Consider the following 98,315-nt stretch of genomic DNA (forward strand, 5'->3'; position numbering starts at 1 on the left):
CGTCATCACCTTCGACCACGAGCACGTGCCGCAAGACGTGCTGCGCGCGCTCGTCGACGCGGGCGTGCCCGTGCACCCGGGGCCCGATGCACTGCGCGTCGCGCAAGACAAGCTCGTCATGCGCGAACGGCTCTCGGAACTCGGTCTGCCGGTGCCCGACTGGGCGCGCGTCGAGACCGTCGACGAGCTCGACGACTTCATCGCCGACCACGGCGGCGTCGCGGTCGTCAAGACCCCCCGCGGCGGCTACGACGGCAAGGGCGTGCGCGTCGTGCGCAGCGCCGCAGAGGTCGCCGAGTGGTTCGCGACGATCGCCGAAGACGGTCGCGCGGGCGCGCTGCTCGTCGAAGAGCTCGTCGACTTCCGCCGCGAGCTCGCGCAGCTCGTCGCGCGCCGCCCCTCGGGCGAGGTCGTCGCCTGGCCGCTCGTCGAGACCGTGCAGGTCGGCGGCGTGTGCAGCGAGGTCATCGCGCCCGCGCCGCGATCGGCCGGCAGGCTCGCGGATGTCGCGGGCGACGTCGCCATCGCGATCGCCGAGGGGCTCGGGGTCACGGGTGTGCTCGCGGTCGAGCTCTTCGAGACGAGCGACGAGCGCATCCTCATCAACGAACTCGCGATGCGGCCGCACAACAGCGGCCACTGGTCGATGGACGGCTCGACCACCGGGCAGTTCGAGCAGCACTTGCGGGCCGTGCTCGACCTTCCCCTCGGGGCCACGGGCAGCCGCGGCGAGTGGTCGGTCATGGTCAACGTGCTCGGCGGGCCGGTCGAGGGCTCGCTCGCCGACCGCTATGCCGAGGCGCTCGCCGGCCACCCCACCGTCAAGGTGCACAACTACGGCAAGGCGCCCCGGCCCGGGCGCAAGATCGGGCACGTCACGGCCACGGGCGACGACCTCGACGCGGTCGTCTACGAGGCGCGGGCCGCGGCGGCGTTCTTCCAGGACTGAACCCACCCGTTCGCTGAGCTTGTCGAAGCGACCCGACTCCCTTCGACAGGCTCAGGGAGCGAAGGGCGCGCCCTGCGGAATCTCACAGCACGCGGCCCTACACTCGATCAAGTGATTGAGACGAACACCGCTCCGCTCGTCGGCGTCGTGATGGGTTCCGACTCCGACTGGAACGTGATGCACGAGGCATCCGCTCTGCTCGACGAATTCGGCGTCGCGCACGAGGTCGAGGTCGTCTCGGCGCACCGCACCCCCGAGAAGATGATCGCCTACGGCAAGCAGGCCGCCGCCCGTGGCCTCAAGGTCATCATCGCCGGCGCCGGCGGCGCAGCGCACCTGCCCGGCATGCTCGCCTCGGTCACGACCCTGCCCGTCGTGGGCGTGCCCGTGCCGCTGTCGCGGCTCGACGGCCTCGACTCGCTGCTCTCGATCGTGCAGATGCCCGGCGGCATCCCGGTCGCGACCATGGCCATCGGCGGCGCCAAGAACGCCGGCCTGTTCGCGGTGCGTGTGCTCGCGGCATCCGACCCCGCTCTCGCCGAAGCGCTCGGCACGTACGCGACCGACCTCGCGGCGCTCGTCGAAGAGAAGAACGAACGGCTCAAGCAGAACCGATGACGCTCGCCGCCAGCCCGATCCGCTACCCGGACGTCGCCTCACGCACGGTCATGACCCGCCGCGCGTGGTGGCTCGTGGTGCTCAACTTCCTGATTCCGGGCGCCCCGCAGGTGCTCGCCGGTAGTCGCAGGCTCGGCCGCTTCGGGCTCGGCGCGACGCTCGTGCTCTGGACCCTGGCGATCGCAGCGCTCGTCGTCTACATCTTCTGGCCCGCGACGCTCTACACGGTCTTCTCGATGTCGATCACGCTCTGGATCGTCGCAGCCGTGCTCGCGTTCTACGCGGTGCTCTGGGTGATCCTGACCTTCGACACGCTGCGGCTCGTGCGGCTCGTGAAGACGGCGCCGTCGGCCCGAGCCTGGGTGGCGGCGTTCTCGGTGCTCGTCATGGCGGGCCTGTCGGGCACCGCCGCGTACGGCGCCTATGTCGCGACGACGGCGAGCGGGTTCCTCTCCTCGGTGTTCATGGCGGGCCCGTCGGAGCCGCCCGTCGACGGTCGGTATAACATCCTGCTCCTCGGCGGCGACTCCGGGCCCGACCGTGAGGGCATGCGGCCCGACAGCATGACCGTCGTCTCGATCGACGCCGAGACCGGCCAGGCCGTCACGATCGGCCTGCCGCGCGACCTCGAGTACGTGCCGTTCCCCGAGGACTCGCCGCTCGCGGCCGTCTACCCCGAGGGCTACGGTGCGATCGACGGCTGCGAGGTCGACGTCTGCCAGCTCAACTCGATCTACACCGAGGTCGAGCTGAAGAGCCCCGAGATGTACCCGAACGCCGTCGCCGAAGGCAGCGAGCCCGGCATCGAGGGCGTCAGGGACGCCGCAGAGGGCATCACCGGCCTCGAGATCCAGTACTACGCGCTCATCGACATGCAGGGCTTCCAGCAGCTCATCGACGCGCTCGGTGGGGTCGACATCAACGTCGACGTCCGCATCCCGATCGGCGGCGACGAGAACAACGAGGGCGTCGACGGGTGGATCGAGCCGGGGCAGCAGCACCTCGACGGCTATCACGCGCTCTGGTTCGGCCGGGCGCGGTACGGCACCGCCGGCGGCGACTACGAGCGGATGGCGCGCCAACGCGTGCTGCAGGAGGCCGTGCTGCACCAGTTCACGCCGACGAACGTGCTCTCGAAGTTCCAGGAGGTCGCGTCGGCGGGCGCCGACACCGTCAAGACCGACATCCCCCAGTCGATGCTCGGCTATTTCGTGAACCTCTCCTTGAAGACCAAGGAACTGCCGATCACGACGGTCGAACTCGTGCCGGCCAACGGCATCGACCCGACCGATCCAGACTGGGACTACATCCGCTCGCTCATCGTGCCGGCCGTCGCCCCCGTCACAGAAGAACCTGCGGCGGAGTGATTTCCCACGATCGAGCGGAAGCCGCGGCATCCGCTCGATCGCCATGGCGCTCGAAAGGCTGCGTCACAGAGGATGCGGGCTCAGAGGTCGGCGTGCAACTGCCAGACGCGCTCGGCGGAATCGCGCCAGCTGAATGCATACGCACGGTCGCCCGCCGTCACGGAGAGTCGCTCAGCCAGCGCCGGAGACTCGACGACGTTGCTGATCGCGGCCGCGAGTCGCTCGGTGTAGCCCCCGCCGATGCCGATCGGTACCGTCAGCCCGGCCTCGGCCGCTACCTCGACGTACGCGGGGGTGTCCGAGTGGATCACGGGCAGGCCGAAGTCGAACGCCTCGATCAGCGAGGTGCCGGAGCCCTCGTCATGGCTTGGGGCCACGAAGGCGGTCGCGCCTGCCAGGATCACGGCGAGGTCTGCCGGGTCAGCCGAGTCGATCGCGTGGACGCGCCGAGGATCGACGCCCGACTCCTGGGCGACGGTCGCGAGATGCAGTTCGCCCCACGTCGGGGGGCCGACGACGATGAGGGGTATTTCGGGCATGCCGGGTCGGCCGAGCGCCTCGAGCAAGTCGACGATCCCCTTGCGTGGTTCCAGCGTGCCGGCGGCGACGAGATAGGCGGGCGGTAGGGCGAGCCGCGCGGTCCGTGCTGCAGCCTCGATGGGATCTGCCGGGACGGTGACACCCGGCCTCGCGGCCGTGCCGATGACGCGAACCCGATCGCCGAAGTCGACAAACTTCGCGAGCCGCTCCGCGAGCGCGTGGGTCGGCACGACGATGGCATCGGCGTGCTTGCGTGCCCGCTTCAGCATGTGCTTGTGCCAGGCGACCGACGCGGTCGTCAGGGTCTCGGGGTGCGTCCAGGCGAGGAGGTCGTGGACCGTCACCACGATTTGGTCGCCGGAGGAGTTGCGGTCGTGACGCCGGAGCGGAGCGAAGAGCCCGGGGGCATGGATCATGCCGCCGCCCGGTGAGGTCGTCAGTCCGAGCTGCCACGCCGCGGCGAGCTCGCGACGAGCGAGGGTGGTCTTGTAGAGGCCAGAAAGTCCGGGGAACTCGATTTCGAGACGCTCGTAGTCGGAGGGAGGAGAGGAGGAGACGATGCCCTCGATCTCGCACCCGGCGGGCGTGGCCTGGATGAGGGCGCGTGTGAGCGCCTCGGCATAGGCGCCATGCGGTCCGGGGACCGGTGCGATGACCTGATCGACGATCACGCGCAGGGTCGTGGGCATGGGACTCCTTCACTCGACTGGTGGGCGGGCACCGTCACCAATCTAGCGTCGTGCCGCTGACGAAACCGGGGGAATGCGCCTCCCGTGGAGGGAACGACCACGTCGACAGGGCAAGATGGAGTGTCCCCGTTCCTCGAGCCTGAAGAGTCAATGAGTTCGTCAGCAGTCAGCCCGCGTGTGGTCGCGGTCGTCGTCGCGTACAACCGGCGGGATCTTCTCGTCGAGGTGCTCGAAGCGCTCGCAGCCCAGCGCCATCCCCTCGCGAGAGTCGTCGTGGTCGACAACGCATCGACGGACGACTCGGCCGAGATCGCGCGGGCCGCGGGCGACCTCGTCGACTTGGTCTCCCTCCGACGGAACACCGGCGGTGCCGGGGGTTTCGCCGCAGGAATGGCCATCGCGCTCGATCGGCACGAGGCCGACTGGCTCTGGCTCATGGATGATGACACGGTGCCCACTCCCGATGCGGTCGCGACCCTCTTAGCCGCGGTCGCGGGAACCGATGTCGTCGCTGCCGGTTCCCGCGTCATCTGGACGGATGGCACCGAGCATCCGATGAACACGCCGAGGGCGAAGCCGTTCGTGTCGAAGTCCGAACGCGCCGCGGCGGCGCGTCGCGGCGGGGTCGCGATCCGCAGCACCTCCTTCGTCTCCATGCTCGTTCGCGCCGACGTCGTGCGCGAGGTCGGGCTGCCGATCGCTGACTACTTCATCTGGAACGATGACTTCGAGTACTCCACTCGAGTTCTGCGCGGTCGCCGTGGGCTACACGTCCCCGCGTCGGTGGTGGTGCACAAGACGAAGGTGCTCGGCTCGACCGATGCCGACCCGGGGCCGCGCTTCTACTACGAGGTGCGGAACAAGCTCTGGATGTTCCGGGGTTCGCAGAGTCTGTCGGTGTTCGAGAAGGCCGTGTACGGAGCGTCGAGTGTGCGGCGCTGGATAAAGACGTTCGTCCGTTCCTCCGATCGGGCGGTGCTCCGCGACGGATGGCGGCGCGGATACCGGGACGGTATCAGGACCAGGCCGCGGCCGAACTCGATGTCACTCGCGGATCTCGGCGCCGTGAGCGAAGCGGTCGCACGTGTGGAGCCTTCATGACCGAGAAGTTCACCCTGCTGATGCCGGTGTACCGCGGGGATGATCCAGCGCACTTCATGAAGGCCTTCTCATCGAGTGTGACCGCGCAAACGCGACGCCCCGACGAGGTCGTGCTGGTGCAGGACGGGCCGGTCGGAGCGGAGCTCGTCGGCGCGATCGCCACAGCCATCGCCGCATCGCCGATTCCCGTCGTGCATCACCGGATCGCGGAGAACGTCGGACTCGCCCACGCGCTCTCGGAGGGCCTGGAGCGCTGCGCACACGACATTGTCGCGCGCATGGATGCCGACGACATCTCGCTGCCTGAGCGGTTCGCGAAGCAGGTTCCCCTCGTCGAGGAGGGACTCGACCTCGTCGGAACCGGGATGCTGGAGTTCCTCGACGACGTCGGCTCGATCGTCGGCCGTCGCGTGCCGCGCACGGATGCAAGCGACATCGCGAGATACGCGCGGTTCCACGATCCGTTCAGCCACCCGACCGTCGTATACCGACGCTCAGCGGTCGCGCAGGCGGGTGGGTACCTCCCGCTCGGGCTCATGGAGGACTACTGGTTGTTCGCGCGCATGATCGCCTCGAGTGCCAAGGTCGGCAACCTCGCTGAACCGCTCGTGATGTACCGGGTCGGTGCGGGTGCGTACGCGCGGCGCGGCGGCACGGAGCAGTGGCGCAGCGAGCTCGCCCTCCAACGGGCGATGCGAGACATCCGCTTCACGACTCGGACCCAATACCTGCGCAACGTCCTCGTGCGCGGCGCGTACCGGTTCGTGCCCGAGCCCGTCCGGCGAGTCGCCTACCGGCGACTCATCGCCGGGGGCGCTGCGCACGATCGGGCCTGACGGGCGGAGCGCCGTTCCCGATCCGGGCCCGCCACTCCGCAGGGCCACCGCCGCCCCTCTGCAGGGTGCCCATAGCATGGGGAGCGCTGCGGTGCCCCTTTCCGCGGCGTTCGGGGGAAGCATCACGTGAAGCTCAGTGGGAAATGGATCGGCGCGGTGGTCGCGGTTGCGCTGGTCATGTCAACAGTGCAATTCGGCTCAGCGGCGACCGTATTGCCGACGGGTTCCGCGACGGCGGCAAACGGTGCGCAGTTCGATCCGGGCATGATCATCAGCGATCAGGTCTTCTACAGCAGCTCGACCATGACGGCTACGCAAGTGCAGAGCTTCCTGAACGCCCGTGTGCCGTCGTGTCGCAGCGGGTACATCTGTCTGAAGGACTACCGGCAGGCGACCACGAGCCAGCCAGCCCGAGCCGAGGGCTGCGCCGCCTACACCGGGAGATCGAGCGAGACCGGCGCGCAGATCATCTCGAACGTGGCCACGGCATGCGGCATCAATCCGCAATCGCTCATCGTGCTCGTCGAGAAGGAGCAAGGGCTCATCAGCGACGATTGGCCGACGTCTCGTCAGTATCGCTCCGCTACCGGCTACGGCTGCCCGGACACGGCGGACTGCGACGCCAACTACTACGGCTTCTTCAATCAGGTCTACCACGCCGCCTGGCAGTTCAAGAAGTACCGGGCAAACCCCACGATCCGTGCATATCAAGCCGGACGGTACAACACCATCCAGTGGCATCCCGACGCAGCGTGCGGGACATCCGAGGTGTACATCGCGAATCAGGCGACGGCAGGCCTCTACATCTACACGCCGTACCGGCCGAACGCTGCGGCACTCGCCAATCTCTACGGTGTGGGTGACGGCTGCTCGAGCTACGGCAACCGCAACTTCTGGCGCATCTTCACCGATTGGTTCGGCTCGACCGGCTCAGCGCCAGCCGTCGTGCCGATTACGAACTCCAGCCCGCAGGTGCATGCGATCGGAGCCGATGGCACGTACTGGGTCTATCCGGTCGGAGCGGGGGGCACATGGGGCACGCCAGTCAAGGCGGGCACCGGTTGGCAGTCCATGCGGCAGGTGTTCGGTGCCGGCGACATGGACGGCGACGGGAGTCGGGACGTCGTCGCGCTCGACCAGAGCGGTGCGCTCTGGATCTATCGGACGGATGGCTCGGGGCGCTTCCTCGGCTCGCAGGAACTCGCTCGGGGATTCGGCAACGCCACCCTCGCGCTGAGCGCGGGCGACTTCAACTCCGACGGAGCGCAGGACGTCTTCAGTAGGGACCAGGCGGGCGACCTGTTCCTCCATCCCGGCACCGGGAGCGGTGCGCTCGCTCCTGCGAAGAAGATCGGGAACGGATGGGGCGGCATGACGGCCGTCATCGGTGCCGTCGACTTCGACGGCGACGGCCGTGTCGACGTGATCGCGCGGGACACCGCTGGCAACCTCATCCTGTATCGCGGTGATGGTCGCGGCGGCTGGCGAGGATCGATGCGCATCGGTGTGGGCTGGGAAGGGATGAACGCCCTCGCGTCCACAGGGGACTTCGATGGCGATGGACGCGACGACGTCTTGGCACGCGATGCGTCAGGACGGCTATGGCTGTATCCGGGCAATGGGGCTGGCGGCTGGCTGAAGGCGAAGGTCGCCGGAACCGGCTGGGAAGGGATGACCGTGCTCGCCGGCCCCGGACGCAAGGCCGTCGCGGGGTACGCCCTGCGAGTGGGTGCGGGGGACCTCAACGGAGACGGCACGTCCGATGTGTTCGCTCGCGACGGGGCCGGAAGGCTCTGGGCCTACCCGTCGAACGGAACGGGCGGTTGGCAGCCCCGATTCGAGCTCGGCGGCGGATGGTCGGAGATGAAGACCGCATTCGGTGTCGGTGACTTCATTCGCGACGGGCGGCGGGAGATCTTCGCGATCGATGGATCCGGAGCGCTGCGCTCCTACGCGGCCGACGGTGACGGAGGGTTGCTGCCTCCGACGGTCGTCGGCAGCGGCTGGGATACGCTCGACCCCGTATTCGGAGCGGGCGACTTCGACGGGGACCGGATCCCTGACGTGATCGCCCGGGACGCGGCCGGTTCGTTGCTGCTGTATCCGGGCACGGGCAGCGGCCAATTCAAGCCGTCGTCGAACATCGGCTCGGGCTGGTCGACGATGCACCGCGTGTTCAGCCCGGGCGATTTCGATGGCGACGGCGCCAGCGATGTCTTGGGTGTGTCGGCGACCGGTGACCTGATCCTGTATCCAGGGAACGGGGATGGTCGGTTCGGAACAGCGCGAAGAGTCGGCGGCGGCTGGTTGGGGATGAACCACATCTTCGGACCGGGTGATTTCGATGGCGACGGCGCAGTCGACATCCTCGCACGCACCTCGGATGGAACGCTGATGCTGTACTCCGGAAACGGTCGCGGGGGGTGGCGCGGGTCCGCGGTGATCGGATCCGGCTGGGGCGATATGCAACTGATCGGCTGAGTGAGGTGCCGATGTCGGCCGTTCGGGACCGGCGTCGGGGTCAGTCGAGTGCGATGCCGGACGCGTGCAGCGCCGACCGCCAGTCCCGCATCGGCTCCATTCCGATTCGTCGCCAGGCGTCGTGGCCGAGGACGCTGTAGGCGGGTCGGACAGCGGGAAGCGGGAAGGCGGCGCTCGTTGTGGGCGTGATGCGCTCGGGGTCAAGGCCCGCCTCTGTGAGCACTGCTCGGGCGAAGTCGAACTTCGTGGTCTGACCGGAGTTTGTGCCGTGGTAGATGCCGCTCGGGCTTCCGGAATCGACGAGCGTGCGGATCTGCACGGCGAGATCGCCGGCCCATGTCGGCTGGCCGATCTGATCGTCGACCACCGACCAGGTCTCGCGCTCGCGGGCCAGGCGGAGCATCGTGGTCGCGAAGTTGGCACCGTGTCGGCCGTAGAGCCACGCGGTCCTCACGATCGATGCCCCGTCGGGAAGCTCCGCGAGGACGAGATCCTCACCCGCTGCCTTCGTCCGTCCGTAGGCGGACAGCGGGTTGTGTGCGGCCGACTCCGCGTAGGGCGTGGACGCCTTCCCATCGAAGACGAAATCCGTGGAGATGTGCACGATCTTGGCGCCCTCGAGCGCTGACGCACGTGCGATGTTGCCTGCGCCGACTGCATTCACCGCGTGGGCAGCGGCCTCGTGGGTCTCCGCCTCGTCGACTCGGGTGTACGCTGCGGCGTTGACGACCAGTTCGTGGCCGGCGACGGTCCTGCGAACGGCCTCGAAGTCAGTGATGTCGAGTGCCTGCCGGTCGAGGGGCGTGACGCCGCGGTCCATGAACACCTCGCGGAGTTCACGGCCGAGCATGCCGGATGCGCCCGTGATCAATACGCTCATCGGCGACCTAGGCGAGCGCGGCACGCGACTTGAGCGGTTCCCACCAGTCGCGGTTGGCACGGTACCACTCGACGACCTCGGCGAGTCCGGTCTCGAACGGCACGAGGGGCTCGTACCCGAGCTCCGTCTGGATCTTGGTGATGTCGACGGAGTAGCGAAGATCGTGCCCGAGGCGGTCCGCGACCCGGTCAACATACGACCAGTCGGTGCCCGTCGCGGTCAGCAGCATGTCGGTCAGCTCGCGGTTGGTCAGTTCCGTCCCGCCGCCGATGTTGTAGATCTCACCGGGTCGCCCGTTCACGAGCACCAGCGCGATGCCACGAGTGTGATCGTCCACGTGGAGCCAGTCGCGGATGTTGAGGCCCTCGCCGTAGAGGGGAACGTGCGCGCCGTCGATCAGGTTCGTCACGAACAGGGGGATGAGCTTCTCGGGGAAGTGGTACGGCCCGTAGTTGTTCGAGCACCGCGTGATCGACACGTTCAGCCCGTGAGTCCGGTGGTAGCTCCGCGCGAGCAGGTCGCTGCCCGCCTTCGATGCGGAGTACGGAGAGTTCGGAAGGAGCGGGCGCTCCTCGTCCCACGAGCCCTCATCGATCGAACCGTAGACCTCGTCGGTCGAGACGTGCACGAACCGGGGGAGCTCATGCCGCAGCGCCGCGTCGAGCAGTCGCTGCGTACCGACCACATTGGTCTCGACGAAGACGCCGGCATCGCGCACCGAGCGGTCGACGTGGCTCTCCGCGGCGAAGTGAACGACGGCATCCATGCCGGGCAAGAGCGAGTCGAGCAGCGACGCGTCGCGGATGTCGCCATGGACGAACCGGTATCGCGGCGACGCCGCTACCGGCTCGAGGTTCGCGAGGTTCCCGGAGTAGGTGAGTGCGTCCAGGACCGTGACCTCGGCGTCCTCAAGGCCCGGGTAGGCGTTCTCGAGCGTGCGCCGAACGAAGTTGCTGCCGATGAATCCGGCGCCTCCTGTGACGAGGATCTTCATGGGACTACTGGCCAATCTCTCCGGCGGACAACCCCGTCATTCTAGCCCGGACCGATTGCTAGACTCGTCTGGTGAAGATCCGAGAGACGGCGGTGCCGGATTCCTATGTGGTGACACCGCACGTCCACTCGGACGATCGGGGGCGGTTCGTCGAGTACTACCGGTTTGACGCGCTCGCCGATGCGGTGGGTCATCCGCTCGCCCTGCGCCAGGGCAACATCTCCGTCTCGAGGCGGGGGTCACTGCGCGGCATCCATTTCGCGGATCTCCCGCTCGGCCAGGCGAAGTACATCACCGTGCTGCGGGGGGCGGTGCTCGACCTCGTCTTCGACCTCCGGGTCGGTTCGCCGACGTTCGGCGTCGCAGACGTGATCAGTCTCGATGACGCGGACCACCGAGCGGTGTACATCGCCGAGGGACTCGGGCACGCGTTCCTCGCGCTCGAGGACGAGACGGTCGTGAGTTATCTCGTGAGCGACGTCTACCGACCCGAGGCCGAGCACGGCATCAGCCCGCTCGACCCGATGCTCGCGCTCGACCTTCCCCTGAGCGGGAACGAGCTGCTCATCTCGGAGAAGGATGCCGCGGCCCCGACACTCGAGCAGGCGCGCGCCGGCGGCATCCTTCCGACCTGGGAAGCCGCGCAGGCGCTGTACGCCGCGCTCGACAGCGAAACGAGGCAATGAGCAGTGCGCGGGATCATTCTGGCCGGTGGATCCGGCACGCGGCTCTGGCCGATCACCCGAGGCATCTCCAAGCAGTTGATGCCGATCTACGACAAGCCGATGATCTACTACCCGCTCTCGACGTTGATGATGGCGGGCATCCGCGAGATCCTCATCATCACGACTCCCGAGTACCACGCGCAGTTCAGGGCATTGCTCGGTGATGGATCCGCGCTCGGGATCGAACTGCAGTACGCGGTGCAACCCTCGCCCGATGGCCTGGCGCAGGCGTTCATCATCGGCGAGGAGTTCATCGGCGACGAGTCGGTCGCGCTCGTGCTCGGCGACAACATCTTCCACGGACGAGGCCTCGGGTCCGCGCTGCGCGAGCATCGGGACATCAGCGGTGGCCTGATCTTCGCCTATCACGTGTCGAATCCGCGTGCATACGGCGTCGTCGAGTTCGACGACCAGCAGGTCGCGGTGTCGATCGAAGAGAAGCCCGAACGGCCCAAGAGCAACTACGCCGTTCCGGGTCTGTACTTCTACGACAACTCCGTCATCGAAATCGCGAAGTCGATCACGCCGAGTGCGCGCGGGGAGCTGGAGATCTCCTCGGTCAACGAAGCGTACCTGGAGCAGGGGCGGCTGCATGTCGAGATCCTCGACCGTGGCACCGCCTGGCTCGACACCGGAACATTCGAGTCGATGATGCAGGCTGCTGATTACGTGCGCGTGATCGAAGACCGGCAGGGCTTCAAGATCGGATGCATCGAAGAGATCGCGTGGCGCGCGGGCTGGATCGACGATGCACGGCTTGGCGCGCTCGCGGTCCCGCTGCTCAAGAGCGGGTACGGAGCCTACCTCGAGCGACTGCTCGCGGACTGACGCCTATCGAGGCCGAGCTTTCTGTATTTCGGCTCGCATATCGTCGAGGGTTGCATGGATTCCCACGACAAGCGGTGTCGTCTCGCGCCGATCGAGGTCGGGCCAGACGACCGACCGGACGCGGAGATCGCGAGCCTGCAGGGCGGCGTTCGCAGAGGAGCCGAGCATGACGTGCGGGTGGCGCTTCGCGAGGATGCGGAAGTGGTCTAGCAGGTCGGCGATCGACACAGTCTGCCCCGAAGTGAGGTTCTTGACGACGACGGTTCCCGCTTCGGCCTGTTCGTCGAGCAGTCGCCCGACGGATGCGAGGAGGAGGTTCGCGCAGTCCGCCGTGAAGAGGTAATCGCGCAGCGTGTCCAACGACACGTAGATGGACGCAGGTTTCGGCGAGAGCTGTGCGAACGCGAGATGCGAGATCAAGCCCTGCATCTTGTCCAATCGCTGCCCCGGACCGTACAGATTGGTGATGCGGCCGATGATCGCGGGGGTGCCGGAGCGCGCGGCGAACTCGCGGACGCGGGCCTCGGCGTCGAGCTTGTGTCGACCGTAGGGCGCGATGGGCCGCGGCTCGGTCGTCTCGTCGAACGGAGGGTTGCTCGAGCCCGCGTATATGCCGCCCGCGGATGATGCGTAGAAGACGACGCCTCGAGTCCCCTCGCTGCGTAGCCGAACGGTGTGCTCGATCACGTCGAGTGCGGAGCCGAGCGTGGCGAGTTCGCCATCGAGCTCCTCCTGCGGGGTCGCCGTCACGGCGAGGCCCGCAGCCCAGATGATCGCCCAGCGCCCTCCGTTCCGGCTCGCCGCTCGCAGCAGTTGCTCGCACCCGGCCTTGACCGCACGACCGAGATCGTCGGGGTCGGACCAGGGGAGTGGAGCCACGGGCTCGACCACCCAGTCAGGTCGACGTGATGCCGCCGTGGCGATCGCAGACCCGAGGAGGCCGCGCGCGCCCACGATCCAGACGTGGGTCGTCATCCGCGATCAGGGCCTCGCCTGCCGAGCGGTCCGTCCGCAGGATCGCTCGTGATCAGGTATGGGGGCTTGCCCATCGCCATGTTCACGTTGACCCCGATGTACTCGGCGATGATGCCGAGCGAGAACAGGATGGCGCCGCTCGTCACGAGCACCAGCACAGCCAGCGACGACCATCCGGCGGTGTCGATGTTGCCCAGCAGACGCTGGATGAGGATGTAGATCGCCAGGGCCGCACCGCATGCTGCGACGATCACGCCGAGCACGCTCACGAAGCGCAGCCCACGGGTGCCGCTCGAGAGCACCATCCGCCAGAAGTGCGAGAAGAGTCGTCGGGTGGAGTATCCCGAGCTCCGGTCGCCCTCGTGCCGCAGCTCGATCGGCACGGTCACGACGCGATTGGCCACCCAGCCGAGTGCGACGTCGAGGTACACGCCTGAACCGGAGTACGCGGCGACGCTTCGCCCGATCGATCCGAGGATGAGCCGATAGCTCTGGTAGTCGGGAGCGTTGGAGCCGGCGAAGAACTTCGTGATCAGCCACTTCGCGCCACGCGACGTCGCGTTGCGGAACGCGCCGTGCGACGGCCGGTTGACCGGTTTCGCGTACACGACGCTCGCCTGCTCGCGAATGGCGGCGTCGAGCAATCCGGGGATCCAGACGGGGTCGTGCTGGCCGTCCTCGTCGAGCGTGACGATCCAGTCGCCGCCGGACGAGGCCATGCCCGCGAGGGTCGCCGCATGCTGTCCATAGTTCCTGCTCAGCCATACGCCGCGAACCTGCGGGTATCGCTCTTCGAGCTCGCGGATCACCACAGCGGACCGGTCGGGTCCGTGGTCGTAGACGAGCACGACCTCATCGATGATGTAGCTGTGGCCGGCTTCGGTGTGTCGCACCGACATGTGCGGCTCCAGCTCTTCGAGCAGAGCGGCGAGGGTCGCCTCGCCCTGGTAGACCGGGATGACGACGGACACTCGGTGACCGGCGATCCCTGATATCGAGCCGTCTGTCACGAATCGTGACTCTAGCACAGCGCGTTCGGCCGATTCGCGGGCCGATCCGGTCTCAGACGGCACTCGCGGCAGCCTTCGACATCCGGCGACCGAGCATCGCATATGCGGCGCGGCGGCCGTTGGCCATGAGGTGCGCCATTGCGTTTCCGCGTCTGACATCCGTCGCGGAGACGGCATCGGGGTGCTCGCGCCGCAGCCAGTCGTGGAAGTTCACCGCCTGCTCGGCCTGCTGCTGCACGAGCCGCACACTCCATTGGCTCGCAGAGACGCGGAAGCTGGCGAGGGCGCCGGGCACGGGAACGAAACCGCCCCGCAGGAGCACCTGGGCGTAGGTCGCCTCATCGATCAGGTACGGCCAGCGGGAGTCCCACCAGCCGACGGCCTCCAGTGCATCGCGGCGCATCAGGACGCAGCCGGGCTCTCCGAAGATGTTCGTGCCGGAACGCACCGTCGCTCGGATGGCGGCACGACCGGTCACGGGACGCGTCAGTCCGCCGAGCCCGCGGTTGCGGATCACCGGGCGACCATCCGCATCGACGATGTCTCGAGCGGACGCGGCCAGTACCGCGCCAGGGGAGGACTCGAGCGCCGCAAGCTGGCGTGCCACGGCATCGGGCGCGATGAGGTCGTCGCCGCAGACGAGCTTGAGGTATTCGCCGCGTGCCGCCTGGCTGACGCGGTTCCAATTCCGCAGCGCACCGCCGCCTGCTTCGGTGTCGAGCAGAGTGACGGCCGGATGATCGACGTACCGATCCATGACGGCTCGTGTGCCGTCGGTCGATGAATGGTCCGCGATGATCACTTCGAGTTCGGAGTGCGTCTGCGCCAGCACCGATTCGATGGTCTCTGCGAGGAAGTCCTCATTGTTGAATGCGGGGATGACGATGGATACGAGCGGCACGTGGCGGCCCCCTTCGAGTGACGTGGTGGCGGCCGCGTCGCGAGCGGTCAGGTCTGCTATCTCAGCGGGGGTTCGACGGAACGAGAAGCCACGGTGGCCGAAGAAGCTGATCAACGTCGTGACGACGACGATGAGGGCCTGAGCGGGTATGACAGGGAGCCCTCCGATCTCGACGAGGAGCGGAAGCAGTGCGGCGTTCACGCCGAGCGAAACCAGATACACCATCTCGAACCTGCCGAGATCGCGCCACACGTGTCCGCGCACCTTGAAGACGAAGAATCGGTACAGCACGAAGGCGCACAGCACGCTGAAGACATGAGCGAACGCGAGTGTGGCGAGATAGCCCCAGACGCGTCCTATGGTCACCTCGAAGCCGACGAAGAACGCGAAGCCTATGGCGGTGTTCGTCGCGCCGACCAGCAGGAACGCGATGCGCTGGTCGCGGATGAGCCGAAGCAGCGGGCCGGGCGCACCGACCATTCCCGCTGGTGGGGTCGGTATTCCGTCCGCGTTGTCGGAGACGTGGGCAGACATGATCCTGGTACCTCATTCGTGCGGTTCGCTCGTCGACAGAATATCGGTGAGTCCTGAGAGGGTGCTGACGTCGGAGCGGGGTGGGGGATAATCCTCGAGTGAAGTCGAAACTCGCATGGCCGGCCTTGGCCCTTGCTGCCATCCTCGTGGGAGCGATCATCCCTGTGCTGTTCCACCCGACGTTCTTCTTCGCCGACGATACCCAGGCCGGCGCATTCGGCCAATGGTACAAGATCGGCGACCGCATCCTTCAGGGCGACTGGTCGCTGTTGAACCCGACGGTGTGGCAGTCGAGCAACTATCTCGCTGAGGGCGCCTGGGGCATCTTCAGCCCTGTGCTCTGGATCGTCGGTCTCGCGTCGCACGTGTTCCCGAGTGCCCTTGTGTTCAGCACGGTCGTGAAGATCTCGTGCCTGCTGCTCGGCGGGTTCGGGCTGTACCTCTTGGCGCGTGACTTCGGGGTCGATCGAGCTTGGTCGGCGACGATCGCGGCCGCTGCGCCGTTGGCGGGCTTCACCATGTACATGGACGCTGCGTCTTGGGTCAACGGCCTCATGGCATGGGCCTTCTTCCCGCTCGCATGGGTTCTCACGCGGCGAGCCGCTTTCGGTGCGAGATCGATCGTGCCGGCGGCCGCGGCTTCGATCGCACTCGTCGGCATCGGCTACGCCCATGGCACGCTCTTCCTCGGGTTGATGTTCGTCGCGACGATCATCGAGGCGCTCGTGGCCAGGCAGCGCTTCTCGGCGATCCGGGCGTTCGTGGTGGCGGCCGTGGCCGGGTTGTTCGCGATCGTGGTCCACCTTCCCGCTCTGCTCAGTTCCGGTGTGAGCGGGCGTGCTTCGGGGGTGTTCAACACCGGGCTGCTGACCGTTGATCTGACCCATCTTGCGTCGTCGTCGAGTGCTGTGGGCATGCCGACGATGCGCTACTTCTTCGAGGGCGGACCGGCGGCGCCGATCTTCTACATGGCGTGGTTCATACCGGTGCTCGCGTTCGTCGACTGGAAGCGCTTGACGGCAAAGCTTCGTGAAGACGTCAGTCTCGTGCTCATGTTCGGGCTCTCCCTGATCGCCGTGCTTCTACCGAGCGATATCGGCCCGCTGAGATTCCCGGTGAGACTCATGCCGTATTTGACGATGACCGTGCTGCTCATCGTCGCGATCGGAATGTCACGGTGCCGAGCGGAGTTCGTGACCAGGCGACGCTTCGTCGCGGCTGCCGGCTGGTACACGGCCAGTGTCTGGCTCGCCTTCACCCAGTCGCCCCGGTACTGGCACGTGCAACTCGCAACCCTCTTGGTCGGGGTCATCGCCCTCTGGATCGGCTACCGGATCTTCTCCACCCGGGGATTGCCGAGGTATGGAGGAGAGCACGGCGGGGCCCTCGCAGGGCGCGGCACGACGGTCGCGGCGATCGGCATCGTCGTCGTCCTCGTCGGTCTGCTCATTCCTCAGCACTTCGCACACCGGCAGGCGCCGCTGCGCGACTACGGCATACCCACGACCGTCGCGGAAATGCAGGTGCCATTGCAAGGCGCCGGACCGGGGGACGTCATCGTCGCGGGTGGACCGGAGGTGGACGAGGAATCGACATTCCCCTGGGACGAGTCGCTGGTGTCGAACCTGTGGTATGTGAACGGCAGACCCGTGCAGAACGCGTACACCTCCGTGTACTACCCGAGCTACTCGGAGGCGACGTGCATGGCCTACAACGGTATCGCCTGCCCCGAGCTCTACGAGAAGCTGTTCGAGCGGCAGGATGAGACCGGCGAGATGCTCGTCGACCTCCTCGGCGTCAGCTCGGTGCAGGTCATCAAGATCGGCGTCGAGCCGAGCCTCTGGGAGGAGGTGCCCGACGGGTGGCATGTCACCGAGGACACGGCCGAGACGCGGCTGATCGTTCGCGACGAACCGGTTCCCGGCGCGGGAGGCGTCGTCTGGGAGGACGCGGGCACGAAGGTCACGGTCGACCATCAGGATGCGATGGGCGTCACGTTCACCGTGGACGAGGTCGGCGCGGATGGCGGTCGCGTCGCGCTCAGCCGCATCGGATGGCCCGGATATCGGGTCGACGGCGGTTCCGTGGCGTCGGAACCCGTCGAGGGATTCCTCATGGCGGTCGATCTCCCCGCCGACAGCGTCGGTAAGCAGGTCACCGTCTCGTACTGGGCGCCGGGATGGGGACTGCAGGCTCTCTCCGGAGGGCTCATAGTGCTGATCCTGATCGGCTGGGGCGCTCTGCGGCTCCGAGGCCGAAGGCGTGCGGGGCAGACGCCGCGGAATGGGCTCGACAGGGTCGCCGCGGGCGCCGTCCAGAAGGAGCCGCGCGTCTCCCTCGGCTGAGGTTGCCGACGCGGGTGGCTAATATGGACAGTCGGGCTCGCCCGACTTAGCGGAAACGGAAGGCACAGTGTGAATGCAGATCTCGTCGTCGTCGGATCGGGCTTCTTCGGGCTGACGGTCGCTGAGCGATGTGCGACCGAACTCGGTCTCCGCGTCGTGGTCATCGATCGTCGGGATCACATCGGCGGCAACGCGTACAGCGAGATCGATGCCGAGACGGGCATCGAGGTGCACCGGTACGGAGCGCACCTGTTCCACACCTCCAACCCCGCAGTCTGGGAGTACGTCAACCGATTCACGACGTTCACCCCGTACCAGCACAAGGTGTACACGACGCATCGCGGCGAGGTATTCCCGATGCCGGTCAACCTCGGCACGATCAACCAGTTCTTCCGCGGCGCCTATCGGCCCGACGAGGCGCGGGCGCTGATCCATTCGCAGGCCGCCGAACTCGACACCAAAGACGCGCGCAACTTCGAGGAGAAGGCCGTGTCGCTCATCGGCCGGCCGCTCTACGAGGCCTTCTTCCGCGACTACACGGCGAAGCAGTGGCAGACCGACCCGACCGAGCTCCCCGCCGAGATCGTGAGCCGGCTTCCGGTGCGGTACACCTACGACAACCGCTACTTCAACGACACGTTCGAAGGGCTCCCGACCGACGGATACACGGCGTGGATCGAGCGGATGGCCGACCACCCGAACATCGAGGTGCGTCTCTCGACCGACTTCTTCGACGACGGTCAGGAGATCTCGAAGGCGCGCGTCATCGGTCGGACGCCCGTCGTCTACACGGGTCCGATCGATCGGTACTTCGACTACTCGCAGGGAGCACTGACGTGGAGAACCCTCGACTTCGAACGGGAGATCCTCCCGATCGGAGATTTCCAGGGCACTCCCGTCATGAACTACGCCGATCTCGAGGTGCCGTACACCCGTATCCACGAATTCCGGCACTTCCACCCCGAGCGCGAATACCGCACCGACAAGACGATCATCATGCGCGAGTTCTCGCGCTTCGCGGAGCGATCCGACGAACCGTACTATCCGGTCAACACCGCCGACGATCGAGCGGGCCTGCTGGCGTACCGCGAACTCGGCAAAGCCGAACCGGACGTCTACTTCGGTGGGCGCCTCGGCACATACCAGTACCTCGACATGCACATGGCCATCGGTTCGGCGCTGTCGATGTACGAGAACAAGCTGAAGCCGGCGTTCGCATGACGAAGGCGACGCCGACCGTCCTGCAGCGGGTGGTGTTCCCCGAGCACGGCGACCCGAAAGCGCTCTCGCTCTATCTCGACCCCGAGGCCTGGTCGAACGTTCCGAGTGGTGTCTCGGAGGACGCCCGAACCGCGAAGGCCAGAGGCTTCCTCGAAGAGGGGCACACGAGTGTGCCCCTGCGACTCACGAGTCGTGACGGCAGCGGTTGGCTCACAGGGCGACGAAGCGTGCGGGTCCCCTCGTTCAAGCGTGTGTCGTTGGGTTCCTACTTCAACGCGTTCCCGGCGAGCTACTGGAACGCCTGGACGACGCTGAGCGGCGTCGAACTGCGGGTCCGCACCTCAGGGGCGGGCCAGGTGCTCGTCTATCGTTCGAACGCGCGCGGCGTCATTCAGAAGGTCGCGGGGCGGACCGTCATCGGTACCGCGGAATCCGTGTTCGAGATCCCGTTCGCGTCGTTCCTCGACGGAGGCTGGCTGTGGTTCGACCTGCACGCCGAGGAAGCCGCGCTCGAACTCGTCCAAGCGGACTGGTGTGCGCCGGCAGGTGACCGTCCGGTCGTCGAATCCGGAACGGCGACCATCTCGATCACGACGCTCAACCGGGGTGCCTACTGCACGGCGCTTCTCGCCGAACTGGGCTCGGACGACGCCGTCATGGGCTCCGTGGATCGTGTTCTCGTCGTCGATCAGGGCAGCGAGCGGATCCTCGAGAACGAAGGATATCCGGCGGCCCAGCAGGCGCTCGGCGACAAGCTGCAGGTCATCGAGCAGGCCAACCTCGGCGGCTCGGGCGGCTTCGCCCGCGGCATGCTCGAGACGATGACCGGTGGTGTCTCGGATTACGTGATGTTGCTCGACGACGATGTCGAGATCGAGCCGGAGACGGTTCGCCGTGCCATCATGTTCGCCAATCACTGCCGCACGCCCACGATCGTCGGTGGGCACATGTTCGACATGTACGACAAGTCGAAGCTGCACGCGTACGCGGAGGGCATCCGCTGGAAGTCCTTCATCTGGGGTCCGTTCACACCGGATCGGCACGACTTCGCCGAGTCCAACCTGCGTCAGACGGAGTGGATGCATCGCCGCTTCGACGTCGACTACAACGGCTGGTGGATGTCGCTGATCCCGATCGCGGTCGTTCGCGATATCGGGCTCTCGCTGCCCGTGTTCATCAAGTGGGACGACGCCGAGTACTCCGTTCGCGCGCGTGCCGCCGGCTTCCCGACGGTGAGCCTGCCCGGCGCTGCGGTCTGGCACGTGTCGTGGGTCGACAAGGACGACACGCATGACTGGCAGGGGTTCTTCCACGCTCGGAATCGGCTCGTCGCGGCACTGCTCCATTCGCCGTTCTCACGTGGTGGCGGACTTCCACGCGCATACCTCGCCCAAGACCTCAAGAACCTGCTGACCACGAACTACTACACGGTCGCGATGAAGCACGCGGCGATTCGAAGCGTGCTCGATGGTCCCGACCACCTCCACCGGGACATGGTCGACCGACTCGCCCGCGTTCGGGCACTCGGGTCGGAGTTCCGTGAGGCGCGACTGATTCGGGATGTCGCGGAGATCCCGCATTTCCCCGCTCGCGAGGTGCCCTCGATCAAGGAGGGCACGATCGATGCGGGCCCGACCGGTGTCTCGTTCGGTCTCTGGATCCTCAAGCAGCTCGTTCGGCACGCGTGGAAGAAGCCGCATCCCGGTGCCGCCATCCGCGCCGACGCGCATCTGCCGTACCAGGACGCCCGTTGGTTCGTCGTACCTGAGTACGACAGCGTCCTCGTCACCAACGCGGAGGGCTCAGGTGTCAGTTGGCATGTGCGCGATCCCCGGACCTTCCGGCGTCTGCTGCGAACGAGCATCCGATTGAACCGCGAGTACTCCCGGCGCTGGCCGGAGCTGTCTCGTCGCTACCGGGAGTCGCTCTTGGAGATCACCTCCGCCGAGCGCTGGGCGCAGACCTTCGAGGAGTTCGGGGGACGGTGACCTGCCCGGTCACTTCGATCGGAACGAGTCCGCGTGGTCGAGGTACCACGCGTAGGTCGCTCGGATCCCGTCGTCGAGCGAGGTCGCGGCGGACCATCCGAGCTCGTTGATTCGGGACACGTCGAGGAGCTTTCGCGGCGTGCCGTCGGGCTTCGTCGGGTCTTGCGTGATCAGCCCGGTGTAGCCGACGATGTCGGCGACCTTGCGCGCGAGTTCGCCGATCGAGATGTCGGCGCCCACCCCGACGTTGATGGTGTCGGGCGAGTCGTAGTGCTCCAGGAGGAACAACGATGCATTCGCGAGATCTTCGACGTACAGGAACTCGCGCAGCGGAGTGCCGGTGCCCCAGATGACGACTTCTGGCGACGAGGCGAGCTTCGCCTCGTGGAATCGACGGATGAGCGCAGGGAGGACGTGGGAGTGCTCCGGGTGGAAGTTGTCGCCCGGGCCGTAGAGGTTCGTCGGCATCGCGGAGATCCAACGGCGGTCGTGCTGTCGCCGGACCGCTTGCACCTGCATGATCCCGGCGATCTTCGCGATCGCATAGGCATCGTTGGTCGGTTCGAGTGCACCGGTGAGCAGCGAATCCTCACGGATGGGCTGGGCTGCGAACTTGGGATAGATGCATGACGAGCCGAGGAAGAGCAGACGATCGACGTCGATCGAATTGGCGGCATCCATCAGATTCACCTGGATCTGCAGATTGTCGCTGAGGAAGTCCGCCGGATAGGTGTTGTTGGCCATGATTCCCCCCACGCGCGCCGCGGCGTCGATCACGACGTCGGGCCGCTCCGCCGCGAAGAAGTCGAACACGGCGCCTCGATCGCGCAGATCGAGTTGCGCAGACGTGCGGCCGATGAGCGAGGTGAATCCCTCGTGCTCGAGCCGGCGCCAGATCGCGCCGCCGACCAGACCTCGATGGCCGGCGATGTAGATCTTGCTGGAGCGGTCGAGAGGGCGCGGGGCGGCCTCGGTCGGCGTCTGCATCGGGCGGCACTCCTCGTGCTGGTCTGACTTCGGGGTTGCATTCAGGATAGCCCGGCACGATGCGGTGCGACCTTCCGCGGACACGTAGACTCTCCGGGATGTCTTCTTCCGAAATCCTCGTGGTGCTGCCGACGCTCGGCGATCGTCTCGACACGCTGGCCGAGACGTTGGCCTCCGTCGACGCGCAGCGCGCCGAAGTCGAACTGACGCTGGTCGTGATCCTTCCCCCTTCGGCCGAGGAGGCCCGTGCGCTCGCTCGCGATGCCGGAGCCGTGATCGTCGACGATCTGCGCGAGGGCATCTCCGCGGCGATCAACCGCGGCATCGCTGCGCGCACGACCGAGCGGTACTACGCCTGGATCGGAGACGACGACCTCTTTCGCCCGCACGGCCTCCGCACACTGCGGGACCTGCTCGATTCGCAGGCCGACGCGGTGCTCGCATTCGGCGGATGCGACTACATCGATCCCGACGGACGAACGCTCGCGGTGAGCAATGCCGGCCGACTCGCGCCCTTCCTCCTGCCGTGGGGACCCGACCTCATCCCGCACCCCGGCACGATGGTGCGGCTCGATGCGCTCGAGGCGATCGGCGGATTCGATGTCGAGCTGAAGTACGCGATGGACCTTGATGCGTTCCTCAAGCTCCGCTCGCACGGTTCGTTCGTCTGGACGAGGCAGTCCGTCTCGGCGTTCCGCTGGCACCCCGATTCGCTGACCGTGGCGAACAGGCGCAAGTCCTCGCTCGAGTCCGAGTCGGTGAAACGTCGCCATCTTCCATCGGTGCTCCGACCGATCAGCCCGGTCTGGGTCTACCCGGTTCGTTGGGCTTCGGCGGTCGCTGCGAGGGGCGTGAGCGCGCGGGCGCGCTGAAACGTCACGATGCACGCGAGCAGTTGAAGGAGAAGGATGAGCGACGAGAAGAACCGACCACGGCGGTCGTTCCGCCTCCTGTACCTCGCACCCGTGCTCGCACTGGTGGCGCTGCTCGCTTGGGCGGTGGCCTCTCCGGTCGGCGCGAGCCCCGACGACGACTTCCATCTCGCGAGCATCTGGTGCGGGGCGGGCGAGCGGGAGGGACTCTGCGAGGCGACCTCGGATTCGGCGACGCGGAAGGTGCCCACCGAGGTCTTCGCGGCTTCCGACTGCTTCCGGCACGAACCAGACGTGAGCGGCGCCTGCACCCGCGACCTCGACGGACACTCGCCCGACGACATGCTGGAGACCGATCGCGGCAACTTCCGCGGCAACTATCCGCCGGTCTACTACGCAGTCATGAGCGTCTTCGCGAGTGACAACGTGCAGGCATCCGTCATCGCGATCCGCGCCTTTAATGCACTGCTGTTCGTCGGGATCGTCTCCCTGCTCTACGTGCTGCTCCCGATCCGCAGGAGGCCGACCCTGCTCTGGGCAGCGATCGTGACCGCGATCCCGTTGAGCGTGTTTCTCATCGCCTCGACGAACCCGAGTGGGTGGGCCATCCTCAGCGGCGGAACGCTCTGGCTCGCATTGCTCGGGTACTTCGAGACGTCGGGGCGACGCCGCATCGCGCTCGGGGTGCTGTACGGATTGCTCACGCTGATGGCGGCCGGTGCGCGTGGAGACGCCGCGATCTACTCGGTGTTCGCCAGCGGCGCCGTGATCCTGCTGACCATGCGGAAGGAACGCGGGTACTGGCTCCAGGCCATCCTCCCGATCGCGATGATCGCGATCGCCGTCGTCTTCTACTTCTCCTCTGCGCAGTCGACCGTCTCGACGACCGGACTCGGAGACGGGAGCGCGCCGCCGGTGGACCAGCCGTCGCCGGCGTCCATCCTCTTCAACAACCTCTTGAACGTGCCGTCGCTGTGGCAGGGCGTGTTCGGCTCGTGGTCGCTCGGCTGGTTCGACACCCCGATGCCCTACGTCGTCTCGTTCGGTTCGTTCGTCGTCGCGGCGGGAGTGGTGTTCGCGGGCCTGCGTTCCCAGTCGTGGCGCAAGACGCTCGTGCTCCTGGGGCTCGGGCTCGTGCTCGTCGCACTGCCGGTCTACATCCTGCAGCAGAGCCTCGACCCGGTCGGGGTCAACGTCCAGCCCCGGTATCTCCTGCCGCTGATCATCGTCTTCGTGGGTGTGGCCATCCTCCAGGTCGACCGACACGAGCTGCGATTCGGCCCAGTGCAGCTCGGGGTCGTCCTGCTCGCGCTGTCCATCGCATTCGCGGTCGCACTGCACGTCAATCTCCGCCGTTACACGGTCGGGCTCGGCAACGGCGGCGGTTGGAATCTCAACGACGGTCCCGAGTGGTGGTGGGACATGATGCCCGGTCCGATGGTCGTCTGGTTCATCGGCTCCGTCGCGTTCGCGGGCCTGCTGGTCATCCTCCTCCGCGAACTCGGCCGCCCCACGCGATCCGCGGCCGAACCGGCGCCGGTGGCCTGATGGCCGGTCGGCTCGGCGCGGTCATGCGGTTCGGCGGCGGATACGGGCTGTCCGTCGTCATCAGCGGAGTGCTGAGCGTCGCGGTCATCCCGATCGTGATCCTCGTCGCGGGCGAGACGGCCTGGGCGACGATCGCCGTCGCCCAGGCGGTCGGGGGGTTCGGATACGTGCTCGTGGCCGCCGGATGGGGCATCGTCGGCCCGAGTGAGATCGCCGCACTCGACGACTCCGCCCGGGGCCAGTACTATCGCGACTCGTTCGCGACGCGCATGTGGCTCTTCGGCCTGGCGCTCGTGCCGGTTGCGGTGATCGCCATCGTGCTCGCGAGAGCCGACCCCGCGCTCGCGGGGATCACCGTCGCAGGCGGCCTGTTCGCGGCCCTGTCGGCCGGTTGGTTCTTCGTCGGCGAGCGGAGCCCGATCCGCTACCTGCTCCTCGACACGCTGCCACGGAACCTCGCGACGGTCGTCGGTGCGGGTGCGCTGCTCGTGACGGGCAATGCGCTGTGGTTCGTGGTCGCGCAGCTGGCCGGCGGAGTGGTGTCGACCTGGCTCGCCACCAGAGACATCCTCGCCCGGTATGCCGACGGAGCGTGGCGGTGGGGCGTCCTCGAGGCCTTCGGGCGATTGCGGACCCAATCGTCGGCGATCTCGATGGCCGCGACGTCCGCGGTCTACGTGAACCTTCCCGTGCTCATCGTGCAGATCTTCATTCCTGCGTCGACGGCGATGTACGCGCTGGCGGAACGGATACTGCGGCTGTCGGTGTTCGCCACGCGGCCGTTCGTCCAGGTCTCCCAGGGATACGTCCCGCACTCGGACCTGCGGGAGCAGGCCACCCGCGCGATCCGCGTGACGCGACTGGCGCTCGTCTTGAGCGCCGCGGGCGGACTCGCCTACGCGCTCTTCGGGCCCGCCGTCTCCCGGATCCTGTCGGGCGGAACGCTCGAGATGCCCTTCGACCTCGCGCTCCCGATGGGAGTCGCGCTTGCGGCGATGCTGAGCTCCCAGATCACGGGCTTCGCGTGTCTGACCGCCTTCGGCCTGACGCGAGTGCTCGCCAAGAGCACGCTCGCCGGAGCGATCACCGGGGCGTGCCTGCTGGTTCCGGCCGCGATCGTCTACGGCGTCGTCGGCCTGGCCTGGGCGCTCGCGCTCTCGGAACTCGTCGTCCTCGTCGTGCAGCTCGGGGCGTTGCGACCCCACTTGAAGCGGGCTCGGAACGGCGCCGACGGCTAGCCGTCGACTGTGCTGTCGCGGGCTTCGGAGTCGTGCTCGAGGCGCTGGACGCGGAGGTCGAGGAGCACGACCTGCTCCGCGAGCGATCGATTCTCGCTCTCGAGCTCCGTCAGCTCTGCGCTGTGCTGGAGGCAGACGAAGAACAGCAGCACCAGGCTGACGAAGAACACGAGGTTCGTCGGCACCTCGATGCCGATGAGGTCGGAGGCCCACCGCAGCGTCTGCGGGAAGATCCCGATGACGAGGGCGAGGATTCCGGCCAGCAACCACCAGGCCGCGTGGCGTTCCCGGAGTCGACGCCGGCGAAGCATCTCGATGACGACGGCGAGGACGAACACCGCCGCGACGATGCCGAAGATGTATTGAGTGACCGGCATGTTCATGCTGCTGTGCCTCCGGGAAGCGCCACTCGTGGTCTCATGAACGCGAACGCGACCGCCATGGCGACCCGAGCGAGGAACACCGCAGCCTTGATGGGATTGTGCGAGGGGGTGCCGGCAGCCCGCGGCCGCATCGAGGCAGGAACCTGCCGCACGATGCAATCGGCGCGGGCGGCGATGACGAGCGACTCGATCGTGTCGCCCAGGTACTCGGCAGGGTAGTGCTCGGCGAAGAGTCGGATGGCTCGCGGCCCGGACGCTCGCAGTCCGCTGGTCGTGTCGGTGAGACGTGTCTTGGCGGTCCTGCTGAGCATGGAGGCGAGGGCGATCATCGCCCATCGGCGCGGGCCGCGAGCATCGTAGCTGCCGCCGCCGGCGAATCGCGCCCCGATGACGATGTCGGCATTCTCGAGTTCGGCCAGCATGCTCGGGATGTCGCCGGGGTCGTGCTGCCCGTCTGCATCGACCTGCACGACCGTTTCGAAGCCGTTGGCACGCGCGTATTTGAAACCGAGTCGCATCGCACCGCCGACGCCGAGGTTGTAGGGCAGGCGGGCCACCCGTGCTCCTGCGCGTTCGGCCACGGCGGTGGTGGCGTCGCTCGACCCGTCGTCGACGACGAGGCAGGCGACGCCTGGCAGCTTCTCGAAGACCTCCCGCACCACGTCGCCGACCGAGGCCTCCTCGTTGAATGCGGGCATCACGATGAGCGTCTTCTCGAGGGGGGCCTGCATGTCACGAATCCTACAAGACCGATTCGGGAGGGTGCGGCGCGTGGGGATGCGGCTGACGCGCCTGCGATAGGCTCGATTCCTGCCATCGGCCTGACTTTCGCCCGTTCGGGCGAGTCGTGGAGAGAGAGACATGACCGAACACCGGACCAAACGCGCACTCATCACCGGTATCACCGGTCAGGACGGCAGCTACCTCGCAGAGCTACTGCTGTCGAAGGGATACGAAGTGCACGGCGTCATCCGCCGCGCTTCGACCTTCAACACGTCGCGCATCGACCACCTGTACAACGACCCGCACGTGGCGGGCACCCGTCTCTTCCTGCACTACGGCGACCTCAGCGACGGTTCGCGCCTGGTCACCCTGCTCGACTCCGTGCGCCCTGACGAGGTCTACAACCTCGCCGCGCAGTCGCACGTGCGAGTGAGCTTCGATGAGCCCGAGTACACCGGCAACTCGACCGGGCTCGGCTCGATCCGCCTCCTCGAGGCGATCCGGATGATCGGTCTGGACTGCCGGTACTACCAGGCCTCGAGTTCCGAGATGTTCGGTGCGACGCCACCACCGCAGAACGAGGACACGCCCTTCTACCCCCGCTCTCCGTACGGGGCCGCGAAGCTCTACTCGTACTGGGTGACGCGCAACTACCGCGAGGGCTACGGCCTCTTCGCGGTGAACGGCATCCTCTTCAACCACGAGTCGCCCCGACGCGGGGAGACGTTCGTCACCCGCAAGATCACGCGCGCCGTCGCCCGCATCAAGGCGGGCGAGCAGAGCGAGCTCTTCATGGGCAACCTCGACGCCGTGCGCGACTGGGGCTACGCTCCTGAGTACGTCGAGGCCATGTGGCGCATGCTCCAGCACGACGAGCCGACCGACTACGCGGTCGCCACGGGCACCGCGTACACCGTGCGCGACTTCCTGCAGTTCTCGTTCGAGCACGTCGGCCTCGACTGGCAGGACTACGTGAGGTTCGACGAGCGGTACCTTCGCCCGACCGAGGTGGACGCACTCGTCGGCGACGCGAGCCGCGCAGCTGACCTGCTCGGCTGGACGCCGAAGGTCCTCCCGCCGCAGCTCGCCAAGATCATGGTCGATGCCGACATCGCAGCGCTGGAGGCCGGCGGAAAGCCGTGGATCGACACCGTCGTCACGACGTAGTCGAGCCCGCTCTCGTCGAACGGCGCCGCGCGCTGCGGTACCATTGGCCAATGCTCCGTGCCCTGCGCCTATCCTTCGGTTTCCTGACTCCGGGCGAGAAACGGGTCTACGTCGCCCTCGTGGCCGGGCGGGCGATCTCGGGCATCCTCGACGTCATCGGCGTCTTCCTCATCGGCGCGATCGCAAGCCTCGGAACCGCGCAGTTCAACGTCAGCGGCGAGCCGATGACGATCATGGGCTTCACCCTCCCCGTGGTCGGCCCCGAAGTGATCATGTGGCTCGTGGTGATCGTGCTCGTCGTCTTCATCGGGAAGTCGGCGCTCGCGATCCTGCTGTCGAGGCGACTCGCGATGCACCTGGCCAATGTCGAGACGCGCAACGCGAAGCTCATCGCCGAGTACCTGCTGACCGGATCGCTCGACAACGCCAAGAAGTACTCGATCGGCGAGTACCAGCACGCCGTCGTCGGCTCGACCACGGCAGCGTTCGGCGGCATCCTCAACACGGTGGCGACGTTCGTGTGCGAGGGGTTCCTGCTCATCCTCGTCTCGACGGCGTTCTTCGTCGTCAGCCCGGCGGTCGCGTTCTTCGCACTCCTCTACTTCGTCGGCATCGCCTTCACCATCCAGGTGCTCGTGGGCGGAACGCTGAAGCGCGCCGGCCAGGAGGCGACGCAGGGGGCGATCGGCACGGCGAGCGTGCTGTTCGACAGCCTCGAGACCTTCCGCGAACTCTCGGTGATGGGCAAGCAGGACTACTACATCGACCGCATGGTCGAGTCGCGGCGCCGACTCGCGCGAAGCGGGGCGACGGCCGCCTACATGAGCGGCATGCCGCGCTACGTCATCGAGACGGCCCTCATCGTCGGTGTCGTCGCGCTCGTGGCGCAGCAGTTCCTGTCGAACGGCCTCGCGTCGGGCATCGTCGTGCTCGGCGTCTTCCTCGCCGGAGGCATGCGCATCATGGCGTCGCTGCTGCCGCTGCAGGCGTCGTTCACCACGAGCAAGCTCTACGTCGAACAGTGCGCCCTCGCGCACGAACTCCTCACCGCTGCGCACGCCCGCAGGGGCTCTGCCGTCGAGGCCGTCGCCGTCGACGTCCCCGAGATGCATGCCGTCGGACTCGACGTCGAGATCGACGAGGCGTCGTTCTCGTACCCTGGCGAAACGCACCTCGCACTCGACGCGGTATCGGTGAAGGCCGCGGCGGGCGCCTTCACGGCGATCATCGGGCCGTCCGGCTCCGGAAAGACGACGCTCGTCGACCTCCTGCTCGGGCTCCTCATCCCAGACACCGGCACCGTTCGCATCGGCCCGGCCCGGCCCCACGACATCCGGTTCTCCGCGCCGGGCGTCATCTCGTATGTGCCGCAGCGGCCGGGCATGGTCGCCGGCACGATCGCCGAGAACATCGCGCTCGGTGTCGCGGCCGAGGACATCGACCGCGACCGCCTCGCCGAGGTCGTCGATGCCGCCTTCCTCAGCGAATTCGTCGATTCACTGCCCAACGGCGTGGATTCCTCCGTCGGAAAGCAGTCGAACTCCTTGAGTGGCGGTCAGATCCAGCGCATCGGACTCGCGAGGGCGCTCTACACCAACCCGCGCCTCCTGATCATGGACGAGGCGACGAGCGCGCTCGACGCGAGTTCCGAGGCGTTCATCAGCGAAAGCCTGCAGCGGTTGCACGGGCATGTGACGGTCGTCGTGATCGCACACCGACTGTCCACCGTGCAGCACGCGGATCACGTGTACGTGATGAACGGCGGGGCGATCGCAGCCGAGGGCACGTTCCGCCATCTCATGAAGAACAACCCGATGGTTGCCGAGTACGTCAAGCTGATGTCGTTCGACGAACAGAAAGACGAGGCGATGATTTGAGTTCCCCCGCAGCGACCCGCCGGATGACGTCCGTCACGAGCCGTGCCCGGGTGACCGAATGAACCGCGTGGTCCCACTCAACGACCTCGCTCGTATGTCTCCTGAACTCCAGGCGCAGATCCGTCACGCCATCGATTCGGTCGTCGAGAGCGGCTGGTACGTCATGGGCCCCCAGCACGACGCACTCGAGTCGGAACTCGCGGCGTACGCCGGTGCAGATCACGCGGTGCTCCTCGGCAACGGCACCGACGCACTTGAGCTCGCCCTCGCGGCCGTCGGAGTGACTGCGGGTGATTCGGTGGTCACGGTCGCGAACGCCGGCGCGTACACGAGCATCGCCGCGAGGCTGCTCGGTGCCGAGCCCGTGTACGCGGACGTCGACGAGCGAACGATGCTGATCAGCGCTGAAACGCTCGAGGCGGCGCTGGCAGGGCTCGCCGACCGGCCGAAGGCCGTCGTGGTGACGCATCTCTACGGTGCACTCGCTCCGATCGAGGAGATCGTGACCGTCGCGCGCCGCCATGGCATCGCCGTGGTCGAGGACTGCGCGCAGTCGTTCGGTGCGACCCTCGGCGGGCGGAAGGGCGGGACGTTCGGCGATGTCGCCACTGTCAGCTTCTATCCAACGAAGAACCTGGGTGCGCTCGGCGACGGCGGTGCGGTGATCACCTCGCGGAGCGACATCGCCGATGCAGTGCGTCGGATGCGTCAGTACGGCTGGTCTGCCAAGTACCGGATCGCGCATCCGCATGGCCGCAACAGTCGGATGGACGAGATGCAGGCCGCGATCCTTCGCGTGAAGCTGCCACTGCTCGACGCCATGAACGAACGGCGGCGCGAGATCCACCTGGCGTACGAGTCCGTCGAGAACCCCGGCTTTTCGATGGTGAACCGCGCTGCCGAGTCGTTCATCGCCCATCTCGGAGTCATGATCGCCGCCGACCGTACCGCAGTCCGCGCCGCGCTGACCGATGCGGGGGTCGGCACCGACGTCCACTACCCGATCCCCGACCACCACCAGCCCTTCCCGGGCGGGTACACGGGGCCTTCGCTGCCGGTGACCGAGTGGGCAGCCGACCACGTGCTGTCCGTTCCGACGTTCCCGGAACTCTCGGACGAAGAGGTCGCACACGTGCGGGCCGCGCTGGACTCGCTGTGACGCGGCTCGACTGGCCCGGGTTGGTCGAGCTCCCCGAGATCGTCGACGAGCGCGGTGTCCTGGTCGTCGCCGAGCACTCCGCGCAGATCCCATTCCCGGTGCAGCGGGTCTTCTTCGTGTCAGGCGTTCCCGAGGGCGAGCCCCGCGGCATCCATGCGCACCGCGAGTGCCACCAGTTCCTCGTCTGCGCGAGAGGCAGCGTTCGCGCCATGGTCGACGACGGCATCCGCCGCGAAGTGCTGCTCCTCGACCGCGGGTCGGTCGGACTGTACATGCCGCCGCTCACCTGGGGCACGCAATACGACTATTCGGATGACGCGGTGCTCGTCGTCCTCGCATCGCACCCCTATGATGCGGCGGACTACATCCACGGGTACGACGAGTTCCTCGGTCTCGCGGGCGCTGCCCGCGGGTGAGGTCAGTCGGCCGCCTGCAGGGTGTCCCGACTGACGCGGACCGCGTTGCCGGTGATGATCGACACACGGTCGAGCACGGCGCGCTGTGCCGCGAAGAGCACGCCGCGGAGACCGTTTCCGCGCTTGGAGACGCTCGGTGACGGCGCCTGGCCGCTGCGTTCGACGAGCGCGGTGGATCGGTCGAGCCGCGCGAGGTACGGCGCATAGACGTGTTCCCGGAGGGCGCGCCCTGCGGGACTCCCGTAGACGAGCTGGCTCGTGACGTGCCATCCGCCGCGCCGCTTGATGCCATGGAAATGGAAGAAGACGAGCGGGTCGGTGCCTCCGACGACCACCGAACCGCCATCGGAGACTGAGACCTTGTGCCTGCTCGTGTTCCATGGTGCGACGTCGAACCCGAGATCGGGAAGGATGACGACGCCGCTGAACCGTTCGGGGAACCAGTCGAGATACCCCTGGTCGGCGTAGCGCCCGGCATCGGGGGTGTCGAAGCACCACTCGAGGCAGCTCTCAGCCCACCAGTCGAGGCACGCTCGGCCGGCCTCATCGGCGCGGATGCCGACCCAGCCGACGTTGAATCGCCCGTACTTGCCGAGCCGACGTGCGAGGCGATCGGGGTAGCGGTGCTCGATGATGCCGATCGAACCGTCGCCGAGTGAGGCGAACACGCCGGCGGGATCTCCGAAGTAGCCGAGGTCGGCGTCGAGGTAGGTGACGATCGTGCTGGGGTCCGACTGACGCCGCATGACATACCGCATCAGGAGCGGTGTGCAGGTGAAGTAGTACTCCATCCGGGTGCGGGAGTCCTTGACCGCGAGAAGCTCTGGTTCCTCGACTTCGAGGTCGGCCACGGAGATCGTGCGGATGCGAGGGTCGGCGGCCTGGTCGAGGAACGCCTTCGCCCCCTCGTCGAGACACATCACCCAGACGGCGGCGTCGTCGCCCCAGGCTCTGAGGCTCTCGAACAGCGTGAGCCCCCGAGCGAGGTATCCGCTGTCGAAGTACGTCGCGTACACGTGTGGCGCCGGCGCGACGTTCATGGCGTCGCCGTTCATCGCTCGCCGTTCGTAAGGGCTCGCGCAGCATCGACCAGGATCCGCGCGGGCACGCCCACTGCGACGCTGTACGGCGGGATCACCGTGTTCTCCTTGACCACGGCTCCAGCCCCGATCACGCTGTGGTGGCCGACCTCCGCACCCATCAGGATGACGGCGTTCGCGCCGATGTGGACGTTGTTCCCGATGACGGTCGAGGCCCGCGCGATGGGCCTGTCGCCGCCGGAGACGCAGCGGGCGACCGTTGAATGCGTGTAGATCTGCACCCCTGCCGAGATGTCGCAGTCGTCGCCGATCTCGAGCCCGCCACTGCCGTCGATGACGGTGAACGCCCCGATCCAGACCCGCTCGCCGATCGCGGGCTCGCCCACGATCCAGGCATGCGGATTGTAGGGGTTCTCGGGCAGGCCGTGGTCGAAAGCGCGAGCGGTCATCGTTCCATCCTGGCATTCGGAAGCCGGTGTCGTGAACGTTGATACGATGTCTCGGGCGCGCATTTCACCGCGTCCAGATTACTTTACGCAGAGGAATGCGCATGTCAGTCAAGTCCAAGTCGGTCCTGGTGACCGGCGGTGCAGGATTCATCGGCAGCCACGTCGTGGATCGATTGATCCAGGATGAACCGCGAAAGATCGTCGTTGTCGACAACTTCTTCCTCGGGCACATGGACAACCTCGAGGCTGCACGCACAGCGCGGCCCGACCTCGATGTGATCCGGCTCGACGCGTCCGATCTGGCTGCGATGCAGGACGTGGTGTCCGCGCACGACATCGAGACGGTGTTCGATCTCGCCGTCGTTCCTCTGCCGACGTCCCTCACCTACCCTGCGTGGACGGTGCAGACGAACATCGGAATCGCGACCACGTTCTGCGAGCTGGCTCGCCGTGGGCTCATCGAGCGCCTCGTGCACTTCTCGAGCTCCGAGGCGTACGGATCCGCCCGGTACGTGCCGATGGACGAGGGCCACCCCCACGACGCCATCACCCCGTACGCGGCAAGCAAATCGGCCGAAGACCACATCATCTCGTCCTACGTGCAGACCTTCGGGATCGACGCGACGGTCGTGAGACCGTTCAACAACATCGGCCCCCGTCAGAACCCCGGATCCTATGCCGGCATCGTGCCGATTGTGATCAACCGAGTGCTGAACGGCCAGCCGATCGAGATCCACGGCGACGGCGAGCAGACCCGCGACCTCACCTGGGTCAGGGACACCGCCGACATGGCGGTGCGGATCCACGATTCGCCCGACTGCCGCGGCCAGGTGCTCAACGTCGCGACCGGTCGTGCGACCTCGATGAATGAGCTCGTCTCGCGGTTGCTCGCGATCCTCGGCACTCCGGATTACCCGATCATTCACACCGAGTCACGACCCGGTGACGTCCGACAGCACCTCGCAGATGTGACCAAGCTCACCGGACTGCTCGGAGCTCAGCCGAAGGTGCTGACCGACGACGAACTTGCTGAGACCGTCGAGTGGTACCGCAAGGTCCTTTCATGAGGTTGAATGTTCCACTGCTCGGTGACGAGGAACTCGCAGGCGTCGCCGGGGTGCTCGAATCGGGATTCCTGACGCAAGGGCCTCGTGCAGCGGAGTTCGAACGACGCGTCGCTGCTCAGGTCGGAGCGAAACACGCCTTCGCGGTGAGTTCCGCGACGACCGGTCTGCATCTCGCGCTGCACGCGCTCGGTGTGGGCCCCGGTGACGAGGTCGTCATCCCGGACTTCAGTTTCCCCGCGACGGCGAACGCCGTCGTGCAACTCGGCGCGACGCCGAAGTTCGTCGATATCGACATCGACACCTTCAACATCGACGCCGAGTTGATCGATGCCGCGGTGACCGAACGAACCCGGGCCATCATGCCGGTGCACGCATTCGGACTCGTCGCCGAGATGGACGCGATCAACGAGGTCGCCGCCCGCCACGGCCTGCCTGTCATCGAAGACGCCGCGTGCGCTCTGACCGGCAGTTACAAGGGACGGCAGGCGGGCTCGCTCGGCACGGCCGGAGTGTTCTCGTTCCACCCGCGCAAGATCATCACCACGGGTGAGGGCGGGATGATCACGACCGATGACGCCGAGCTCGCCAAGCGGATCCAGGTCCTGCGCACCCATGGGGCCGTTCGCGGGGACCTCTTCATGGAGTTCATCGATGCCGGGTTCAACTATCGGCTGAGCGACGTCCACGCTGCCATCGGAGTGGCGCAGATGGCCAAGCTCGAGGAGATCTTCGAGCGCCGCCAGACGTTGTCCACTCGGCTCAGCGAGCTTCTTCGGAGTGTCGACGGTGTTCGAGTGCCGATCGTTCCCGAGCACGTCGTGCACAGCTTCCAGTCCTACGTCGTCCTGCTCGACGACCAGATCGATCGGGACGCCGTGATCGTCGAGATGCGACGACGTGAGGTCGAGACGACGCTCGGAACGTATTCCATGCACCTGCAGCCGTACTTCGCCGGCCGATTCGGCATCGACGATGGCGCCCTTCCGCAGGCGACGCGCGCCCACCATCAGGCGCTGACGCTGCCGCTCTACCCGCAGCTCGGCGACGACGATCTCGTCGCGATCGTCGACGCGCTCACCGCATCCATCACCGTTTCCGAGCGAGCTCGCGCGTGACGCTCTGGATTCGGCAGCAAGGCGGCGTTTCCCGAGTCTGGGCTGCACGATGTGCGGCATAGCCGGGGGCTGGGAATCGCATTCCGGGCGGGGCGTGGTCGAACGCACGCGGTCGGCACTCGCTGCGATGCGGCATCGTGGTCCCGACGATCAGGGCGAACACGTGTGGGAGCGCACCGGCGGTGTGGTGTCGTTGGGGTCGACCCGGCTGTCGGTCCAAGACCTGTCCCAGGCGGGGCACATGCCGATGGTCTCGGTCGATGAGCGCTTCGTGCTCGCGTACAACGGCGAGATCACGAACTTCGTCGAGGTGCGCGCCGAGCTCGTGGCGCTCGGGCGACGATTCGCGTCGAGCGGCGATACCGAGGTACTCCTTCAGGCGTGGGAGCAGTGGGGGAGCGATTCGCTTTCGCGTTTCGAGGGGATGTTCGCATTCGCGATGCTCGATCGCAGCACCGCGACCCTGACTCTCGCTCGCGACGCCTTCGGCGTCAAGCCGCTCTACTATGCCTACGAGCCCGGGGAGAGCCTCTACTTCTCGTCCGAGGCCCCGGGGTTGATGCTGCTCCGCCCGAGCGGGCCACGTCTCGACTGGCAGACGGCATTCGACTTCATCCGCTGGGGCACCTACGACGGCGGTGAGCGCACGTTCGTAGAAGGGGCGCGCCAGCTTAAGTCCGGACATGTCGTTTCGCTGGACCTGGCCGCCGGTGTTCTCGGAGAGCCCGTGCAGTTTTGGACGCCTTCGGTGAAGCCCGGGAGCAAGGACTCGTTCGACGACGCCGCCGAGCGCGTCCGCGACCTCTTCCTCACGAGCCTTGAACGCAATCTCAGAAGTGACGTCGCCGTCGGCGTGGCACTGTCGGGAGGCATCGACTCCTCTGCGATCACTGCCGGAATCCGGCACATCGCACCCGACTACGAACTCCGCACCTTCAGTTTCGTGGCGCCCGGGTTCGATCAGTCCGAGCACGAGTGGATCGACCTCGTGGTGCAGGAGACCGGGGCGGAGTCCTTCCGGGTGACGCCGAACGCCGACGACCTCGCGGGTGATCTCGATGACATGATCCGTACACAGGGTGAGCCGTTCGGTACGACGAGCATCTACGCGCAGTACCGCGTGTTCCGCCTCGCGCGCGAGTCCGGCGTCACGGTGACACTCGACGGACAAGGGGCGGACGAACTGTTCGCAGGGTACAATGGCTACCCGGCGGCGCGCGTCCGAACGCTGCTCGAACGAGGCAAATTCGGTCGTGCCCGTCGACTTCTGCGCGAATGGCAGGAGTGGCCGGGACGACCGCCCTCGAGCACCGTGGTCGACACCGCCGTGCGAGGAATGCTCCCCAGCTCGCTCGTCCGCACGGTCGAGCGCGTTCGAAGCGTGGAATCGCCGGCCATCAACTACGCGAGGCTCGCCGAGCACGGTGTGCGCGTCGAGGTGCCGCGACTCGGGCTGCCCGGTGTTCGTGGACGTCGCCTGAGCTCGGCGTTGAGCGAGGCGCTCACGGTTCGCGGAGTCGGTTCGTTGTTGCGTCATGGCGACCGGAACTCGATGAGGTTCTCCGTCGAGAGCCGCGTGCCGTTCCTCGATCGCGCATTGGTCGACTATACGCTCGGGCTTCCCGAGGAGTACCTGCTGGATGATCGCGGCACGACGAAGGCAGTACTCCGCAAGGCGCTTCGGGGCATCGTGCCCGACGTGATCCTCGATCGGCGGGACAAGATCGGCTTCGCGACGCCTCAGGACTCGTGGCTCGACCAGATGACGAGAGAGACGATGACCGCGGGCCGGGATCGAGAGCGCATCGGTTTCCTCCGAACCGACGACGCGGCACTCGACCTGCTCGCGAACGGCCGTGACGACGACTTGCAACTGGCGTCCGGCGTTCGCTGGCGCATCCTGAACCTCCGGCGATGGATCGAGCTGTTCGACATCGACGCCGCTTGACGCGTCGGCCGATCCGACGAAGGGAAGCAGGACGATGGGACTGACCCATAGGGCGCAGCGCGTGCTCCTGGCGCTCGGCCGATGGATCGGCGCGGCGACCGGTCGCCGACGATCCCCGATCTCGTGGGTCATCGGTCCAGACGAGATCGCGACGGTCGTGCATCAGCTCGCAACCGCCATCCCCGACTCGTACGCGGTCTCCCTGAAGAGCCATGCGTTCTACGATCTCCCATACGATCTCACGTTGAAGCCGTCGCGCCGGGCTTCGGTCGCGCTGGTCAAGCGGCTCGTCGTGGGTCCATTCATGCTCGGGATCCTCTCGTCGCGCGCACGGGGCGTCATCTACCTCGGCACCGGCGGATACCTCGTGAACTCGGACCAACGCGACTGGGAGTTCGCATGGCTCCGGAGCAAGGGACTCGCCGTCGTGTGCTACTTCGTCGGAGACGACATCCGAGCACCCCGCCTCATGCACGAACTCGAAGAGAGGCTCGGCCGGCCGAACCTCAGCACGAATCAGGCGTCGATCGACGCGCTGTTCGACTCGGATGAGTACGACACGACCAAGCGCGCCATCGCCGCGGCGGCCGATCGGCACGCCAACATGATCTTCTCGGCGTCGTTCGACCAGCGCAGCTACCTCGAATCGCCGGTGGAACCGATCGAGCTGCTCTATCCCGATGACGAGTTCCGGCACTCGGTGGCGAAGTTCGCGCGGCTCGATCGGCCGGTGATCCTGCATGCGCCCTCGTCGCCGCAGATTAAGGGCACGCATTTCGTTCGAGACGCGATCCATCGCCTCGAAGCGGAAGGCTACAGCTTCGAGTACGTGGAGCTGGTCGGCGTCGACCATGCGCAGGTGCAGCGTCAGCTCGCTCGAGCACACATCGTCCTCAACCAGTTCTATGCGTTCCTCCCGGGAGTGTTCGGCCTCGAGGCACTCGCCTCGACCTCGGTGATGCTGTGCAGCGCGGACGAGCACATCGAGCCGGCGATCCCGGCAGGTGGCAATGAGGCGTGGATCCTGACCATCGCCGATGAGGTGTATGCGAATCTCAAGCGTGTCCTCGACGAACCGGATTCCATGCTCGCGCAGGCCGAAGCCGGATACCGCTGGGCGCAGCGGAGCTGGTCGGCGTCTGTCGCCGGAGAGCGTGTACGCGGCAAGCTCGAATCGGTGCTCGGCTCGATCGGCGATGCGGGCCGGTAGTCGCACGAGTGGCGTCAGCGGCGATCAGGGCAGCTGATCACGGAGCCGGATGCTCCCCGATCGCGCAAGTGAAGACCTCTTGCTCGGCTTCCGCGGACAGGACGTCCGCGGCCGCGTCGGAGCGCTCCTTCAGGCGTGTCACGTCTGCACCGGTCAGCGGCCGGAGTGCGTCGGCGAGATCCTCGGCGGTCCACCCTTCGGTCACCACTCCGTTGCCGAACTCGGCGATGATCGCCTCCATGCTCGGGCTCGGGCCGATCACGAGCCCGAGTCTGCCCTGCACGGCTTCGAAGAGCTTGTTCGGAAGTGCGTACAGCAGGTTGGCCGTCCTCGGCGGGAAGAACATGACCTCGAGGTCGAACTCGTTGATGCGCGCGGCCACGTCCCTCATCGGCACGGGGTCGACGATGCTGATGCGGGCCGACTGCTGCTCGATCGCCTCGGCGACCTCCCGTCGAGTCTCGGCGTTGCCGGTGAGCATCAGTGTGAGGTCGAACCGATCGTCGAGGAGCGCCATGGCATCGAACATCTCGCGGAGACCGCGTCCCCATGCCGCGTGCCCATGGAACACGAGCCGAACGCGGTCCGCGTCGATGGGCGACGGTCGCTGGTCGACGAACGGGGGAGTGTTGCGCACGATGTGCGGTCGTTCGATCCCGAACTCGGTCTGATAGCGGTCGGCGATGCCGGAGGCCACGACGGATCGGGACGTGATCGCGCGGTGCCGGATGAATGAGCGCTGCCAGCGGTAGAAGCCGGTCAGGAGCGGCTTGAGCGCGGTCCCTTCTGGCAGCTCATCGGGGAAGTACTCGTGGAGGTCGGCATGAACGCGCGTGGCGCCGTTCGACGGAGCGTGCGCCGCCACCCAGGGGAGCAGATCGATGTCGTTCATCAGGACCAGGTCGTATGCGGAGGCGCGAACCCGCCGCGTTGCAGCCTTGGGGATGCGCGACTCGAACAAGGTGCGGAACCGCAGCCGCCACGGGAAGGCCGCGAGGATCACGCCGAGGATCGGTCGTGGCTTCGTCCAGCCCGGCACCTCCGTCATCGCGAAGTGCGTGCGGACGCTCGGGCGCGGCGAGTCGCCGAGGCCGAGGCTGTCGACGGTCCACCCGGCCGCGGTCAGCCAGTCGATCTCGCGGACGACGCGAGGATCGGTCGGCAGATCGGTCATGCAGACGACGAGTACGGTCTTCGATTCGGTATACATCGTGCCGGTCATTCCCCAGAGTGGTCGGAGTCGTGGTCGGGGTCGATGAGCGCCAGGAAGCGCGCACCCTCGTGATCGGCGCTGAGCTCGCGCGCGGCGACATCGGACCCGCGCTTGAGGGCGGTGATCGCCTCCGGGGTGAGCCGATTGACGGCAGCAGCGAGGTCGGACGCCGTCCAGCCGTCGGCGACGACGCCGTTTCCGAACTCCTCGAGCACGGGCGCCATGTCGACGCTCGGGCCGATCACGAGACCGAGGCGCCCCTGCACCGCCTCGAAGAGCTTGTTCGGCAGCGTGAACCGGAGGTTCTTCGACGTGGGCGGGAAGAGGATGATCTCGAGATCGAACGGGTTGAGCGCCGACGTCACCTGATCGATCGGCACCGGGTCGATGAATCGCACCCGTTCGCCGAGCGGCACGGCATGGTTCGCCAGGCGCTCCCGATACTCCGGAGACCCGGTGAGCATGAGGGTGAGCCGGAACCGCGAGTCGATCTCGCGCATGGCGTCGATCATGAGCTCGAGCCCTCGCCGCGGGTCGGCGAACCCGTGATGGATCAGCTCGATGCTCGAGGCGTCGACGGGCGACGGCTCCTGCGCGACGAACCGGGGGCTGTTGCGGATGACGACGGGCGCCGGTACGCCGTTGCGCTCCGAGTAGAGGCGGGCGATTCCGGGCGCGACGGTCGACCGCGAATCGATGGCCGGAGCGGCGATCGCATCGAGGAGCCACGAGTGGTATCGACGCAATCGCGGCGCGGCGAGCTGCTCGACCCGTCCGCGCGGCTGCCACTCGTGGAACTCGTGCAGATCGAGGTGGAGTCGTCCCGACGGCGTGACGAGGCGGTCGCGGTGGCCGACGAACCAGGGGAGCAGGTCGATCTCGTTCACCACCACGAGGTCGTACGGCGCGCCGACGTCGAGCAGGTCGGCAGGAACGGTCTTCTGCGCGAAGGCGCTGAATCGATCCGCCGGCGTGCGCAGCAAGCCGAGCGCGGTCGTGAACGCCGCACCCGGTGCTGCCGGCGGCATCTCGAACATCCGCCGGACCGACGGATGCGGCGACGGTCCGAGCCCGATCGCGTCGACGGTCCAGCCTCCGTCGATGAGCCAGGAGATCTGGCGGATCACGCGAGGATCCTGTGCGAGCGGCGAGAAACAGGCGACGAGGGCGGTGCGCTCGCCCGTCACGCGAGCGGGATCCGTTCCGTGCTGAGGTGCTTCACGGTTCCTCCAGGGTCGAACGTGGCTGCCGAACCAGCTTAGTCGTCGTCGGTGCACGCGGAATCGAGAGTCCGTACTGTAGACCGGGTGAGCGGCAAGAGCAGTACGGGCGCCGGGCGTCCGCCCAGAGTGTTCCTCGGCACCCAGGAGATCTCCGGCTACTACGGCAACCTCGAGGCGGGGTTCCGGTCGAACGGCGTTCGGGCGAGGTTCGTGACGACGCATCCGCATCCCTTCGGGTACGAGCAGGCCGTTCCGAACCCCTGGCCCGCGAGGTGGGCATCCGCAGCGGTTCTGACCCATCGCCGTACCGGCGGCGCCCGAAGGCTCTTGGCCGCTGCCGGGTACGTGGCGTCGTCCGTGCTGCTGCTCCTCTGGGCTCTCCCGCGATTCGACGTCTTCATCTTCGCGTGGGGGATGAGCATCCTTCCCGGCAACCTCGACATCCGGATCCTCAGGTTGTTCGGGAAGCAGGTCATCACGGTGCTCGGGCACGGATCGGAGGCCCGTCCGCCGTACATGTCGACGCCGAGGCATCCGCTGCCACTGACCGCGTCGCAGGTGCGGGAGCTGCGGGACGAGGTCCGCACGGTGGCGCAGAAGGTGCGGCGCATCGAACGCTGGTCGACGCACACGATCGGCCTCGTCACGACGGCGCAGTTCTTCCGAGAGCCCTTCGTCGACTTCTACCGGCTCGGTCTCCCGACCCCCCACACCAGCCCGCCCGAGGTGCGCGCGACGGAGACGCTGACGGTCGTGCACCTTCCGAGCAATCCCGAAGTGAAGGGAACAGCGGTGATCCGGGCATGTGTGGAGGCGGCGCAGGCGCGCCACCCCGGTCTGCGCTACGTCGAGGTCTCGGGGCGACCGCACGCCGAGGTCCTGACGGCGATCGAGCACGCAGATGTCGTGGTCGACCAGCTCTGGTCCGACATCCCGATGGCGGTGGTCGGCACCGAGGCGGCGAGCCGTGCGACGCCGACGATCATCTCGGGCTACGCGTGGCCGGTCTGGCAGGACGCCTGGGCCGAGGCCGAACTGCCGCCGACGATCCTCGCGACGCCCGAGACCTTGTGCGACGTGCTCGAGCGGGCGGTGGGTGACGTCGACGCCACACGCGAGATCGGCGACCGAGCGCGCCGATTCGTCGAAGAGCGATGGGATCCGGCGGAGGTTGCCGCGAGGTACCTTCAGCTGATCAGGGGTGAGAATCCTGCCGAATGGATCGTCGAACCGTCGACCGTGACCTACGGATGGGGCGTGGGCGTCGCTCGCGTGACAGTGGAGGCGATGGTCGCCGCGCTCGTCGACGAGTTCGGCGTGGAGAGTCTCGAATGGGCCGGGGCCGTTGACGCATACGGACTGCGCGAGGGGTGACTCCGGAGTTCTCCTCGTCGTCGCGTTCGGATTTCTCCCCCGTGCCAGCAGGTAAGCTCGCTAGTCGGGCGCAGGCGGATCCGGGCGCACGGGAGAGGGTGGAGAGTGACACTGCGCGATAGTCCGACACGTGGATCGATCTTCGTCGTCGACACGTTCTACTACTCGGTGCTGCAGTCCCTCGGGCTCGATCGTCCACTCGTCACGACCGACTATGACGAGGCTGTGCGCCAGGCCCTCGATTTCGGCTTCGGAACGGGCGGAGCATACGTGCGCGGCCTCTCCGGACTCGGGTGGGATGCGCGCATCTCGATCGCGAACTCGCTGGCGCTTCAAGACCTGTGGGCGCGGACGCACGGTCGACGGTCGCCGATTCCGGTCGCATGGCGCTACGGCCCGCACCTCTCCCGGCTGCCGCTCGGACGAAACCTGCTGCACAAGTTCCCCCACCTCCATGGGGTGCTGCTCGATCAGATCCGCGAATCCCGGCCCGACGTCGTTCTCGTGCAGGACCTCAACCTCGTGCCGCCGGGGCTCGCGCGAGCCATCCGACGGCACACGAACCTCCTGGTCGGTGAGATCGCGTCGCCGCTTCCGCCCCGGAGGTTCCTCACCTCGTACGACATGATCATCTCCGCACTTCCGACGATCGTCGAGACCGCCGAGTCGTGGGGGATCCCTGCGCGATTCCTCCCGCTCGGCTTCGACGAACGGTGGGCGGACCGAACTCCCGCCTCCGAACGTCCGATCGACGCGATCTTCGTCGGGAGCTTCTCGCGACTCCAACCGGCGACCGCGCCCCTGCTCCGTGAGATCGGTGCCGCGGTGCCCGGGCTCCGCATCTACGGGCCGGCATCGCCCGAGGTGCTCGCCGAGGCCGGACTGACCCGGTTCTACGTCGGCGAGGCCTGGGGGAGGGACATGTTCGCGCTCCTCGCGCAGAGCAAGCTCGTCGTCAACCGGCACGGTTCCGTCGCCGGACGATACGCGGTCAACATGCGGATGTACGAGACCACGGGCTCGGGAGCCGCGCTCATCACCGAACGCAAGAGCAACCTCGGCGAACTCTTCGACGTCGGCCGCGAGGTGCTTGCATACGGGTCCCCAGCAGAAGCTGCCGAACTGGCGGCTTCGTTGCTCGCCGATCCCGAGCGGCTCGACGATGTGGCGGCCGCCGGTCGCCGACGCACGCTCGGCGAGCACACCTATCGTCACCGTGCGGCTGCGCTCGACGAGATCCTGCTGGGGGCGATCGGGCCGGGGAGCCGGGCATGACCGCCGGGCATGTGTCCAGCACCGCGCCGCGCCGCGACATCCAGGCCCTTCGAGCGCTCGCGGTGATGCTCGTCGTGCTGTTCCATTTCTGGCCCGAGGTGCTCCACGGCGGATACGTCGGCGTCGACGTGTTCTTCGTGATCTCGGGCTTCCTCATCACGGCGCACCTCATTCGCGAGATCGAGCGCAGCGATCGCATCGACCTCCCCCGATTCTGGGCGCGCCGTGCGAGGCGGCTGCTCCCTGCCGCGCTCCTCGTGATCCTGGTGACCGTCATCGCGGTGCTCGTCTGGATGCCGCAGTTCTTCTGGGCCCAGTTCTTCCGCGAGGTGGTCGCCTCGACGCTGTATGTGGAGAACTGGCTGCTCGCAGCCGATGCCGTCGACTACCTCGCTTCGGGCAACAGCCCGACGGCCGTGCAGCACTACTGGTCGTTGTCGGTCGAAGAGCAGTTCTATCTCGTCTGGCCGCTGCTGCTGCTGCTCGCCGCAGTCGTGGTCGGGAAGGTCGGGAGCGGCGCGCTGCGCCGCGGACTCGGAATCGCGATCGGCATCGTGCTCGTCGCGAGCCTGGCGACGTCGATCCTGATGACCGCGTCGGACTCCGCGGCCGCCTACTTCGTGACGCCGACCCGTGCATGGGAGTTCGCGCTCGGCGCGATGCTCGCGGTGCTGCCCGTGGTCGCCGCCGCGCGCCTGGTCGCCGTTCGCGCCGTCATCGGATGGCTCGGGTGGATCGCCATCGCCTACTCGGCGTGGACCTTCTCTGCGGCAACTCCCTTCCCCGGCTCGGCCGCCCTGGTGCCCGTGCTCGGCACCGCCGCGGTCATCTGGGCGAATGAGCCGCGTGTCTGGTGGTCCTCCACCGCTCTGACGGGGATCCGGCCGATCCAGTGGGTCGGCGACGTCTCGTACTCGGCCTACCTCTGGCACTGGCCCCTGATCCTCATCGCACCGTACGTCATCGGCCAAGCCCAGCTGTCGATCGTCGTCAAGGGGCCGCTCGTGGTTCTGACCCTCGTGCTCGCGTGGGCGACGAAGCGCTGGGTGGAGGATCCCGTTCGCACCGGCCGCCTGCTGAGCGGCAGGCGCCCGGTCGTGACCTTCGGCGCAGCCGGCATGGCGATGATCATCGTGGTGGCGCCGGCACTCGTGGGCCTCGCATTCCTTCAGGCGAGGATCGCCGCAGACGATGTCGAACGCAGCCGACTCGCGCAGTCGGCTTGCTTCGGCGCGGCAAGCCTCGACGATCCGTCGTGTTCCGATGCGACGTTCGACGTGATCAGCCCCGACCCGGCCGCCGCGCCGCAGGACAGCCCCGGCATCTACTTCACCGATCCGCCGTGCTTCGCGTCCGGGAGCGACCTGCGCCCGTGCACCTTCGGGGATCCCGAGTCGTCGAAGCGCGTCGCGCTCATCGGAGACTCGCATGCCGCGCAGTGGCAGCCCGCCCTCGCGGAGATCGCCGAGGAACAGGGCTGGCGGCTCGACCTCTACCTGAAGACGAACTGCGCGTTCACATCGGCCGACCGGGGCCCGGCGTACGACGCGTGCGCGGACTGGTCTGGTGCACTCCAGCAACGGCTCGAGGAGGAGGCGCCGTACGCGCTCGTGCTCACGTCGTTCTTCGCAGAGAACCTCGGCCTCGAAGTCGATGCCGGCACGCTCACTCGCACCCAGGCCCTCGAGGGCTTCCGCGACGTCTGGGCCCCGTTGATCGAGCGCGGATCCGTGGTGGCTGCGATCGCGGACACGCCGCACATGCTGCAGACGACGACGGTGTGCGTGGCGACGTCAGAGGACGGATTCGACGAATGCGCGGTGCCGAGATCGATTGCCTTCACCCGGGAGGATCTGCAGGTCACCGCTGCAGAGGGTCTCGGCGGTGCGTCCGTCATCGACATGGTGGACCACCTCTGCCGACCGGATGTCTGCCCGGCGGTCGTTGGTGGCGTCGCGATGTACACGGATCCCTACCACCTGACGGAGACGTACTCGCGCACCACGGCACCGTTCCTGCTGCGTGGGATCGACGCGGCGCTCGCCGGAACGCCGACGGCCGCAGCGCTCGGCGACGCCGACAGCGCTGCGGCCGCAGGAGAGTAGATCAGGCGCTGCGGGCGACGGCGCCCAGCACGAACGTCGGGACGCTCGCTCGAAGCTCTTCACTCGTGATGCCGCGACCGTCGACGATGGTGCGGACGCCGGGCAGGTTCTCGGCGCCGATGCGCCGGTACTCCTCGTGGTTGGCCTGCACGATCGCAGCGTCGATGGGCTCGCCGAACTCGTAGTCGACGAATCCGAGCGCTTCGATCTCGGACTTCGTGTACATCGGGTCGTTGACGACCGGATGCGCGCCTGCCGCGATGAGCGCCGAAACGACATCGAACACGCCGGAGAACGCCGTCTCCTTGACGCCGCCGCGGTAGGCGGCGCCGAGCACAGCGACCCGCTGCCCGGCGAGATCGCCGTGCTTCTCCGCGAGGAGGTCGACCGCGTAGTTCGGCATCGCCCGGTTCGCGGCGCGAGCCGCTCGCACGATCGTCGCAGCAGGGTCGTTCCACAGGTACATCTGCGGATAGATCGGGATGCAGTGGCCGCCGACGGCGATGCCGGGCTGGTGGATGTGGCTGAAGAACTGGCTGTTGCACGCCTCGATGACGGCGAACACGTCGATGCCGGCACCATCCGCGAACCGTGCGAACTGGTTCGCGAGTCCGATGTTCACATCGCGATAGGTGGTCTCCGCGAGCTTCGCGAGTTCGCTGGCCTCGGCCGTGCCGAGGTTCCAGACGCCGTTCGGCCGGGCGAGATCGGGGCGCTCGTCGAAGTCGAGCACCTGCTCGTAGAACGCGATGCCGGCTTCGGTCGAAGCGTCGTTCACGCCGCCGACGAGCTTGGGGTACTTTCGGAGGTCTTCGAACACGCGACCGGTGAGCACGCGCTCAGGGCTGAAGACGACGTCGAAGTCCGCTGCGACACTCAGGCCCGAGAGCTGTTCGAGCGCGGGGGCGAACCGGTCCCGAGTGGTGCCGACCGGCAGCGTGGTCTCGTACGAGACGAGCGTTCCCGCAGTGAGGCCCCGACCGATGTCTTCGGTGGCGGAGTCCATCCAGCCGAAGTCGGGAACGCCTTCCTGGTCGACGAACAGCGGGACGACGACCACGACGGCCTGGCTCTGCGCGACGGCCTCGGTCGTGTTCACCGTGGCACGCAGGAGCCCGCGCGACACGACATCGGCGAGCTTGACGTCGAGGTCGGACTCGCCCGGGAACGGTTCGACTCCGTCGTTGATGAGTGCGACGGTACGCGGGTTCACATCCGCGCCGAACACGGTGTGACCCTTCGAAGCGAACTGGACGGCGAGCGGCAGGCCGATCTTGCCCATTCCGACGACGGTGATGTTCATGTTGTTGGCGCTTCCTTCTCAGACCGAGAGTTTGTGGTCTTGGCCGTCTGCAACGAGCTGTTCTGCGATCGCGACGACATCGGCACCCGCGGCCAACGTGACGATCCCCGAGGTGTCGCCCGTGAGCACTGCGTCGCGGAACGCCTCATGCTCCGTGCGCAGGGGTTCGCGCTTGTCGAGGGCGAACCGGATGACGTCGCCCTCCGAGACGCCGCGGAACGACGAGACGCCGTCCCACGAGTGGACGCTGCTGCCGTTCTCGAAATAGGTGAGATCCGCAGTGAGCGTATCGGCGACGAGCGCACCATTCTCACCGGTGACGACTGTGGTGCGCTCCTTGAAGGGGCTCAGCCAATTCACCGTGTGCGTGGCGATCGTGCCCGAGCTGAGCGTCGCGACGGCGATCACCAGGTCTTCGTGGCTGCGGCCGCTGCGGTGGGCGGTTCGGGCGTTCACCGTCACATACTTCTGTTGGCTCACCCACGCGGTGAGGTCGATGTCGTGGGTCGCGAGGTCCTTGACCACGCCGACATCGGCGATGCGGCCAGGGAACGGGCCCTGACGGCGAGTGGCGATCTGGTAGATCTCGCCGAGCAGGCCTTCTTCGAGTCGCCGTCGCATCGACTGCAGCGCAGGATTGAAGCGCTCGATGTGTCCGACGCCGCCGACGAGCCCGGCATCGGCGAACAGCCGCTGCAGCTCGAGCGCGGACTCCAGGTCGGAGGCGACCGGCTTCTCGATGAGTGCGTGGATGCCGCGTTCGGCGAGGCTGCGCCCGAGGTCGAGATGGTAGATCGTCGGTGCGGCGACGACGCAGTAGTCGAGACCGAGGTCCAGGAATCGGTCGAGGTCTTTGAGTACGTCGCGGCCTTCGATGATCGGCGGGACCGCGGGCCCCGGGTCGTACACGCCGGCGAATTCGACGCCGTCGAGGGTCGAGAGCACCCGACTGTGGTGGCGGCCCATCACACCCAGGCCGAGGACTCCTGCGCGAAGCATCAGGCGCCAGCCTTCGCGACGTCGTTCACGACGGTAACGATGTTCTCGAGGTCGTCCTGGCTCAGCGCCGGGTGCACCGGCAGTGAGAGGCACTCTGCTGCGGCGTGCTCGGTGACGGGCAGATCGAGAGTCTCGGCGAAGGAGGGGAGGCGGTGGATCGGCGTCGGGTAGTAGACGCCATTGCCGATGCCGCGTGACAGGAGTTCGGCCGCGAACGCGTCGCGGTCGGCGCCCTGCACGCGGATCGTGTACTGGTGGAACACGTGGGTACGTCCATCCGCGACGGGCGGCGCCACGACGCCTTCCAGGTTGGCGCTCAGGAACTCGGCATTGCGCTGGCGCTGCTCGGTCCACCCCGCGAGCTTGCGGAGCTGCACACGTCCGATCGCCGCGTGGATGTCCGTCATTCGAGTGTTGAACCCGACGACCTCGTTCTCGTACCGCTTCTCCATGCCCTGGTTGCGCAGGAGTCGCGACATGCGTGCGACGTCTTCGGAGCCCGTCGTGATCATGCCGCCTTCGCCGCTCGTCATGTTCTTGGTGGGGTAGAACGAGAACGAAGCGGCGATGCTCCAAGCGCCGACGGGGACACCGTCGACCGTGGCCATGTGCGCCTGCGCTGCGTCTTCGAACAACAGCAGATCGTGCTGCTCCGCGAGCTTCGTGAAGCCGACCATATCGGCGGGGTGCCCGTAGAGGTGCACGGGCATGATCGCACGGGTGCGAGGGGTGATGAGCGCTTCTGCAGCGGCGACGTCGAGGCAGAAGTGGTCGGGCTCGATGTCGGCGAAGACGGGCACGCCGCCGGCGAGTCGCACCGCGTTCGCGGTGGCAGCGAAGCTGAAGGACGGGACGATGACCTCATCGCCCGGCTGGATGCCCGCCGCGATGAAAGCCATGTGCAGAGCGGAGGTGCCGGAATTGACGGCGATGCTGTGACGTCCGTCGACGAAAGCCGAGAACTCCGACTCGAACGCGGCGACCTCGGGACCCTGCGCGAGCATTCCGCTCCGCATCACCCGGTCGACTGCTTCGCGTTCCTCGTCGCCGATGATCGGCTGAGCTGCTGGGATCATTATCGTGTCACCTCACGGAGTTCGTTTTCGCTCGTCTGTTGGAATTCATCGCCGGTGTCTGGGCACCGCCAGAAGCCTGCTTCATGCTCGATGAGTCGGTGGCCGGTCTTGCCGACCCATCCGATTCGGCGCGCAGGGTTGCCGACCACCAGGGCATGTGCCGGAACGTCTTTCGAGACGACGGAGCCGGAGCCCACGAGCGACCATTCCCCGATGACGACCGGCGCGATGCACACGCTCTGCGCGCCGATGGCGGCGCCGCGACGCACCTCGACCCCGACCGCTTCCCAGTCGCTGCCCGACTTCAAGGAGCCGTCGGGATTGATGGCGCGCGGGAATTGGTCATTGGTGAAGACGACACCGGGGCCGACGAAGACGCCCTCGTGAAGAACGGCGGGCTCATAGATCAGGGCGTAGTTCTGAATCTTGCAGTTCCGTCCGAGTCGGACGCCGGTGCCGATGTACGCGCCGCGACCTACGATGCATCCGGCCGCGATCGATGCGTCCTCCCGGACCTGTGCGTAGTGCCAGACGCGTGCGTCGTCGGCGACGTGCGCCGAGCTTGCGACATCGGCGGTGTCATGGATATTTCGGGATGGTGTGGTCATCGACTCTCCGGCGGGGTGTGCTGCCCTGTGAACGAATCAATCCTAGGCGGCAACTCCGCGGGGTTTGACCGGAACGGCGGCCTCCAACAGCCACACCTTGCTCAGTTCCTCGCCAGCGCATCCCGCCAACTCATGTCCCGGGCTGCCTTCACCGCGCACACGACGAGCAGCATCCACCCGCCCTCTACGAGCGCGAAACTCTCTGCGAACGACGTCACGGCGATCGTCACGAGCATGAGCGCCGGCCACACGTAGACCACGCTTCGCCGCGTCGAGGCGAGCAGCCAGGCGCGCACGAGGGCGACGCCGAGCAGCGCGATGAAGAGCAGCGCGCCGATCACGCCGACCTGGAAGTACACGTCGACGTACGCATTCAGGGCCGAGCCGTGCGGGCGGCCCGTGGCGAGCTCGATCCAGGTGTACGGCGGGGCATCCGGCCACGGGCCGACCCAGCCCCAGCCCTGCAGGGGGTTCAGGTTCAGGTAGCGCGAGAGCTCGCGCCAGACGTCGAGGCGCACGTCGAACTCGCTGCGGGCGTCGAGCAGCTCGATGATGCGGATGCGCAGGATCCACCCGGCGATGACGGCCAGCAGCCCCGTGACGAGAAGCGCGATCTGCCAGCGCCACCGCGTGGGCGCAGAGGCCCGCCTCAGTCCGTACAGCGCCAGCAGCGCCACGAGCGCGGCGCCGAGGGCGAACCAGGTCGTCGGCGAGCCCGACAAGACGAGGCAGAGCCCGGCGAGGGTCAGCGACAGGATGGCGCGGGTACGACGCACGATCTTCATGCGCCATTCGACGAGGAAGGTGAGCAGCGCGATGAGGGCGACGAAGCCGAGCATGTTGCGCGAGCCGAAGATGCCCTGGATCGGCCCGAGCGCGGCGATGTCGCCTTGAATGCCGAGCACCCTGATCGGCACGTCGAGGATGATGCCCGAGGCCACCTCGAGCGCGATCGAGACGCCGAGCAGGCCGCGCATGACATCGCCGAAGGCGCGCACGATCTGGATCGTGTCGCGCATGAGCGCGATGTAGATGCCGATGAACGCGAAGGCGACGAGATAGCCGAGTCGGGCGAGCGAGACGAACGCGGGCAGGTTGCTCCAGAGCACCGAGGCCGCGCACCAGCCGATGAACACGAGAATCGTCAGCGGCAGGATCCCGTACCACTCGACCGCCCGCCAGCGGGCGACGAGCGACGCGGCGCAGAGCACGACGAGCCCGGCGAGGGCGGCGAGCAGACCGGGCGTGCCGATGATGCTGCGCACCGCCTGTGTCGAGAACGCCAGGCCGACGGCGAGCAGCGTCAACGCCTGGGCGAAGCGTGCCGAACCTGCGAACGCGCGCAGCGCAGCGCTCAAGCTCATCGAGCGGCCTCGGGGGGGCGACGGTCGCTGAGCTTGTCGAAGCGCCCTTCGACAGGCTCAGGGAGCGAGGCCGGCAGCGGCTCGTGCTCCCACTGCCGCCGCTTGGTCGACCAGGCGACCGCGATGAGCAGCACCCAGCCGCTCTCGACCAGGATGCGGCTCTCGGCGAGGCTCTGCCCGATCAGCGCGACGAGCAGCAGCAGGGGCACGAGGGCGGCGGCCGAATGAGGGAGCGCGCGCCCCGCGGCATCCATCGGTCGGTCGACGGCGAGGAACCACGAGCGCCACAGCGCGCCGATCACGATCGCGGCGAAGGCGATCACGCCGAAGACGCCGAGCTGCATCCACACGTCGAGCCAGGCGTTGTGCGCCTGCAGGTAGGTGACGCCCTTGCGCACCGCGAGGTCGTTGAACGGTTCGACCCATGGCACCCAGTAGCCGACCCAGCCCCAGCCGAACCACGGCCGTTCGGCGGCGAGGCCGATCACCGAGTTCCAGATGTCGAAGCGGCCGGTGAGGTCTTCGCTCTTGCCGAAGACGTCGAGCAGGCGGCTCCAGAAGACGATCAACAGCGTGACGGATGCCGCGGCCGCTGCGACTGCCGTCCAGTACACGCGTGCGCGGCGATCGGGCCCGACCCTGCGCGCCCAGAGCGCGAAGCCGAGCGCGACGGCCACGACGATGGCGACGAGCATGACGGTCGCCGAACGGGTGAGCAACAGCACGCCGCCGGCGATGACGATCCACGCTATGCCCGAGCCGCGACGCACACTGCCCGCGGCGAGCAACGCGCCGAACACGATGAGGGCGAGCAGCGCGATCATGCCGAGGATGTTGCGGCTCGCGACGATGCCCTCGATCGGGCCGCCGTCGAAGAGCAGCCCGCGCGACCAGTAGAACGCCATCGGCAGCTTCTCGCCGGTCACCTCGAAGTCGGGGAAGTTCGGCAGCACCGGGCCGCCGACGAAGATCGCGACCCACAGCTCGAACGCGATCGAGAGCGCGAGCACCCACTTGAGCGCGCCGCCGAGGCAGCGGACGAACTGCGTCCAGCTCAGGCACAGCACGAGCGAGACGGCCGTGATGGTCGTCGCGAGCGTGATGGCCACGCCGAGAGCGGATGCCGCGGGGTAGAACGACCACGCGATCGACACCGTCGCGAGCAGCACGAAGACGATCGTCGACTTCGGCACGCGACGCCAGGTCCACTTCGGCTTGACCTGCACGAACATGACGACGGCGCCGATCAGCACGAGTGCGGCCACGACGCCGAAGCCCCACCAGCCGAGGAGGTTGCGCCAGAACTGGCCCGCGAGCACCGTGAACAGCGCGAACGTCGCGTACGCCGTGATCCAGCGGCGGCGATCGGTGCTCATGGGGTACAGGCTATCGCGGCATTGTTCGGTTGCTCGCTGAGCCTGTCGAAGCGCAGTGCTCCCTTCGACAGGCTCAGGGAGCGGCGGGGAGCGATACCGTTGAAGCACCCCCACCGAGAGGAACCCCCGAGCATGTTCACGGCGATCGGCAACACCCCGCGCGACTACGCGTGGGGCTCCACCACGGCGATCGCGGAGTTCCTCGGTTCGGCGCCGTCGGGCGGGCCAGAGGCCGAACTCTGGCTCGGGGCGCACCCGGGTTCTCCGGCGAAGGTGCTCGACACGGCATCCACTGGTGCAGCGCCCATTCCGTTCGGCGACCTCGCCGCCTGGATCGCCGCAGCTCCGCAGCAGGCGCTCGGCCCCGCGCTCGCCGCGCAGGGCGCCCGGCTGCCCTTCCTGCTGAAGCTGTTGGCGGCGGGCAGCCCGCTGTCGCTGCAGGCGCACCCGACTCCCGAGCAGGCGCGGGCCGGCTTCGCACGCGAAGAGGCCGACGGCGTGCCGCTGACGGCGTACGACCGCAACTACAAAGACGAGTTTCACAAGCCCGAGCTCATCGTCGCGCTGAGCGACACGTTCGACGCGCTCTCGGGCTTCCGTCCATCAGGCGAGGTGCAGGGCGTGCTCGAGGTGCTTCGGGCAGCGGATGCCGCGGCACTCGAGCCCGAGCCCGGCGCACTCGACCTGCTCGAGGCGAAGCTGACGGGCGAGCACGGGCTTCGCGACACCGTCGAATGGCTGCTGCGCGACGGGCGCGGCGGCGACACCGGGGAGGCGTCGTGGGTGATCGGCCGGGTCACGGCGCTCGCGGCGTCCGACACGGCGCTCGCCTCGCCCTACGCGCTGTCGTTCGAGACGGTCGGCACGCTCGCCGAGGCGTACCCCGGCGACCCCGGCGTCGTGATCTCGCTGCTGCTGAACCGCGTGCGCCTCGTGCGCGGCGAGGCCCTGTACCTCGCAGCCGGCAACATCCACGCGTACCTCGACGGGCTCGGCATCGAGCTCATGGCGGCGAGCGACAACGTGCTGCGCGGCGGGCTGACGCCGAAGCACATCGACGTCACCGAGCTCATCGACGTGCTCGACTTCACGCCGATGCCGGCGCCGTACCTGAAGCCGATCGACATGTCGGCCGGGGTCATGGTGTTCCGACCCGACGTGGCCGATTTCGAGCTGTACCGGGTCGACGCTGGTGCGAGCGTTGCGCGGGTCGCGCTCGACGGGCCGGCGATCGTGCTCATCGAGGGCGGCGGTGCAGACGGCGCCGTCACGATCGGCGGCGGCACCGGGGCATCCATCTCGCTCGATCGCGGCGATTCGGTCTATGCGACGCCCGACGAGGGCGAGCTGACGATCACCGGGCCAGGCATCGCCTGGATCGCGACGACGGGCCGCGCGCCCGGTCTCTGAGACGCACCGGTCTCCGAGTTCGTCGAGGAGGCCCTACCCGAGTCGCTCGGCGTGACGGTTGCGGTCGCGGATCTCGGGTCGACCGTATCCGTCGGTGTCGAGGCGGAGCACGGTGGCGAGCACGCCCCAGATGGCGAGGCCCGCGAGGACGAGGAAGATGATCGTGGTCATGGCAGTAAATCTATGACTTGTGAGATACTGCCGAAAGTGGCAGAGTAGCCATCAAGCGACAGATTCCTGCCAACACGATTCGCCAATGGAGGCCGCCGTGCTCCAGACCATCGCCTGCATCGCCCTGCCGCAGATGGCGCCCTTCGAATTCGGGGTGCTCTGCGAGGTGTTCGGCATCGACCGCAGCGACACCGGCGGTCCGAACTTCGACTTCCACGTCGTCGCCGCCGACCCCGGGCCGATCCCCACGAAGCTCGGCTTCGACATCGTCGTGCACGAGGGGCTCGAGTTCGCCGGCACCGCCGACCTCGTCGCCGTGCCGGCCGCCCTCATCGACGAGCCCGTCGACGAGCGCGTCTCGCACGTGCTGCGCGAGGCGGTCGCGCGCGGCGCCTGGGTGCTCTCGGTGTGCTCCGGCGCCTTCACGCTCGGCCGCGCGGGCGTGCTCGACGGCCGCCGTGCCACGACGCACTGGATGTACACCGAGCGGCTCGCCGAGATGTTCCCTCGCGCCGACGTCGACGCCGACGTGCTCTTCGTGCAAGACGGCAAGGTCGTCACGGGCGCCGGCACCGCCGCCGGCATCGACGCGGCCCTGCACATCGTGCGAACCGAACTCGGCGCGAGCGCCGCGAACATGATCGCGCGCCGCATGGTCGTGCCGCCCCAGCGCGACGGCGGTCAGTCGCAGTTCATCCAGACGCCGATCGCCGAGTGCCGCAGCGACTCCTTCGCGAAGATCACCGAGTGGATGGTCGAGCACCTCGACGAAGACCTCACCGTCGATCTGCTCGCCCGCAAAGCGCTCATGTCGCCGCGCACCTTCGCACGCCGATTCCGCGCCGAGACCGGCACGACCCCGAACGCGTGGCTCAACCGCCAGCGGCTGCTGCGCGCCCAGCAATTGCTCGAAGAGACCTCGTTCACCCTCGAAGAGATCGCGCGCGACACGGGCTTCGGCGCTGCCGCCGTCATGCGCCACCACTTCGTCAAGGTGCTGCAGACGACGCCGACGGCGTACCGCCGCCTCTTCGGGCTGCGCGCCGCCGGCTGAGCGCTACGTCTCTCGGTCGCTGAGCTTGTCGAAGCGACACGCACGCGTTTCGGTCGCTGAGCCTGTCGAAGCGACACGCACGCGTTCCGGTCGCTGGGCCTGTCGAAGCGACGACGTTCACGGATGGCTCCCTTCGACAGGCTCAGTGTGCAGAGAGAGACTCGTCCTCCCCAGCGTCCGATCGCCGATATTACACACGCAGTCGCGCTCGTCCGACCCGCGTCCAACCGACGATCGCGATCATAGGGGAATGGCATGGCTCTACATCCTCCGATGCGCCAATGGCGCGTACTACACAGGCAGTACAGTGCAAGAACTCGAGGCCCGCATCTGGCAGCACAACGAAGGCGTCGGCGCGAACTTCACCCGCCGGCATCGCCCGGTCGAGCTCGTGTACTGCGAGTTCTTGGATCGCGTCGAGGATGCGTTCATCCGTGAAAAGCAGGTGCAGGGTTGGAGTCGGGCGAAGAAGGAGGCGTTGATCGCGGGCGAGGGGGTGCTATTACCCGGGCTCTCGTCTTCGCGTCGGGCTGAGGAGTGACCTGGGTGCGCGGCAGCTGGGCACGTCGAAGCGGCGTCTCTGCCCCTTTCGGTCGCTGAGCCTGTCGAAGCGAGGGCCTTTCGCGGTGGGCTCCCTTCGACGGGCTCAGGGAGCGGGGCGGCTCCCTTCGACAGGCTCAGGGAGCGGGGCGGCTCCCTTCGACAGGCTCAGGGAGCGGGCGGCTCCCTTCGACAGGCTCAGGGAGCGGGGCCCGTGCGACGGACTCAGCGGCGTAGGCGGGCTGCCGTAGGCTCGTCTGGGCGCCGGAGACACCGCGCCGGAAGGCGGGAACATGAGCTGGCTGGTCACCGGGGGAGCGGGTTACATCGGAGCGCACGTCGTTCGCGCGTTCGCGGCGCAGGGCATCGGAGCCGTGGTGCTCGACGACCTGTCGTCGGGTCGACACGAGTTCCTGCCGGCCGGAACCCCGTTCGTGCACGCCAGCATCCTCGACGGCTCGGCGATCGAGCGAGCGATCGACGAGCACGGCGTGCAGGGCGTCGTGCACCTCGCGGGCTTCAAGTACGCGGGCGTCTCGGTCGAGCGGCCGCTGCACACCTACCGGCAGAACGTGACCGGCACCATGACCCTGCTCGCGGCGATGGAGTCGAAGCGCGTCGACCGCATGGTCTTCTCGTCGAGCGCGGCCGTCTACGGCACGCCCGACGTCGACCTGGTCACAGAGGCCACCCCGAAGCATCCCGAATCGCCCTACGGCGAATCGAAGCTCATCGGCGAGTGGCTGCTCGCCGACCAGGCGAAGTCGGCCGGCCTGCGAAACACCAGCCTGCGTTACTTCAACGTCGTCGGCTCGGGCACGCCCGAGGTCTTCGACGTGAGCCCGCACAACCTCTTCCCCCTCGTCTTCGACGCGCTGCTCGAGGGCCGCACGCCGCGCATCAACGGCGGCGACTACCCGACGCCCGACGGCACGTGCGTGCGCGACTACATCCACGTGGCCGATCTCGCCGAGGCCCACGTCGTCGCGGCGCGGCGACTCGACGCGGGCGAGCCGCTCGAACCCGTGTACAACCTGGGATCGGGTGACGGCGTCTCGGTCGGCGAGATCATGCGAGCGGTCGCCGAGGTCACCGGCATCGAATTCGCGCCAGAGGTCGGCCCGCGCCGCGTCGGCGACCCCGCGCGCATCGTCGCTTCGGGTGAGCTCGCGGCTCGCGACCTCGATTGGCGCATGCGCCACACGCTCCCCGAGATGGTCGAGAGTGCGTGGAACGCCCGCCGCGCGGCATCCGATTCATAACGTATGCTCAACGTCCCGGCGTGTCGAGACCGGCTTCAAGCCTCGACGGCCGATTGAGGGTTTACCATCTGCGACTTGACTCACGGGAATTACAACGGTGTAATTGGTCGTGACACACCCTCTGGGTGGTCGGTACAACTGGGTGGGAGACGATATGGGCAATCCTGAATATCGTTCTGGAGTACCTGACGATTGGTTCGTCGATCCGGTCAGGCTCGGCGTTCCGGGGGTTCGTTCGGTTGCAGACGATGACAATCCGTTGGCATGGCAGAGCGACGCGCTCTGTGCGCAGACCGATCCTGAGGCGTTCTTCCCTGAAAAGGGCGGATCGACGAGGGACGCGAAGAAGATCTGCACGGGATGCGAAGTTCGGGGTGAATGCCTCGAGTACGCGCTCGGCAACGACGAGCGCTTCGGCATCTGGGGCGGGCTCTCCGAGCGGGAGCGCCGCAAGCTTCGCAAGCGAGCGGTCTGAGCTGCGGAGTCTGCTTCGGCAGGCTCCGCGCTCGCGTCGCCCGGTTTCCTGAAAAAGAGGCACGCCCGGTCGGGTGACGGATGCCGCGTGGTGTGCCGCTTAGGCTGACTGCGATGTTCCCCAGAGTCACCGCCGTCCTCGTCGCACATCACGGTGGCGACCACCTCAGACGCTCCCTCGAGGCGATTCGAGCTCAGCGTCGCGTTCCCGACGCGCTCGTCGTCGTGCTCACCGAGGCCGACGCCGAGGCGAGGGAGCTCGCCGCGGCGTCGTCGCCGACGCAGATCGTCGAGCTCTCGCAGCGCCTCTCGTTCGGCGAGGCCGTGCGCGCCGCCGAACGCACGCTCGACTCCCCGACGTCGGATGCCGACGCGCTGTGGCTGCTCGCCGAAGACACCGCGCCCGCGCCCGACGCGCTCGAACGCCTCGTGGCGACCCTCGAGACGGCGAAGTCCGTGGCGATCGCCGGGCCCAAGCTGCGCGAGTGGGACGCGCCCGACCGCATCGCGACCTTCGGTCGCACGATCACCCGGTTCGGTCGCAGCGTGTCGCTCGTCTCCGACGAACTCGACCAGGGCCAGCACGACGGACTGAGTGATGTGCTCGGCCTCGATCCTGCCGCGATCCTCGTGCGCCACACCGTCTGGCGTGCGCTCGACGGCTTCGACCCGGCTCTGCCGACGGTCGACGACGCGCTCGACTTCTCGATCCGCGCGCGCCTCGCCGGGCACCGGGTGTCGGTGGTGCCCGAGGCCCACGTGGTGTTCGCCGGAGACGGCGTCGTCGGGCCGCCCGCCGACCCGCGGGCCCGAGCGAGCCGCCGTCGCACCCGTGCGGTCCGCGCGGCCGCCCTGCACCGGCGACTCGTCTACGCGCCCGCCGTCGCCGTGCCCGTGCACTGGCTCACCTACCTGCCGCTCGCGATCATCCGCTCGATCCGGTTGCTGCTCGTCAAGTCGCCCGGCGCGATCACGGGGGAGTTCTCGGCGGCGCTCGGCACGATGTTCTCGGGAGCGCGCGTGCCGCGAGCCCGCAAGCGCCTGAAGGCGGCGCGCACGACCGGATGGTCGGCGATCGCACCGCTGCGGATGCCGCCCGACGAGGTGCGCCGCCGACGCCAGCATGCCGCAGAGGCGCGCCGAGCCCGGGCGCGCGGTCGAACCGACGAACTGCAGTTCCTCGGCACGGGCGGCGGCTGGGTGCTGCTCGGGTCGATCGCGGCATCCGTCGCACTCTTCTCCTGGCTGTTCGGCGCGACGGGCCTGCGTGGCGGCGGCATCCTGCCGCTGTCGAGCGGCCTCGCTGAGCTGTGGCACAACGCCGCCTACGGCTGGCGCGATATCGGCCCGGGGTTCGTCGGCGCGGCCGACCCCTTCGCCGGAGTGCTGGCGGTCCTCGGCTCCATCACATTCTGGGCGCCGTCGTTCGTGCTCGTGCTGCTCTGGCTGCTCGCGGTGCCGGCCGCGACCCTCGGCGCCTGGTTCGCCGCGTCGCGGCTGACCGAGCGCGGTTCGATCCGTGCGGTCGCCGCGCTCGTGTGGGGGCTCGCCCCGCCGTTGCTCGTCGCCCTCGCCGATGGCCGACCGGGCGCCGTGATCGCCCATGTGCTGCTGGGCTGGCTCGCCTTCGCGGTCTTCGGGGCGGCGACGTCGTGGGCGGCCGCCGCGACGGCGTCGCTGCTGTTCGCCGGCGTGATCGCCGCGGCACCGAGCCTCGCACCGGCGTTGCTCGTCGCCTGGCTCGTCGGGCTCGCCGTGAGCGGGCGGGCGGCGGTGCGCCTGGCCGGCCTGCCGATCCCGTCGGTCGTGCTGTTCGGTCCGCTCGTGTTCGCCCAACTCGGCCGCGGCACCCCGCTCGCGCTGCTCGCCGACCCCGGACTGCCGCTCGGCAGCGTGGCGCCGTCGGCGTGGCAGCTCGCGCTCGGCTTCCCCGGTGCGGCGTGGGGCGGTTGGGGGGCGTTCCTCGGCGGCGGCGCGGGCGCTTCCGGCGCAATCGACCCCGCGCTCGTGTTGACCCTGCTCGTCGCGCCGCTCATCATCGCCGCGCTCGCGGCCGTGCTCGCTCCCGGAATCCGCGGTGCCGTGCTCGCCCTCGGCCTCGCCCTGCTCGGTTTCGCGACGGCCGTGGCGACCGCGCAGATCGCCGTCGCGGTCGCGGGGCCCGAGGCCGTGCAACTCTGGACGGGCGGCGGCCAGAGCCTGCTCTGGCTCGGCCTCGTGCTCGCGGCCGTCATCGCCCTGAGCGCCGTGCGTCGCGGAGGCGCCGTGCTCGCGTGGCTCGTCGCCGCCGGTGTCGTCGCCGCGGTGCTGCCGACCGGACTCGGCCTCGCCACCGCGCAGACCGAGATCGCGCCCGCCGCCGAGCGCACCCTGCCGGCGTTCGTCGGCGCCGAGGCCGACACCGACCCGCGGGTGACGACCCTTCGCATCCAGCCCGAGGCCGACGGCAGCATCAGGGCAACGCTCGAACGCGGTGCCGGCACGACGCTCGACGAGCAGTCGACGCTCGAGCAGACGCTCGAGGAGATGAGTGACGACGAACGGCAGTTGGCCGAGGTCGCCGGCAATCTCGCCTCGCGCAGCGGATTCGATCCGGATGCCGCGATCCGCGACTTCGGGGTCTCGTTCGTGTTGCTCGCCCCTCCCGCCGACGACGACCGCGATGCCGAGGCGACGGCGGTGCGCGCGCGCACCGCGCTCGACGGCAACGCCGCGCTCACGGCCGTCGGCGAGACCGACTTCGGCACGCTGTGGCGATTCAGTGCCGCAGAACCGGATGCCGCGGCCGCACAGATCCCGCCGAACGCGGGAGGTGCGCTGACCGGCGTGATCACCGCGATTCAGCTCATCGTGCTCGGTGCGACGCTGCTGCTGTCGATCCCGACCGGCGCGGGCCGCGAGGCCGACCGCCGCCCGGCGCCGCGACGCCCGCGGAAGACGTGGCGCGGGCGGGGCCGACCCGCAGCCGTCGAGACTCCGGAATCGAAGGACGCGGCCGTGGAGGACTCGTCGGTGGAGGCTCCCGAATCGAAGGACACGGGCCCCGAGACATCCGATCGCCCGGCCGAGAGGCCGACCGCGAAGTTGACTGAGAAACCGACCGCGAAATCGTCTGAGAAGCCGACCTCGAGGCCGCCGAAGAAGCCGACTGAGAAGCCCACCGACCAGCCGACCAAGACGAAGGGAGACGACGATGCCCGCTGATCGCTCGCTCGCCCGTACCATCGCCCGCGTCGGCGGTCGTGCCGCCGGCTTCGTGATCGCGGCCGCGATCGCCGTCGCGGCGCTCGGCGCCGCCGCCCTCGTGCCGTGGCCCGAGCACCGCGTGACGCCGCCGTCGCTCGTCGTGCAGCCCGCCGAGAGCCGCCAGCAGCGGGTCTGCCCCGGTCCGCTGCTGACCCTCGCCGACGACGCCGCCGCCGCGACGACCGCGTCGTCGATCGGCTCGGCCGACGTGATCTCGGGCGCCGAGCCCGACGACGCCGAGATCTCGGAGACGCCCCTCGACGCACCCGGCAACCCCCGCGCCGACCGCGACGGCACACCCGTCGTGCTCGCCGTCGAACCGGGCTCGGTCGACGCAGGCCTGCTCGCGGGCGCCCAGTCGCAGTCGGCCGACACCGAGACGATCGCAGGATTCACCGCGTCCACGTGCGCCGAGGCGACCTCGGAGTCGTGGCTCGTCGCCGGATCGACCACCCTCGGCCGCACGAGCCTCGTGACCCTCTCGAACCCCACCGACGTCGCCGCCACCGTCGACGTGCGCGTGATCGGCGAGGCGGGCGCCGTCGAGGCGGGCTCCGCGCTCGGCATGATCGTTGCCGCGGGCAGCCAGCGCGTCGTCTCGCTCGCCGGCATCGCGCCGAATGTGACCTCGCCCGTCGTACACGTCACGAGCACCGGTGGCACGATCGCCGCGGCGCTCGAGCAGTCGGCCGTCGACGGACTCGCGCCGTCGGGCGTCGAGTTCACCGGCGCGACCGCGATGCCCGCGAGCCGACAGGTGATTCCGGGCTTCGTCGTCGCCGAGGCCGGCGGCGTCGACCCCACCGACGATCACGCCGAGGGCGACGACCACCCCGCAGCCCGACTGCTCGCGACGGGCGACGACCCGGTCGACGTGTCGATCGGCGTCGTGCCCGAGGCGGGCGGCAGCGGCTCGACGATCGAGCTCACCCTGCAGCCCGGGCGCACGACCGACGTGCCGCTCGGCGTGCTCGACGCCGGCGCCTACACCGTGCGGCTCGACGCAGACGGGCCGATCGTCGCCGCGGCCCGCGCGACGACGGCCGCCGTCGCCGCCGGCTCCGATTCCGCAGACGAGGGCGCACAGGGGCAGACGGATGTCGCGGCATCCGGTGATTTCGCCTGGTTCGTGTCGACCGCGCCGCTGCTCGACACCGCGGTGATCGCGGTGCCCGATGGGCCGTCGCCGACGTTGCACCTCGCGAACGAGGGCGACGACGCCGCCGAGGTCCAGTACTCGGTCGACGGCGAGACCCGGGCCGTGACGATCGAGTCGGGCTCAGCGGCATCCGTCGACGTCGACGAAGGCGCCATCGTGACGCTCGACGGCGTCGCGGGTGTGCACGCGGCCGTGACGTTCGCGGGCGAAGCTGAGCTCGCGGCGTTCGGGGTGCAGCCGCCGGGGCCGCTCGACTCGCCGATCCGGGTGTTCCCGCGGTAGCTCCCAGTCGCTGAGCTCGTCGAAGCGCCCCTTCGACAGGCTCAGGGAGCAGATCTCAGAGGTGCCGGTAGCGACCGGGGGCGAGTTCCCACGGATCCTTGCCGAGCAGGTCGGCGATCGCGCGGAAGACGCAGCTCTCGATGAGCAGCTTCTCTTCGCGCTCCTCACCCTCTTGCAGCCGCAGGAAGCGCACGATCGGCAGCCGGTAGAAGACGATGCGGCGTTCGTCGTGGAAGACCTTCCACCGGTCGATGTGGTCGTCGTGGATCGCCTCGGCAGGGCCCTGCGCGACCTCGAAGACGACGCCCTCGAGCTCGGGCCAGAGGCCCCGCAGGTAGGCGGCCGTCGTGCCGACCGTCATGTCGAAGTCGTCGAGCCGGTTGTGCAGCATCGGCAGGTGCGGGCCGGTGACGGCGGAGCGGAGCCCTCGACCGTGCCGGTCTCTCGCGAGACGCCGGGGCGAGCGCGGCACTGAGGCGGCGCGACGGGGTCGGGGCATGCCATCCATCGTATCGAGTCGTTCGCGTCGACCGGCCGCCGCGATCGCTATTCTGGTGGAGCCATGAGACGTTGTTCGCGCACTGCCTGCGCTGCCGAAGCGGTCGCCACGCTGACGTTCGACTATGCCGATTCGATGGCGGTGCTCGGCCCGCTCGCCACCACTCGCGAGCCCCACGGCTACGACCTCTGCGCTCGCCACGCCGAGCGCACCTCTGCGCCGGTCGGGTGGCAGGTCGTGCGCCACGTCAGCATCGGTGAGGTAGGTTTCAAGGCATGAACCCCGCTGCACCATCGGGCGCTCGCGCGCGCCTCGACGCCATCGTGAAGACCTACGACGTTCGCGGAATCGTGGGTGAGGGGCTCACCGTCGAGACCGTCGAGGCGCTCGCCGCGGCGTTCGTCGACGAGGTCGGCGCAAGTGCAGGTGCGAGCGCAAGCGGCGCAGGCGGAGGCGCGGCCGGCGATCGGGGCCGGGTCGTCGTCGGGCACGACATGCGCGACTCCTCGCCGGGCTTCGCCGAGGCCTTCGCCCGCGGCGCGTCGGCTCGCGGCGCCGACGTCGTCTCGATCGGGCTCTGCTCGACCGACGAGAGCTACTTCGCCTCGGGCTCGATGCACGCGCCTGCGGCGATGTTCACCGCGAGCCACAACCCCGCCGCCTACAACGGCATCAAGTTCTCGCGCGCCGGCGCACAGGGCATCTCGCTCGACACCGGCCTCGCCGCGATCCGCGACCGTGCGGCCGACTACCTCGAGCAGGGTGGTGTGCCGGCGGTCGCTTCGCCCGGCGTCGTCACGAGCGTCGACGTGCTGGCCGAGTACGCGGCCCACCTTCGATCACTCGTCGACCTCAGCGGCATCCGCTCGCTCAAGGTCGTCGTCGACGCAGGCAACGGAATGGGCGGCCTCACCGTGCCCGCCGTGCTCGGCACGGCGGCCGGCCTCGCCGAGCTGCCGCTCGAGATCGTGCCGCTTTACTTCGAACTCGACGGAACGTTTCCGAACCACGAGGCGAACCCGCTCGAACCCGCCAACCTCGTCGACCTGCAGCGCGCGGTCGTCGAGCACGGCGCCGACCTGGGGCTCGCCTTCGACGGCGACGCCGACCGCTGCTTCGTCGTCGACGAACGCGGCGGTGCCGTGAACCCGTCGGCGGTGGCCGCGATCGTCGCGCTTCGCGAGATCGCGCGCGTGCGGGCGGCCGGCGAAGCGGATGTCTCGGTGATCCACAACCTCATCACCTCGCGTTTCGTGTCCGAGACGATCGAGGCCGCCGGCGCGACGCCCGTGCGCACGCGTGTGGGGCACTCGCTCATCAAAGACCAGATGCGGGCCACCGGCGCCGTGTTCGGCGGCGAGCACTCGGCGCACTACTACTTCCGCGACTTCTGGGGTGCCGACAACGGCATGCTGGCCGCGATGCACGTGCTCGCCGAGTTCGGCGCGCAGGATGCCCCGTTGTCTGAGATGTCGACCCGGTTCACGCCGTACTCGCTCTCGGGCGAGATCAACTCGGTCGTCGACGACGTGCCCGCCGCGTACACGCGCATCGTCGAGGCGTTCACCGACCGGGCCGAGTTCGACGAACTCGACGGGCTGACGGTGACGGGCGTGACCGCCGGCGACGAGGCGTTCTGGTGGTTCAACGTGCGCCCCTCGAACACCGAGCCGCTGCTGCGACTGAATGCCGAGGGCGGCGACGCCGCGACGATGGCGGCCATCCGCGACGAGGTGCTCGCCCTCATCCGCGGCTGACCCGCGCGGCGCGTAGCGACGCGCGCCCGCGACCACCTGTCGGGCCTGCGAGAATGGGCACATGACCACGCTGCCCGCCACCACAGCCCTTCCGTTCAAGGTCGCCGACCTCTCGCTCGCCGAGGCCGGCCGGCACCAGCTGCGGCTCGCCGAGAACGAGATGCCGGGCCTCATGGCGCTCCGCGCCGAGTTCGGCGCGTCGAAGCCGCTCGCGGGCGCCCGCATCGCCGGCAGCCTGCACATGACGGTGCAGACCGCGGTGCTCATCGAGACCCTCGTCGCGCTCGGCGCGCAGGTGCGGTGGGCGAGCTGCAACATCTTCTCGACGCAAGATGAAGCGGCCGCCGCGGTCGTCATCGGGCCGAGCGGCACCGTCGACGCGCCCGCCGGCGTGCCGGTCTTCGCCTGGAAGGGCGAGTCGCTCGAAGAGTACTGGTGGTGCACCGACCGCATCTTCGACTGGTCGGCCGAGGCCGCTGCGGCCGCGGCGGGCGGGGCCGGAGCTGACTGGATCGGCCCCAACATGATCCTCGACGACGGCGGCGACGCCACGATGCTCGTGCACCACGGCCGTGACTTCGAGGCGGCGGGCGCCGTGCCGGCGGCCGCCGCCGACGCGAGCCACGAGTTCCGGGTCGTGCTCGACACGCTTCGACGCTCGCTCGAGCTCAGCTCCCACCGCTGGACCCGGATCGCCGAAGAGCTGAAGGGCGTCACCGAGGAGACCACGACCGGCGTGCACCGCCTGTACGAGCTGCATGCGAAGGGCGAGTTGCTCTTCCCCGCGATCAACGTCAACGACTCGGTCACGAAGTCCAAGTTCGACAACAAGTACGGCATCCGTCACTCCCTGCCCGACGGCCTGAACCGCGCCACCGACGTGCTGATCGGCGGCAAGGTCGCGTTCGTCGTCGGCTACGGCGACGTCGGCAAGGGCGCGGCCGAGGCGCTGCGCGGTCAGGGCGCGCGCGTCATCGTCTCGGAGGTCGACCCGATCTGCGCGCTGCAGGCCGCGATGGACGGCTACCAGGTCGCCCGCCTCGACGACGTCGTCGGCGAGGTCGACATCTTCGTCACCTGCACGGGCAACAAGGACGTCGTGCGCACGTCGCACATGCTCGGCATGAAGCACCTCGCGATCGTCGCGAACGTCGGCCACTTCGACAACGAGATCGACATGGCCGGGCTCGAGTCGCTCGAGGGCGCCGTGAAGGTCGAGATCAAGCCGCAGGTGCACGAGTGGCGCCTGCCGACCGGCCGCTCGATCCTCGTGCTCTCCGAGGGGCGTCTCATGAACCTCGGCAATGCCACGGGGCATCCGTCGTTCGTGATGTCGAACTCGTTCACGAACCAGGTGCTCGCCCAGATCGAACTGTGGACCCGGCCCGAGGCCTACCCGGTCGGCGTGTACGTGCTGCCGAAACACCTCGACGAGAAGGTCGCGCGACTGCACCTCGACTCGCTCGGCGTCGAGCTCACCGAGCTCTCGCCCGAGCAGGCGGCCTACATCGGCGTGCCCGTCGAGGGCCCCTACAAGGTCGACCACTACCGCTACTGATTCCCGTTCCCTGAGCCTGTCGAAGGGGAGGGCGCTTCGACAGGCTCAGCGAGCGGACCGGCTCAGCGGGCCGGAAACCCCGGCGGCGTCGCCGTGAGTTCGGGCGCGAGCGACGCCATGCGCGCGTCGACGAGCGCGAGCGCGGCGGCGTCGCGCTCGCGCCGCAGAGCCGCGACGCCGGCGAGGAATCGCTCGGGCGGCGCGGCCGGCAGCGGTGAGACGAACGGCGCCACTTCACCGGCGAGGGATGCCGCGACTCGCGCCCGACTCTCTGGCACGAGGTGCTCGGCGTTCGTGAAGAACGCCGCGACCCGGCGCGCGAGCGGGTCGGGCAGACGCCCGACATCGGCGATCGCCGCCCAGGAGGCGAGCTCGGGCGGAACCCCGAACGCGGTCGACGGCAACTTCGGCACGCGCTCGACCTGGCCGTGGGTGCCGGCGAGCAGGTCGCCGAGCCGTTTCGACGAGGGGTTCAGGAACCCGACGAGCACGGCGAGGCCGCCGAACGTCAGGTAGATCTCGACGACACCCGTCAGCGCACGGATGAACGCGTGCCGAAACCCGATCGCACCGCCGTCGTCGCGCACGACCCGCAGACCCAGCGCGAGCTTGCCGAGCGAGCGGCCGTGCGAGGCGGTCTCGACCGCGGTCGGCACGATCACGATGCACGTGACGATGACCGCGATCAGCACGGCCTGGAAGCCCTTCGGGTCGATGCCGAGCCCTGAGAGCGCCAGCAGCAGCCCGACGATGAGCAGCACCGAGACGAGCACGTCGATCGCCGCTCCGCCGGCGCGGATCACGGCGCTCGCAGGCCGGATGTCGAGGGCGACGGCCTCGCCGGTGACGACACCCTCGTCGTCGAATCGCGCGGCGCTCGACGCGACGTCTCGGGCGGGGCTCGGGGCGATCGCGGGGGCTTCGGCCATGGGTAGTATTCAAGCAGATGGACCTCGATGCTCTCGCCTCCGCCCGCCATGACGACTGGCAGCGGCTCGACGCGCTCGCACGCCGCCGCAGGCTCGACGGCGCAGAGGCCGACGAGCTGATCGAGCGGTATCAGAGCGCGGCATCCGATCTCTCGCTCGTGCAGGCGACCGCCGGCTCGTCGGCGCTCGGCGACCGCCTCTCGGTCACGCTCGCCCGCGCCAGGCTCGCGTTCACCGGCGCGCCCGAGAATCCGTTGCGACAGTTCACGCGGTTCGCGGTCGTGAGCCTGCCTGCCGCGTTCTACCGGCTGCGATGGCTGACCCTCGCCGTCGCGGTCGTCACGTTCGTGGTGGCCGCGCTCTACGCGTGGTGGGTGAGCGCCGACCCCCGCGTGCTCGCGGGCATCGGCAGCGAAGGCGAACTGCGCCAGCTCGCCGAAGAGGGCTTCGTCGCGTACTACTCCGAGAACCCGGCGGCCTCGTTCGCCGGCGCGGTCTGGACGAACAACGCCTGGATCGCCGCGCAGTGCGTCGCCTTCGGCATCCTCGGGGTGTGGGTGCCGTGGGTGATCCTGCAGAACGCGCAGAACCTCGGCATCAACGCCGCCGTCATGTTCGCCTACGACGAGGCCGACACCTTCTTCCTCTACATCGCCCCCCACGGGCTGCTCGAGCTCACGTGCGTCTTCGTCGCCGCCGCGGCCGGCCTGCGCATCTTCTGGTCGTGGGTCGCGCCGGGCGCGAGATCTCGGGGAGAGGCGCTCGCCGAAGACGCACGGGCGCTGTTCAGTGTGGCGATCGGGCTCGTGTTCTTCCTCTTCGTCTCAGGCCTGATCGAGGGCTTCGTCACGCCCGCGCCGTGGCCGTGGCCCGTGAAGATCGGCATCGGCGTGGTCGCGCTCGCCGGGTTCCTCGCGTACATGCTCGTGCTCGGCGGGCGCGCGAGCCGCGCCGGCGAGACCGGCGACCTCGTCGAGTTTGACGCGGGTGCCCAACGCATCGTGGCCGGCTGAGCGCGCGCGTCGCGCGCGTCCTCCACCCCTGGCGCGAGCGGACAGGAGATGCCGCCTCAGGTGCGTAGGGGCGGCATCAAGTGCCCGTTCGCGCGAGAGTCGGGTGGGTGCAGGGCAATCGGGTGGGCGCAGTGCGCTCCGCCTCCGGCACGAGCGGACAGTGGATGCCGCGCCGGCTCAGAGCCGGCCGGAGGCCTTCAGCTCGAGATACAGGTCGGCGAGCGCCGGCGGCAGCTCGTGCGGCGCCGCCGTCACGGTGAGCGCCCCGAGCCGGCGGACCGCCGCGCCGACGCGTTCGCCGTCGAGCAGCCCGCGTTCGGCAGCCGCGGCGGTGTAGACCTGCGCGAGGTCGTCGCGAGCCCGGCCTGCGTCGATGAGCGCGGGGTCGGCGACGGACGCCACGACCACCGTGTGCCGCGAGGTGAGCTGCGGCAGCACCGAGAGCAGCCCCCGAGCGCTGCCCGGCGAATCCGCTGCGGTGAGCAGCACGACGAGAGCGTGCCGGCTCGTGATGCGTCGCACCTGTGCGGGCACGGCCGCCCAGTCGGCCTCGATGAGTTCGGCTTCGATGCCGGCCATGGTGTCGACCATGCGGGCGAGCAGTTCCGGCCCGCTCGCGCCGTGCACCCGGCCGCGGAGCCGGCGGTCCCACGCGAAGAAGTCGACCCGGTCGCCGGCGTGCGAGGCGAGCGCGGCGAGCAGCAGCGACGCCTCGAAGGCCGTGTCGAGGCGAGGCTCGTCGGCGATGCGTGCGGCCGCCGTGCGCGAGGTGTCGGCGACGATCACGATGCGGCGGTCGCGCTCGGGCCGCCAGGTGCGCACCATGAGCCGCGTGCCGCCCGGCACCTCGGGGTCGGTGTGCCGCGCCGTCGCGCGCCAGTCGATCGAACGCACGTCGTCACCGCGCACGTACTCGCGGATCGAGTCGAACTCGGTGCCCTGCCCGCGGATGAGCAACGGCGTGCGCCCGTCGAGCTCGCGCAGCCGGGTGAGCCGCGACGGCAGGTGCACGCGCGAGTGGAAGGGCGGCAGCACGCGCACCCGGCCCGACGCGACGAGGGTCGCCTGCCGCGCCCAGAGCCCGAGCGGGCCTGCCGACCTGATCGTGACCTGCTCGGTGCGTCGGTCGCCGCGCCGCCACGGGGTCAGCTGCATGGTGAAGCGGCGTCGCTCGAGCGGCGGCACCCGAAGCCGAGTGCGGTTCGGTCCGGCGACCCCGGCCGACGGTTCCCAGCCGTCGCGGACGGTGGCGCGAAGCATCCGCTGCCCGAGGTTCTCGACGCTGAGCACGGCCGTCACGGACTCGCCGAGCCGCACCCGGTCGGGCAGTTCACGGCGCAGCGCCACTCGCCGCGGCGAGGCGGCGAGCGAGAGGTCGAGCACGCCCGCGCCGATCACGAGCACGAGCCAGCCGACGAGCGCGAGCCAGGCCGCGGGCGCGCCGCTCGCGCCCGCGACGACGACGGGCACGACGCCGAGGGCGACGAGCAGTGCGAACCGACCGGTCAGGGCCATCAGAGGATCCGGGTCATCTCAGAGCGGCACCTGCACCTGCTGCATGATCGACGCCAGCACCGCGTCGACCGAGACGCCCTCGAGCTCGGCCTCGGGCCGCAGCTGCACGCGGTGGCGCCACACGGGCAGCAGCATCGCCTGCACGTGGTCGGGCGTGAGCGACTCGTACCCCGTGAGCCAGGCCCACGCCTTCGCCGCGGCGAGCAGCCCGGTCGTGCCGCGCGGGCTCACGCCGAGCCGCATCGAGGGGCTGCGGCGGGTCGCCCGGGCGAGGTCGACGAGATAGCCGAGCACGTCGTCTTCGACACGAACAGCGGATGCCGCGTGGCGGGCCGCCGCGAGTTCGGCGGCACCCAGCACCGGGGTGACGCCGGCGGCGGCGAGATCGTGCGGGTCGAAGCCGTCGGCGTGGCGGCGAAGCAGCGAGAGCTCCGCGGCGCGCTCGGGCACGTCGAGCACGAGTTTCAGCAGGAAGCGGTCGAGCTGCGCCTCGGGCAGGGAATAGGTGCCCTCGTACTCGATCGGGTTCTGCGTCGCTGCGACCATGAACGGGTCGGGGAGCGGGCGAGTGACGCCGTCGGCCGAGACCTGGCGCTCCTCCATCGCCTCGAGCAGGGCCGACTGGGTCTTCGGCGGGGTGCGGTTGATCTCGTCGGCGAGCAGGATGTTGGTGAACACCGGCCCCTCGCGGAACGCGAACTCGCCCGAGCGCGGGTCGTAGGCGAGTGAGCCCGTGACGTCGCCCGGCATCAGGTCGGGGGTGAACTGCAGGCGGCGTGTGTCGAGCTGCAGGGTGCGGCTGAGGGTGCGCACGAGCAGGGTCTTCGCGACGCCGGGCACGCCCTCGAGCAGCACGTGGCCACGGGTCAGCAGGGCGATGATGAGGCCAGTGACGGCGCCGTCCTGCCCGACGACGGCCTTGCCGACCTCGGTGCGCACGCGGTTGAGCGCGGCGCGCAGCTCGTCGTCGGTCGCGGTCGACGGTGCAGCGGGGATGGGGTCGGTCATGGTCGCCTTCCTGTGGGGTCGGTGTCGGTCGCTGAGCCTGTCGAAGCGGCCCGTCCCCCTTCGACAGGCTCAGGGAGCGGTGAAGCGAGCGTACGGCGTACCTCGGCTTCGAGGCGCGCGAGGTCGTTCGCGAGATCGACGAGTTCGCGATCGCTCGAGGGCAGTGCGTCCGCCAGCAGTCGGTGCACCGAAGACCCGTCGCGGCCCGTGGCGCGCGCCGCGGCATCCGTCACCTGATCGACGTCGGCAGACCGGGGGAGTCGCAGCACCCGCGCGACGCGGCGGATCGTGCCGAGGCGCAACTGGTCGAGCGCGTGCGTGCGGGCCGCGGTGCGCGCGTAGAGGCGGGCGCGACCCTCGCTCGTCTCGCCGGCGGGCACGTTCACGGGCAGCCGTTCGGCGACGAGGGGGCCGAACCGGCGGCCCCGCCAGATGCCGGCGACGGCGGTCACGACGATCGCGAGCACCATGACGGGGCTCACCCATCCCGGCGTCAGTTCGCCGAGGGTCGGGGCCTCGGCGCCTGCGGCGTCGGCGGGGCCGGGAAGGTACCAGACGAGTTCGTCGCTCGCGCCGGTCAGTCCGATCGCGAGGGCGGCGTTGCCGGCGCGGGTGATCGTCTCATTCGCGAAGATCGTCGTGGCGCCGACGATCGTCACCTCGCTGCCGCCTGGGCCGGGGCCGGCCGCCACGGCGAAGCCGAAGTCGCCGTCTCGGAAGCAGCCCTGCCAGCCGGCGTCTGCCGCGGCGTCGTCGACGGTGACGAGGCGCTGGCCGTCTGAGATCGACCCGGACCGCGTCGCGGGGCCGAGATCGCAGTCGACGTCGTCGAGCGGGCCGCTCGCGGCGCCGGCGAAGCGGATGCCGGGGGCGAGCGTCTCGAGCGCGGTGAATCCGGGTTCGACGACGACGAGTCGGTCGGCCGCCTTCGCGAGGTCGGTCAGCCCGTCGTCGTCGAGGATGCCGTACTCGTCGTAGAGCAGCACCGTCACACCGCCGGATGCTGCGTGCGCCGTGCTCGCCGCCTCGAGCGCGGCGTCGAGGGAGCGCGACTCGGTCACCGTCATGCCGTGGGCGCCGAGCACCTCGACGAGCGCCTTCGCCCCGGCGGGGCCGGGGTTGTCGGGTGCGAGCGGCGAACCGGGCCCCCGTGCCGTGCCCTGGATCGCGAGCACGAGCAGCGCGCCGAGCACGAGCACGGCGGCGATCACGATCCAGGTGCGGCCGCGCCGCAGCACGCCCCGAACGGTCGGCGTCACAGCGGGCGCGCCGGTCGGGGGCGCGTCGGTCTGGTGGGCGTCGGTCACGTTCGTCGTCATCGAACGACCTCGACGGGGTCGACCTCGGCAGCGGATGTCTCGTGCTCGCCCCGGCTCGTCGGTCGCGCGTCGGCGATGCGCCGTTCGAGCAGCGTCACCCGCTCGTACATCTCGGGGGAGCCGGGGGCGCCGAGGTAGCGCACGGCGTCGAAGTCTGCGGCGGCCGCGCGCAGCTCGCCTGCGTTCTCGGGGAACGAGGTCGCCGCTGCATCCGCGAATGCCCTGGCCGTGGTGCCGGGGTGCACGGTGACGACCTCGCGCTCGACGAGTCCGCGCACGACGGCGCGGAACCGCTCTTCGACGGCGAGCGGCCAATCGCCCGCCGAGGCCGCCGTCGCGGCCGCCCGGCGCAGGGTTTCGAGGTCGCGTCGGTCGTGGTCGTCGAAGAGCGGCACCTCGTCGCGCCGGCGGCGGCGCAGGCGCGGCAGCCCGAACACGAGCAGCCCGATGACGACCGCGGCGACGACGAGCAGCACGAGCAGCAGCGACAGCACCGGGCCGGGCAGCCCCGTGGCGCCGTCGAAGAGGCCGAAGAACCAGTCGCGGATCGCCTGCATCGCGAGGTCGAACGGGCTCGGCTTGGCGGCCGTGTACTCGGGCTTGGTGAGCTCTTCTTCGAGCCACCGACGCGCTTCGGGCGCATCGGGGTCGAGGGGAGTGCCGCGAAGCACGGTGACGATCACGCGGGGCCGTACGCGGGGGGTGGCGTGGGCGGCGGCACGGGCGCGGAAGCTGCAGGCGCCGCGGGCACCGGCGCTCGGTAGGGGTCGCCCACGGGCAGACCGGAGTCGCGCTGTTCGACGTGGCGCACGAGGTCGAGGTCGAGGGCCTCTTTGCGCATGCGCAGGTCGATGTAGATGACGGCGACGAGGGCGGCCTGCACGACCGCCGTGATCGCGCCGATCACGAGCGAGAGGATCACGGTGACGACCATGGTCACGACCGTGATGACGATCGCCGAGCCGGTGCCGGTCGGGTCGATGATCGCGGCGAGCACCGTGCCGATGAGCGAGACGGGTTGCACGACGACCTGGGCCGCGAGGTTCAAGATGACGCCCACCAGCACCAGCGTGCCGAACGTGCGCCAGAAGAACCGATCGGTCAGCCGCCACGAGCGCTTCATCGCCGTGCCGATGCCGGCGTTCTCGAGCACGATCACGCTCGGTACGAGCGAGAGCTTCGTGCCGAGCCACGCGGCGAGGGCGGCGATGCCGAGGCCGGCGAAGACCGACAGCAGGATGGCGATGATGAGGGTCGCCGGGCTCGTGAGTGCCGCGACGACGATGACCGCCACGAACGCCAGAATCACGACCATGACCGCGCCGGTGATCATCGCCGTCCACCCGAGCAGTGGCCAGATGCGCTTGGCGGCGCGCTTCCACAGCGCGCCGAACCCGAGGCGATCGCCGAGCGTGCCGCTCGCGACCTCGACGACCATCACGCCCTGCAGAAACGCGCTCGCCACGAGCGAGATGGCCAGCGGCACGAGCATGAGCAGGATGAATCCGCCGACGGCGCCCGAGGTGATCGCATCGGCGTCGTCGGAGGTCGCGCCCTCGACGCGCGAGACCACGAAGATCATGAACGGCACGACGACCGCGAGCGTCGCGACCAACGAGATGAGCTGCACGACGAGGCCCGTGCCGAAGGTCGCGGCCGGGTTGCGGCGAAGCACGCGGAACGGAGCCCAGAGCAGTGTGCCGAACCCGAGCGGGCGCAGCGGCAGCAGGCCGGGCTTCGGCGGCGGGGTCCACCCGATCGGTGCTCCGTAGGGCTGGCCGGGCGGCGGGGTGTACGAGGGCGGGGCCGGTGAGGTCATGCCCGCGTACGGCTGCGGCGCCGGCTGATAGATCGGCTGCTGGGCCGGCTGCGGAACGGCGTGCGGTGCCGCGACGACCGGCGGCGGGAAGGACGCTGGATCGAATGCGGGCGCAGGCGCGGGATCCGGAACCGGCGGCTGGGCGGGAACGCCGCCGGGCGCTTGCCAGTCGTGATCTGACACCAAGTGCGGCTCCTTCCGGCGGACTCCACAATGCTTGCACATTTCGCCGACGCGCCGACGACCGTCCACAGGGCACGGTTCCGTGGTCTTCGACGGCGGCGTTCCTGTTCGGAGCGGCGCTCGAGCACCCGCGAGCAAGCACCCGCCACGCGGCATCCGCCCCCATGTCGGCGGGACCGACTACGCTTTAGGCACTGGTTTCGGCCGTGTCCCGGCGGTGCTGACAGGAATGAACGGATGACCCCACGCGTACTCGTCGTCGATGACGACACGGCCCTCGCCGAGATGATCGGCATCGTGCTTCGCACTGAGGGGTTCGAGCCCTTCTTCTGCGCCGACGGCACCTCGGCGCTCGCCGCGTTCCGCGAGTCGAAGCCCGACCTCGTGCTGCTCGACCTCATGCTGCCGGGCATCGACGGCATCGAGGTGTGCGGGCGCATCCGCGCAGAGTCGGGCACACCCATCATCATGCTCACGGCGAAGACCGACACGACCGACGTGGTGAAGGGGCTCGAGTCGGGTGCCGACGACTACATGGTGAAGCCCTTCAACCCGAAAGAGCTGATCGCGCGCATCCGCACGCGCCTTCGGCCCACGCCCGACCAGGCGGTCTCGACCCTCGGCGTCGGCGACCTCACGATCGACGCCGCCGGCCACGAGGTGCGCCGCGGCGACGCCCGCATCAACCTCACCCCGCTCGAGTTCGACCTGCTGCTGACGCTCGCGTCGAAGCCGCAGCAGGTCTTCACTCGTGAGATGCTGCTCGAACAGGTGTGGGGCTACCACTACAAGGCCGACACCCGACTCGTGAACGTGCACGTGCAGCGCCTGCGGGCCAAGGTCGAGCACGACCCCGACAACCCGCGCATCGTGATGACCGTGCGCGGCGTCGGCTACCGAGCCGGCGCGACCACCTAGGGCGGGCGGGTGGCGCAGGCGCAGACACCGGCACTCGCCAGTGCCGGTTGGTGGCGACACATCATGCATGTGCTCGCCTCGCTGCCGCGCCGCGCCGCCGAGCTGTGGCGGCGCTCGCTGCAGTTCCGCACCGTCGTCATCACGCTTGCGCTGTCGGGGCTCGCGATTCTCGTGATCGGGTTCTACATCTCGTTCTCGATCGCCTCGAACCTCTTCAAGACGCAGCTCGACAACGCGCTCGACGACGCGAACGACGCGACGGCCGCCGCACAGCTCATCCTCGAGGGGGCCGTCGTCGCCGATCGCTCGTCGATGCAAGAGGTCATGGCCTCGGTCGAGCGCACCGTGCGCAGCGTCTCGGGCAGCACGTCGATCGCGTACTTCCAACCCGCCGGTGTGTCGAGCCCGGCCGCCCCGCCGACCCGCATCGCGCCGAGCCTCTCGGGCGTCATCACTCCTGAACTGCACAAGCAGGTGCGCACCGGCGACGCCGGGCAATACTGGCAATCGGTGGCGCTCGAAGACACCGACGGCACCGACGACCCGGGCGTCGTGGTCGGCAGCACGATCACCGTGCCGAGCGTCGGCGACTACGAGCTCTACATCGGCTACAACTTCGAGGCCGCGCAAGAGACGCTCTCATTCATGCAGTTCGTCGGGGTGATCGGCGCGATCGCCCTGCTCGTGCTGCTGAGCGGCATCACCCTGCTGGTGGTGCGCTGGGTGATCGAGCCGATCAAGTCTGCTGCGATGACGAGCCGCAGGCTCGCGGCGGGCGATCTCGGCGTGCGCATGCCCGAGAAGGGCGAAGACGAGCTCGCGACCCTCGCCGCGTCGTTCAACGGCATGGCCGACAGCCTGCAGGCGCGCATCCGCGAACTCGCCGAGCTCTCGGTCATGCAGCAGCGCTTCGTCTCGGACGTGTCGCACGAACTGCGCACGCCGCTCACGACGATCCGGCTCGCGGGCGACGTGCTCTACGGTCAACGCGACGACTTTCCCGGCCCCACCTCGCGCACCGTCGAGTTGCTGCACACGCAGACCGAGCGGTTCGAGACCCTGCTCTCGGACCTGCTCGAGATCAGCAGGTACGACGCAGGCTCGGTCGAGCTCGCCACCGAACCCACGAACCTCGTGCACCTCGCCGGCGACGCGATCGAGTCGATGCACGAGCTCGCCCGCAGCCGAGGCAGCGAGCTGCGGCTCGATGCACCGGGCGGCCACCTCGACGCGAGAGTCGACCCCCGGCGCATCCGGCGCATCGTCAGAAACCTGCTCGGCAACGCGATCGAGCACGGCGAGGGCCGGCCGATCGTCGTCGCCGTCGACAGCAACGAGACCGCGATCGCGCTGTCGGTGCGCGACTACGGCCTCGGCATGACCGAAGCCGACGCCGCGCGCGTGTTCGACCGTTTCTGGCGGGCCGACCCGAGCCGCACGCGCACCATCGGCGGCACCGGCCTCGGCCTCGCGATCGCGCTCGAAGACGCCGTCGCGCACGGCGGCACCCTCGAGGTGTGGTCGCGCCGCGGCGCGGGCACGGTGTTCCGCCTCACGCTGCCGCGCTCGGGTGCGGCGAGCGACGCCGCCGTCGTCTCCCCGCTGCCGCTCGAGCCCGACGACATCGACGCCGCCGGTCCGCCGCCGACGGGCGTCGTTCGCGCGGTCGACACCGAGACGACGATCGAGACGGATGCCGCGGGGCGGGCCGCGGCGGCGAGGCGATCGGGTTTCGGCGGCTCGACGACCGGCGAGCCGGCGCCCGGCAGCTCTGCGCCCGGCAGGTCTGCGACCGGCTGGGAGGCGCACGATGCGTAGACGAGTGTTCGGGGCATCCATCGTCGCCGCCGTTGCGGTGCTGATGGTCGGTTGCGTGTCGATCCCCAGCTCCGGCGGGGTCAACGCCGGCTCGCCGTCGCTCGTCGAGGAGTCGCTCGAACTCGACACGATCGTGCCGGGGCCGGTCGATGATGCGAGCCAGCTGCAGATCCTCGAGGGGTTCATCGAGGCGGCCGCGAGCCCGCGCAACGGCTACCAGGTGGCGCGCCAGTTCCTCACCCCGGCCTTCGCCGACGAGTGGAGTGCCAACGACGGCGCGACGATCGATGTGCTCGCCGACCGCGAGTTCACCGAGCTCGGCGAGAACCTGATCGTCGTCGACGCGACGCCGACCGCGCAGCTGTCGAGCACCGGTCAATACGACATCGCGGAGTCGAGCACGCCGATCGAGCTGCGGTACGAGTTCGAGCAGGTCAAGGGCCAATGGCGCATCTCGTTGGCGCCGCCCGGGCTGCTCACCGACGAGACCACCTTCACGCAGGTGTTCCGCAAGTACCCGCTCTACTTCTTCTCGCCCGACTTCGACTACCTCGTGCCCGACGTGCGCTGGTTCGCGGGTCGCGACTCGGCGCAGACGAGCATCGTGCGGGCGCTGCTCGTCGGCCCCTCCGAGTGGCTCGCCCCGGGCGTCGAATCGGCGTTCCCAGAGGGCACACGGCTCGATTCGGGTTCGGTGCCCGTCTCGGGCCGCGTGGCGAGCGTCGATCTCTCGGGCGTGACCGACGACGACCTCGTCAACGTGCAGCGCATGCAGTTGCAGCTGCAAGAGAGCCTCGACGGCGTGCGCAATGTCGACGGGGTGGCGTTGTCGCTCAACGGCGTCGAAGAGAACGTGCCCGCGCTCTCGCCCACGCCCGAGAAGAATCCGCCCGTCGACCCTCGGCCCGTCGTCTTCGACGGCACGGCCTTCGGATATCTCGCGACCTCGGGCGAGGGCATCGAGCAGATCCCCGATCTGTCGCCGCAGGTCGTGGCGCTCGCCCCGACCGGCATCGCGCTCGGCTCGGGCGGCGAGTCGGCGGCGGTTCGCACCGCAGACGGGGTCTCGATCGTGCGGGCCGGTGATGAGGCCGTGATGATCGACCCGCGCGACGGGCTCATCGTGCCCGCGCTCGACGGCCACGGCGTCGTGTGGTCGGTGCCGGGCGGCTCGCCCGATCAGCTCGTCGTGTTCCCGGCCGACGGCGCGACGGATCCCGTACAGCTGCCGGTGCCGTGGACCGGCTCGTCGATCGCGGCACTCGAGGTCTCGCGCGACTCCACCCGTCTCGTCGCACTCCTCGGCGACGGGGCCGCGACCCGCTTCGTCGCGGCCTCCATCAAGCGGGATGCCGCGGGCACGCCTGTCGAGCTCAGCCCCGTCATACTCGGGCTCGCCGACGTTCCTGGCACCCCGCTCGACGTCACCTGGCTCGATTCCCGCACCGTGGCCTCGCTCACCGCGCTGCCCGGCGGCGGCACGAAGGTCATCACGCAAGAGCTCGGCGCGTTCGCCGAGCCGCGCACCGGCCCAGAGGGCGGAGCCTGGATCGACGGCGGCAACAGTGTGCGCGACATCCGGTTGCTGACCGTCGAAGGTGCGCTCGACGTGCCGAGCGGCGTCGGCTGGCAGGCGCGGGCGACCGGCATCATGCTCATTGCCGCGCAGCAGCCCGACTGAGGCGACCCGACCGCGGCGCCGACTCCTCCTCCACAGGGGCGTCGGCGGGCCGTTCACCTGCTGCGCCGGGTCTCTGCGCCGCACGCCCGTCGCGACGCGTCACGCTGGGAACATGTCCCCTCCCATCCTGCGCTCGCTCGTGCGCGAGTCGGTGCGCGACGCCCTCGCGGTGCTGCTGCCAGTCGTCTGCTCGGGTTGCGGTGCACCCGATCACGCCGTGTGCCCGGCTTGCCGCGTGGCGCTCGCGCCCGAACCCCGGCTCCTCGAGCGCGCGGGCCTGCACCTGCACACGGGTCTCGAGTACGCGGGGGTCGTCGCCGCAGTGCTCGGCGCCTTCAAAGACGGTGGGCGAACGGATGCCGCTGCGGCCCTCGCCCCGGCACTGCAGGCCTCCATCCGCGCTGCACTCGAGGCCGTGCTCGCCGCCGCACCCGACGACCGCCCGCTCGAGGTGTGCACCATTCCCTCGACGCCCGCTGCCCGGCGGGCGCGGGGGTACTCGCCCGTCGCGGTGCTGCTTCGGCGCAGCGGCATCCGCTCGTCTCCCGTGCTCGCGCTCGCCCGCGAACGCGACGACCAGGCCGGGCTCGACGCGGCGGCGCGGCAGCGCAACGCGGCGGGCGGCCTCGTCGCCCGTGTCCCGTTGAACGGGCGCCGGTTCCTGCTCGTCGACGACATCGTGACGACCGGTTCGACGCTCGCCGAAGCGGTGCGCGCGCTCGCCGCAGACGGGGCCGAGACGGCCGCGATCGCGGTGCTCGCCGAGACCCCGCGCCGGTTCCCGCGACGCGCAGGCAGCTCACAGTGAACACTCCGTGACATTGCCGCACAAGGGGGCTACGGTGGCAGGACAGGCGTGGTCGAACCACCCTTCAGAACCGGGTGACACGTCGGTGAACGGAGGTCGTCATGGAACTGAACATCGTCGGACGAAACCTGGGGATCACGGATCGTTTCCGCGCCTATGCGGCGGAGAAGTCCGAGAAGGTGTCGCACCTGGCGGAGCGAGCGATCTCACTTGACGTGAAGCTCAGCAGGCACAACGAGAAGAACGGCAACCCCGGGCCCGACCGCGTCGAGCTCACTCTGGTCGGCAAGGGGCCGGTGGTCCGTGCCGAGGCTGACGGCTCCGACAAGTACGCGGCGTTCGACGTCGCACTCGGGCGATTGCTCGAGCGCATCCGGCGCGCGAAAGACCGACGCAAGGTGCACCGCGGCGGTTCCAGGCGACCGACTTCGCTGCGCGAGGCGACCGACGTCGGGTTCTCCGATGTCGGCGTGCAGGCTGCAGCACCCGAGGTGCTCGCACAGGTGCGCACCGGCAGCATCCCCGTCGTCGACGAGTTCGAACCGCACGTCGATGAAGACGAGGTGTACACCCCGGTCGTCATCAGGCGCAAGGTGTTCGCGGCGACCCCCATGACGGTCGACGATGCGCTCTACTTCATGGAGCTCGTGGGGCACGACTTCTACCTCTTCATCGATGCCGAGTCCGGTCGGCCGAGCGTGGTCTACCGGCGCAAGGGCTGGGACTACGGCCTCATCGGGCTCGACGAGCGAGCCGAGGAGCGCGCCACGGCGTGACCCTCGCTCGCTGAGCACTTCTGTCTCGCTCGCTGAGCACTCCTGTCTCGCTCGCTGAGCTCGTCGAAGCGGACCGACCACCTGGTCGCGATCGCATGACGGGCTCAGCGGGCGCGCGGCTCGTTCACCGCTAGCATGGCTATGATGGCCGTCTGCATGGCGGCAGCGGGCGTGCCCGGATTCGTTCCGCGGCCGTGCGCCCAACGACTACAGGAGAACATTCGTGGCTTCGATTCTTGAAAGAGTCCTCCGCGTCGGTGAGGGCCGAACCCTCAAGCGGCTTGAGAACTACGCAGCGGCGATCAACGCCCTCGAAGACGGATTCCAGTCGCTCAGCGACGACGAACTTCGCAATGAGACCACCGAACTCCGCGAGCGCTACGCGAGCGGTGAATCGCTCGACGACCTGCTGCCCGAGGCGTTCGCTGCCGTGCGCGAGGCGAGCCGCCGCACGTTGGGCCTCCGCCACTTCGACGTGCAGCTCATGGGCGGCGCCGCCCTGCATCTCGGCAACATCGCCGAGATGAAGACCGGTGAGGGCAAGACCCTCGTCGCCACGACCGCCGCGTACCTGAACGCGCTCACGAGCCGCGGCGTGCACGTCATCACGGTCAACGACTTCCTCGCGAGCTACCAGTCGGAGCTCATGGGTCGCGTCTTCCGCGCCCTCGGCATGACGACCGGATGCATCGTGGCCGGCCAGAACCCGCAGGTGCGCCGCGAGCAGTACGCCGCCGACATCACCTACGGCACGAACAACGAGTTCGGATTCGACTACCTGCGCGACAACATGGCATGGCAGGCGAGCGACATGGTGCAGCGCGGCCACCACTTCGCCATCGTCGACGAGGTCGACTCGATCCTCATCGATGAGGCCCGCACGCCGCTCATCATCTCGGGTCCGGCCTCGGGCGAGGCCAACCGCTGGTTCACCGAGTTCGCGAACCTCGCGAAGCGACTCGTGCCCGACGTCGACTACGAGGTCGACGAGAAGAAGCGCACCGTCGGCGTGCTCGAGCCCGGCATCGAGAAGGTCGAAGACTACCTCGGCATCGACAACCTCTACGAGTCGGCCAACACCCCGCTGATCTCGTTCCTCAACAACTCGATCAAGGCCAACGCCCTGTTCAAGCGCGACAAGGACTACGTCGTGATGAACGGCGAGGTGCTCATCGTCGACGAGCACACCGGCCGCATCCTCGTCGGGCGCCGCTACAACGAGGGCATCCACCAGGCGATCGAGGCGAAAGAGGGCGTGCAGGTCAAGGCCGAGAACCAGACCCTCGCGACCGTCACGCTGCAGAACTACTTCCGCCTCTATTCGAAGCTCTCGGGCATGACGGGTACCGCCGAGACCGAGGCATCCGAATTCATGTCGACCTACAAGCTGGGCGTGGTGGCGATCCCCACGAACAAGCCGATGGTGCGCATCGACCAGCCCGACCTCGTCTACAAGAACGAAGAGTCGAAGTTCGCCCAGGTCGTCGAAGACATCGTCGAGCGCCACAAGAACGGCCAGCCCGTGCTCGTCGGCACCACGAGCGTCGAGAAGAGCGAGTACCTCTCGCGCCTCCTCGCCAAGAAGGGCGTGCGGCACGAAGTGCTGAACGCGAAGAACCACGCTCGCGAGGCCGCCATCGTCGCACAGGCCGGCCGCCACGGTGCGGTCACCGTCGCGACGAACATGGCCGGTCGCGGTACCGACGTCATGCTCGGCGGCAACGCCGAGTTCATCGCCGTGCAGCTCATGCACGAGCAGGGCCTCAGCCCGGTCGAGACTCCCGACGAGTACGAGGCTGCGTGGGACGACGTGTTCGCGAAGGTCAAGGCCGAGGTCGCCGTCGAGGCCGAGAAGGTGCTCGCCGCCGGCGGCCTCTACGTGCTCGGCACCGAGCGGCACGAATCGCGACGCATCGACAACCAGCTGCGCGGTCGCTCGGGCCGTCAGGGCGACCCCGGTGAGAGCCGGTTCTACCTCTCCCTCACCGACGACCTCATGCGCCTGTTCAACGCAGGTGCGGCCGAGAGCCTCATGTCGCGCGGCGTGCCCGACGACGTGGCCATCGAGTCGAAGGTGGTCTCGCGGGCCATCCGCTCGGCGCAGTCGCAGGTCGAGGCGCGCAACGCCGAGATCCGCAAGAACGTGCTGAAGTACGACGACGTGCTGAACCGTCAGCGTGAGGCGATCTACGGCGACCGCCGTCACATCCTCGAGGGCGACGACCTGCACGATCGCACGCAGAAGTTCCTCGAAGACGTCATCGACGAGGTGCTCGACTCGCACACCGCCGAGGGCAACCCCGAGGAGTGGGACTTCGACGCCCTGTGGACCGAGCTGAAGACCCTCTACCCGATCGGCATCACGATCGACGAGGTCGTCGCAGAGGCCGGCGAGAAGGGTCGGGTCAACCGCGACTTCATCCGCCGAGAGATCCTCTCCGACGCGAAGGTCGCCTACGCCCGCCGTGAAGAGCAGCTCGGATCGCCCGCCATGCGCGAGCTCGAGCGGCGCGTCGTACTCTCGGTCATCGACCGTCGCTGGCGCGACCACCTCTACGAGATGGACTACCTGAAAGACGGCATCGGTCTGCGCGCCATGGCGCAGCGCGACCCGCTGGTCGAGTACCAGCGCGAGGGCTACGCGATGTTCCAGCAGATGATGGGTTCGATCCGCGAAGAGACCGTCGGGTTCCTCTTCAACCTCGAGGTCGAGGTGGCCCCGCAGGCCGGTGCCGGAGCGAAGATCGAGGCGAAGGGTCTCGGCCGACAGGGTGCGTCCGACGACAAGCTCAGCTACTCGGCTCCGAGCGACGCGGGCGGCGTCGAGGTGCGCAACCAGCGCGGCCAGGTGCAGCAGGCAGCGACGCAGCGTGCACGCCGCGCCGTGGCCGAGAGCGAGGCGCCCGCTGCCGAGCAGGCGCGCGGAGCCTTCGGTCAGCGCACCGGCGGCGAGGTCGCACCTCAGAACCGTTCGGAGCGTCGGGCGCAGGAGCGCAAGGGGCGCTGAGCGCGCGGTCGCAGACCGCACGACACGCTTGAGACCCCGACCGGTGCCCTGCACCGGCCGGGGTCTCGCGTTGCGTGCTGCGTAGCGCAGGCTGCGCGGAGGGCGGAGCGCGGAGCGTGCGGCGCGGAGGGCGGAGCGTGGAGCGTGGTGCGTGGAGTGTGCGGCGCGGAGCGCGGAGCGTGCGGCGCGGAGGGCGGAGCGTGCGGCGCGGAGGGCGGAGCGTGTTGCGTGGTGCGCGGAGTGTGATGCGTGTTGCGCGCGTTGTGTTTGCGTACGTCCGCATTTCGCCGAGCGGGCAGTAGATGCCGCCTGTGCGCGCTGGGGGCGGCATCTACGGTCCGTTCGACGGGAGTGTTGAGTCTCGTCTTGGGGAGGCGTTCTTGCTTACCTACGCCGAGCGGGCAGTAGATGCCGCCTGTGCGCGCTGGAGGCGACATCTACCGCCCGTTCGGCGAGTGTCGTGAAGCGCGCAGCGGGCGTCAGGTGCGGTGCCGGGCTCGCAGAGCGCGGCTGATAGCGCGCAGAGCGCACGGATGGCGCGGAGAGCGTGCTGATGGCGTGCAGAGCGCGCCGATGGTGCTCAGAGAACGCCGATGGCGCTCGCGCGCCAGCGCTGGTCGAATCCCTCGAGGCGGATCGCGACCGCCCGCGTCCTGACGCGCTGGTGCACCATCACCACGGCCTCGACGACGCCGTCGGCCGGCTCGCACAGGTGCACCCGGCCCACCGAGAATGCCGGACGCTGCGGCGACTGCCCCTTGGCCCGGCGCGCACGTGCGGCGAGGATTACCCGTTTCGAGAGGTTGCGATACACCTCGTCGTCGACCCACCTCGCGAGCTGCTCGAGGTCGCGGGCACCGGCCAGCACCTCGATGACGCAGTGCGTCAGGTTGCGCAGCAGCGGTTCGGGATCGGCCAGGTCGGTTCGGCGAGCAGGCTGGCGTGCGAAGTACTCGTCGTCATCGTCGAGAAGGCGGGCCGTTGCGGTGCGGGACACGGCCACGCGGGGGCCGGTCACGTCGAGAGCGGTCATCTGTGCTCCAGTGGGGAGGAGGGCTCGCACGGTATTGCGACCGCACGACAGGATCACCCCCGTGTGGGGGACGTCGAGTGTTTCCTGTGTGAACCGTAAATGAGCGGCGGAAACAGTGTCAAGACTTTTCGCGGTCTGTGGATAACGTTTCTGTCACTGCCGTGCTGCCCTGTAGCGTCGCTGCATGCGCTGGGACCTGTTGTTCGACGACCTCGAGTCGCAGATCGACCAAGACCAGCGCGACGAAGAGCGTGCGCTCGCCATCGAAGAGGAGCGCTTGCGCCTCGGTCGGCTGACGTTGCGCGATCGGCTCGCGGCGATCGCCCGTTCCGACGCCGACGACCCGGCCGGGTCCATCCGCATCGAATTGCACGGCGGCCGCACGATCGCCCTGCGCCCGCAGGTCTTCGGCCGTGACTGGGTGAGCGGCCGGTCGGTCGAGGGGGTGCGCGGCGGCTCCGCACAGTGCGTCGTGCCGATCGCGGCGATCGCCGCGCTGCTACCGACTCGGGCGCAGTTGGAGCCGAGCCTCGAGCCGGTGCCCGAGGCATCCGCTCGCATCGCCGAACGTCTGGGCCTGCCGTTCGTGCTGCGCGACCTCTGCCGGCGTCGCACGCCGGTGCGGCTCAGCACCGTCGACGGCGAGGTCGGCGGCACGATCGACCGGGTGGGGCGCGACCATCTCGACCTCGCGCTGCACGACGCCGACCGCCCGCGGCGCGAGAACGCCGTGCACGGCTATCGAATCGTGCCGCTCGCGCGCGTGCTGGTCATCGACTTCGGCTGACCGCATCGCCTGAGCGGATGCCGCGTGGCGGGTGCCGCAGGAGTGAACGCCGCTTGCCCTGCCGAACGCCGCCGGCCCGGCCGAACGCCGCCGGCCCTGCCGAACGCCCCGGGGCTCAGTCGGTGGGGCGCAGCCGACCGCTGCGCGCGCCCGAGAACTCGATGATGTTCGAGAACTCGCCCTGATTCCAGGCGGAGGTCTTGCGCGTCTCTTCGTATTGGATCTCGATCCAGACCTCGAGCTGCACGCGCTCGATGCGCCACGGGCCCGACGCGCCCACGCGGATGGCCGGCAGCTCGCCGGAGCGGATCAGCTCGTCGACGGTCGCGACGTCGACGGCGAGGATCTCGGCCGCGTCGGCGAGCGTGAGGAACCGGCCGATCTCGTCGCCCGAACCTGGAGAGGTCATGTCTCGATTATCGACCGGTTGCGGGCCGCCCGGGGTGATTGTGGATAACTTCCGGGCCGACTTTCGGATTCGGGCGACGATAGATGCCGGCGCGACTCGGCGTCACTCCGAAGGGAACGCACATGGCAGCACGTCGCGACCGCGGTGAGCGGGGAGCACTCCGGCTCGACCCGCGCCTGATCATCGGCATCGTCCTCATCGCCGGGTCGACCTTCGGCGTCTGGAGCCTCGTTTCGGGGCTCGACGACGGCGTCGAGGTCTACGTCGCCCGCGACACGCTGACGCCGGGCACGCGCATCCAGGCCGACGACCTCGCCACCGAGTCGGTTCGGCTCGGCGGCAGCCGGGCGAGCTATCTCGCGGCGGGCGACGTGCCCGCCGACGGGCTCGTCGTGTCGCGCACGATCAGGGCCGGCGAACTCGTGCCGACGGCCGCCGTCGACGAGGTCGACCGCACGGGCCTGGCGACGGTCGTGGTGCCGAGCCGCGGGCCGCTTCCCGCCGACCTCGCGGCCGGCGCGCGGGTCGACGTCTGGGCCGCCAAGCAGGTCGAGCGCGGCGGATTCGACGCACCGTCGGTGCTCGTGCCCGGTGCCGAGATCGCCGGGGTCATCGAGAGCGAGGGCATGGTGTCGACGGGCGGCGTCTCGGTCGAGGTGCTGATCCCGCGCGCGAAGGTCGCCGCGCTCCTCGGCGCGCTCGCGGCCGGCGATGCGGTCGACCTCGTACCGGTCGAGCCGACGGGGGAGTGAGATGGCAAGGCTCGCCCTCGCGCTCGACGGCACGACGGAAGACCGCATCCTCGCCGACATCGTCGAGCACGGTCACACGGTCGTCGCCCGACTGGTCGGCTGGCGCGATCTGCTCGAGAATCTCGATGTGCTCGGCCCCGATGTCGTACTCGTCGGCGCGGGTCGGGGCACCCTGAGCGCTGAACTGCTGAGCGCGTGCGACGATCGCGGCATCCGCCTGATCGCACTCGCCGCGGGCGACGCCGAACGCGCGCACGCCTCGCAGCTCGGACTGCACGAGATCGTCGACGCGAGCGCGCCCTGGGCCGAGATCGAGGTGCTCGTCAGCGGCGGTGTTCCGGTGCCGTCGCGCGTGGGCGAGCTGCGCGCACGAGACGAGCGCGCGGCATCCGTCGTCGCCGTCTGGGGGCCCGGCGGTGCACCCGGCCGAAGCACGCTCGCCGTCAATCTCGCCGCCGAGATCGCGGCCGCCGGCCACACCGTCGCCCTCGTCGACGCCGACCCATACGGCGGGGCGATCGCGCCGGCGCTCGGGCTGCTCGACGAAGCCCCCGGCTTCGCCTCGGCGTGCCGGCTCGCCGGCGGTGATGCGCTCGATCGCGCAGAACTCGAACGCATCGCACAGCGCTACACCGCACCGCGGGCGGCCTTCAACGTCTTCACCGGGCTCGTCGGGCCGAGCCGCTGGCCCGAGCTCGCGCGCGACCGGGTCACGGCGGCGATCGGCGCCCTGCGCGGCTGGGTCGAATACGTCGTGATCGACACCGGGTTCAGCCTCGAGCACGACGAAGAGCTCACGAGCGACCAGTTCGCCCCGCGCCGCAACGCCGCCACCTTCGCTGCACTCGCTGCGGCCGATCGGGTCGTGGCCGTCGGCCTCGCCGACCCCGTCGGGCTGTCGCGCCTGCTTCGCGGCCATGGCGAACTCGTCGATCTCGTCGAACCGGAACGCATCGACGTCGTGGTCAATCGAGTGCGCACGAGCGCCCTCGGCATCGACGCCCACGGGCAGGTGCGCCAGACGCTGCGCCGCTTCGGCGGGTTGAACGAGGCGACGCTGCTGCCGCACGACGCGAAGGCGACGGATGCCGCGATCCTCACGGCTCGCACGCTGCGGGATGCCGCGCCCCGTTCACCCCTTCGGGCGGCGATCCGCGACTACGCGCTCGACGCGCTCGTGCCCGCGCCGCAGACCGAGCGTCGACGCGGGTGGGCAATTCCCGCGCTGCGGCGGGCGGCGACCGGCTGAGGCGGGCACCGGGCAGTACGCTTGTGCTGTGTCGACCCTCAGTGATCTCGTCCTCGCCCAGGGCCGCAGCAGTCAGGCCGACGTCGACTGGCTGCACATGCTCGTCGGCGACCTGCAGTTGCTCGCCGATCTCGCCTTCGCCGACATCGTGCTGTGGGTCCCGTCAGGCGACGACGACTTCGTCGCCGTGGCCCACTCGCGTCCGTCGAGCGCAGCGACGCTCTTCTACCGCGACTTCGTGGGTCAGGCGATCAAACCCCAGTGGCGCGAGCTGGTGGGTGAGGCGTACTCGAGCGCACGCATCGTCGATTCATCCGCCCCCGACTGGTACGAAGAGATGCCGACCCGGGTGCGGGCGGTGCCCGTCATGCGGCGCCTCACGACGACGGGCACGAGCGTCGCGCCCGAGCCGGTGGCCGTGATCACCCGGCACACGAACCTCGGGGCGACGCGCACGCCGAGCCGGCAAGAGCTCACGTTCAACGAGTGCGCCGAAGAGCTCTTCCAGATGATCGCGTCGGGCGACTTCCCCGATCTCGGCGCCCCCACTGGCCCGCGCCGCGGCGCTCCGCGCGCCTCCGACGGCCTCATCCGCCTCGACGTCGACGGCATCACGACGTTCGCGAGCCCCAACGCACTCTCGGCCTTCAACCGCATGGGCTTCGACGACGAGCTCGAGGGCGAGTCGCTCGCCGAGGTGACCACCCGGCTCCTCGCCGGAAAGCTCGTCGTCGACGAGTCGCTGCCGCTCGTCGTGACCGGCCGGGCGCCGTGGCGCACCGACGTCGAGTCGCGCGGCGTCACGGTCTCGCTCCGGGCCATTCCCATCCGGCACCGCGGCGAGCGCATCGGCGCGATCGTGCTGAGTCGCGACGTCACCGAACTGCGCCATCAAGAGCAAGAGCTCATCACGAAAGACGCGACGATCCGCGAGATCCACCACCGGGTGAAGAACAACCTGCAGACCGTGGCGTCGCTGTTGCGCATCCAAGCGCGTCGCACGCACTCCGACGAGGCGCGCGAGGCGCTGACCCAGGCCATGCGGCGCGTCGGCGCGATCGCCGTCGTGCACGACACCCTCTCAGAGGGTCTCTCGCAGAACGTCGACTTCGATGCGGTGTTCGACCGCACGCTGCTGCTGGTCGCCGAGGTCGCCGCAGCTCACAACACGACGGCCCACCCCAAGCGCTCGGGTTCGTTCGGCGTGCTGCCGAGCGCGTACGCGACGCCGCTCGCGCTCGCGCTCACCGAGCTCGTCACGAACGCCGTCGAGCACGGACTCGCGGGTCAAGAGGGCGACGTCGAGATCTCGGCCGACCGCTCGCAGACGACGCTCAGCGTGACGGTGCGCGACACCGGCTCCGGCATGCCCGAGGGCAAGGTCGGCGAGGGGCTCGGCACGCAGATCGTGCGCACGCTGATCCAGGGTGAGTTGAGCGGCACGATCGACTGGCACACGATCGTCGGTCGCGGCACCGAGGTCACCATCGAGGTGCCGCTGCGCTGGATCGCACCGGCCGCCTGAGCGACGGTCGCGTGCGCCGCGCCCCACGCGTCGAGTGCGACAGGCCGACCAGCGGATGCCTCGCGCCGCCGTCTCCCTGAGAACGCGACTCATTCCCATCTGCGGCGGTTCGCCGGTTCCCGGCCTACGCTGGTGGTGACATGGCACACGATCACGACCACGCAGCATCCGCGAATCGCACCCGACTCTGGATCGCCATCGCGATCATCGGCACCTTCGTCATCGTGCAGGTGATCGGCGCGGTCTTCAGCGGTTCGCTCGCGCTGCTCGCCGACGCCGGGCACATGACGAGCGACCTCATCGGGCTCGTCGTCGCCCTCGTCGCCGCGTTCGTCGCGGCCCGGCCGGCGACCGACCGGCAGACCTACGGCTACCGGCGGGCCGAGGTGTTCGGCGCACTCGTCAACGGCGTCGTCCTCGTGGTCGTCGCCGTCTCGGTGGCGGTCGGCGCGGTGGGCAGGCTCATGACCGGCGCCGAGGGCGAGGCGCACGAGGTGCAGGGCGTGCCGATGCTCGTGGTCGCCGCCGTCGGACTCGTCGCGAACATCGCGGCCCTGCTCGTGCTGCGCGGCGGCGCGAAGGACTCGATCAACCTGCGCGGCGCCTACCTCGAGGTGCTCGGCGACCTCATCGGATCGGTGCTCGTCATCGCCGCGGCGCTCGTGATCGTGTTCACCGGGTGGGACGCCGCCGACCCGATCGCCTCGCTCGCGATCGCGGCCCTCATCGTGCCGCGGGCGCTGTCGTTGCTGCGCGACGTGGCCCGGGTGCTCTTCGAGTCGGCGCCGGCCGACACCGACGTCGCCGAGATCCGCGCGCACATCCTGCGCACGAAGGGCGTGGTCGCGGTGCACGACGTGCACGTGTGGGCGATCACCTCGGGTTCGCACGTCTTCAGCGCGCACGTCGAGGTCGAACCCGAGGTGTTCGCCTCGGGTCGCACTGGCGAACTGCTCGACGAGCTCGGCGGATGTCTCAGCGAGCACTTCGACGTCGACCATTCGACGTTCCAGCTCGAACCTGCCGGCCGCGCGGAACAGGAGCAGACACGGCACCCGTGAGCGCGCGGCATCCACACGCCTGAACGGATGTGGGGCCCTGCGCCGACCCGACCGGCTACCGCTCTTCGGGGCCGCGCTCGAAGACCTCGGGGTCGAGAGCGAGCTGGGCCGCCTCGGCCTCATCGGTGATCACGTCTTCGCCGGCGGCGGCGGCCTTCCTCGCCTTGCGGGCGGTCACGATGTAGTGCCACACGGTCGGGATGAGCGTGATGAGCACCGCGCCGATGAGGATGACGTCGATGTACTCCTGCACGAAGTCGGCGATCGGCGGGATGTATCCGATGAGGTAGCCGAAGTAGGTGAGGCCGGCGCCCCAGATGAGCGCGCCGATGAGGTTGTAGAGCGAGTACTTCTTGTAGTTCATGTGGCCGACGCCGGCGGCGACGGGGGCGAAGGTGCGCACGATCGGCACGAAGCGGGCGAGGATGATCGCGAGCGCCCCGAAGCGTTCGAAGAAGGCGTTCGTGCGTTCGACGTTCTTGACGCTGAAGAGCCCCGACTCCTTGCGCTCGAACACGCGCGGGCCGAACTTGTGGCCGATGAGATAGCCGACCTCGCCGCCGAGGAAGGCGGCGATGCCGATGGCGAGGCACACCCACCAGATGTCGACGCCGAAGACGAGCGAGGTGTGGGTGAGCAGCCCCGAGATCACGAGCAGCGTGTCACCCGGCAGCAGGAACCCGACCAGCAGACCCGTTTCGGCGAACACGATCGCGCAGACGACGACGAGCGCCCACGGGCCCGCAGACGAGATGATCGTCTCGGGATCGAGCCACGGAATGAGCGAGGTGTGGATCACTGGGGGATCTCCTGGGTCGTCGGGGCACAGCGAATACCGGTCTACACGCCGGAGTGGTTTCGTTGCAGTCTAACCACGCCCCCCGCGCGCGGCATCAACCCCGAGGATGACGCCGCGTGGCACCTCAGGCTGAGAGCGCCTCGAAGATCGCACTGTTCATGCGGAACGAGGTGCGCACCTCGGCGATGAGCACGTCGACCTGCTCGGGCGCGAGGGCGAGGGTGTTCATCGCCTCGCGGTAGCCGCGTTTGTAGCGCACGACCCCGTCTTCGGCGATGTCGAAGCGGTAGAAGCTGAGCTGCTCGGGGGTCGCATCGTAGTGACGCGCCACGAGCCGGGCGATCGCCTGGCCGCCCGAGAGGTCGCCGAGGTAGCGCGTGTAGTGGTGCGCGAGGTAGCGCACATCGTCGTCGGAGACGGCCCGCAGGTGAGCGACGTACTCGGCGGTCTCGGGCAGCGGCGGGTGCGCGGTGCGCCAGTCGGCGGCGCCGAGCGCGACGAGGTCGGCCTCGATCGCGGCCATGCGCGCGAGTTCGGGGTCGAAGACGGCGGGGTCGCCGTCGCGGCTGCCGCGCGCCTCGAGCGCCTCGTAGACCCAGCCGAACTGCGCGAGGTAGCGCGTGTACTCGGCGAGCGAGAGCTCGCCGCCCATGAGCTGCACGATGTACCCGCGCGACTCTGCGGCCTTGTGGTCGTCGGCTGACGCCGCGCGCACGAGTGCAGCGACGTCGAGGGGCTCGGCGGCGGTGCGGGCCGGGGCGGTGGGTGCGAGCGTCATGGATGACCCTTCAGTGAGGTAAGGATTACCTTACATCCTAGGGTGCGATTCTGAGCGAGGGCCGCTGAGTCCGTCACAGAGTCCGTCACAGAATTCGAACAGAGTGGATGCCGCGGGCACACGTGGATGTCGGTGGCCGCTCGTATGCTCTGGCGCATGCGATACGGCTTCATCTACACGGGCAGTGATCCGAATCTCGCGGTCGAGTTGGCGGCGCTCGCCGAGGCATCCGGTTGGCACGGTTTCTTCGTGTGGGAGGGCATCTGGGCGACCGACCCCTGGGCGACGCTCGGGGCGGCCGCGATGGTGACCGACCGCATCAAGCTCGGCACCATGCTCACGCCGGTGCCGCGGCGCCGGCCGTGGGAGCTCGCGGGGCAGACCATGACGGTCGACCGGCTCTCGGGCGGGCGCGTGATCCTCTCGGCGGGGCTCGGCGTCTCGGAGGCCGAGCCGCGATTCTGGATCTTCGAAGACGACCCCGGGCGCAAGGAGCGCGCTGAGTTGCTCGACGAGTCGCTCGACCTCATGCAGCAGCTGTGGCGTGGCCGGCCGTTCGAGTTCGAGGGCGAGCACTATCGGGCGAGGCGCACCGACTCGATGCTGCCGCCCGCGACCGTGCAGGCGCCGCGCATTCCGACCTGGGTCGTTGGGCTCTGGCCGCGCCCGAAGTCGATGCGCCGCGTCGCGCGATACGACGGGTGGATTCCGAACTACGCGCCGCCCGGCAACGCGCCCGACAGCGCCGACGAGCAGCAGCGTCTCTTCACACCCGAGATCGCGGCCGAGGCGATGGGGTGGATCCAGGCCGAGCGCGAGCGTCTCGGGATCGCCGACCGGCCGTTCGACATGATCCAAGAGGGCACGACGACCGGCATGGATGCCGCGGCCGACGCTGCCCGTGTGCGGCCGTGGGTCGAGGCGGGCGCGACCTGGTGGCTCGAGTCCGACTGGTCGGTGCCCGCCGAGCGCATCGAGGCCGCCGCGCGAGCGCGCATCGCCGCGGGGCCGCCGTCGGTGTGAATCTCAGTGGCGGTGTGAGCCGCGAGGCCGCCGAAGGTGCAAACCTCAGTCCGAGGTGTCGTCTTTCTTGATCTCGTTGCCGTCGGCGTCGTACTCGACCCACTCTTCGCTGATCAGGGGGTCGAGCGACTCCGGGCGATTGGGGTCGCGGTCGAGGTTCAGCGGTTCTTCGAGCGGGTCCACGAAATCGGTCATGGTGTCCTCCTGATGCGTCGGTGATTCGACGCTAGCGCGCCGGGCGGCGCTTGCACAGGATTTCGCGCCGTCGTGACTGCGCCGCGTGCGGAAGGTGGGACTTGAACCCACACGCCCGAAGGCACAGGAACCTAAATCCTGCGTGTCTGCCGATTTCACCACTCCCGCGAGTGCCCGATCATTCTACGGCGCCGGCTGCACGTCGATTTCGAACGCGATGATCACGGTGCCAGCGGCAGATCGTCATGGCGCGGCCGCGCTTGTGGATAACTTCGGAGGCAGACATCCGCTTCACCTCATGATGGGTGCATGACCGACGCAGTGCGCACCATCGCCGACCGAGTGCGCACCCGCGTGCTGCGCGACGGCATCGATCTCACGCGCGACGAGTCGGCCGCGGCCCGGTACGCCCACGAAGAGGTGCGCCGCTACAGCGAACGCGCGCTCTCGGGGGCGCACGCGCAGCTCGGCGACGAGATGGCGGCGACCCGCGAGGTCGTCGCGTCGATCACCGGCTACGGCCAGCTGCAGCCGTATTTCGAAGACGCCGAGGTCGAAGAGATCTGGATCAACGCGCCGACGAAGGTGTTCGTCGCGCGCCGCGGCGTCGCCGAGTTGACGACGGTCGTGCTCTCAGACCGCGAGGTGCGCGAACTCGTCGAGCGGATGCTGCAGCACTCGGGTCGACGCGTCGACCTCTCGTCGCCCTTCGTCGATGCGACGCTGCCAGACGGTTCGCGGCTGCACGTGGCGATTCCTGATGTCGCCCGCACGCACTGGTCGGTCAACATCCGCAAATTCCAGCGGCGCATCCGCTCGCTCGCCCAACTCGTCGAGCTCGGATCGCTCACCCCGCACGCCTCGGAGTTCTTGCGCATGAGCGTGCTCGCGGGGGTCAACATCCTCGTCTCGGGCGCGACGCACACCGGCAAGACCACGATGCTCAACGCGCTCATCTCGGGCGCGCGCATGGGCGACCGAGTCGTCACGGTCGAAGAGACCTTCGAGCTCGATCTCGACGTGCGCGACCTGGTCGCCCTGCAGTGCCGACAGCCGAGTCTCGAAGGCACGGGTGAGATCACGTTGCGCCGCCTCATCAAAGAGGCCCTTCGTATGCGGCCCGACCGCCTCATCGTGGGCGAGGTGCGCGAGGCCGAGAGCCTCGACCTGTTGATCGCGCTGAACTCCGGCCTGCCCGGCATGTGCACGATCCACGCGAACACGGCGCGCGACGCGCTCGCGAAGCTCTGCACGCTGCCGCTCCTCGCGGGTCGCAACATCGACTCCGCCTTCGTCGTGCCCACGGTCGCAAGCTGCATCGACCTGGTCGTGCACCTCACGATCGACCGCGACGGCCACCGGCGGGTCGCCGAGATCACCGCGCCGACGGGCGGATGCACCGGGGCCGCCGTCGACGCCGAGGCGATCTTCGTCACTCGTGCGGGCGAACTGGTCGCCACCGGAGCGGCGCCCGCACGACTCGAGAAGTACCGATCGGCCGGGCTGGACCCCGATATCGTGCTCTCGGCGGCCGCTCGATGAGTCTCGTGTTGGGCGCGCTGCTCGGGCTCGGCGTGCTGCTGGCGGTCTCGCCGTTGCTCTGGCCCGAGAATGCCGAGGCGAGCGCTCGCCGAGGCGTCGTCGGCACTCGTGTGCGCGACGAGCTCTCGCTTGCTGGCCTCGCCGGGGTGCCGATCGCCGTCATCGTGATCGTCGCAGCCCTGCTCGCGCTCGTGCTGGGCGCCGTCGCGCAGGCGGTCTTCATGGTTCCCGTGCTCACGATCGTGGCGACCGTGCTCGGCGCCGCGCTCGTTCCCCTGCTCGTGCGCGCACGCGCGACGCGTCGCCGCGCGGCCAACCGAGCCGTCTGGCCCGACGTGGTCGATCACCTCGTGTCGTCGGTGCGAGCGGGCATGTCACTGCCCGACAGTCTGGGGGCGCTCGCCGAGCTCGGGCCGGCATCGACCAGATCGGCCTTCGCGGCGTTCGACGACGAGTACCGGCGCACCGGCAACTTCGCGGCATGCCTCGATCGGCTGAAGGGGGTGCTCGCCGATCCGGTCGCCGACCGCATCCTCGAGACCCTGCGCATGGCGCGCGAGGTCGGCGGCAGCGACGTGACCGCGGTGCTGCGCGGGCTCTCGGGCTATCTGCGTGAAGACGCGGCGCTTCGGGCGGAAGTCGTGGCGCGGCAGTCGTGGATCCGCAACGCTGCGCGCCTCGGGGTGGCCGCGCCGTGGCTGCTCCTGCTCGTGCTCGCGTCCCGCCCCGAGGCGATCGTCGCCTACGACTCGGCGGCCGGTGCCGCCCTGATCATCACGGGCGTGGTGGTGACGATCGTGGCCTACCAGGCGATGGTCGCCCTCGGTCGTCTGCCTGAGGAGCGACGATGGTTCCACTGAACAGCGTGCCCGCGCTCGGGCTGGTCTTCGGTGCGGTGCTCGGACTCGGACTCTGGCTCGTGGTCTCGACGGTGCCGCGCATCGGCCGCCCGCGACTCATCGAACGGGTGGCGCCCTACGTCGCCGACATCTCAGCAGAGGCGCGGGTCCTGCTCGCTCGCCGCCCGGCCGACCCCGCACCGGTGCTCGGGCTGTTCGTCAGACCGGTGGCCAGGGCGCTTCGCACCATCGTCTCCGAATGGCTGGGCGGTGCCGACACGATCGCGCGGCGACTGCGGCAGGCGGGCTCGACCGCGTCGGTCGAGCGATTCCGCGGCGAACAGCTCGCATGGGCGGCCGGCGCGTTCGCGATGGCGTCGGCCTCGGCGATCCTCGCGCCGTCGTTCGGTTCGCTGCCGATGGTCGCGCGCGTGGCCATGCCGTTCCTCGCCGCTGCGCTCGGCGCCGTCGTTCGCGACTGGCTGCTGCAGCGTGCCGCGCGGCGCCGCCTCGCACGCATCTCGGCGGAGCTGCCGACCGTGCTCGAGTTCTTGACGCTGAGCCTCACCGCCGGTGAGGGCATGCTCGACGCGATCCGGCGTGTGGCTCGCCTCGGCAGCGGGGCGGGCGTGCTGCCGACCGAGTTCGCCGCGACCGTGGCATCCGTCGGCACCGGTGTGCCGCTCGGCCAGGCGCTCGCCCGGCTCCGCGACGACCTCGACCACCCGGCGCTCTCGCGGGCGCTCGACCAGGTGCTCGGCGCCCTCGAACGCGGCGCGCCGCTCGCCGCGGTGCTGCGCTCGCAGGCGGGCGACGCGCGTGAAGAGGCCAAGCGCACGATCATCGAGCAGGCCGGCCGCAAAGAGGTGGCGATGCTCGTTCCACAAACAATGGCGTAAACGTACCTTGCCATCGCGGGGCTGGGTATGGCCCGCGCTCGGGCGTCGGTGAGAGTGGCTCTGAGACGTCGCGGGCGGATCTTGCAGCCCCCGGCAGCCCCCACCACTACCACCTCCGGTAACCAACGCGGCAGCGGGGAGCGGGGCGCACCGGCCTCCGTGCTGCTGGGCTAACACGCCCTCTGACCTGGGCTTTTGTGCTGCGTGGGGCCCCCGCTTGGGGGGTGGGTAAAATAGTACCCGTGGCCACTACTGTCAACCTCGTTTGCGAGGGGAGCGCGAAGCGCGCGCACCACGTGCGTACTGCGGCGCAGTTCCATGACCTGTACGCGACATCGTGGGAGCTCACGGCCAACTTCGGCCCTAAGCCCTATGGCAATGAGCGGAAGGTGCTTCGGGTGCCGGGGGCCGAGCCTGGGGACGATACCCGCATGCGGGTAGTCATCAGCTGCCCGGATCCTGATTGCACTGTTCGCCAGCCGGTGCGTTGGGAGAAGCTGCACGCCATGCTAGATGCGGCGCGTAAGAGCGGGCAGTCGAGCATCCCAATCAAACTTCTGACAGACTGATCACCACAACTGAACCCACGTCGCGCTAGCCCGGAATCGGTCTAGTCGCGCTGCACGACACCACAAGGTCCTTCAGCAAGGACTCCATTTGGCACTTCGGTGCCTGGAGAAGCTGAGGGACTTTCCAGTGGCCAAATCACCACTACAGCGCCTCGCCATGGAGAAGGCGCAGGCGTACCGCACCCCCGATGAGGATCGACGCGCGCAGGCCAGTCGCGACCTGGCCGAAGCCAAGATAGCTGACGCCGTCAAGCGTGCACTTGACGCAGCGCCGCCGCTCTCGAACCACCAGGTCGCTCGGCTCACCGCGTTGCTACGTGGGGGTGCCAAGTGAGCGCCCCGTGGGTCCAGATCGACCTCCCCGGCAAGACGTCCCTTTCGCGCTCCGAGGCGATGCGCGAGCTCAGGTCAGGCCCGCTGCTCGAATGGTTCCGTCCCTTTGCCGAGCACGCTCACGTCGCCCCCTGCACTCCGTGCCCGTGGGGCTACATCCACGTGCACGGCGACTGGGGTGCTCAGCCCGCGTGGGAGGTCGTTGCGTACTACTCCCCAGAAGAGCTTGCATGGGGTCTTCAGTCCCTCTTCGGACGTGACCACGACTGGTACACGCGCGACGTGGACGGGCACCTGAACGATCACGAGTGCCACGGGGTGTTCTACTGGCTCCCCACCGACCCGCGTCTGCTGCGCCTGCCGCTGGGAGTGACCCGGTGAGCCGCATGCTGCGCGCCGCGCTGGAACTCGCCGACGCGGGTTGGGCGGTCCTCCCTCTCGACGGGAAGAAGCCCGTCACCCCGCACGGCCACCTGGACGCGACCACCGACTTCCGCGCGATCCGTCGCTGGTGGGACACCGGCAACTGGAACATCGGCTCTCCGGTGCCCGACAACCTGCTCGTGCTCGACGTTGACCCTCGCAATGGGGGCCGTCTGGAAGACCTGGAACAGCGCGCCGGGGTGGAGCTGCCGCTCACGCTGGAAGTGACCAGCGGTCGCGGTGACGGCGGGCGTCATCTGTACTACCTCCGTCCGTTTCGGCAGCCGTACCGGGGCAACGTGCCGCGCGGCATCGACGTCAAGATCAACGGCTACATGGTCATGCCGCCGAGCGTGCATCCGGACACGGGCAGGCCATACCGATGGGTCTACCGCGAGGCTGTCCGCCTGCCCCGTCAGGTTGCCGCGTTGATGCTGCCTCGCACCCGGATCACCCGAGCTAACCCCACGGCCACCGACCCGGTCGCGCTGGCGGCGTGGGTGCGCACCCTGCAAACGGGTGAGCGTCACGACGGTCTGCACTGGGCCGCGCGCCGTGCACACGAAGCGGGGATACGTCAGCGCGGCCTGGACCGACTCATCGACGCCGCCGAAGACATCGGCATGGACCCCCGTGAGGCCCGCCGCGTAGTCGAGTCTGCTGGCAAGGAGCAGCGCTCATGACCGCCCCGAAGAGGCCCACGAAGAAGATAGTGAGGGAGCCGTCGCCCGAGGAGATGCTAGAGGCCGACGTCAGGGATGAGTTCGACCGGCTCTACATCAAGCAGATCGCAAAGGACCGGTTCGAGCAGCAGCGGCAGGCGGAGCAGGATGCCGACCGCCCCCGGCTGAACGTCATCACGCTCAGCGAACTACGCCGACGCCCGAAGCCTGAATGGTGGATCGAGGGCATGGTGGCGCAGAGCACTCTCGTTGGCGTCGTCGGCCCGACCAACGAGGGCAAGACGTTCGTCGTCACGGACATGCTCGCCAGCATCGCCACGGCTACCGACTGGCACGAGCACAAGGTGAAGCCGGGGCGAGTGCTGTACCTGCCGGGTGAGGGTGTCGAGTTCTTCGCTGACCGGGTGGATGCGTGGGCGCAGTACCACATGACCGCCGTAGACGATGAGGACTTCCAGGTCATCGAAGAGGGGTTCAACCTCTCGGACCCGGGTGCCGTAGATGAGCTGTGCACCATCGTCGCTGACGAAGAGTTCGACGTGATCTGCATCGACACCCTGAGCCAGCTTGGCGGCATCGAGAACGAGAACGACAACGCTCAGATGGCTGCCGTGGTACGCGCTGCGCTGCGCATTCGGAAGGCCCGTCCCGGCAGCACCGTGATCCTCGTTCATCACACGAACAAGTCCGGCGGGATTCGGGGCGCGAGCGCACTGGAGGGCAACCTCGACACGCTCATCATGCTCAAGCCTGGCGACGGTGACCGCAAGGGCTACTTCGCGCTCTCGACAAAGAGCCCCGGCAAGCAGAAGAACGCCGAGCGGGTGACCCTGGATCACTTCCGCCTGGTCCAGAGTGGCCCCGCGCTGGTCGTGGCACGGAAGGCGATTGCTGAAGGGCCGTATCGCGACGTGATCATGGGCGTGCTCAGCGACGGCGAGTGGCACAAGGCTGCCGAGTTCAAGGCCGTGTGGCCGGGTCCCGACGACTGGAAGGACAGCCGGTACAGGACGACCATGGGTCTGCTGCACGAGTAGGTGACATCTGAGTTGGCTTGCTCTTCGGGGCGGGCTGGAAGGATGTTGCTGTGCCTAAGCCTTACCCGAGCGAGTT

Annotated in this window: 86 protein-coding genes and 1 tRNA gene (1 of these 87 only partly in view); 54 read left to right on the forward strand and 33 right to left on the reverse strand. The window is 68.8% G+C overall.

The window, feature by feature from the left end; genetic code table 11:
• The 3 genes from ACWGST_RS03620 to ACWGST_RS03630 all read left to right on the forward strand — a co-directional run.
• Positions 1-949, forward strand: the 3' portion of a protein-coding gene (locus ACWGST_RS03620) for a 5-(carboxyamino)imidazole ribonucleotide synthase (protein WP_452045279.1). It extends 200 nt beyond the left edge of the window; only the last 949 of its 1,149 coding nucleotides appear in the window; its start codon lies beyond the left edge, outside the window; it ends in the stop codon at positions 947-949.
• 150 nt (positions 950-1,099) lie between these two features.
• Positions 1,100-1,567 (forward strand): 5-(carboxyamino)imidazole ribonucleotide mutase, encoded by a 468-nt coding sequence (gene purE / locus ACWGST_RS03625; protein ID WP_452045363.1) that lies wholly within the window; start codon positions 1,100-1,102, stop codon positions 1,565-1,567.
• Positions 1,564-2,934 carry an LCP family protein gene (locus ACWGST_RS03630; RefSeq protein WP_452045280.1) on the forward strand — a complete coding sequence of 457 codons (1,371 nt, stop codon included), beginning with the start codon at positions 1,564-1,566 and terminating at the stop codon, positions 2,932-2,934. The genes purE and ACWGST_RS03630 overlap by 4 nt, the downstream gene beginning before the upstream one ends.
• 80 nt (positions 2,935-3,014) lie before the next feature.
• Here ACWGST_RS03630 and ACWGST_RS03635 read toward each other — a convergent pair whose 3' ends face one another.
• Entirely contained in the window at positions 3,015-4,163 is a 1,149-nt protein-coding gene (locus tag ACWGST_RS03635) for a glycosyltransferase family 4 protein (RefSeq protein WP_452045281.1), read from the reverse strand.
• Between the two features lie 150 nt (positions 4,164-4,313).
• Here ACWGST_RS03635 and ACWGST_RS03640 point away from each other — a divergent pair, with 150 nt between their 5' ends.
• The 3 genes from ACWGST_RS03640 (at position 4,314) to ACWGST_RS03650 (ending at position 8,581) form a co-directional block, all read left to right on the forward strand.
• Entirely contained in the window at positions 4,314-5,264 is a 951-nt protein-coding gene (locus ACWGST_RS03640; protein WP_452045282.1) for a glycosyltransferase, read from the forward strand.
• Positions 5,261-6,100 (forward strand): glycosyltransferase, encoded by an 840-nt coding sequence (locus ACWGST_RS03645; protein WP_452045283.1) that lies wholly within the window; start codon positions 5,261-5,263, stop codon positions 6,098-6,100. The genes ACWGST_RS03640 and ACWGST_RS03645 overlap by 4 nt, the downstream gene beginning before the upstream one ends.
• Positions 6,101-6,226: 126 nt before the next feature.
• Positions 6,227-8,581 (forward strand): FG-GAP-like repeat-containing protein, encoded by a 2,355-nt coding sequence (locus ACWGST_RS03650; RefSeq protein ID WP_452045284.1) that lies wholly within the window; start codon positions 6,227-6,229, stop codon positions 8,579-8,581.
• Positions 8,582-8,621: 40 nt separating this feature from the next.
• On the opposite strand, the gene rfbD is transcribed toward ACWGST_RS03650, so the two are convergent.
• Both rfbD and rfbB read right to left on the reverse strand, forming a co-directional pair.
• Positions 8,622-9,461: a dTDP-4-dehydrorhamnose reductase gene (rfbD, locus tag ACWGST_RS03655; RefSeq protein ID WP_452045285.1), complete on the reverse strand. Its 840-nt coding sequence runs from the start codon at positions 9,459-9,461 to the stop codon at positions 8,622-8,624.
• A gap of 7 nt (positions 9,462-9,468) precedes the next feature.
• Positions 9,469-10,455, reverse strand: coding sequence for a dTDP-glucose 4,6-dehydratase (gene rfbB / locus ACWGST_RS03660; protein ID WP_452045286.1), 987 nt, complete (start codon positions 10,453-10,455; stop codon positions 9,469-9,471).
• 71 nt (positions 10,456-10,526) lie between these two features.
• Here rfbB and ACWGST_RS03665 point away from each other — a divergent pair, with 71 nt between their 5' ends.
• Positions 10,527-11,141 (forward strand): dTDP-4-dehydrorhamnose 3,5-epimerase family protein, encoded by a 615-nt coding sequence (locus ACWGST_RS03665; RefSeq protein ID WP_452045287.1) that lies wholly within the window; start codon positions 10,527-10,529, stop codon positions 11,139-11,141.
• Positions 11,142-11,144: 3 nt separating this feature from the next.
• A complete protein-coding gene (gene rfbA / locus ACWGST_RS03670) occupies positions 11,145-12,008 on the forward strand; it encodes a glucose-1-phosphate thymidylyltransferase RfbA (RefSeq protein WP_452045288.1) in 864 nt (287 codons plus the stop codon).
• Between the two features lie 3 nt (positions 12,009-12,011).
• Here rfbA and ACWGST_RS03675 read toward each other — a convergent pair whose 3' ends face one another.
• The 3 genes from ACWGST_RS03675 to ACWGST_RS03685 form a co-directional block, all read right to left on the reverse strand.
• Complete coding sequence (locus tag ACWGST_RS03675; protein ID WP_452045289.1) at positions 12,012-12,983, reverse strand: NAD-dependent epimerase/dehydratase family protein; 972 nt, start codon at positions 12,981-12,983, stop codon at positions 12,012-12,014.
• Positions 12,980-13,954, reverse strand: a complete 975-nt coding sequence (locus ACWGST_RS03680; RefSeq protein WP_452045290.1) for a glycosyltransferase — start codon at positions 13,952-13,954, stop codon at positions 12,980-12,982. The genes ACWGST_RS03675 and ACWGST_RS03680 overlap by 4 nt, the downstream gene beginning before the upstream one ends.
• A gap of 91 nt (positions 13,955-14,045) precedes the next feature.
• Complete coding sequence (locus tag ACWGST_RS03685; protein WP_452045291.1) at positions 14,046-15,428, reverse strand: glycosyltransferase; 1,383 nt, start codon at positions 15,426-15,428, stop codon at positions 14,046-14,048.
• 98 nt (positions 15,429-15,526) lie between these two features.
• Here ACWGST_RS03685 and ACWGST_RS03690 point away from each other — a divergent pair, with 98 nt between their 5' ends.
• The 3 genes from ACWGST_RS03690 to ACWGST_RS03700 all read left to right on the forward strand — a co-directional run bounded on the left by ACWGST_RS03690 (position 15,527) and on the right by ACWGST_RS03700 (position 20,982).
• The gene (locus tag ACWGST_RS03690) at positions 15,527-17,773 is read left to right on the forward strand and encodes a hypothetical protein (RefSeq protein ID WP_452045292.1); all 2,247 of its coding nucleotides are present in this window, start codon (positions 15,527-15,529) and stop codon (positions 17,771-17,773) included.
• Positions 17,774-17,842: 69 nt separating this feature from the next.
• Positions 17,843-18,994: a UDP-galactopyranose mutase gene (gene glf / locus ACWGST_RS03695; protein WP_452045293.1), complete on the forward strand. Its 1,152-nt coding sequence runs from the start codon at positions 17,843-17,845 to the stop codon at positions 18,992-18,994.
• The gene (locus tag ACWGST_RS03700) at positions 18,991-20,982 is read left to right on the forward strand and encodes a glycosyltransferase (RefSeq protein WP_452045294.1); all 1,992 of its coding nucleotides are present in this window, start codon (positions 18,991-18,993) and stop codon (positions 20,980-20,982) included. Before glf ends, ACWGST_RS03700 begins: the two co-directional genes overlap by 4 nt.
• 9 nt (positions 20,983-20,991) lie before the next feature.
• Here ACWGST_RS03700 and ACWGST_RS03705 read toward each other — a convergent pair whose 3' ends face one another.
• Entirely contained in the window at positions 20,992-21,969 is a 978-nt protein-coding gene (locus tag ACWGST_RS03705) for a GDP-L-fucose synthase family protein (RefSeq protein ID WP_452045295.1), read from the reverse strand.
• 98 nt (positions 21,970-22,067) lie between these two features.
• Between ACWGST_RS03705 and ACWGST_RS03710 the strand changes: the two genes are divergently transcribed.
• From ACWGST_RS03710 to ACWGST_RS03720, 3 genes are read left to right on the forward strand one after another with little or no spacing between them, the layout of a single operon-like run.
• On the forward strand, positions 22,068-22,841 hold the full coding sequence (locus tag ACWGST_RS03710) for a glycosyltransferase (RefSeq protein WP_452045296.1): 774 nt from the start codon (positions 22,068-22,070) through the stop codon (positions 22,839-22,841).
• Between the two features lie 36 nt (positions 22,842-22,877).
• A complete protein-coding gene (locus tag ACWGST_RS03715; RefSeq protein ID WP_452045297.1) occupies positions 22,878-24,389 on the forward strand; it encodes a DUF2142 domain-containing protein in 1,512 nt (503 codons plus the stop codon).
• The gene (locus ACWGST_RS03720; RefSeq protein ID WP_452045298.1) at positions 24,389-25,627 is read left to right on the forward strand and encodes a lipopolysaccharide biosynthesis protein; all 1,239 of its coding nucleotides are present in this window, start codon (positions 24,389-24,391) and stop codon (positions 25,625-25,627) included. Before ACWGST_RS03715 ends, ACWGST_RS03720 begins: the two co-directional genes overlap by 1 nt.
• Here the strand turns inward: ACWGST_RS03720 and ACWGST_RS03725 are convergent.
• Together ACWGST_RS03725 and ACWGST_RS03730 are read right to left on the reverse strand one after the other, a co-directional pair.
• Positions 25,624-26,004 (reverse strand): DUF2304 family protein, encoded by a 381-nt coding sequence (locus ACWGST_RS03725; protein ID WP_452045299.1) that lies wholly within the window; start codon positions 26,002-26,004, stop codon positions 25,624-25,626. The two genes, ACWGST_RS03720 and ACWGST_RS03725, sit on opposite strands and share 4 nt — an antisense overlap.
• A gap of 2 nt (positions 26,005-26,006) precedes the next feature.
• The gene (locus tag ACWGST_RS03730) at positions 26,007-26,741 is read right to left on the reverse strand and encodes a glycosyltransferase family 2 protein (protein WP_452045300.1); all 735 of its coding nucleotides are present in this window, start codon (positions 26,739-26,741) and stop codon (positions 26,007-26,009) included.
• A 130-nt stretch (positions 26,742-26,871) separates the two neighbouring features.
• Here ACWGST_RS03730 and gmd point away from each other — a divergent pair, with 130 nt between their 5' ends.
• The 4 genes from gmd (at position 26,872) to ACWGST_RS03750 (ending at position 31,352) form a co-directional block, all read left to right on the forward strand.
• Positions 26,872-27,900 carry a GDP-mannose 4,6-dehydratase gene (gene gmd / locus ACWGST_RS03735; RefSeq protein WP_452045301.1) on the forward strand — a complete coding sequence of 343 codons (1,029 nt, stop codon included), beginning with the start codon at positions 26,872-26,874 and terminating at the stop codon, positions 27,898-27,900.
• A gap of 50 nt (positions 27,901-27,950) precedes the next feature.
• Positions 27,951-29,777 (forward strand): ABC transporter ATP-binding protein, encoded by a 1,827-nt coding sequence (locus tag ACWGST_RS03740; protein ID WP_452045302.1) that lies wholly within the window; start codon positions 27,951-27,953, stop codon positions 29,775-29,777.
• 67 nt (positions 29,778-29,844) lie between these two features.
• A complete protein-coding gene (locus tag ACWGST_RS03745; RefSeq protein WP_452045303.1) occupies positions 29,845-30,936 on the forward strand; it encodes a DegT/DnrJ/EryC1/StrS family aminotransferase in 1,092 nt (363 codons plus the stop codon).
• A gap of 20 nt (positions 30,937-30,956) precedes the next feature.
• Complete coding sequence (locus tag ACWGST_RS03750) at positions 30,957-31,352, forward strand: sugar 3,4-ketoisomerase (RefSeq protein ID WP_452045304.1); 396 nt, start codon at positions 30,957-30,959, stop codon at positions 31,350-31,352.
• 2 nt (positions 31,353-31,354) lie between these two features.
• On the opposite strand, the gene ACWGST_RS03755 is transcribed toward ACWGST_RS03750, so the two are convergent.
• Together ACWGST_RS03755 and ACWGST_RS03760 are read right to left on the reverse strand one after the other, a co-directional pair.
• Positions 31,355-32,407 (reverse strand): hypothetical protein, encoded by a 1,053-nt coding sequence (locus ACWGST_RS03755; RefSeq protein ID WP_452045305.1) that lies wholly within the window; start codon positions 32,405-32,407, stop codon positions 31,355-31,357.
• Positions 32,404-32,841, reverse strand: coding sequence for an acyltransferase (locus ACWGST_RS03760; protein WP_452045306.1), 438 nt, complete (start codon positions 32,839-32,841; stop codon positions 32,404-32,406). Before ACWGST_RS03760 ends, ACWGST_RS03755 begins: the two co-directional genes overlap by 4 nt.
• 101 nt (positions 32,842-32,942) lie before the next feature.
• On the opposite strand from ACWGST_RS03760, the gene ACWGST_RS03765 reads away from it, so the two are divergent.
• The 4 genes from ACWGST_RS03765 to ACWGST_RS03780 all read left to right on the forward strand — a co-directional run bounded on the left by ACWGST_RS03765 (position 32,943) and on the right by ACWGST_RS03780 (position 38,181).
• Positions 32,943-33,908 carry a dTDP-glucose 4,6-dehydratase gene (locus ACWGST_RS03765; protein ID WP_452045307.1) on the forward strand — a complete coding sequence of 322 codons (966 nt, stop codon included), beginning with the start codon at positions 32,943-32,945 and terminating at the stop codon, positions 33,906-33,908.
• Positions 33,905-35,023, forward strand: a complete 1,119-nt coding sequence (locus ACWGST_RS03770) for a DegT/DnrJ/EryC1/StrS family aminotransferase (RefSeq protein ID WP_452045308.1) — start codon at positions 33,905-33,907, stop codon at positions 35,021-35,023. The genes ACWGST_RS03765 and ACWGST_RS03770 overlap by 4 nt, the downstream gene beginning before the upstream one ends.
• Before the next feature lie 49 nt (positions 35,024-35,072).
• Positions 35,073-36,971, forward strand: a complete 1,899-nt coding sequence (asnB, locus tag ACWGST_RS03775; RefSeq protein ID WP_452045309.1) for an asparagine synthase (glutamine-hydrolyzing) — start codon at positions 35,073-35,075, stop codon at positions 36,969-36,971.
• Positions 36,972-37,440: 469 nt separating this feature from the next.
• Positions 37,441-38,181, forward strand: a complete 741-nt coding sequence (locus ACWGST_RS03780) for a hypothetical protein (RefSeq protein WP_452045310.1) — start codon at positions 37,441-37,443, stop codon at positions 38,179-38,181.
• 37 nt (positions 38,182-38,218) lie between these two features.
• On the opposite strand, the gene ACWGST_RS03785 is transcribed toward ACWGST_RS03780, so the two are convergent.
• Together ACWGST_RS03785 and ACWGST_RS03790 are read right to left on the reverse strand one after the other, a co-directional pair.
• Positions 38,219-39,391, reverse strand: coding sequence for a glycosyltransferase (locus ACWGST_RS03785; RefSeq protein WP_452045311.1), 1,173 nt, complete (start codon positions 39,389-39,391; stop codon positions 38,219-38,221).
• A gap of 8 nt (positions 39,392-39,399) precedes the next feature.
• Positions 39,400-40,521, reverse strand: coding sequence for a glycosyltransferase (locus ACWGST_RS03790; protein WP_452045312.1), 1,122 nt, complete (start codon positions 40,519-40,521; stop codon positions 39,400-39,402).
• A gap of 180 nt (positions 40,522-40,701) precedes the next feature.
• Here ACWGST_RS03790 and ACWGST_RS03795 point away from each other — a divergent pair, with 180 nt between their 5' ends.
• The 3 genes from ACWGST_RS03795 (at position 40,702) to ACWGST_RS03805 (ending at position 45,371) form a co-directional block, all read left to right on the forward strand.
• Complete coding sequence (locus ACWGST_RS03795) at positions 40,702-41,991, forward strand: glycosyltransferase (RefSeq protein WP_452045313.1); 1,290 nt, start codon at positions 40,702-40,704, stop codon at positions 41,989-41,991.
• A gap of 105 nt (positions 41,992-42,096) precedes the next feature.
• Positions 42,097-43,266, forward strand: a complete 1,170-nt coding sequence (locus tag ACWGST_RS03800; RefSeq protein ID WP_452045314.1) for a glycosyltransferase family protein — start codon at positions 42,097-42,099, stop codon at positions 43,264-43,266.
• Positions 43,263-45,371: an acyltransferase family protein gene (locus tag ACWGST_RS03805; protein ID WP_452045315.1), complete on the forward strand. Its 2,109-nt coding sequence runs from the start codon at positions 43,263-43,265 to the stop codon at positions 45,369-45,371. Before ACWGST_RS03800 ends, ACWGST_RS03805 begins: the two co-directional genes overlap by 4 nt.
• Position 45,372: 1 nt before the next feature.
• Here the strand turns inward: ACWGST_RS03805 and ACWGST_RS03810 are convergent, their stop codons facing one another.
• The 6 genes from ACWGST_RS03810 to ACWGST_RS03835 all read right to left on the reverse strand — a co-directional run bounded on the left by ACWGST_RS03810 (position 45,373) and on the right by ACWGST_RS03835 (position 52,097).
• Positions 45,373-46,674: a nucleotide sugar dehydrogenase gene (locus ACWGST_RS03810; RefSeq protein ID WP_452045316.1), complete on the reverse strand. Its 1,302-nt coding sequence runs from the start codon at positions 46,672-46,674 to the stop codon at positions 45,373-45,375.
• Between the two features lie 18 nt (positions 46,675-46,692).
• The gene (locus ACWGST_RS03815; protein ID WP_452045317.1) at positions 46,693-47,673 is read right to left on the reverse strand and encodes a Gfo/Idh/MocA family protein; all 981 of its coding nucleotides are present in this window, start codon (positions 47,671-47,673) and stop codon (positions 46,693-46,695) included.
• Positions 47,673-48,749, reverse strand: coding sequence for a DegT/DnrJ/EryC1/StrS family aminotransferase (locus ACWGST_RS03820; RefSeq protein ID WP_452045318.1), 1,077 nt, complete (start codon positions 48,747-48,749; stop codon positions 47,673-47,675). The genes ACWGST_RS03815 and ACWGST_RS03820 overlap by 1 nt, the downstream gene beginning before the upstream one ends.
• Positions 48,749-49,357: an acyltransferase gene (locus ACWGST_RS03825; RefSeq protein ID WP_452045319.1), complete on the reverse strand. Its 609-nt coding sequence runs from the start codon at positions 49,355-49,357 to the stop codon at positions 48,749-48,751. Before ACWGST_RS03825 ends, ACWGST_RS03820 begins: the two co-directional genes overlap by 1 nt.
• A 101-nt stretch (positions 49,358-49,458) precedes the next feature.
• Positions 49,459-50,721 carry an O-antigen ligase family protein gene (locus ACWGST_RS03830; protein ID WP_452045320.1) on the reverse strand — a complete coding sequence of 421 codons (1,263 nt, stop codon included), beginning with the start codon at positions 50,719-50,721 and terminating at the stop codon, positions 49,459-49,461.
• On the reverse strand, positions 50,718-52,097 hold the full coding sequence (locus ACWGST_RS03835; RefSeq protein WP_452045321.1) for an O-antigen ligase family protein: 1,380 nt from the start codon (positions 52,095-52,097) through the stop codon (positions 50,718-50,720). The genes ACWGST_RS03830 and ACWGST_RS03835 overlap by 4 nt, the downstream gene beginning before the upstream one ends.
• A 132-nt stretch (positions 52,098-52,229) precedes the next feature.
• Between ACWGST_RS03835 and manA the strand changes: the two genes are divergently transcribed.
• On the forward strand, positions 52,230-53,507 hold the full coding sequence (manA, locus tag ACWGST_RS03840; RefSeq protein ID WP_452045322.1) for a mannose-6-phosphate isomerase, class I: 1,278 nt from the start codon (positions 52,230-52,232) through the stop codon (positions 53,505-53,507).
• 33 nt (positions 53,508-53,540) lie between these two features.
• Here the strand turns inward: manA and ACWGST_RS03845 are convergent, their stop codons facing one another.
• A complete protein-coding gene (locus tag ACWGST_RS03845; protein WP_452045323.1) occupies positions 53,541-53,678 on the reverse strand; it encodes a hypothetical protein in 138 nt (45 codons plus the stop codon).
• 85 nt (positions 53,679-53,763) lie between these two features.
• Here ACWGST_RS03845 and ACWGST_RS03850 point away from each other — a divergent pair, with 85 nt between their 5' ends.
• From ACWGST_RS03850 to ACWGST_RS03875, 6 genes are all read left to right on the forward strand, one after another.
• Complete coding sequence (locus ACWGST_RS03850; protein ID WP_452045324.1) at positions 53,764-54,732, forward strand: GlxA family transcriptional regulator; 969 nt, start codon at positions 53,764-53,766, stop codon at positions 54,730-54,732.
• A gap of 250 nt (positions 54,733-54,982) precedes the next feature.
• A complete protein-coding gene (locus tag ACWGST_RS03855; protein WP_452045325.1) occupies positions 54,983-55,273 on the forward strand; it encodes a GIY-YIG nuclease family protein in 291 nt (96 codons plus the stop codon).
• A 292-nt stretch (positions 55,274-55,565) separates the two neighbouring features.
• Positions 55,566-56,534 carry a UDP-glucose 4-epimerase GalE gene (gene galE, locus ACWGST_RS03860; protein ID WP_452045326.1) on the forward strand — a complete coding sequence of 323 codons (969 nt, stop codon included), beginning with the start codon at positions 55,566-55,568 and terminating at the stop codon, positions 56,532-56,534.
• Positions 56,535-56,688: 154 nt separating this feature from the next.
• Positions 56,689-57,009 (forward strand): WhiB family transcriptional regulator, encoded by a 321-nt coding sequence (locus tag ACWGST_RS03865; protein WP_452045327.1) that lies wholly within the window; start codon positions 56,689-56,691, stop codon positions 57,007-57,009.
• Positions 57,010-57,122: 113 nt separating this feature from the next.
• The gene (locus ACWGST_RS03870) at positions 57,123-60,212 is read left to right on the forward strand and encodes a glycosyltransferase (RefSeq protein WP_452045328.1); all 3,090 of its coding nucleotides are present in this window, start codon (positions 57,123-57,125) and stop codon (positions 60,210-60,212) included.
• Positions 60,202-61,695 carry a DUF5719 family protein gene (locus ACWGST_RS03875; protein WP_452045329.1) on the forward strand — a complete coding sequence of 498 codons (1,494 nt, stop codon included), beginning with the start codon at positions 60,202-60,204 and terminating at the stop codon, positions 61,693-61,695. The genes ACWGST_RS03870 and ACWGST_RS03875 overlap by 11 nt, the downstream gene beginning before the upstream one ends.
• Before the next feature lie 55 nt (positions 61,696-61,750).
• Here the strand turns inward: ACWGST_RS03875 and ACWGST_RS03880 are convergent, their stop codons facing one another.
• A complete protein-coding gene (locus ACWGST_RS03880) occupies positions 61,751-62,194 on the reverse strand; it encodes a hypothetical protein (RefSeq protein ID WP_452045330.1) in 444 nt (147 codons plus the stop codon).
• Positions 62,195-62,257: 63 nt separating this feature from the next.
• Here ACWGST_RS03880 and ACWGST_RS03885 point away from each other — a divergent pair, with 63 nt between their 5' ends.
• The 3 genes from ACWGST_RS03885 (at position 62,258) to ahcY (ending at position 65,509) form a co-directional block, all read left to right on the forward strand.
• A complete protein-coding gene (locus tag ACWGST_RS03885; protein WP_332064503.1) occupies positions 62,258-62,473 on the forward strand; it encodes a DUF3499 family protein in 216 nt (71 codons plus the stop codon).
• The gene (locus ACWGST_RS03890) at positions 62,470-63,951 is read left to right on the forward strand and encodes a phosphomannomutase/phosphoglucomutase (protein ID WP_452045331.1); all 1,482 of its coding nucleotides are present in this window, start codon (positions 62,470-62,472) and stop codon (positions 63,949-63,951) included. Before ACWGST_RS03885 ends, ACWGST_RS03890 begins: the two co-directional genes overlap by 4 nt.
• 61 nt (positions 63,952-64,012) lie before the next feature.
• Positions 64,013-65,509, forward strand: coding sequence for an adenosylhomocysteinase (ahcY, locus tag ACWGST_RS03895; protein WP_452045332.1), 1,497 nt, complete (start codon positions 64,013-64,015; stop codon positions 65,507-65,509).
• Positions 65,510-65,571: 62 nt separating this feature from the next.
• On the opposite strand, the gene ACWGST_RS03900 is transcribed toward ahcY, so the two are convergent.
• Positions 65,572-66,438: an RDD family protein gene (locus ACWGST_RS03900; RefSeq protein ID WP_452045333.1), complete on the reverse strand. Its 867-nt coding sequence runs from the start codon at positions 66,436-66,438 to the stop codon at positions 65,572-65,574.
• Positions 66,439-66,455: 17 nt separating this feature from the next.
• Here ACWGST_RS03900 and ACWGST_RS03905 point away from each other — a divergent pair, with 17 nt between their 5' ends.
• Entirely contained in the window at positions 66,456-67,451 is a 996-nt protein-coding gene (locus ACWGST_RS03905; protein ID WP_452045334.1) for a stage II sporulation protein M, read from the forward strand.
• 177 nt (positions 67,452-67,628) lie between these two features.
• Here ACWGST_RS03905 and ACWGST_RS03910 read toward each other — a convergent pair whose 3' ends face one another.
• The 5 genes from ACWGST_RS03910 to ACWGST_RS03930 are packed head-to-tail and all read right to left on the reverse strand — an operon-like array spanning position 67,629 to position 73,295.
• Positions 67,629-68,966, reverse strand: a complete 1,338-nt coding sequence (locus ACWGST_RS03910; RefSeq protein WP_452045335.1) for a DUF58 domain-containing protein — start codon at positions 68,964-68,966, stop codon at positions 67,629-67,631.
• Positions 68,967-68,984: 18 nt separating this feature from the next.
• A complete protein-coding gene (locus ACWGST_RS03915) occupies positions 68,985-69,974 on the reverse strand; it encodes an AAA family ATPase (protein ID WP_452045336.1) in 990 nt (329 codons plus the stop codon).
• Positions 69,971-71,293, reverse strand: a complete 1,323-nt coding sequence (locus tag ACWGST_RS03920) for a DUF4350 domain-containing protein (RefSeq protein WP_452045337.1) — start codon at positions 71,291-71,293, stop codon at positions 69,971-69,973. Before ACWGST_RS03920 ends, ACWGST_RS03915 begins: the two co-directional genes overlap by 4 nt.
• A complete protein-coding gene (locus ACWGST_RS03925) occupies positions 71,290-71,976 on the reverse strand; it encodes a DUF4129 domain-containing protein (RefSeq protein WP_452045338.1) in 687 nt (228 codons plus the stop codon). Before ACWGST_RS03925 ends, ACWGST_RS03920 begins: the two co-directional genes overlap by 4 nt.
• Positions 71,973-73,295 carry a hypothetical protein gene (locus ACWGST_RS03930; RefSeq protein WP_452045339.1) on the reverse strand — a complete coding sequence of 441 codons (1,323 nt, stop codon included), beginning with the start codon at positions 73,293-73,295 and terminating at the stop codon, positions 71,973-71,975. Before ACWGST_RS03930 ends, ACWGST_RS03925 begins: the two co-directional genes overlap by 4 nt.
• A 237-nt stretch (positions 73,296-73,532) precedes the next feature.
• Between ACWGST_RS03930 and mtrA the strand changes: the two genes are divergently transcribed.
• The 6 genes from mtrA (at position 73,533) to secA (ending at position 82,303) form a co-directional block, all read left to right on the forward strand.
• Positions 73,533-74,213, forward strand: coding sequence for an MtrAB system response regulator MtrA (mtrA, locus tag ACWGST_RS03935; protein WP_452045340.1), 681 nt, complete (start codon positions 73,533-73,535; stop codon positions 74,211-74,213).
• Between the two features lie 9 nt (positions 74,214-74,222).
• Positions 74,223-76,031 (forward strand): MtrAB system histidine kinase MtrB, encoded by a 1,809-nt coding sequence (gene mtrB / locus ACWGST_RS03940; RefSeq protein WP_452045341.1) that lies wholly within the window; start codon positions 74,223-74,225, stop codon positions 76,029-76,031.
• A complete protein-coding gene (locus ACWGST_RS03945) occupies positions 76,024-77,712 on the forward strand; it encodes a GerMN domain-containing protein (RefSeq protein ID WP_452045342.1) in 1,689 nt (562 codons plus the stop codon). The genes mtrB and ACWGST_RS03945 overlap by 8 nt, the downstream gene beginning before the upstream one ends.
• Positions 77,713-77,824: 112 nt before the next feature.
• A complete protein-coding gene (locus ACWGST_RS03950) occupies positions 77,825-78,520 on the forward strand; it encodes a ComF family protein (RefSeq protein ID WP_452045343.1) in 696 nt (231 codons plus the stop codon).
• 101 nt (positions 78,521-78,621) lie between these two features.
• Complete coding sequence (gene hpf / locus ACWGST_RS03955; protein WP_452045344.1) at positions 78,622-79,296, forward strand: ribosome hibernation-promoting factor, HPF/YfiA family; 675 nt, start codon at positions 78,622-78,624, stop codon at positions 79,294-79,296.
• 223 nt (positions 79,297-79,519) lie between these two features.
• Positions 79,520-82,303 (forward strand): preprotein translocase subunit SecA, encoded by a 2,784-nt coding sequence (gene secA, locus ACWGST_RS03960; RefSeq protein ID WP_452045345.1) that lies wholly within the window; start codon positions 79,520-79,522, stop codon positions 82,301-82,303.
• Positions 82,304-82,883: 580 nt separating this feature from the next.
• On the opposite strand, the gene ACWGST_RS03965 is transcribed toward secA, so the two are convergent.
• Complete coding sequence (locus tag ACWGST_RS03965; protein ID WP_452045346.1) at positions 82,884-83,336, reverse strand: Rv3235 family protein; 453 nt, start codon at positions 83,334-83,336, stop codon at positions 82,884-82,886.
• Between the two features lie 184 nt (positions 83,337-83,520).
• On the opposite strand from ACWGST_RS03965, the gene ACWGST_RS03970 reads away from it, so the two are divergent.
• Positions 83,521-84,123 (forward strand): hypothetical protein, encoded by a 603-nt coding sequence (locus ACWGST_RS03970; protein ID WP_452045347.1) that lies wholly within the window; start codon positions 83,521-83,523, stop codon positions 84,121-84,123.
• Positions 84,124-84,238: 115 nt separating this feature from the next.
• Here the strand turns inward: ACWGST_RS03970 and ACWGST_RS03975 are convergent, their stop codons facing one another.
• Positions 84,239-84,532: a helix-turn-helix domain-containing protein gene (locus tag ACWGST_RS03975; protein ID WP_452045348.1), complete on the reverse strand. Its 294-nt coding sequence runs from the start codon at positions 84,530-84,532 to the stop codon at positions 84,239-84,241.
• Between the two features lie 122 nt (positions 84,533-84,654).
• Between ACWGST_RS03975 and ACWGST_RS03980 the strand changes: the two genes are divergently transcribed.
• The 4 genes from ACWGST_RS03980 to ACWGST_RS03995 all read left to right on the forward strand — a co-directional run bounded on the left by ACWGST_RS03980 (position 84,655) and on the right by ACWGST_RS03995 (position 89,119).
• Positions 84,655-85,284 carry an SAF domain-containing protein gene (locus tag ACWGST_RS03980; protein WP_452045349.1) on the forward strand — a complete coding sequence of 210 codons (630 nt, stop codon included), beginning with the start codon at positions 84,655-84,657 and terminating at the stop codon, positions 85,282-85,284.
• A gap of 1 nt (position 85,285) precedes the next feature.
• Positions 85,286-86,533 carry an AAA family ATPase gene (locus ACWGST_RS03985; RefSeq protein ID WP_452045350.1) on the forward strand — a complete coding sequence of 416 codons (1,248 nt, stop codon included), beginning with the start codon at positions 85,286-85,288 and terminating at the stop codon, positions 86,531-86,533.
• Between the two features lie 28 nt (positions 86,534-86,561).
• Entirely contained in the window at positions 86,562-88,058 is a 1,497-nt protein-coding gene (locus tag ACWGST_RS03990; RefSeq protein ID WP_452045351.1) for a sensor histidine kinase, read from the forward strand.
• A 140-nt stretch (positions 88,059-88,198) separates the two neighbouring features.
• The gene (locus ACWGST_RS03995; protein ID WP_452045352.1) at positions 88,199-89,119 is read left to right on the forward strand and encodes a cation diffusion facilitator family transporter; all 921 of its coding nucleotides are present in this window, start codon (positions 88,199-88,201) and stop codon (positions 89,117-89,119) included.
• Between the two features lie 55 nt (positions 89,120-89,174).
• Here the strand turns inward: ACWGST_RS03995 and ACWGST_RS04000 are convergent, their stop codons facing one another.
• A complete protein-coding gene (locus ACWGST_RS04000) occupies positions 89,175-89,915 on the reverse strand; it encodes a DedA family protein (protein WP_452045364.1) in 741 nt (246 codons plus the stop codon).
• Positions 89,916-90,042: 127 nt separating this feature from the next.
• On the reverse strand, positions 90,043-90,696 hold the full coding sequence (locus tag ACWGST_RS04005; protein ID WP_452045353.1) for a biliverdin-producing heme oxygenase: 654 nt from the start codon (positions 90,694-90,696) through the stop codon (positions 90,043-90,045).
• A 156-nt stretch (positions 90,697-90,852) separates the two neighbouring features.
• On the opposite strand from ACWGST_RS04005, the gene ACWGST_RS04010 reads away from it, so the two are divergent.
• Positions 90,853-91,719, forward strand: a complete 867-nt coding sequence (locus tag ACWGST_RS04010; RefSeq protein ID WP_452045354.1) for an LLM class flavin-dependent oxidoreductase — start codon at positions 90,853-90,855, stop codon at positions 91,717-91,719.
• A 45-nt stretch (positions 91,720-91,764) separates the two neighbouring features.
• Here ACWGST_RS04010 and ACWGST_RS04015 read toward each other — a convergent pair whose 3' ends face one another.
• Both ACWGST_RS04015 and ACWGST_RS04020 read right to left on the reverse strand, forming a co-directional pair.
• A complete protein-coding gene (locus ACWGST_RS04015) occupies positions 91,765-91,914 on the reverse strand; it encodes a hypothetical protein (RefSeq protein WP_452045355.1) in 150 nt (49 codons plus the stop codon).
• Between the two features lie 86 nt (positions 91,915-92,000).
• Positions 92,001-92,082: transfer RNA gene (locus ACWGST_RS04020), tRNA-Leu, on the reverse strand.
• 141 nt (positions 92,083-92,223) lie between these two features.
• Between ACWGST_RS04020 and ACWGST_RS04025 the strand changes: the two genes are divergently transcribed.
• From ACWGST_RS04025 to ACWGST_RS04050, 6 genes are all read left to right on the forward strand, one after another.
• Positions 92,224-93,456, forward strand: coding sequence for a CpaF family protein (locus ACWGST_RS04025; protein ID WP_452045356.1), 1,233 nt, complete (start codon positions 92,224-92,226; stop codon positions 93,454-93,456).
• Positions 93,453-94,316 carry a type II secretion system F family protein gene (locus ACWGST_RS04030; RefSeq protein WP_452045357.1) on the forward strand — a complete coding sequence of 288 codons (864 nt, stop codon included), beginning with the start codon at positions 93,453-93,455 and terminating at the stop codon, positions 94,314-94,316. Before ACWGST_RS04025 ends, ACWGST_RS04030 begins: the two co-directional genes overlap by 4 nt.
• Positions 94,304-95,194 carry a type II secretion system F family protein gene (locus tag ACWGST_RS04035; protein ID WP_452045358.1) on the forward strand — a complete coding sequence of 297 codons (891 nt, stop codon included), beginning with the start codon at positions 94,304-94,306 and terminating at the stop codon, positions 95,192-95,194. The genes ACWGST_RS04030 and ACWGST_RS04035 overlap by 13 nt, the downstream gene beginning before the upstream one ends.
• 899 nt (positions 95,195-96,093) lie before the next feature.
• Entirely contained in the window at positions 96,094-96,477 is a 384-nt protein-coding gene (locus tag ACWGST_RS04040) for a hypothetical protein (RefSeq protein WP_452045359.1), read from the forward strand.
• A 5-nt stretch (positions 96,478-96,482) separates the two neighbouring features.
• Positions 96,483-97,202: a bifunctional DNA primase/polymerase gene (locus ACWGST_RS04045; protein WP_452045365.1), complete on the forward strand. Its 720-nt coding sequence runs from the start codon at positions 96,483-96,485 to the stop codon at positions 97,200-97,202.
• Positions 97,199-98,239 (forward strand): AAA family ATPase, encoded by a 1,041-nt coding sequence (locus tag ACWGST_RS04050; RefSeq protein WP_452045360.1) that lies wholly within the window; start codon positions 97,199-97,201, stop codon positions 98,237-98,239. The genes ACWGST_RS04045 and ACWGST_RS04050 overlap by 4 nt, the downstream gene beginning before the upstream one ends.
• Positions 98,240-98,315: the final 76 nt, after the last annotated feature.

The organism is Agromyces sp. NPDC055520 (assembly GCF_053619715.1).

Bases quoted from the DNA above. Each gene is read 5' to 3' on its own strand.
- ACWGST_RS04030 (WP_452045357.1), top strand. From the start codon at position 93,453: ATGAGTCTCGTGTTGGGCGCGCTGCTCGGGCTCGGCGTGCTGCTGGCG.
- asnB (WP_452045309.1), top strand. From the start codon at position 35,073: ATGTGCGGCATAGCCGGGGGCTGGGAATCGCATTCCGGGCGGGGCGTG.
- ACWGST_RS03765 (WP_452045307.1), top strand. From the start codon at position 32,943: ATGTCAGTCAAGTCCAAGTCGGTCCTGGTGACCGGCGGTGCAGGATTC.
- ACWGST_RS03945 (WP_452045342.1), top strand. From the start codon at position 76,024: ATGCGTAGACGAGTGTTCGGGGCATCCATCGTCGCCGCCGTTGCGGTG.
- ACWGST_RS03980 (WP_452045349.1), top strand. From the start codon at position 84,655: ATGGCAGCACGTCGCGACCGCGGTGAGCGGGGAGCACTCCGGCTCGAC.
- ACWGST_RS03810 (WP_452045316.1), bottom strand. From the start codon at position 46,674: ATGAACATCACCGTCGTCGGAATGGGCAAGATCGGCCTGCCGCTCGCC.
- ACWGST_RS03995 (WP_452045352.1), top strand. From the start codon at position 88,199: ATGGCACACGATCACGACCACGCAGCATCCGCGAATCGCACCCGACTC.
- ACWGST_RS03715 (WP_452045297.1), top strand. From the start codon at position 22,878: ATGAGCGACGAGAAGAACCGACCACGGCGGTCGTTCCGCCTCCTGTAC.
- ACWGST_RS03975 (WP_452045348.1), bottom strand. From the start codon at position 84,532: ATGACCTCTCCAGGTTCGGGCGACGAGATCGGCCGGTTCCTCACGCTC.
- purE (WP_452045363.1), top strand. From the start codon at position 1,100: ATGGGTTCCGACTCCGACTGGAACGTGATGCACGAGGCATCCGCTCTG.
- ACWGST_RS04045 (WP_452045365.1), top strand. From the start codon at position 96,483: ATGCTGCGCGCCGCGCTGGAACTCGCCGACGCGGGTTGGGCGGTCCTC.
- ACWGST_RS03910 (WP_452045335.1), bottom strand. From the start codon at position 68,966: ATGGCCCTGACCGGTCGGTTCGCACTGCTCGTCGCCCTCGGCGTCGTG.
- ACWGST_RS03700 (WP_452045294.1), top strand. From the start codon at position 18,991: ATGACGAAGGCGACGCCGACCGTCCTGCAGCGGGTGGTGTTCCCCGAG.
- ACWGST_RS03985 (WP_452045350.1), top strand. From the start codon at position 85,286: ATGGCAAGGCTCGCCCTCGCGCTCGACGGCACGACGGAAGACCGCATC.
- ACWGST_RS04035 (WP_452045358.1), top strand. From the start codon at position 94,304: ATGGTTCCACTGAACAGCGTGCCCGCGCTCGGGCTGGTCTTCGGTGCG.
- ACWGST_RS03845 (WP_452045323.1), bottom strand. From the start codon at position 53,678: ATGACCACGATCATCTTCCTCGTCCTCGCGGGCCTCGCCATCTGGGGC.
- ACWGST_RS03850 (WP_452045324.1), top strand. From the start codon at position 53,764: ATGGAGGCCGCCGTGCTCCAGACCATCGCCTGCATCGCCCTGCCGCAG.
- ACWGST_RS03640 (WP_452045282.1), top strand. From the start codon at position 4,314: ATGAGTTCGTCAGCAGTCAGCCCGCGTGTGGTCGCGGTCGTCGTCGCG.
- ACWGST_RS03875 (WP_452045329.1), top strand. From the start codon at position 60,202: ATGCCCGCTGATCGCTCGCTCGCCCGTACCATCGCCCGCGTCGGCGGT.
- manA (WP_452045322.1), top strand. From the start codon at position 52,230: ATGTTCACGGCGATCGGCAACACCCCGCGCGACTACGCGTGGGGCTCC.
- ACWGST_RS03785 (WP_452045311.1), bottom strand. From the start codon at position 39,391: ATGTATACCGAATCGAAGACCGTACTCGTCGTCTGCATGACCGATCTG.
- ACWGST_RS03820 (WP_452045318.1), bottom strand. From the start codon at position 48,749: ATGATCCCAGCAGCTCAGCCGATCATCGGCGACGAGGAACGCGAAGCA.
- mtrA (WP_452045340.1), top strand. From the start codon at position 73,533: ATGACCCCACGCGTACTCGTCGTCGATGACGACACGGCCCTCGCCGAG.
- ACWGST_RS03815 (WP_452045317.1), bottom strand. From the start codon at position 47,673: ATGCTTCGCGCAGGAGTCCTCGGCCTGGGTGTGATGGGCCGCCACCAC.
- ACWGST_RS03950 (WP_452045343.1), top strand. From the start codon at position 77,825: ATGTCCCCTCCCATCCTGCGCTCGCTCGTGCGCGAGTCGGTGCGCGAC.
- ACWGST_RS03905 (WP_452045334.1), top strand. From the start codon at position 66,456: ATGGACCTCGATGCTCTCGCCTCCGCCCGCCATGACGACTGGCAGCGG.
- ACWGST_RS03915 (WP_452045336.1), bottom strand. From the start codon at position 69,974: ATGACCGACCCCATCCCCGCTGCACCGTCGACCGCGACCGACGACGAG.
- ACWGST_RS04050 (WP_452045360.1), top strand. From the start codon at position 97,199: ATGACCGCCCCGAAGAGGCCCACGAAGAAGATAGTGAGGGAGCCGTCG.
- ACWGST_RS03675 (WP_452045289.1), bottom strand. From the start codon at position 12,983: ATGACGACCCACGTCTGGATCGTGGGCGCGCGCGGCCTCCTCGGGTCT.
- ACWGST_RS03780 (WP_452045310.1), top strand. From the start codon at position 37,441: ATGCACGAACTCGAAGAGAGGCTCGGCCGGCCGAACCTCAGCACGAAT.
- ACWGST_RS04010 (WP_452045354.1), top strand. From the start codon at position 90,853: ATGCGATACGGCTTCATCTACACGGGCAGTGATCCGAATCTCGCGGTC.
- ACWGST_RS03730 (WP_452045300.1), bottom strand. From the start codon at position 26,741: ATGCAGGCCCCCCTCGAGAAGACGCTCATCGTGATGCCCGCATTCAAC.
- ACWGST_RS03805 (WP_452045315.1), top strand. From the start codon at position 43,263: ATGACCGCCGGGCATGTGTCCAGCACCGCGCCGCGCCGCGACATCCAG.
- ACWGST_RS03635 (WP_452045281.1), bottom strand. From the start codon at position 4,163: ATGCCCACGACCCTGCGCGTGATCGTCGATCAGGTCATCGCACCGGTC.
- ACWGST_RS03770 (WP_452045308.1), top strand. From the start codon at position 33,905: ATGAGGTTGAATGTTCCACTGCTCGGTGACGAGGAACTCGCAGGCGTC.
- ACWGST_RS03900 (WP_452045333.1), bottom strand. From the start codon at position 66,438: ATGGCCGAAGCCCCCGCGATCGCCCCGAGCCCCGCCCGAGACGTCGCG.
- ACWGST_RS03890 (WP_452045331.1), top strand. From the start codon at position 62,470: ATGAACCCCGCTGCACCATCGGGCGCTCGCGCGCGCCTCGACGCCATC.
- hpf (WP_452045344.1), top strand. From the start codon at position 78,622: ATGGAACTGAACATCGTCGGACGAAACCTGGGGATCACGGATCGTTTC.
- ahcY (WP_452045332.1), top strand. From the start codon at position 64,013: ATGACCACGCTGCCCGCCACCACAGCCCTTCCGTTCAAGGTCGCCGAC.
- ACWGST_RS03725 (WP_452045299.1), bottom strand. From the start codon at position 26,004: ATGCCGGTCACTCAATACATCTTCGGCATCGTCGCGGCGGTGTTCGTC.
- ACWGST_RS04005 (WP_452045353.1), bottom strand. From the start codon at position 90,696: ATGACGCTCGCACCCACCGCCCCGGCCCGCACCGCCGCCGAGCCCCTC.
- ACWGST_RS04015 (WP_452045355.1), bottom strand. From the start codon at position 91,914: ATGACCGATTTCGTGGACCCGCTCGAAGAACCGCTGAACCTCGACCGC.
- ACWGST_RS03920 (WP_452045337.1), bottom strand. From the start codon at position 71,293: ATGACGACGAACGTGACCGACGCCCACCAGACCGACGCGCCCCCGACC.
- ACWGST_RS03855 (WP_452045325.1), top strand. From the start codon at position 54,983: ATGGCATGGCTCTACATCCTCCGATGCGCCAATGGCGCGTACTACACA.
- ACWGST_RS03705 (WP_452045295.1), bottom strand. From the start codon at position 21,969: ATGCAGACGCCGACCGAGGCCGCCCCGCGCCCTCTCGACCGCTCCAGC.
- ACWGST_RS03965 (WP_452045346.1), bottom strand. From the start codon at position 83,336: ATGACCGCTCTCGACGTGACCGGCCCCCGCGTGGCCGTGTCCCGCACC.
- ACWGST_RS03885 (WP_332064503.1), top strand. From the start codon at position 62,258: ATGAGACGTTGTTCGCGCACTGCCTGCGCTGCCGAAGCGGTCGCCACG.
- ACWGST_RS03710 (WP_452045296.1), top strand. From the start codon at position 22,068: ATGTCTTCTTCCGAAATCCTCGTGGTGCTGCCGACGCTCGGCGATCGT.
- rfbB (WP_452045286.1), bottom strand. From the start codon at position 10,455: ATGAAGATCCTCGTCACAGGAGGCGCCGGATTCATCGGCAGCAACTTC.
- ACWGST_RS03755 (WP_452045305.1), bottom strand. From the start codon at position 32,407: ATGAACGGCGACGCCATGAACGTCGCGCCGGCGCCACACGTGTACGCG.
- rfbD (WP_452045285.1), bottom strand. From the start codon at position 9,461: ATGAGCGTATTGATCACGGGCGCATCCGGCATGCTCGGCCGTGAACTC.
- ACWGST_RS03880 (WP_452045330.1), bottom strand. From the start codon at position 62,194: ATGCCCCGACCCCGTCGCGCCGCCTCAGTGCCGCGCTCGCCCCGGCGT.
- ACWGST_RS03685 (WP_452045291.1), bottom strand. From the start codon at position 15,428: ATGTCTGCCCACGTCTCCGACAACGCGGACGGAATACCGACCCCACCA.
- ACWGST_RS03970 (WP_452045347.1), top strand. From the start codon at position 83,521: ATGCGCTGGGACCTGTTGTTCGACGACCTCGAGTCGCAGATCGACCAA.
- ACWGST_RS03740 (WP_452045302.1), top strand. From the start codon at position 27,951: ATGCTCCGTGCCCTGCGCCTATCCTTCGGTTTCCTGACTCCGGGCGAG.
- ACWGST_RS03865 (WP_452045327.1), top strand. From the start codon at position 56,689: ATGGGCAATCCTGAATATCGTTCTGGAGTACCTGACGATTGGTTCGTC.
- ACWGST_RS03835 (WP_452045321.1), bottom strand. From the start codon at position 52,097: ATGAGCACCGATCGCCGCCGCTGGATCACGGCGTACGCGACGTTCGCG.
- ACWGST_RS03645 (WP_452045283.1), top strand. From the start codon at position 5,261: ATGACCGAGAAGTTCACCCTGCTGATGCCGGTGTACCGCGGGGATGAT.
- ACWGST_RS04025 (WP_452045356.1), top strand. From the start codon at position 92,224: ATGACCGACGCAGTGCGCACCATCGCCGACCGAGTGCGCACCCGCGTG.
- ACWGST_RS03760 (WP_452045306.1), bottom strand. From the start codon at position 32,841: ATGACCGCTCGCGCTTTCGACCACGGCCTGCCCGAGAACCCCTACAAT.
- ACWGST_RS03830 (WP_452045320.1), bottom strand. From the start codon at position 50,721: ATGAGCTTGAGCGCTGCGCTGCGCGCGTTCGCAGGTTCGGCACGCTTC.
- ACWGST_RS03825 (WP_452045319.1), bottom strand. From the start codon at position 49,357: ATGACCACACCATCCCGAAATATCCATGACACCGCCGATGTCGCAAGC.
- gmd (WP_452045301.1), top strand. From the start codon at position 26,872: ATGACCGAACACCGGACCAAACGCGCACTCATCACCGGTATCACCGGT.
- ACWGST_RS03630 (WP_452045280.1), top strand. From the start codon at position 1,564: ATGACGCTCGCCGCCAGCCCGATCCGCTACCCGGACGTCGCCTCACGC.
- ACWGST_RS03870 (WP_452045328.1), top strand. From the start codon at position 57,123: ATGTTCCCCAGAGTCACCGCCGTCCTCGTCGCACATCACGGTGGCGAC.
- ACWGST_RS03720 (WP_452045298.1), top strand. From the start codon at position 24,389: ATGGCCGGTCGGCTCGGCGCGGTCATGCGGTTCGGCGGCGGATACGGG.
- galE (WP_452045326.1), top strand. From the start codon at position 55,566: ATGAGCTGGCTGGTCACCGGGGGAGCGGGTTACATCGGAGCGCACGTC.